Annotated in this window: 86 protein-coding genes and 1 riboswitch (2 of these 87 cut by a window edge); of the genes, 47 read left to right on the top strand and 39 right to left on the bottom strand. The window is 69.8% G+C overall.

Annotated features, from left to right (window positions below; all coding sequences use genetic code 11):
* Positions 1-1,224, bottom strand: the 5' portion of a protein-coding gene (locus ESP57_RS04890) for a glucosidase family protein (protein WP_129230723.1). 273 nt of this gene lie to the left of the window's left edge; 1,224 of the gene's 1,497 nt are visible here — the first part of the coding sequence; its start codon is at positions 1,222-1,224; its stop codon lies beyond the left edge, outside the window.
* Positions 1,221-3,365 carry an alpha-galactosidase gene (locus tag ESP57_RS04885; protein ID WP_129230722.1) on the bottom strand — a complete coding sequence of 715 codons (2,145 nt, stop codon included), beginning with the start codon at positions 3,363-3,365 and terminating at the stop codon, positions 1,221-1,223. The genes ESP57_RS04890 and ESP57_RS04885 overlap by 4 nt, the downstream gene beginning before the upstream one ends.
* Before the next feature lie 139 nt (positions 3,366-3,504).
* Between ESP57_RS04885 and ESP57_RS04880 the strand changes: the two genes are divergently transcribed.
* From ESP57_RS04880 to ESP57_RS04865, 4 genes are all read left to right on the top strand, one after another.
* Entirely contained in the window at positions 3,505-4,818 is a 1,314-nt protein-coding gene (locus ESP57_RS04880) for an ABC transporter substrate-binding protein (RefSeq protein ID WP_165877373.1), read from the top strand.
* A gap of 73 nt (positions 4,819-4,891) precedes the next feature.
* Positions 4,892-5,905 (top strand): carbohydrate ABC transporter permease, encoded by a 1,014-nt coding sequence (locus tag ESP57_RS04875; RefSeq protein WP_129230720.1) that lies wholly within the window; start codon positions 4,892-4,894, stop codon positions 5,903-5,905.
* Complete coding sequence (locus ESP57_RS04870) at positions 5,902-6,747, top strand: carbohydrate ABC transporter permease (protein ID WP_056010155.1); 846 nt, start codon at positions 5,902-5,904, stop codon at positions 6,745-6,747. Before ESP57_RS04875 ends, ESP57_RS04870 begins: the two co-directional genes overlap by 4 nt.
* Before the next feature lie 11 nt (positions 6,748-6,758).
* Positions 6,759-8,504 (top strand): glycoside hydrolase family 36 protein, encoded by a 1,746-nt coding sequence (locus ESP57_RS04865; protein WP_129230719.1) that lies wholly within the window; start codon positions 6,759-6,761, stop codon positions 8,502-8,504.
* Positions 8,505-8,624: 120 nt separating this feature from the next.
* On the opposite strand, the gene hpaD is transcribed toward ESP57_RS04865, so the two are convergent.
* The 6 genes from hpaD to hpaH all read right to left on the bottom strand — a co-directional run bounded on the left by hpaD (position 8,625) and on the right by hpaH (position 15,226).
* Positions 8,625-9,767, bottom strand: a complete 1,143-nt coding sequence (gene hpaD, locus ESP57_RS04860) for a 3,4-dihydroxyphenylacetate 2,3-dioxygenase (RefSeq protein WP_129230718.1) — start codon at positions 9,765-9,767, stop codon at positions 8,625-8,627.
* A 48-nt stretch (positions 9,768-9,815) separates the two neighbouring features.
* Positions 9,816-11,309, bottom strand: a complete 1,494-nt coding sequence (gene hpaE / locus ESP57_RS04855) for a 5-carboxymethyl-2-hydroxymuconate semialdehyde dehydrogenase (protein WP_129230717.1) — start codon at positions 11,307-11,309, stop codon at positions 9,816-9,818.
* Between the two features lie 30 nt (positions 11,310-11,339).
* Complete coding sequence (locus tag ESP57_RS04850; RefSeq protein ID WP_056012942.1) at positions 11,340-12,017, bottom strand: GntR family transcriptional regulator; 678 nt, start codon at positions 12,015-12,017, stop codon at positions 11,340-11,342.
* A gap of 8 nt (positions 12,018-12,025) precedes the next feature.
* Positions 12,026-13,549 carry a fumarylacetoacetate hydrolase family protein gene (locus ESP57_RS04845; RefSeq protein WP_243648396.1) on the bottom strand — a complete coding sequence of 508 codons (1,524 nt, stop codon included), beginning with the start codon at positions 13,547-13,549 and terminating at the stop codon, positions 12,026-12,028.
* A 97-nt stretch (positions 13,550-13,646) separates the two neighbouring features.
* Positions 13,647-14,456, bottom strand: a complete 810-nt coding sequence (locus tag ESP57_RS04840; RefSeq protein WP_056010140.1) for an aldolase/citrate lyase family protein — start codon at positions 14,454-14,456, stop codon at positions 13,647-13,649.
* Positions 14,441-15,226 carry a 2-oxo-hept-4-ene-1,7-dioate hydratase gene (hpaH, locus tag ESP57_RS04835; RefSeq protein ID WP_129230715.1) on the bottom strand — a complete coding sequence of 262 codons (786 nt, stop codon included), beginning with the start codon at positions 15,224-15,226 and terminating at the stop codon, positions 14,441-14,443. The genes ESP57_RS04840 and hpaH overlap by 16 nt, the downstream gene beginning before the upstream one ends.
* 176 nt (positions 15,227-15,402) lie before the next feature.
* Here hpaH and ESP57_RS04830 point away from each other — a divergent pair, with 176 nt between their 5' ends.
* Complete coding sequence (locus ESP57_RS04830; RefSeq protein WP_129230714.1) at positions 15,403-16,797, top strand: MFS transporter; 1,395 nt, start codon at positions 15,403-15,405, stop codon at positions 16,795-16,797.
* 66 nt (positions 16,798-16,863) lie between these two features.
* Here ESP57_RS04830 and ESP57_RS04825 read toward each other — a convergent pair whose 3' ends face one another.
* Positions 16,864-18,519: a thiamine pyrophosphate-binding protein gene (locus ESP57_RS04825; RefSeq protein WP_129230713.1), complete on the bottom strand. Its 1,656-nt coding sequence runs from the start codon at positions 18,517-18,519 to the stop codon at positions 16,864-16,866.
* 208 nt (positions 18,520-18,727) lie between these two features.
* On the opposite strand from ESP57_RS04825, the gene ESP57_RS04820 reads away from it, so the two are divergent.
* From ESP57_RS04820 to ESP57_RS04805, 4 genes are all read left to right on the top strand, one after another.
* Positions 18,728-19,024 (top strand): hypothetical protein, encoded by a 297-nt coding sequence (locus ESP57_RS04820; protein WP_129230712.1) that lies wholly within the window; start codon positions 18,728-18,730, stop codon positions 19,022-19,024.
* Between the two features lie 241 nt (positions 19,025-19,265).
* Complete coding sequence (locus ESP57_RS04815; protein ID WP_424219347.1) at positions 19,266-20,723, top strand: glyceraldehyde-3-phosphate dehydrogenase; 1,458 nt, start codon at positions 19,266-19,268, stop codon at positions 20,721-20,723.
* A 121-nt stretch (positions 20,724-20,844) separates the two neighbouring features.
* Positions 20,845-22,020 carry a thiolase family protein gene (locus ESP57_RS04810; RefSeq protein ID WP_129230710.1) on the top strand — a complete coding sequence of 392 codons (1,176 nt, stop codon included), beginning with the start codon at positions 20,845-20,847 and terminating at the stop codon, positions 22,018-22,020.
* A 92-nt stretch (positions 22,021-22,112) separates the two neighbouring features.
* Entirely contained in the window at positions 22,113-22,904 is a 792-nt protein-coding gene (locus ESP57_RS04805) for an SDR family NAD(P)-dependent oxidoreductase (RefSeq protein WP_056010129.1), read from the top strand.
* A gap of 98 nt (positions 22,905-23,002) precedes the next feature.
* Here ESP57_RS04805 and ESP57_RS04800 read toward each other — a convergent pair whose 3' ends face one another.
* From ESP57_RS04800 to ESP57_RS04790, 3 genes are all read right to left on the bottom strand, one after another.
* Entirely contained in the window at positions 23,003-24,013 is a 1,011-nt protein-coding gene (locus ESP57_RS04800; RefSeq protein WP_129230709.1) for a permease prefix domain 1-containing protein, read from the bottom strand.
* Complete coding sequence (locus ESP57_RS04795) at positions 24,010-24,351, bottom strand: PadR family transcriptional regulator (RefSeq protein WP_115957227.1); 342 nt, start codon at positions 24,349-24,351, stop codon at positions 24,010-24,012. The genes ESP57_RS04800 and ESP57_RS04795 overlap by 4 nt, the downstream gene beginning before the upstream one ends.
* Positions 24,352-24,651: 300 nt before the next feature.
* Positions 24,652-26,094 carry a helix-turn-helix transcriptional regulator gene (locus ESP57_RS04790; RefSeq protein WP_056010120.1) on the bottom strand — a complete coding sequence of 481 codons (1,443 nt, stop codon included), beginning with the start codon at positions 26,092-26,094 and terminating at the stop codon, positions 24,652-24,654.
* Positions 26,095-26,222: 128 nt separating this feature from the next.
* Here ESP57_RS04790 and ESP57_RS04785 point away from each other — a divergent pair, with 128 nt between their 5' ends.
* Together ESP57_RS04785 and ESP57_RS04780 are read left to right on the top strand one after the other, a co-directional pair.
* The gene (locus ESP57_RS04785) at positions 26,223-28,088 is read left to right on the top strand and encodes a phosphoenolpyruvate carboxykinase (GTP) (protein ID WP_129230708.1); all 1,866 of its coding nucleotides are present in this window, start codon (positions 26,223-26,225) and stop codon (positions 28,086-28,088) included.
* 180 nt (positions 28,089-28,268) lie between these two features.
* A complete protein-coding gene (locus tag ESP57_RS04780) occupies positions 28,269-28,649 on the top strand; it encodes a DUF1622 domain-containing protein (RefSeq protein WP_129230707.1) in 381 nt (126 codons plus the stop codon).
* A gap of 29 nt (positions 28,650-28,678) precedes the next feature.
* Here the strand turns inward: ESP57_RS04780 and ESP57_RS18385 are convergent, their stop codons facing one another.
* From ESP57_RS18385 to ESP57_RS04760, 5 genes are all read right to left on the bottom strand, one after another.
* The gene (locus ESP57_RS18385; protein WP_165877372.1) at positions 28,679-29,185 is read right to left on the bottom strand and encodes a 2'-5' RNA ligase family protein; all 507 of its coding nucleotides are present in this window, start codon (positions 29,183-29,185) and stop codon (positions 28,679-28,681) included.
* Between the two features lie 58 nt (positions 29,186-29,243).
* Positions 29,244-30,071: a hypothetical protein gene (locus tag ESP57_RS18380; RefSeq protein WP_165877371.1), complete on the bottom strand. Its 828-nt coding sequence runs from the start codon at positions 30,069-30,071 to the stop codon at positions 29,244-29,246.
* A 179-nt stretch (positions 30,072-30,250) separates the two neighbouring features.
* The gene (locus ESP57_RS04770) at positions 30,251-32,128 is read right to left on the bottom strand and encodes an ABC transporter ATP-binding protein (RefSeq protein ID WP_129230705.1); all 1,878 of its coding nucleotides are present in this window, start codon (positions 32,126-32,128) and stop codon (positions 30,251-30,253) included.
* 79 nt (positions 32,129-32,207) lie between these two features.
* Positions 32,208-32,435, bottom strand: coding sequence for a hypothetical protein (locus tag ESP57_RS04765; protein ID WP_056010100.1), 228 nt, complete (start codon positions 32,433-32,435; stop codon positions 32,208-32,210).
* 141 nt (positions 32,436-32,576) lie between these two features.
* The gene (locus ESP57_RS04760) at positions 32,577-34,154 is read right to left on the bottom strand and encodes a carboxylesterase/lipase family protein (RefSeq protein WP_129230704.1); all 1,578 of its coding nucleotides are present in this window, start codon (positions 34,152-34,154) and stop codon (positions 32,577-32,579) included.
* Positions 34,155-34,261: 107 nt separating this feature from the next.
* Here ESP57_RS04760 and ESP57_RS04755 point away from each other — a divergent pair, with 107 nt between their 5' ends.
* The 11 genes from ESP57_RS04755 (at position 34,262) to fdxA (ending at position 45,374) form a co-directional block, all read left to right on the top strand.
* On the top strand, positions 34,262-35,050 hold the full coding sequence (locus ESP57_RS04755; RefSeq protein WP_129230703.1) for a sirohydrochlorin chelatase: 789 nt from the start codon (positions 34,262-34,264) through the stop codon (positions 35,048-35,050).
* 155 nt (positions 35,051-35,205) lie between these two features.
* Positions 35,206-36,939 carry a nitrite/sulfite reductase gene (locus ESP57_RS04750; RefSeq protein WP_129230702.1) on the top strand — a complete coding sequence of 578 codons (1,734 nt, stop codon included), beginning with the start codon at positions 35,206-35,208 and terminating at the stop codon, positions 36,937-36,939.
* Entirely contained in the window at positions 36,936-37,679 is a 744-nt protein-coding gene (locus ESP57_RS04745) for a phosphoadenylyl-sulfate reductase (RefSeq protein ID WP_129230701.1), read from the top strand. The genes ESP57_RS04750 and ESP57_RS04745 overlap by 4 nt, the downstream gene beginning before the upstream one ends.
* Positions 37,676-38,599 carry a sulfate adenylyltransferase subunit CysD gene (gene cysD / locus ESP57_RS04740; RefSeq protein ID WP_235507709.1) on the top strand — a complete coding sequence of 308 codons (924 nt, stop codon included), beginning with the start codon at positions 37,676-37,678 and terminating at the stop codon, positions 38,597-38,599. The genes ESP57_RS04745 and cysD overlap by 4 nt, the downstream gene beginning before the upstream one ends.
* Complete coding sequence (locus ESP57_RS04735) at positions 38,599-39,963, top strand: sulfate adenylyltransferase subunit 1 (protein ID WP_129230699.1); 1,365 nt, start codon at positions 38,599-38,601, stop codon at positions 39,961-39,963. Before cysD ends, ESP57_RS04735 begins: the two co-directional genes overlap by 1 nt.
* The gene (locus ESP57_RS04730) at positions 39,960-41,072 is read left to right on the top strand and encodes an ABC transporter substrate-binding protein (RefSeq protein WP_115957251.1); all 1,113 of its coding nucleotides are present in this window, start codon (positions 39,960-39,962) and stop codon (positions 41,070-41,072) included. Before ESP57_RS04735 ends, ESP57_RS04730 begins: the two co-directional genes overlap by 4 nt.
* 8 nt (positions 41,073-41,080) lie before the next feature.
* Entirely contained in the window at positions 41,081-41,824 is a 744-nt protein-coding gene (locus ESP57_RS04725; protein WP_056010089.1) for an ABC transporter ATP-binding protein, read from the top strand.
* Between the two features lie 49 nt (positions 41,825-41,873).
* On the top strand, positions 41,874-42,809 hold the full coding sequence (locus ESP57_RS04720; RefSeq protein ID WP_424219257.1) for an ABC transporter permease: 936 nt from the start codon (positions 41,874-41,876) through the stop codon (positions 42,807-42,809).
* Positions 42,806-43,627: a uroporphyrinogen-III C-methyltransferase gene (gene cobA, locus ESP57_RS04715; RefSeq protein WP_129230697.1), complete on the top strand. Its 822-nt coding sequence runs from the start codon at positions 42,806-42,808 to the stop codon at positions 43,625-43,627. The genes ESP57_RS04720 and cobA overlap by 4 nt, the downstream gene beginning before the upstream one ends.
* Positions 43,624-45,051, top strand: coding sequence for an FAD-dependent oxidoreductase (locus ESP57_RS04710; RefSeq protein ID WP_129230696.1), 1,428 nt, complete (start codon positions 43,624-43,626; stop codon positions 45,049-45,051). Before cobA ends, ESP57_RS04710 begins: the two co-directional genes overlap by 4 nt.
* Positions 45,048-45,374, top strand: coding sequence for a ferredoxin (gene fdxA, locus ESP57_RS04705; RefSeq protein WP_056010084.1), 327 nt, complete (start codon positions 45,048-45,050; stop codon positions 45,372-45,374). Before ESP57_RS04710 ends, fdxA begins: the two co-directional genes overlap by 4 nt.
* Positions 45,375-45,425: 51 nt before the next feature.
* On the opposite strand, the gene ESP57_RS04700 is transcribed toward fdxA, so the two are convergent.
* Together ESP57_RS04700 and ESP57_RS04695 are read right to left on the bottom strand one after the other, a co-directional pair.
* Positions 45,426-46,430 carry a helix-turn-helix domain-containing protein gene (locus ESP57_RS04700; RefSeq protein ID WP_129230695.1) on the bottom strand — a complete coding sequence of 335 codons (1,005 nt, stop codon included), beginning with the start codon at positions 46,428-46,430 and terminating at the stop codon, positions 45,426-45,428.
* A 103-nt stretch (positions 46,431-46,533) separates the two neighbouring features.
* A complete protein-coding gene (locus ESP57_RS04695; RefSeq protein WP_129230694.1) occupies positions 46,534-47,499 on the bottom strand; it encodes an alpha/beta hydrolase in 966 nt (321 codons plus the stop codon).
* A gap of 203 nt (positions 47,500-47,702) precedes the next feature.
* Here ESP57_RS04695 and ESP57_RS04690 point away from each other — a divergent pair, with 203 nt between their 5' ends.
* The gene (locus ESP57_RS04690) at positions 47,703-48,056 is read left to right on the top strand and encodes a hypothetical protein (RefSeq protein ID WP_115957261.1); all 354 of its coding nucleotides are present in this window, start codon (positions 47,703-47,705) and stop codon (positions 48,054-48,056) included.
* Between the two features lie 36 nt (positions 48,057-48,092).
* On the opposite strand, the gene ESP57_RS04685 is transcribed toward ESP57_RS04690, so the two are convergent.
* Positions 48,093-48,518, bottom strand: coding sequence for a four-helix bundle copper-binding protein (locus tag ESP57_RS04685; RefSeq protein ID WP_207904475.1), 426 nt, complete (start codon positions 48,516-48,518; stop codon positions 48,093-48,095).
* A gap of 189 nt (positions 48,519-48,707) precedes the next feature.
* Positions 48,708-50,078: an MFS transporter gene (locus ESP57_RS04680; protein ID WP_115957263.1), complete on the bottom strand. Its 1,371-nt coding sequence runs from the start codon at positions 50,076-50,078 to the stop codon at positions 48,708-48,710.
* A 255-nt stretch (positions 50,079-50,333) separates the two neighbouring features.
* Here ESP57_RS04680 and ESP57_RS04675 point away from each other — a divergent pair, with 255 nt between their 5' ends.
* Positions 50,334-50,795: a DUF2269 family protein gene (locus ESP57_RS04675; protein ID WP_115957265.1), complete on the top strand. Its 462-nt coding sequence runs from the start codon at positions 50,334-50,336 to the stop codon at positions 50,793-50,795.
* Here ESP57_RS04675 and ribH read toward each other — a convergent pair whose 3' ends face one another.
* The 5 genes from ribH to ESP57_RS04650 all read right to left on the bottom strand — a co-directional run bounded on the left by ribH (position 50,796) and on the right by ESP57_RS04650 (position 55,627).
* Positions 50,796-51,263 (bottom strand): 6,7-dimethyl-8-ribityllumazine synthase, encoded by a 468-nt coding sequence (gene ribH / locus ESP57_RS04670; RefSeq protein WP_056010070.1) that lies wholly within the window; start codon positions 51,261-51,263, stop codon positions 50,796-50,798.
* Positions 51,260-52,564, bottom strand: a complete 1,305-nt coding sequence (gene ribA, locus ESP57_RS04665) for a GTP cyclohydrolase II (protein ID WP_129230693.1) — start codon at positions 52,562-52,564, stop codon at positions 51,260-51,262. The genes ribH and ribA overlap by 4 nt, the downstream gene beginning before the upstream one ends.
* Positions 52,561-53,304 carry a riboflavin synthase gene (locus ESP57_RS04660; protein WP_082571356.1) on the bottom strand — a complete coding sequence of 248 codons (744 nt, stop codon included), beginning with the start codon at positions 53,302-53,304 and terminating at the stop codon, positions 52,561-52,563. The genes ribA and ESP57_RS04660 overlap by 4 nt, the downstream gene beginning before the upstream one ends.
* Before the next feature lies 1 nt (position 53,305).
* A complete protein-coding gene (gene ribD, locus ESP57_RS04655) occupies positions 53,306-54,340 on the bottom strand; it encodes a bifunctional diaminohydroxyphosphoribosylaminopyrimidine deaminase/5-amino-6-(5-phosphoribosylamino)uracil reductase RibD (protein ID WP_129230692.1) in 1,035 nt (344 codons plus the stop codon).
* A gap of 86 nt (positions 54,341-54,426) precedes the next feature.
* Positions 54,427-54,569: riboswitch (FMN riboswitch) on the bottom strand.
* Positions 54,570-54,607: 38 nt separating this feature from the next.
* The gene (locus tag ESP57_RS04650; RefSeq protein ID WP_199470547.1) at positions 54,608-55,627 is read right to left on the bottom strand and encodes a sugar-binding transcriptional regulator; all 1,020 of its coding nucleotides are present in this window, start codon (positions 55,625-55,627) and stop codon (positions 54,608-54,610) included.
* A gap of 121 nt (positions 55,628-55,748) precedes the next feature.
* Between ESP57_RS04650 and ESP57_RS04645 the strand changes: the two genes are divergently transcribed.
* The 3 genes from ESP57_RS04645 to glpK all read left to right on the top strand — a co-directional run bounded on the left by ESP57_RS04645 (position 55,749) and on the right by glpK (position 60,049).
* Positions 55,749-57,500 carry a glycerol-3-phosphate dehydrogenase/oxidase gene (locus ESP57_RS04645; RefSeq protein WP_129230691.1) on the top strand — a complete coding sequence of 584 codons (1,752 nt, stop codon included), beginning with the start codon at positions 55,749-55,751 and terminating at the stop codon, positions 57,498-57,500.
* Between the two features lie 252 nt (positions 57,501-57,752).
* Positions 57,753-58,481 (top strand): MIP/aquaporin family protein, encoded by a 729-nt coding sequence (locus ESP57_RS04640; protein WP_243648424.1) that lies wholly within the window; start codon positions 57,753-57,755, stop codon positions 58,479-58,481.
* Between the two features lie 53 nt (positions 58,482-58,534).
* Positions 58,535-60,049, top strand: coding sequence for a glycerol kinase GlpK (glpK, locus tag ESP57_RS04635; RefSeq protein ID WP_129230689.1), 1,515 nt, complete (start codon positions 58,535-58,537; stop codon positions 60,047-60,049).
* A 162-nt stretch (positions 60,050-60,211) separates the two neighbouring features.
* On the opposite strand, the gene ESP57_RS04630 is transcribed toward glpK, so the two are convergent.
* The 5 genes from ESP57_RS04630 to ESP57_RS04610 form a co-directional block, all read right to left on the bottom strand.
* A complete protein-coding gene (locus ESP57_RS04630; RefSeq protein ID WP_129230688.1) occupies positions 60,212-60,964 on the bottom strand; it encodes an HAD family hydrolase in 753 nt (250 codons plus the stop codon).
* Positions 60,961-61,524, bottom strand: a complete 564-nt coding sequence (locus ESP57_RS04625) for a GNAT family N-acetyltransferase (RefSeq protein ID WP_165877370.1) — start codon at positions 61,522-61,524, stop codon at positions 60,961-60,963. Before ESP57_RS04625 ends, ESP57_RS04630 begins: the two co-directional genes overlap by 4 nt.
* Before the next feature lie 14 nt (positions 61,525-61,538).
* Positions 61,539-62,552, bottom strand: a complete 1,014-nt coding sequence (gene trpS, locus ESP57_RS04620; protein WP_115957281.1) for a tryptophan--tRNA ligase — start codon at positions 62,550-62,552, stop codon at positions 61,539-61,541.
* A gap of 39 nt (positions 62,553-62,591) precedes the next feature.
* Positions 62,592-63,431: an exodeoxyribonuclease III gene (locus ESP57_RS04615; RefSeq protein ID WP_129230686.1), complete on the bottom strand. Its 840-nt coding sequence runs from the start codon at positions 63,429-63,431 to the stop codon at positions 62,592-62,594.
* An 83-nt stretch (positions 63,432-63,514) separates the two neighbouring features.
* Positions 63,515-64,756, bottom strand: coding sequence for a YihY/virulence factor BrkB family protein (locus ESP57_RS04610; RefSeq protein ID WP_129230685.1), 1,242 nt, complete (start codon positions 64,754-64,756; stop codon positions 63,515-63,517).
* A 250-nt stretch (positions 64,757-65,006) separates the two neighbouring features.
* Here ESP57_RS04610 and ESP57_RS04605 point away from each other — a divergent pair, with 250 nt between their 5' ends.
* The 4 genes from ESP57_RS04605 (at position 65,007) to ESP57_RS04590 (ending at position 88,767) form a co-directional block, all read left to right on the top strand.
* On the top strand, positions 65,007-66,992 hold the full coding sequence (locus tag ESP57_RS04605; protein ID WP_129230684.1) for a DUF7927 domain-containing protein: 1,986 nt from the start codon (positions 65,007-65,009) through the stop codon (positions 66,990-66,992).
* A 327-nt stretch (positions 66,993-67,319) separates the two neighbouring features.
* Complete coding sequence (locus ESP57_RS04600) at positions 67,320-71,609, top strand: DUF7927 domain-containing protein (protein ID WP_129230683.1); 4,290 nt, start codon at positions 67,320-67,322, stop codon at positions 71,607-71,609.
* 402 nt (positions 71,610-72,011) lie between these two features.
* Positions 72,012-79,064 carry a prealbumin-like fold domain-containing protein gene (locus ESP57_RS04595; RefSeq protein WP_165877369.1) on the top strand — a complete coding sequence of 2,351 codons (7,053 nt, stop codon included), beginning with the start codon at positions 72,012-72,014 and terminating at the stop codon, positions 79,062-79,064.
* Positions 79,065-79,344: 280 nt separating this feature from the next.
* Positions 79,345-88,767, top strand: a complete 9,423-nt coding sequence (locus ESP57_RS04590) for a DUF11 domain-containing protein (RefSeq protein WP_129230681.1) — start codon at positions 79,345-79,347, stop codon at positions 88,765-88,767.
* A gap of 176 nt (positions 88,768-88,943) precedes the next feature.
* Here ESP57_RS04590 and ESP57_RS04585 read toward each other — a convergent pair whose 3' ends face one another.
* The 4 genes from ESP57_RS04585 to sdhC are packed head-to-tail and all read right to left on the bottom strand — an operon-like array spanning position 88,944 to position 92,399.
* On the bottom strand, positions 88,944-89,699 hold the full coding sequence (locus ESP57_RS04585; RefSeq protein WP_056010041.1) for a succinate dehydrogenase iron-sulfur subunit: 756 nt from the start codon (positions 89,697-89,699) through the stop codon (positions 88,944-88,946).
* A 1-nt stretch (position 89,700) separates the two neighbouring features.
* The gene (sdhA, locus tag ESP57_RS04580; RefSeq protein WP_056010039.1) at positions 89,701-91,509 is read right to left on the bottom strand and encodes a succinate dehydrogenase flavoprotein subunit; all 1,809 of its coding nucleotides are present in this window, start codon (positions 91,507-91,509) and stop codon (positions 89,701-89,703) included.
* 7 nt (positions 91,510-91,516) lie between these two features.
* On the bottom strand, positions 91,517-91,963 hold the full coding sequence (locus ESP57_RS04575; RefSeq protein WP_056010037.1) for a succinate dehydrogenase hydrophobic membrane anchor subunit: 447 nt from the start codon (positions 91,961-91,963) through the stop codon (positions 91,517-91,519).
* 13 nt (positions 91,964-91,976) lie between these two features.
* Positions 91,977-92,399, bottom strand: a complete 423-nt coding sequence (gene sdhC, locus ESP57_RS04570; protein WP_129230680.1) for a succinate dehydrogenase, cytochrome b556 subunit — start codon at positions 92,397-92,399, stop codon at positions 91,977-91,979.
* Positions 92,400-92,592: 193 nt separating this feature from the next.
* Here sdhC and ESP57_RS04565 point away from each other — a divergent pair, with 193 nt between their 5' ends.
* From ESP57_RS04565 to ESP57_RS04515, 11 genes are all read left to right on the top strand, one after another.
* Complete coding sequence (locus ESP57_RS04565) at positions 92,593-93,711, top strand: mannose-1-phosphate guanylyltransferase (RefSeq protein WP_056010032.1); 1,119 nt, start codon at positions 92,593-92,595, stop codon at positions 93,709-93,711.
* Positions 93,712-93,734: 23 nt separating this feature from the next.
* The gene (locus tag ESP57_RS04560; protein ID WP_115957296.1) at positions 93,735-94,841 is read left to right on the top strand and encodes a BMP family lipoprotein; all 1,107 of its coding nucleotides are present in this window, start codon (positions 93,735-93,737) and stop codon (positions 94,839-94,841) included.
* Positions 94,842-94,996: 155 nt separating this feature from the next.
* The gene (locus tag ESP57_RS04555; protein WP_056010028.1) at positions 94,997-96,088 is read left to right on the top strand and encodes a BMP family lipoprotein; all 1,092 of its coding nucleotides are present in this window, start codon (positions 94,997-94,999) and stop codon (positions 96,086-96,088) included.
* A gap of 164 nt (positions 96,089-96,252) precedes the next feature.
* Positions 96,253-97,770: an ABC transporter ATP-binding protein gene (locus tag ESP57_RS04550; protein ID WP_115957298.1), complete on the top strand. Its 1,518-nt coding sequence runs from the start codon at positions 96,253-96,255 to the stop codon at positions 97,768-97,770.
* Positions 97,767-99,128 carry an ABC transporter permease gene (locus ESP57_RS04545; protein WP_207904474.1) on the top strand — a complete coding sequence of 454 codons (1,362 nt, stop codon included), beginning with the start codon at positions 97,767-97,769 and terminating at the stop codon, positions 99,126-99,128. Before ESP57_RS04550 ends, ESP57_RS04545 begins: the two co-directional genes overlap by 4 nt.
* Complete coding sequence (locus ESP57_RS04540) at positions 99,125-100,414, top strand: ABC transporter permease (RefSeq protein ID WP_115957300.1); 1,290 nt, start codon at positions 99,125-99,127, stop codon at positions 100,412-100,414. The genes ESP57_RS04545 and ESP57_RS04540 overlap by 4 nt, the downstream gene beginning before the upstream one ends.
* Before the next feature lie 50 nt (positions 100,415-100,464).
* On the top strand, positions 100,465-100,884 hold the full coding sequence (locus tag ESP57_RS04535; RefSeq protein ID WP_056010022.1) for a cytidine deaminase: 420 nt from the start codon (positions 100,465-100,467) through the stop codon (positions 100,882-100,884).
* The gene (locus tag ESP57_RS04530) at positions 100,881-102,182 is read left to right on the top strand and encodes a thymidine phosphorylase (RefSeq protein ID WP_129230679.1); all 1,302 of its coding nucleotides are present in this window, start codon (positions 100,881-100,883) and stop codon (positions 102,180-102,182) included. Before ESP57_RS04535 ends, ESP57_RS04530 begins: the two co-directional genes overlap by 4 nt.
* Positions 102,183-102,336: 154 nt before the next feature.
* Positions 102,337-103,449: an adenosine deaminase gene (locus ESP57_RS04525; RefSeq protein WP_129230871.1), complete on the top strand. Its 1,113-nt coding sequence runs from the start codon at positions 102,337-102,339 to the stop codon at positions 103,447-103,449.
* Between the two features lie 56 nt (positions 103,450-103,505).
* Positions 103,506-103,964, top strand: a complete 459-nt coding sequence (locus ESP57_RS04520; RefSeq protein WP_056010015.1) for a PTS sugar transporter subunit IIA — start codon at positions 103,506-103,508, stop codon at positions 103,962-103,964.
* Positions 103,961-104,245, top strand: a complete 285-nt coding sequence (locus tag ESP57_RS04515) for a PTS sugar transporter subunit IIB (protein ID WP_056010013.1) — start codon at positions 103,961-103,963, stop codon at positions 104,243-104,245. The genes ESP57_RS04520 and ESP57_RS04515 overlap by 4 nt, the downstream gene beginning before the upstream one ends.
* A gap of 33 nt (positions 104,246-104,278) precedes the next feature.
* Here the strand turns inward: ESP57_RS04515 and ESP57_RS04510 are convergent, their stop codons facing one another.
* Both ESP57_RS04510 and ESP57_RS04505 read right to left on the bottom strand, forming a co-directional pair.
* Positions 104,279-105,988, bottom strand: coding sequence for a phospho-sugar mutase (locus ESP57_RS04510; RefSeq protein ID WP_129230678.1), 1,710 nt, complete (start codon positions 105,986-105,988; stop codon positions 104,279-104,281).
* Positions 105,989-105,998: 10 nt separating this feature from the next.
* Positions 105,999-106,826, bottom strand: a complete 828-nt coding sequence (locus ESP57_RS04505) for a purine-nucleoside phosphorylase (RefSeq protein ID WP_129230677.1) — start codon at positions 106,824-106,826, stop codon at positions 105,999-106,001.
* An 84-nt stretch (positions 106,827-106,910) separates the two neighbouring features.
* Here ESP57_RS04505 and ESP57_RS04500 point away from each other — a divergent pair, with 84 nt between their 5' ends.
* The 4 genes from ESP57_RS04500 to ESP57_RS04485 all read left to right on the top strand — a co-directional run bounded on the left by ESP57_RS04500 (position 106,911) and on the right by ESP57_RS04485 (position 112,345).
* Complete coding sequence (locus ESP57_RS04500) at positions 106,911-108,341, top strand: NAD(P)H-quinone dehydrogenase (RefSeq protein ID WP_056012911.1); 1,431 nt, start codon at positions 106,911-106,913, stop codon at positions 108,339-108,341.
* Between the two features lie 45 nt (positions 108,342-108,386).
* Positions 108,387-109,910 carry an APC family permease gene (locus ESP57_RS04495; protein WP_115957308.1) on the top strand — a complete coding sequence of 508 codons (1,524 nt, stop codon included), beginning with the start codon at positions 108,387-108,389 and terminating at the stop codon, positions 109,908-109,910.
* 122 nt (positions 109,911-110,032) lie between these two features.
* A complete protein-coding gene (locus ESP57_RS04490) occupies positions 110,033-110,767 on the top strand; it encodes a hypothetical protein (protein WP_129230676.1) in 735 nt (244 codons plus the stop codon).
* A 153-nt stretch (positions 110,768-110,920) separates the two neighbouring features.
* Entirely contained in the window at positions 110,921-112,345 is a 1,425-nt protein-coding gene (locus tag ESP57_RS04485) for a flavin monoamine oxidase family protein (RefSeq protein WP_129230675.1), read from the top strand.
* Positions 112,346-112,423: 78 nt separating this feature from the next.
* Here ESP57_RS04485 and ESP57_RS04480 read toward each other — a convergent pair whose 3' ends face one another.
* Together ESP57_RS04480 and ESP57_RS04475 are read right to left on the bottom strand one after the other, a co-directional pair.
* Positions 112,424-114,196 carry an acetyl/propionyl/methylcrotonyl-CoA carboxylase subunit alpha gene (locus tag ESP57_RS04480; RefSeq protein ID WP_129230674.1) on the bottom strand — a complete coding sequence of 591 codons (1,773 nt, stop codon included), beginning with the start codon at positions 114,194-114,196 and terminating at the stop codon, positions 112,424-112,426.
* A 97-nt stretch (positions 114,197-114,293) separates the two neighbouring features.
* The gene (locus tag ESP57_RS04475; RefSeq protein WP_129230673.1) at positions 114,294-114,944 is read right to left on the bottom strand and encodes a Maf family protein; all 651 of its coding nucleotides are present in this window, start codon (positions 114,942-114,944) and stop codon (positions 114,294-114,296) included.
* A 45-nt stretch (positions 114,945-114,989) separates the two neighbouring features.
* Between ESP57_RS04475 and ESP57_RS04470 the strand changes: the two genes are divergently transcribed.
* Positions 114,990-115,343: the start of a class I SAM-dependent RNA methyltransferase gene (locus ESP57_RS04470; RefSeq protein WP_129230672.1), read on the top strand. 987 nt of this gene lie beyond the right edge of the window; 354 of the gene's 1,341 nt are visible here — the first part of the coding sequence; its start codon is at positions 114,990-114,992; its stop codon lies beyond the right edge, outside the window.

Here is a 115,343-nt window from a genome sequence, read left to right as displayed (position 1 = left end):
GTCGTGCGCGGCGAGCCGGTGGATGCCATGGGGGAGTGCGGGCCGAGTGGTCACCGTGCGAGTGGGCGCGTCGGGCTCGAGACCGAGGAAGCCGGCGACGACCTGTGCGACGAGCGTGAAGGACACCTCGGGGTAGTCGCCGTTCGGGCCCTGCGCGGTGACCTCGTGCGGTGCGTCGCGGGCGTCGTAGACGGTCCGCATCCACTCGAAGGCGGTGTCCGGGCGGCCGTGGCGGAGGAACACGTCCGGCAGGTAGCTGAGCGCCTCGACGTTGCGCGGCCTGGTCTCGAGTGCTCGACTCGCACGATCGATGCGGTCGAGCACGGTGCACCGGTCCGGGTGGTCGGCGTCGACGAGGCCCTTCATCGGTGGGAACCACGTCGCCTCCTTCATCCACTCCCGCAGCGGGAGCCCGTCGGCGTCCCGCGCCGACACGAGTTCGCCCTTGCCCGTCGGCCCGTCGGACGCGCCCCAATCGGAGGCGAACACCGCGGCCAGTCGGTCGGCCGCAGACGCGAACCGAGCGGATGCCTCGTCGTCCCCCAGCGCGGACTCGAGGCGTGCGGCGTGGCGGTTCGCCGCATACTGTGCCGCGAAGGCGTCGCCCGCCTCGAGCAGCGGACCGGCCGGCCGCTCGTTGTAGCTCGCGGCGCCGTCGAAGATGCCCGGTCCTTCCGCCTCGGCGATTCCGTCGGGGAGGATGCGGTCGTGCGCCGCCACGAACTCCGTGAGGATGCCGCGCCAGTACCCGCGATGCTCGAGCAGCGAACGGTCGCCGGTCCATCGGAAGAGCACGTGGATCAGCTCCACGAGCTCGAAGACGGCGGGCAGTTCGCGCACGAAGTCGTCGGGGCCTCGGTAGTCGATGGCGAGCGGGGTCGCCCGGTCGAAGTTCAGCGCCCACACCGGCCACCCGCGATGCTCCGCCGTGGCCGAGCGCACGAAGCTGTGGAGCATGGCCGCATTGTGCGAGGCCAGCCCGAGCAACTGCGCGCCGACCGCCTGGTGCGCGAAGTCCCGGAGGTAGTAGCCGCTCCGGAACAGGTAACCGGCGTGATAGCTCGCGCGGTACTCGGCGGTGCGGTGCGGTGCGGGGTCCGCCTCGGAGACGTCGAGCGGTCCGCGCCGGCCGTCGTCCACCACGAACCGGCGGGCCGCCCGAGCAGCCCAGTCGAACATCTCGGCGAGGGTCGCATCGTCAGTCTCGATGCGGATGCCGGTCATTGCGCGACCAGCTCGATCAGTCCGGCTTCCTGCGGGCGGAGGATCGGCATCGGCAGACCGACCTCAGCGAGCACGATGCCCGGCCAGATGCCCGGTTCCGTCCACCAGTCCGGCTGGCGTCGGGTCGTCGTCGGGTCGACGGATGCCTCGGGTCGAACTCGCGTCACGCGGTAGGCGGCTTCGGGGTCGAGCCCGGTGAGCCGCAGCGCAGCTCCGGGCAGGTGGGCGGGGGAGTCGACCGTCGCGATGGTGGCGATCGCGTGCGCGCGATCGGTCGAGACGACGGTCTGGGCGATGATCGACGGCTCGGTCTCGAGGCGATGGATCCTGCCGCGTTCGATGAGCGGGCGCAACCGCACGAACTCGGCGATCCATCCGGCGAGCGACGCCCGCTCATCAGCGGTCGCCTCCCGGATGTCCCACTCGATGCCGAAGCTGCCGACCATCGACGTGATGGCACGGAAGTCGATCGAACTCGAGCGGCCGGTGACGTGGGCGGTGGCGGCGCCGACGTGCGCGCCGAGCAGCTCGGGGGGCATCAGGAGGCTGGTCCAGCGCTGGATGCGCTGGCGCTCCAGGGGGTCGTTCGAGTCGCTCGTCCAGAACCGATCGGTGCGCTCGACGATGCCGAGGTCGATGCGGCCGCCGCCGGCCGAGCACGACTCGATCTCGAGCCACGGGCACGCCGCGCGGATCTCGTGCATGAGTTCGTAGACGGCCCTCGTCTGACGGTGCACCCCGGCCCGTCCGGAGGCGCGGTCGACGGGCTCGACGAGGTCGCGATTGTGGTCCCACTTGATGTAGTCGATTCGATGGGCGGTGACGACGTCGACGATCCGGTCGCGCAGGTGGGCGCGTGCGTCGGGATCGCCGACGTTCAGCACGAGCTGCTGTCTGGCCAGCGGGGCGTCGCGGTGCAGCGGTGCGAGGACCCAGTCGGGGTGCGCGCGCGCGAGCTCAGAGTCTGGGTTGATCATCTCGGGCTCGAACCAGATGCCGAACTGCATGCCGAGCTCTCGCACGCGTTCGACGAGTGGCGTCAGCCCGTTCGGCCACACCGCGGGGTCGACGGTCCAGTCGCCGAGTCCGGCGCGGTCGTGGCGGCGGCCGAGGAACCAGCCGTCGTCGAGCACGAAGCGCTCGACGCCGACGTCTGCAGCGAGGGCTGCGAGCTCGTGGAGCGGTGCGAGCGTGTGGTCGAAGTAGACCGCCTCCCAGGTGTTCAACGTCACCGGGCGGCCGACGGCGGGATGCACGGGTCGAGCGCGCAGCGCCTCGTGGATGCGGGCGGATGCATCGTCGAGTCCCTCGCCGTGGGCCGCGTACAGCCACGGCGTCTCGTACTCCTCGCCCGGGCCGAGCATGACCTCGCCCGGGAGCAGCAGTTCGCCTCCGCCGAGGGCGGTCCTCCCGCCGTTCGTGCGGTGCGCCCAGAGGCGCGCATTCCCAGACCAGCCGAGGTGCACCGCCCAGACCTCGCCACGGGCGAAGCCGAAGTCGGCGGTGCCGGCGACGAGCAGCGTGGCCGAGTCCGGGCCGGGGCGTCCGCGTCGTTGCTCGCGCAGGTGGGTGCCGTCGACGATCGTCGAGCGCTGCGGGCGGCGTTCGCCGCCGTGTCGTCCCGAGAAGTCGAGCAGCTCGACGGCGCGGCCGGGCACGGGCAGCGCGAGGTCGAGCCCGTCGACCCGATACCGTCCAGCACCGTCGTTGCGGACGACCGCGCGCGTCCGCAACAGGCCGGAGCGGAGGAGCTCGAACTCGAGGCGCAGCGCGAGCCCGTTCGCGGCATCCGTGGCGGTGGCGATGAGGCGCTGCGCGACCGTGGCCGAGTCGACGCGCTCGTACTCGTTGGCGACGGCGTCGAAGTCGGGGAACCCGGCGGCCCCGTCGCGATCCCCGGTGAGACCGGGCGGGCCCATCCAAGCCTGCTTGGGCTCGGGCAGCACTCCGACGGCGAGCGGCCGATCCGGTTCGCTCGTCACACGCGTGCCCGGCGCGTGCTCCGTGACACGGGCGAGTGCGCCGGCATCGAGCGGCCCGAGGTCGCGTCCCCAGTGGCAGATCACCGGCAAGGCGGTGTCGGAGGTCGCGACCACGACGCTCACGCCCCCCGCGCGCAGGTGGAACACCGCTTCAGTCATGTCTCCTCCATTGCAAGTTTGCAGACAGTCGCTGCATATATACACATAATATGTTACTGTCGCCGAGTCGCCGATGACGCGACTCACCGAGAAAGGACTGCGAACAATGAGGTTCACGTTGAACAAGCGAGCACGCGGGATGGCGGTCACAGCAGCCGCCGTCGCGAGCGTCGCCGCACTCGTCGGATGCTCGGCCACGGCCGCCGACGACGGCGCTACCGATGGCGACGTGTCGGGCAAGATCACGATCTGGACGTGGAACGCGCCCGGCGACGGCCTCGAGGCTGCGGTCCCCGCGTTCCAGAAGCTCTACCCCGATGTCGAGGTCGACGTGCAGGACGTCGGCAACCCGGCGATCTGGGAGAAGATCACGACCGGCATGGCCGCCGGCGGGCAGGGCCTGCCCGACGTGCTCAACATCGGCATCGACTACATGGGCAACTACGTCGAGCAGTTCCCGGGCGAGCTCGTCGACCTCCGCGAATTCGGCGCGGATTCGCTCGAGCCCGAGTTCCCCTCCGGCGCGTGGAAGAGCGGTTCGGGCGCCGACGGCGCCGTGTACGGCATTCCCTACGAGGTCAACGCCACCGGGTTCTTCTACCGCAGCGACATCTTCGAGGAGGCCGGCATCGACATCGACTCGATCGAGACCTGGGACCAGCTCATCGATGCCGGCGTGATCATCAAGGAGAAGACGGGCGTTCCGCTCTACAACCAGGACAAGGCGGCGACCGAGGCGGACTCGGCCGGTCTCTGGCAGCTCCAGACGGCGCTGCAGGACTCGTTCTACTTCGACGAGAGCGGCGACATCACGATGAACGGCGATGCCGGCGTGACATCCCTCGAACTCATCAAGAAGGCGAACGACCTCGGCATCGTCGGCGACGTGCAGGGGAGCTGGGACAACCTGCTCGCGCAGCTGCGCGGCGAGAAGCCGACGGCGATCATGCCCGCGGGTGGCTGGATGGCCGGCGTCATGGAGAACGAGGCCCCCGAGATGGCGGGCAATTGGGGCGTGCGGCTGCCCCCGTCGGTCGAGCCGGGCGGTATCACCGCGGCGGTCAACGGCGGAACCTACCTGTCGATCCCGACGGCGAGCAAGAACCAGAAGACCGCGTGGGAGTTCGTGAACTTCGCCCTCGGCACGCTCGAGGGCCAGAAGCTCGTCTACGAGGGCGGCGGCATGTTCCCCGGGTACAAGCCGATGCTCGAGTCCGAGGGCTTCGCCGCGCCGAGCGAGTACTTCGACGGACAGTCGCCGAACGCCATCTTCATCGCGGAGCTCGAGCAGGACACCCCCGTCCTGAACTACACGAGCGACTACGCGCGGGCGCTGAAGGCGTACACCGATGCGCAGACGCGAGTGCTGCTCTCCGGAGCCGACCCCCAGCAGGCGCTCGACGAGGCGGCCGACCAGGTCGTCCAGCAGACCGGCCGCAAGCTGGCCGACTGACGGACCGGATGCGCCGGTCCGCGATGTCCAGCGACATCGCGGGCCGGCGCGCCCTCCCATGGAGCGAACACACATGAATGTCCTGTCCTCGACCGCCCATGCCTCGGCCGGCCCGACCGCGGAGGCAGCACCGTTCGCGGCCCCGCCGAGGCCCCCGCGGCGCCGCCGACGCTCTTCGATCGGCCACCCGCGGATCACGCCCTACCTCTTCCTGCTGCCGACGATCGTGCTGTTCCTCGGCTTCAAGCTCTACCCGTACCTCTCGGCCTTCTGGACGAGCCTCACCTCGAACATCGGCGGGGTCATCACCTTCGTCGGGCTCGACAACTACCTGCGCCTCCTGGAGGACCCGCTCTTCTACAAGGCGCTCGGCAACACCGCACTCATCCTCGTGGTGCAGGTGCCGCTCATGCTCGGCCTGGGCATCGTGCTCTCGGTCGCCTTCAACTCACTGCTCCTGAAGGGCCGCGCGTTCTTCCGCATGGCGTTCTTCGTGCCGATCGTCATGGGTCTCGTCGCCTACGGCATCCTCTTCAGTGCCCTCTTCGACTCCAGCGCCGGCATCGTGAACGAGCTGTTGGGCTACGTCGGCATCGGCCCTATTCCGTGGCTCGTCGATCCGTTCTGGGCGAAGATCTCGATCGTGCTGGCGATGACCTGGCACTACACCGGCCAGAACGCGATCATCTACCTCGCGCAGTTGCAGTCGATCCCCGGCGAACTCTACGAGGCGGCGCAGGTCGACGGCGCGAACGGATGGCAGCGGTTCGTCAACATCACCCTGTCCGGGCTCCGCCCGGCGCTGCTGCTGACCGTGGTCCTCTCGACGATCGGCACCCTCCAGCTCTTCGACGAGCCGTACGTGCTCACGAACGGCGGGCCCGACAACGCCACCCTCACGGTCGGGATGTACCTCTACCAGAACGGCTTCAAGTACTTCGACTTCGGGTACGCCTCGGCCATCGGGTATGCGTTGACCGTCATCATCGCCGTGGTCTCGCTCATCCAGTTCCGCCTCTTCCGCGAGCGAGCGCCGAAGCCGATCTCCCCGAAGAAGTCGATGTCCCCGAAGGAGAAGACCCGATGACCGAGTCGCTCATCGGCGTGCGCGGGCGCCGAACCAAGTCCCTCGTGCTCACGACGGTGATCGCCGCGGGGGCCGTGCTCATGCTGCTGCCCTTCTACTGGCTCATCATCGCCACGACGTACCCGTCACGCGAGATCTTCGCCTCCCCGCCCAACGTGCTGCCGGGTCCGGCATTCTTCGACAACCTCACCGGGCTCCTCAGCGACACGCTCTTCGGCCGCGCGATCGGGAACTCGGTGCTGGTCGCATCCGTCTACACGCTGCTCGGCCTGGTCGTCTGCACGGCAGCCGGCTACGCGTTCGCGAAGTTCGAGTTCCGCGGGCGCGGCCTGCTGTTCGGTGCGGTGCTGATCACGCTCGCGCTGCCCTCGCAGGTGACGCTCGTGCCGCTCTTCCAGATCATGGTGACGCTCGGATGGCTCGACACCTACCAGGCGCTCATCCTGCCGAACCTCGCATTGCCGTTCGGCATCTTCCTCATGCGCCAGACCATGCAGGCGGTGCCCGACGAGCTGTTGCAGGCGGCGCGGGTCGACGGGGCGGGGGAGTTCCGGGTGTTCTCCCGGATCGTGCTGCCGACCGTCCGGCCGGCGCTCGCGGCGCTCGCGATCTTCCTCTTCCTCGCCCAGTGGAACGAGTTCGTCTATCCGCTCGTCGTGCTGCGCACGCCCGAGTCGTTCACCATCCCCGTCTCGCTCGCCTCGTTGCAGGGCATCGGCACCACGGATTACGGGCAGCTGATGATGGGCACGTTCCTGTCGGTCCTGCCGATCCTCGTGCTCTTCCTGTTCCTGCAGCGTCATTTCGTCGCCGGCATCCTCGCCGGCGCAGTCAAGCAATAGGAGTTCCGCACGTGCTACTTGAAGACCACCACCTCTCGCTCATCGAGTGGACCGAGCTCCCCAGGGGTATTCGCCTCGGCACCGGGGGCGCGGTTCGGGTGTCCGAGCACGGCGAGGACGGCGGGCTCCTGCGGATCCGCCTCGCCGTGCAGGGCGAGGGCCAGGTCGTGCTCGAACTGCCGCTCGGCGATGCTGCCGGGTACTGGAACCCCGGGCTCTCGGGAGGCCGCGGACTCCCGGCCGACTGGGCGGGGCGCGACGCGTTCAGTGCGGTGAGGTCCGCCCCGATCGGCGCGCTCTACGACGCCGACGGCAGCAGCCGGCTCGCCTTCGGGCTCGACTGCCTCGTGCACGAGGGCGAGCTGCAGTACGGGGTCTCCGAGGAGGAGAAGACGTTCGTCGTGCGACTGCCGATCGAGGGGCGCCTGGCCGAGCTCGAGGCCGGACTCGACCTCGTGGTCGTGAGCGAGGCGATGCCGTACGCGCGTGCCGTTCGCGCCGTCTCCGAGGCCGTGCGAGCCGACCTTCCGGTGCGTCCGGCGTCGACGGCGTCCCGCGAGCCGGTGTACTCGACCTGGTACGCCCACTCGCAGCGCATCTCGGAGGAGGTCATCGAGGCCGATGCCGCAGTGGCGGCGGAGCTGGGGTGCCGTTCGGTCTTCATCGACGACGGCTGGCAGCGCTTCGGCGATGGCCGGTGGTACGCGGGGTGCGGCGACTGGGTGCCCGACACGGGCAAGTTCCCCGACCTCACCGCCCTCTCGGGCAGGCTCCACGGGCAGGATCTCGATGTCGTGCTGTGGATCGCGCCGCTCCTGCTCGGGGAGCAGAGCGAGGCGTTCGATCGTCTGCACCGCTTCGCTCCGCACCATTCCGAGTCGCTCCGGTGTCGCGTGCTCGACCCGCGCCATCCCGAGGTGCGCGCGCACCTCGTCGAGACCTGCGCCCGACTCGTGCGCGAGTACGACCTCGACGGGCTCAAGATCGACTTCCTGAACTCGGCCATGGTCTACGCGGGCGAACCGTCGACCGGCGACGTGGCCGACGTGGGCGAGGCGATGACGCTCCTGCTCCGCGGCGTCGCCGATGCGGTCGACCTCGAGCGGCCCGGAGCACTGATCGAGTTCCGCCAGCCGTACGTGTCACCGGCCGTCGCGTCGTACGCCGACGTCGTGCGCGCCGACGACTGCCCGGCCGACGCCGTCCAGAACCGCCGGTCGATCCTCGACCTGCGCCTGCTCTCGAACGGGCAGGTCGTGCACGCCGACCCCATCATGTGGGACCCGACCGCGTCGCCCGATGCGGCAGTGCGGCAGTTGTTCGGCGCGTTCTTCGGCGTGCCCCAGATCTCGATGCCGCTCGTCTCGCTGCCGGCCGCCCACCGGGACGCGGTCGCTGCGGTCCTCGGCGTCTGGCGTGAGCTCAGCGGCGTGCTGATCGACGGCGAGATCACGGCGGGCCTGCCCGTCGACGGCTATCCGTCGGCGGCGGCACGACTCGGCGAGACGCTCGTCGTCGTGGCGTACGGCGGCAGCGTCCTCGACCTCGAGCTCGACGGCGTGCGCCGACTCGTCGTGCTGAACGCGTCGGGTTCGGCGCAGCTCGCCTACCGCTCGAGTACTCCCGCGACGTCGATGGCCGGGCTCACGGTCGTCACCGGTACCGCGGCCGGTGCCGCCGCGGGCCGTGCGGAGCTCGGGAGGCAGGGCTTCCTGCCGATCCCGCCGTGGTCGATCGCGGAGCTCGTGCTCGACTGAGTTCCGCGTCGGGATCCTGAGCACCGCAGCGCAGCGCGCTCGGTGTCGAACGCGAACGCCGCCCGTCGCCCCGTGAATCGAGACGGCGGGCGGCGTTCGCCGTTGGAGGACCGAACGGGCCTACAGCGTGTTGCCGAGCTTGAAGCCCTTCTCCTCGTCGCCTTCGCGGGTGTACGAGAAGCCGTCGGCGCCGATCGTGACCTCGAGTTCGGAGTCGTCGGTGCGGGCGACGACCGGCTTGGGGTTGCCGTCGAGGTCGAGCACGAGTGAGGCCTCGGTATACCAGGAGGGCACGACGGGGTTGCCCCACCAGTCGCGGCGCTGGTTGTCGTGCACGTCCCACGTGACGACGGGGTTGTCGGGGTCGCCCGTGTAGTAGTCCTGGGTGTAGATCTCGACCCGGTGGCCGTCGGGGTCGCGCAGGTAGAGGTAGAACGCGTTCGAGACGCCGTGGCGGCCCGGGCCGCGCTCGATGGCGTCGGAACGACGGAGCGCACCGAGCTTGTCGCAGATCGCGAGGATGTTGTGCTTCTCGTGCGTCGCGAAGGCGACGTGGTGCATGCGGGGGCCGTCGCCGCCGGTCATGGCCGTGTCGTGAACGGTGGGCTTGCGGCGCATCCAGGCGGCGTAGACCGTGCCCTCGTCGTCCTGGATGTCTTCGGTCACTCGGAAGCCCAGGTCCTGCATGAACTTCACGGCGCGCGGCACGTCGGGGGTGACCTGGTTGAAGTGGTCGAGGCGAACGAGTTCGCCGGGGGTGTGCAGGTCGTACCGCCACGACAGCCGCTCGACGTGCTCGGTCTGGTAGAAGAACTCATACGGGAATCCGAGCGGGTCCTCGACTCGCACCGAGTCGCCAATGCCCTTCGTGAAGCCCTCCGAGCGACGCTCGACGCGACATCCGAGCTCGCTGTAGAAGGCCACCGCGACGTCGAGCTCTTCGGGCGAGCGGACCCGGTACGAGAACGCGGCGACCGCGGCGATGGGGCCCTGGCGCAGCACCAGGTTGTGGTGGATGAACTCCTCCGTCGACCGGAGGTAGATCGCCGCATCGTCCTCCTCGGTGACGTAGAGTCCGAGCACGTCGACGTAGAACTCTCGCGATGCCGCGAGGTCGGTGACGACGAGCTCCATGTAGGCGCAGCGGAGGATGTCGGGCGCCGGCACCGATGGCGTCGGAATCGCATTGTCGGTCTGGATCGGGGCCTCTTGAGTGACGTAGAAGCCGGAGGAGGTCTTGACTCGGTCGTTGAGCGCAGACATTGGTTCGTCCTTCAGTTGTGGAGCGGTCGGTGGGGAGGGCGTGGCCGGCTACTTGGCGCCGAAGCGCGGCGAGTGCGCCTCGTTGAGCGTGATGTGCACGGCCTGCTGGTCGGTGTAGAAGTCGATCGAACGGTAGCCGCCCTCATGACCGAGGCCCGACGCCTTGACACCGCCGAACGGGGTGCGGAGGTCGCGCACGTTGTTGGAGTTCAGCCACACCATGCCCGCTTCGACCGACTGGGCGAAGTTGTGGGCGCGCTTCAGGTTGTTGGTCCAGATGTAGGCGGCGAGCCCGTAGCGGGTGTTGTTCGCGAGCTCGAGCGCCTCCTCATCGGTGTCGAACGGCGTGATCGCGACGACGGGTCCGAAGATCTCCTCCTGGAAGATGCGGGCGTCGGGCGAGACATCCGCGAACACCGTGGGGGCGACGTAGTTGCCGGTCTCGAGCCCGTCGGGGCGACCGCCGCCGGCGACGAGCCGGCCCTCGGTCTTGCCGATCTCGACGTAGCTCATGACCTTGTCGTAGTGCTCGGGGTGTACGAGGGCGCCGACCTCGGTCTTCGGGTCGTGCGGGTCGCCGACCACGATGTTCTTCGCCCGCTCGGCGTAGCGGGCGACGAAGTCGTCGTAGATCGAGCGCTCGACGAGCACGCGGGACCCTGCCGTGCAGCGCTCGCCGTTCAGCGAGAACACGCCGAAGACGGTCGCGTCGAGCGCCGAGTCGAGGTCGGCGTCGGCGAAGACGACGGCGGGCGACTTGCCGCCGAGCTCCATCGAGAGGCCCTTCAGGAACGGTGCCGCGTTGCCGAAGATGATCTGGCCGGTGCGGCTCTCGCCCGTGAAGGAGATGAGCGGCACGTCGGGGTGCTTGACGAGCGCGTCGCCGGCCTCCTCGCCGAGGCCGTTGACGAGGTTGAAGACGCCGTCGGGCACGCCCGCCTCGCGGAAGATCTCTGCCCAGAGCGACGCCGACAGGGGCGTGAACTCGGCGGGCTTCAGCACGACGGTGTTGCCGGTCGCGAGCGCGGGCGCGAGCTTCCACGACTCGAGCATGAAGGGCGTGTTCCACGGCGTGATGAGGCCAGCGACGCCGATCGGCTTTCGGTTCACGTAGTTCACCTGGCGACCCGGAACCTTGTAGGTGTCGTCGCGCTGGGCGACGATCAGGTCGGCGAAGAAGCGGAAGTTCTCGGCGGCGCGCTGCGCCTGGCCGAGCGCCTGCGTGATCGGCAGGCCGGTGTCGAACGTCTCGAGCTCCGCGAGCCGGGCGTCGCGCGCCTCGACGAGGTCGGCGATCCGGTGCAGCACCCGCGAGCGCTGGCGGGGGAGCATGCGGGGCCAGGGCCCCTCGTCGAACGCGCGCTTCGCCGCGGCGACCGCGAGGTCGATGTCGGCCCGCTGGCCGGCCGCGGCCTGCACGTAGGTCTCGTTCGACACGGGATCGAGCACGTCGAACGTCTCGCCGCCGACGGAGTCGACGAACTCGCCGTCGATGAAGTGGCGGATGCGGTCGGGCAGGCCTTCGGGGATGTAGTGCGTCATGTCATGCGGCTTTCGTGGGGAGGGTGATGGTCAGGGTGACGGCAGCGGATGCCGCGACTGGGCGGCGAGCACGGCGTCGAGCGTCGCGGTACGGTGGCGCCGCGCGGCGAGCTCGACCTGGAGGGCATCGGCGCCCGCCTCGATGAGCTCGAGGATGCGTTCGTGCTCCTCGACGGACTCGTGTGCGCGGCCGGGAACGAAGCTGAACGAGGAGTCGCGCAGCACCTTCATGCGGTTCCAGCCCCGGTGCACGAGATCGAGGATGTGCGGGTTCGGGCACTCCTCGAAGAGCACGGCGTGGAACTCGAGGTTGAGCTCGGTGAACCGGCTCGGCTCGAAGTCGTCGAGGGTGCGTCGCATCCGCTCGTTGATCTCGCGCGCGCGAGCGAGGTGGTCGGGGGAGATGAACGGCGCCGAGAGCGCCGTCGCCGCACCCTCGACGAGCGCGAGCGTCTGCATCGTGTGCAGGTACTCGGTCTCCTTGATGAGGGCGACCTGGGCGCCGACGTTGCGCTCGAAGGTGACGAGGCCCTCGGCCTCGAGCAGGCGGATCGCCTCGCGCACCGGCACGACCGAGACATCGAGCTCACGGGCGATCGCCCCGAGCACGAGCCGGTAGCCGGGGACGTATCGGCCGTCGTCGATGCGCGTGCGGATGAACCGGTAGGCCTGCTGCGACTTGCTCTCGGTCGAGCGTTCGGTCTGCATCTGGGGACTCACGATGCCTCCTGCGCGGCGCGGTAGCGGGTGAGCCATTCGGCGTTCATGGGGAAGAGTCCGTCGACGGATGCCCCGGCCGCGACCTGCTCGGCCACGTACGCCTCCTGCCGCTCCTGTTCGAGCGCCTCGGCGAGCACCTCCTCGACGAGCTGCGGCGGGATCACGATGACGCCGTCGCCGTCGCCCACGATGACGTCGCCGGGCTGCACCGCGGCGCCGCCGCAGGCGATCGTGACGTCGACCTCCCACGGCACGTGGCGCCGACCGAGCACCGAGGGGTGCGGGCCTTGCGAGAACACGGGGATCTCGAAGCCTGCGACCGCGTCGTAGTCGCGGACGCCGCCGTCGGTGACGATGCCGGCGGCGCCGCGCACCTGGGCGCGAAGGGCCAGCACGTCGCCGACCGTGCCGGTGCCGCGCTCGCCGCGGGCCTCGACGACGAGCACCTCGCCGGGAGCGACCGTGTCGAAGGCGAGCTTCTGCGCATTGAACCCGCCGCCGTGGCTCTGGAAGAGGTCGGGCCGGAACGGGATGAACCGGAGCGTCTTCGCGCGGCCGACGATGCGGTCACCGGCGTGGTTCGCGGCGACGCCCTCGATGAAGATGTCGTGGTAGCCGCGCTTTCGGAGCGCGACCGAGAGGGTGGCGACGGCGACGCGGCCGAAGTCCGCGCGCATCTCGTCGGTGAGCTCGAAGGCGGGAACGGTGCCGGCGGCGGGAGCTGCGGCATCCGCTGCACTGGTGGAGACCGGAGCTGAAGCGCGCCCGGCGGCGACGGCCGCGGCGAGCTCCTCGTCACTGCCCCAGGCCTCGACGCGCTGCAGCTCGTCGGTCGCGGGCCGGGTTCCGAAATCGCCGAACTCGGCGACGCCCTGCGTGATGGTCGTGACGAGCCGTCCGGTGCTCGGAGCCCCGGGCGCGTCGGGGGCGTCGACCTCGACCTCGACGACGTCGCCCGGCAGCACCACGGACGACCCCGCTGGCGTGCCGGTGAGGATCACGTCGCCGGTCTCGAGCGTCATGAGCTGCGAGAGGTCGGCGATGAGCCGGCCGAACGGGAAGAGCAGCGTGTCGGAGGTGTCCTCCTGCACGAGCTGCCCGTTGACCCACGTGCGCACGCGCCAGTCGCCTTCGCCGAGACCTGCGACCGGGATCGCGACGGGACCGATCGGCGTGAAGCCGTCGCCGCCCTTCGATCGCACGTTCGAGCCCTTGTCGGCGGCGCGCAGGTCGTAGAGGCCGAAGTCGTTCGCCGCGGTCACGGATGCCACGTGCTGCCAGCCGTCGGCGGGGGAGACCCGGCGTGCCGGCTCGCCGATGACGATCGCGATCTCGCCCTCGAAGGCGAGCAGCTCGGTGCCGGCGGGGCGCTCCAGTGTGGCGCCGGTCGGTGCGAGCGAGGAGGTCGGCTTCAGGAAGTAGCTCGGCTGCGCCGGAGTACGCCCGCGTTGCGCGGCCCGCGACGGGTAGTTGAGGTGCACGGCGATGATCTTGCCGGGGGCGGTGATGCCGAAGTCCACATTGTCCTCGTCTCTCGATATCTCAAATGATATACGATTCGCGAGGGTGTGTCGAGCGGTGATCGCACCGGTTCGCCAGATCGATCGAGCCGGCTCGTCAGTAGCTCGCGCGGGGAGCCGCGGCATCCGCCGGGATGAACCGGTCGGCGAGCGCCTCGGAAGCACGGGCGACGATCGCGACATCCGCCCCGACGGAGACGAACGCCGCGCCGGCGGCGAGGTAGCGATCGGCGTCGGCGGGAGCGAAGGCGTTGACGCCGACGGGCTTGCCCGCGGCGGCTCCCGCGCGGATCGAGCGCAGCACGCCCTCGACGACGTCGGGGTGCGACTGCTGGCCGATCAGGCCCATTGAGGCGGCGAGGTCGGCTGGGCCGACGAACAGCGCGTCGACGCCGTCGACGGCGGCGATGTCCTCGACCGCATCGACCGCGACCGCGGACTCGATCTGCACCGTGAGGCTGATCGTGGTCGCGGCGTCGTGCAGGTACCGGTCCACGCGGTTCCAGCGCGACGAGCGGGCCAGTGCGGCACCCACGCCGCGCACGCCGTCGGCGGGGTACCGCACCGCGCGGGCGAGCTCAGCGGCCTGCGCGGCCGAGTCGACCATGGGCACGAGCAGGTTCTGCACGCCGAGGTCGAGGTACTGCTTGATCAGCACGGTGTCGCCGATCGGGGGTCGTACGACCGGCGCCACCGGGTAGGCCGACACGGCATGGAGTTGCGCGAGGATCGAGTCGAGTCCGTTGGGCGAATGCTCGCCGTCGATCAGCACCCAGTCGAGGCCGCTGCCGGCCGCGATCTCGGCCATGATCGGGCTCGCCGAGCAGACCCACATGCCGACGAGCGGGCGGTCGCTCGCCGCGATGCGCGTGGTGAGCGTCTCGGGAAGGGTCATTCGAATCGGCACGTCACTGCTCCAAGTTGTCCGTAGTCTGCGTGCACGGTGTCGCCGCGCTCGACCCACATGGGTCGCGTGAACGACCCCGCGAGGATGATCTCTCCGGCTTCGAGCGACTGCTCGTGCTGGGCGAGCTTGTTCGCGAGCCAGGCGACGCCCATCGCGGGGTGGCCGAGCACCGCGGCCGCGACACCCGACTCCTCGATCGTCTGGTTCCGGTAGAGCAGCGCCGAGATCCACCGGAGGTCGACATCGTCGACCTTCACGGGGCGGCCGCCGACCACCATGGCACCCATGGCGGCGTTGTCGGAGATCGTGTCGACGATCGTGCGGCCCTGCATCTCGATGTGGGAGTTCAGGATCTCGAGGGCCGGCACGACGTAGGCCGTGGCGTCGAGCACGTCGAAGATCGTGACATCCGGGCCCTGCAGGGGCTTGGCGAGCACGAAGGCGAGCTCGACCTCGATGCGCACGTTCGAGAAGCGGTCGAATTCGACGGATGCGCCGGACTCGACCACCATGTCGTCGAAGATGACGCCGTAGTCGGGCTCCGTGATGCCGGTCGCGACCTGCATGACCTTCGAGGTGAGGCCGATCTTGCGGCCCACGAGGCGCGCGCCGTCGTCCTGGCGCCGCTTCGCCCAGACGCTCTGCACGGCGTAGGCGTCGTCGACCGTCATGCCGGGGTTCCGGGCGGTCAGGAGCGGCACGGTGCCACGCTCGTGATGGGCCGCGACGAGCTCGTCGGCGATCTCCTCGATGCGGGTCTGTTCCAGCAACTTGCGCTCCACTTCGTCTTCGGAGGGGTCCCGAGGTGATCGTATACGACGACGAGTGACGGCCAGCACTCCGGGGTCGGCGTCGTATTTGAAATCGTATATCATGACGAGGACTCGTCTCGGGCTCGACGACGAGTCGTCCATGACCGCGGACCCGACAGAGGAGTCGCCCCCGCATGACCACGACATCCGCCCCCGCACCGGCCCAAGCGCCGACCCAGAGCGACGCGCGACGACGGGAACTCCGCCGTGTCGCATTCGCCACCGTGATCGGCACCACCATCGAGTGGTACGACTTCTTCCTGTATGCGAGCGCCGCCGGCCTCGTGTTCCAGGTGCTCTTCTTCGCGCCCGCCGGGCCCGAGTTCGCCACGATCCTGTCGTTCGCGACGATCGGCGTGAGCTTCCTGTTCCGCCCGCTCGGCGCGTTCCTCGCCGGCCACTTCGGCGACAGGATCGGCCGCAAGGCGATGCTCGTCGTGACGCTCGTGCTCATGGGCGCGGCGACGACCCTCATCGGCGTGCTGCCGACCTACGAGCAGGTCGGCATCCTCGCGCCCGTCCTCCTCGTGCTCCTGCGCATCCTGCAGGGGCTCTCGACCGGCGGCGAGTGGGGCGGCGCCGTGCTCATGGCGGTCGAGCACGCACCCGACGGCAAGCGCGGCCGCTACGGCGCGTTCCCGCAGATCGGCGTTCCCATCGGGCTCCTGCTCGCCTCCGGCGTGCTCGCCCTCATGACGGGCGTCATCTCGCCGGGCGACGCCTTCCTCGAGTGGGGCTGGCGCATCCCGTTCCTCCTCAGCTTCGTGCTGATCATCGTCGGCATGATCGTGCGCCGCTCGGTCGACGAGAGCCCCGTCTTCACCGAGATCGCCGCCCGCAAGGAGCAGACGAAGACGCCCATCAAGCAGCTCTTCAAGCGGCACTGGCTGCTCGTGGTCCTCGCCGCGCTCACCTTCGCCGGCAACAACGCGGCCGGCTACATGACGACCGGCGGCTACATCCAGAACTACGCGACCACGCCGATCGCCGACGGCGGCCACGTCGGCATGGAGCGCACGCCCGTGCTGCTCGCGGTCGCGGCATCCGCCGTCGTCTGGCTCATCGTCACCTGGATCGCCGGCTCGGTCTCCGACCGCATCGGTCGCCGCAACACGTACATCATCGGCTGGATCGCCTTCCTCGCGACCGTGTTCCTGTTGTTCCCGCTCGTGAACACCGGCAACGTCTGGCTGCTCTTCGCCGGCCTCGCGCTCTTCACGATCGGCAACGGCTTCACCTACGGGCAGCAGGCCGCGTACTTCACCGAGCTGTTCCCGGCGTCGATCCGCTACTCGGGCGTCTCGATCACGTACGCGCTCGGTGCGATCCTCGGCGGCGCCTTCGCACCGATGATCTCGGCGGCGCTCGTGCAGGCCACCGGCACGGCGACCTCCGTGGCGTTCTACATCGCGGGCATCATGATCGTCGCGTTCGTCGCGACCCTGCTGCTCAAGGACCGCACCGGCATCCCGCTCGGGCCCGACCACGAGGCCGAGCAGTCGGCGAGCGCCATCTACGGCGTGAAGTAGGCGCAGTCGAGACACGGATGCCCCGGCGGGAACGTTCCCGCCGGGGCATCCGTCGTTCGCGGCGGCTCAGCGCGAGTTCACCCGGTTGATCTCCTCCTGGTACGGCGCGACGACCGCGCCCGAGATGCGGCAGTCGAGCAGCAGGAAGCGGCGATCCGCCGCAGGCGTCGCCGCCCAGTCGGCGAGCCGGTCGAGGTCGGAGAGACTGCGCACGATCACGCCCTCTGCGCCGAACGCCGCGGCCGCGGCCGCGAAGTCGACCTCGGGGATCAGCATCGGCGCCTCGGCGAGGCCCTTGAGGCCGTAGAGGTTCACCTCGGCGCCGTACGCGGCGTCGTTCCAGACGACCGCGATGCCGCGACCGCCGGCGGTGCGCACGGCCGTCTCGAGGTCGGCGATCGCCATGAGCCCGCCGCCGTCCCCGGTGGCGAGCACGACCGTGGCCTCGGGCTTGGCCATCGCGGCACCCGCGACGCTCGGGAACCCCTGCCCGATCGACTGGAACGCGGTGCCGATCATCATCATGCGGTCGGGCGAGGCGACCGGCCAGTACATGTTCGCCCAGCCGATGAAGTGACCGCCGTCGGAGACGACGACCCGGTCCTCGGGCAGGAGCTCGGCGATGCGCCGCGCGGTGCTGCGGGGGTCGAGCCGGCCGTCGGCGGCGAGTTCGTCGCCCGGCGCGTACGCCCGGAGGGCTGCCGCGTCGATCAGGTCGCGCCAGCCCGACGGCTCCGCTCCGGTCGCCTCGAGCTCGTCGACGATCGCGCGGGCCACGAGTGCGGCGTCCCCGCGCACGTAGCCGCCCACGTTCGGGTGGGTCGCGGAAGCCGCGACATCGACCTGGAACACGCGGGTGCCCGGCGCGAAGAGCTCACCGAAGCGCATCGTGAACTGGTTGAGCGACGCGCCGAACACGACGGCCACGTCGGCCTCGCGCACGAGCTCCATCGCGCCGTCGGCGCCGAACCCGCCCGAGACGCCGAGGTCGTAGCCGGCATCGGGGAACACGCCGCGGCCGAGCGCCGTCGAGGCGGTCACGGCGCCCGTGGCGGCGGCGAGCTCGCCGAGGACTCCGCCGGCGCCGGCGAGCCAGGCGCCGCGGCCCGCGAGCAGGAACGGCCGGCTCGCACCCGCGAGCGCGAGCGCGATCTCGGAGATCTGGCGCTGCGCGAACTCCCCAGTCGGCACGAGCGGGGCGGGCAGCCGCGGGCTCGTCGGCTCGTGCAGCGGGCCGGCCTCGACGGAGGCGACGTCGTAGGGGATCGCGAGGACGACCGGCATCCGGTAGACCAGCGCGTGCTCGATCGCGATGACCGTCGTCGCCTGCGCGTCGGTGCGGCCGACCGTGTAGGTGCGGGCGCCGACCGCCGACGCGAGGGCGATCTGGTCGACGTCCCAGGGGCGACGGCCCGAGGTCGGCTCATCGCCGACCACGAGCACCAGGGGCACCCGGGCCTGCGCCGCCTCGGCGAGCGAGGTGAGGGTGTTCGTGAACCCGGCGCCGTACGTCGACGTCGCCGCGGCGATGCGGTTCGACGCGCGATAGTGCGCGTCGGCGGCCACGACACCACCCGCTTCGTGGCGAACCGCGGTGAACGAGGCATCCGTGGCGCGTTCGATCGCGTCGAGGAAGTAGGCGTTGCCGTTGCCCATCACGCCGAAGACGTGGTCGACGTGGGCGGAGAGGGCGTGCGCGACGTGCGCGGAGACCGAAGACATGGCGGTGTCCATTCGAGACGATGACGGATGCGGATTCCGTATGTGTCTCGCGCGGCGGCGGGGAACCCGAGTCGGCTTCGTGCCCATTTTTCGAGCACCGGCGCAGCAGAGCGCCTGGACGAATCGAGTATACGGTTCCGCCGACGAGTGTTGTCGCAGCGATCGTCGCGCGGCGTCACGGTCACGACGCGCACGGCATGATGGTCGCATGAAGACCACCCAGCTGCGCCAGTACGTGATCGTCGACGGACTCTACGAGGAGTTCGTCGCCTGGTGGCAGGAGACCATGCCCGTGCTGCGACCCGCGATGGGCTTCGCCATCGAGTTCGCATACGGCTCGCCCGAGTCGAACGAGTTCACGTGGGCCGTGAGCGTGTCGGGCGACCTCGCCGAATTCGAGCGAGTGGATGCCGCGTACAAGGTCTCGCCCGAGCGCGCGGCGGTCTTCGACGGGCTCCCCGACCGCGTCGCGTCGATGCAGCTCTCCTTCATCGAGACGTACTGAGACACGCGCCGGGCGCGACGAGACGTACCGCGCGTCTCGTCGGCTCGCGCCCACCCGCCACCGTGTACAGCACGCCTGCAGCGGGACATCCGTAGAATCGGTTCATCCCCGGAAGAGAATGCGGCCGATGCTGCCCACCGGCAGGCTCGCCCGCGAGGACCCTGGTCGACGACGCCCCCGGCACGGTCGACCGAGAAGGAAGATCGTGAGCCACGAGTTCGATGCCCGCCGCACGGAATGGATCGCCAAAGAGGAACTCGCCGAGCGGATGATCCCGCTCATCGGCGGCCTCTACCGAGACCACGGGGTGGTGACCTCCATCCACGGCCGTCGGCTCATCAACCGTTCGCCGATCGCCCTCCTGAAGGCGCACCGCTTCGCGCGTCAGGCCGGTGAGGTCGAGCTCGACCTCACCGACACCATGCGCGTGCTCGAGGTGCTGCGCGAGATCGCACCCGGCCCCGCATCGATCGACGTCGCGCGCCTCGTCTCCGGCTACGCCGACGCCGTCGGCGAGGGCGACGCACGCGAGCTCGCCGACTTCGTGCGCGACGAGCTCACGCCGGTCATCGCGGCCGAGGGCGAGCCCGAGGCATCCGGCACCGATGTCGTGCTCTACGGCTTCGGCCGCATCGGGCGCCTGCTCGCGCGCATCCTCATCGCGCACGCCGGCAACGGCAAGGGCCTGCGCCTGCGTGCGATCGTCGTGCGCAAGGGTTCCGACAACGACCTCGTCAAGCGCGCGAGCCTGCTGCGCCGCGACTCGGTGCACGGCCCCTTCGCCGGCACGATCGAGGTCGACGAGGAGGCGAACACGATCCTCGCGAACGGCACGCTGATCCAGGTGATCTACTCGAACGACCCCGCGTCGATCGACTACACGGCCTACGGCATCGCCGACGCGATCGTCGTCGACAACACCGGCCGCTGGCGCGACGAGGCCGGGCTCTCGCAGCACCTGCAGTCGAAGGGCGTCTCCCGGGTGCTGCTGACCGCTCCGGGCAAGGGCGCGATCAAGAACATCGTGCACGGCATCAACCACGACGACATCACCGACGCCGACACGATCCTCTCGGCCGCCTCGTGCACGACGAACGCCATCACGCCCGTGCTGAAGGCGATCGAGGACGCCTACGGCGTCGTGCGCGGCCATGTCGAGACCGTGCACTCGTTCACGAACGACCAGAACCTCATCGACAACTTCCACTCGGGCGACCGGCGCGGACGCTCCGCCGCGCTCAACATGGTCATCACCGAGACCGGCGCCGCGAAGGCCGTCGCCAAGGCGCTGCCATCGTTCGCCGGCAAGCTCACCGGCAGCGCGATCCGCGTGCCGACGCCCGACGTGTCGCTCGCGATCCTGAACCTGCAGCTCGAGCAGCCGGCCGAGAAGGCGTCGCTGAACCGCTACCTCCGCCAGGTGTCGCTCACCTCGCCGCTGCGCCAGCAGATCGACTACATCGAGTCGCCCGAAGTGGTCTCGACCGACTTCGTCGGCTCGAACCGGGCGGGCATCGTCGACGGCCTCGCGACCATCGCCGACGGCACTGACGCGATCGTCTACGTCTGGTACGACAACGAGTACGGCTACTCGTGCCAGGTCGTGCGCGTCATCGAGGCGATGGCCGGCACGCACCCCGTCGTGCTCCCCGAGCGCCGCTCGGTCGAGCTCGAGCGCGAGGTCGTCGCGGCGGTCTGAGCCGCGACCTGCGTCGCGATCCGGCCCGCTCTCCTCCCTCGGCCGGATCGAGCATCCGGATGCCCCGTGCGCGCGTGCGCCCGGGGCATCCGTCGTTCCCCACCCGTCGTAGGCTGTCTGCATGAGCACTGAAGCCGTCATCGTCGACGTCATCCGCACCCCGGTGGGGCGCGGCAAGCCGGGTGGAATCCTCTCGGGCGTCCACCCCGTCGACCTGCTCGCGGGCGTGCTCGACACGCTCGTCAATCGCAACGACCTCGACCCCGGTCTCATCGACGACGTGATCGGCGGCTGCGTCAGCCAGATCGGCGAGCAGAGCTACAACATCACGCGCAACGCCGTGCTCGCTGCGGGCTTCCCCGAGCACGTGCCCGGCACCACGATCGACCGGCAGTGCGGCTCCAGCCAGCAGGCGGCGACCTTCGCGGCGCAGGCGGTCCTCGCCGGCCAGGCCGACATCGTCATCGCGTGCGGCGTCGAGTCGATGAGCCGCGTGCGACTCGGCTCGAGCGCCGCCGGCGCCGACCCCTACGGATCGCTCATCCGCAACCGCTATCCCGACGGGCTCGTGAACCAGGGCGTCTCGGCCGAACTGATCGCCGCGAAGTGGGGCTTCGATCGCGATGAGCTCGACGCCTTCGCCGCGCGATCGCACGCGCTCGCGGCGGCGGCGCAGGAGTCGGGTGCCTTCGCGAGCGAGGTCGTGCCCGTGCCCGGCGTCGACTCGCTGACCGACGAGACCGTGCGGCCCGGCACGTCGGCGGAGTCGCTCGGCGGCCTGAACGCCGTCTTCCGCACCGATGATCTCGCCGAGCGCTTCCCCGAACTCGACTGGCGCATCACGCCCGGCAACTCCTCCCCGCTCACCGACGGCGCCTCCGCCGCGCTCATCATGAGCGCCGAGCGCGCCGAGCAGCTCGGGCTCACGCCGCGGGCGCGGTTCCGCGCCTTCTCGGTCGTCGGCAGCGACCCGCTCTACATGCTGACCGGCGTGATCCCGGCGACCGAGAAGGTGCTGTCGCGCGCCGGGCTCGGCCACGACGACATCGACGCCTACGAGGTCAACGAGGCGTTCGCGTCGGTGCCGCTCGCCTGGCTCGCCGACACCGGGGCGGATGCCGCGAAGCTGAACCCGCGCGGCGGCGCCATCGCGCTCGGGCACGCGCTCGGCTCCTCGGGCACACGGCTGCTCACGACGCTCGTGAACCAGCTCGAGGCCACCGGCGGCCGGTACGGCCTGCAGACGATGTGCGAGGGCGGCGGCATGGCCAACGCCACGATCATCGAACGCATCTGACGACTCGGCCGATTCCGACCGGATCCCGCCGTTTCGATCGGGCATACGACCTCTTTCGACCGGACCCCACCCATTCCGAAGGGACGCACCACATGCAGCTGACCGACGCAGGAGCGATCGTCACCGGAGGCGCCTCGGGGCTCGGGCGCGGCACCGCCGCCGTGCTCGCCGCCGCGGGCGCCGAGGTCGTCATCCTCGATCTCCCGAACTCGCCGGGCGAGCAGACGGCGCACGAACTCGGTGACCGGGTGCGTTTCGCACCGGCCGACGTCACCGACGAGGCATCCGTGCAGGCCGCGATCGACCTTGTGCAGGAGCGTGCGCCGCTCCGCGTGGCCGTCAGCTGCGCGGGCATCGCGACCGCCGGCCGCACGGTCGGCCGCGACGGGCCGCTCGCACTCGACGCGTTCGAGCGCACCATCCGCATCAACCTCATCGGCACCTTCAACGTCGCCCGGCTCGCCGCGGCGGCGATGGCGGCGAACGAGCCGATCGCGACCCAGTCGCTGCCCGGCGTGCCCGAGACCGCCGAGCGCGGCGTCATCGTGAACACCGCCTCGGTGGCGGCGTTCGACGGGCAGATCGGCCAGGCCGCCTACGCGGCGTCGAAGGGCGGCGTCGCGGCGATGACCCTGCCCCTCGCCCGCGACCTCTCGAAGCTGCTCGTGAGGGTCGTGACGATCGCGCCCGGCATCATGCAGACGCCCATGATGGCCGGCATGCCACCCGAGGTGCAGGCCTCGCTCGAGGAGCAGATCCCGCACCCCTCGCGCATGGGCACGCCCGCCGAGTACGCGGCGCTCGTGCGCCACATCGTCGAGAACCCCCTGCTGAACGGCGAGACGATCCGCCTCGACGGCGCGATCCGGATGCAGCCGAAGTAGCCGGTCGGGTCCCGCCCGCCGGGCTGGCGGCGAAGACCACGAGGGGCGGATGTCGCGGCATCCGCCCCTCGTCGTTCGCCGGTGCCGGCGCGCGCCGTTCAGAGTTCGGTGCGGCGCGGGCTTCGGTTGCCCGGGAAGTCGAGCGTGCCCCTACCGCCGCCCCGTGCCGCCTTGACGATGCCGTCGACCGCATCCCAGGCGGAGAATGCGACGACACCGGCGACGAAGAGCACCGAGAGCACCCACTCGGCATCGGAGTCGAGGAGCGGCTCGACCACCGCGAGGAACTCGGGACTGAACAGCCGCCCCTCGACGAAGAGCCAGACGACGGGAATCGCGAACGCGGCGTTCAGTGCGACGTTGACGAGCGCGTTGGCCCAGTTCCAGTCGCTGCGGTAGATCCACACGGCGAAGGCGGCCTCGAGTGCGATGAGCGCGAGCAGGTACGGCAGCCAGAACGACCACAGGTCGGGTGCGAGCAGCGGCACCGAGGTGCGCTCCCCGTCGGCCCACACGATGCCGAACTGCTGCCACACGAGGAAGCCGGCGGCGATCGCGAGCCATACGAGGGTGGCGATGAGGTCCATGCGGCGGTGCGGACGCCGGAGCTCGGGCAGCTGCGGGAGCTGCTCGGGCGTCCAGCCGAGCGTCTCGTCGACGTCGGTACCCGTGCCGTATCGCTCGATCAGGGCGAACACGAGGGTGGTCCAGAACGCCAGGTGCACGGCCACGGTGATCCCGATGCCGATCGACGAGCCGATGACCTCCCACCCGCCGCCGGCGATCACGAGTCCGAGCGCCGTGGCAGCCGCGACGGTCGCCGGCACGAACGACTCGAGGAAGAGCAGGAGCCGCTTCCAGATCAGGAAGTAGCGCGGCCCGATCAGCATGAGCGGGCGATCGCTGTAGGTCGCCGCGAGCGACGCGGGGTGGCCGAGCTCGACGAGGGCGTCGCGCTCGGCGGTCTCGGGCGTCGAGGCGCCCGAGTCGATGCGGGCCTCGATCGTGTCGGCGACGCGCTCGGCGAGGTCGCGCGAGAGGTCGTCGCGTTGCGAGGCGGGGAGGCTGCGCGTGGCTGCGAAGAGGTAGCGGTCGGTCAGCTCGGTCATGATGCGTCTCCTGTGGTCAGTCCGCCGAGGGCGTCGTCGATGCGCCGCCAATCGGTCATGAGTGCGTCGGCGAGCAGCTCGCCGGTCGGGCTCGTGCGGTAGAACTTGCGAGGCCGGGCCTCGTCGGTGTTCCACTCGCTCGTGAGCAGGCCCTGCTTCTCGAGCCGTCGAAGCAGCGGGTACAGCGTGTTCGCATCGACGAGGATGCCGAGGGTGTTCAGCGACTCGAGCAGCGCGTAGCCGTAGTCGGGCGTGCGCAGCCGCACCAGGCAGGCGAGCACGACGGTGCCGCGACGGAGCTCCTGCAGGTGCCCGGCGGTCGTCTCATCGAGGTTCATGCGTCACACGATACTGTGCGTCACACACTAATGCAATAGAGACTTCATAGTGCAGCGGATGCCGCGGCTCGCGTCCGGCCGTCGCGACGGGCCGACTCGGGGTTGGATGCGCCGAGTCGCCGGATGAAACGCGCGACACGCCGAGTCGCCCCGGCGTGTCGCGCGTTTCATCCGCTGACTCGGCGAAATGGCGGGCTCGGTGACGGGGCGGGCTCGGTGAACGGGGCGGGCTCGGTGAGAGAGGCGTCCCGGCGGGCGGGAGGAGGCCCGGGCGAGCAGGGGTGGCGAGGGTGCGGGTGGTTACTGCTCGGCGTGCGCCTCGAGGAACCGGTACACCGCGGAGTCGTCGACGCCCGGGAAGGTGCCCGACGGCAACGGCGAGAGCACGTGCGCGTGCAGTCGGGCGCTCGGCCACGCCCGCCCGGCCCAGCGCTCGGCGAGCTCGGACGGCGCGCGACGGCAGCACGACTCGTCGGGACAGGTCGACACGGCACGCTGCGTCGTCTCGCGCCCGCGGAACCACTTGGCCTGGTTGAACGGCACGCCGACGGAGATCGAGAACTCCGCGGCATCCGTGCGCCCGGTCTGCGTCGCGCACCAGAAGGTGCCGGCGGGGGTGTCGGTGTACTGGTAGTTCTCGGTCGTGCGGTTGGTATGACCGAACGCGGTGCGGGCGCTCCACTTCTTGCACACCCACTGGCCCTCGATCGACCCCGTGACGTCGGTCGGCAGTGGGAGGCCGTCGTTCTCGTAGCCCTTCAGCAGTGCGCCGTCGCCCGCGACGCGGAGGAAGTGCAGCGTCATGTCGAGGTGGCTCGTCGCGAGGTTCGTGAAGCGCAGCGCAGCAGCCTCGTGCGTCACGCCGAACGCGTCGCGGAAGTCCTCGATGGCCAGGCGCTTCTCCTTCTTCGCGGCCTGCAGGAACGAGACGGATGCCTCGCGCGGCATCAGGCACGCCGCGGCGAAGTAGTTGATCTCGAGCCGCTGCCACAGGAACTCGGCGTAGCTCTCGGGCCGCTCGTGCCCGAGCAGCCGGTGCGCCATCGCCTGCAGCGCCATCGACCGCAGGCCGTGCCCGCCGGGGATCGAGGCCGGCGGCAGGTAGATGCGGCCGTTGGCGATGTCGGTGATCGACCGCGTCGAGTCGGGAAGGTCGTCGACGTAGATGAGCTGGAAGCCGAGCTTCTCGGCCATCACGCTCACCTCGCGGTGCGTGAGGGCGCCCGAGCGGTGGCCCGAGGACCGCACCTGGTCTTCGGCGAGCTGCTCGATCTCGGGGAAGTAGTTGTCGCGTTCGCGCATGCGCTCCCGCAGCTCGGTGTTGGCCCGCCGTGCCTCCTCAGGCGTCGCGATGGCCTCGCTCGCCCGGCGCTGCAACTCCTGGTGGAGGCCGACGATCGCCTCGAGCGATTCGTCCGTGATGCCGCGGCCGGGGCGGATCGCAGGCAGTCCGAGGCTCGCGTAGAGCGGGCTCGACTGCGCGCGCCCGAGTTCGAGCTCGAGCGCGGCGCGGCGGCTCGGAGCCTCGCGCGAGAGGAGGTCGGCCAGCTCGACGTCGAGCGACGCGGCGAGCGAGTCGAGCAGTGAGAGCTTCGGCTCGCGTTTGCCGTTCTCGATGAGGGAGAGCTGGCTGCCGGCCATGCCCACCGCCTCGCCGAGCTGGTCGAGCGTGAGACCTCGCTCGCTGCGGAAATGACGGATGCGCTGGCCGAGGGTCGCGAGATCGGGGGAGCCTGCCTTCATGGCTTAAGGATAGCGAAAGATCTCACATTCTTAACGCACGATTTGACCGAACGGATGCCCCAACAGCGCGCATTCTTGAAGTACGAACCAGTTCCGACCCTCGTCGGCACACTTTGGAAGGGACGAAGATGACCATCTCCGAGTTCTCGATCGGCACAGAGGCATCCGACTCGGCCGGGAGCATCCGTCGCGGCACCACCGACGCAGCATTGCGCACGTGGGTCGACGAGATCGCCGGCCTCACCAAGCCCGATGAGATCGTCTGGTGCGACGGTTCGCAGCACGAGGCGGACCTGCTGACGAAGCAGCTCGTCGCCGAGGGCAAGCTCATCAAGCTGAACCCCGAATGGCGCCCCAACAGCTTCCTCGCGCGCACCGACCCGAAGGACGTCGCCCGCGTCGAGGACCGCACGTTCATCTGCTCGACGTACGAAGAGGACGCCGGTCCCACGAACAACTGGCGCGACCCGCGCGAGATGCGCACCGAACTCACCGACGTCTTCGATGGCTCGATGAAGGGCCGCACGATGTACGTCGTGCCGTTCTCGATGGGCCCGCTCGGCGGCCCCATCTCGCAGCTCGGCGTCGAGATCACCGATTCGCCCTACGTCGTGCTCTCGATGGGCATCATGACCCGCATGGGCGACGCCGTCTACCGCCTCATCGAGGCCGGCGAGCCGTGGGTGCGCACCGTGCACTCGGTCGGCTACCCCCTCATCGACGGCGTCGGCCACCGCCGTGCCGAGGCCGACTGGCCCTGCAACGACACCAAGTACATCGTGCAGTTCCCCGACTCCCGCGAGATCTGGTCGTACGGCTCGGGCTACGGCGGCAACGCCCTGCTCGCGAAGAAGTGCTTCGCGCTGCGCATCGCGAGCGTCATGGCCCGCGACGAGGGATGGCTCGCCGAGCACATGCTGCTCATCAAGATCACTTCGCCCGAGGGCAAGTCGTACCACGTCGCCGCGGCGTTCCCGTCGGCGTGCGGCAAGACCAACCTCGCGATGCTGCGTCCGACGATCCCCGGCTGGAAGGTCGAGACGATCGGCGACGACATCGCCTGGATGCGCCCCGGCGACGACGGCCGCCTCTACGCGATCAACCCCGAGGCCGGCTTCTTCGGCGTCGCGCCGGGCACCGGCGAGACCACGAACCCGACGGCCGTGCAGACGCTCTGGGGCAACACGATCTTCACGAACGTGGCGCTTCGCCCCGATGGCGACATCTGGTGGGAGGGCCTGACCGACGAGGCTCCCGACGAGCTCACCGACTGGCAGGGCAAGCCGTGGACCCCGGATTCGGGTCGCCCCGCAGCGCACCCGAACTCGCGCTTCACGGTGGCTGCGGCCCAGTGCCCGCAGATCGCCGACGACTGGGACGCGCACGACGGCGTGCCGATCGACGCGATCCTCTTCGGCGGACGCCGGGCGACGAACGTGCCGCTCGTGGCCGAGGCCCGCAGCTGGAAGCACGGCGTCTTCATGGGTGCGACGATCTCGTCCGAGAAGACGGCCGCCGCTGAGGGCACGGTCGGCGAGCTCCGACGCGACCCGTTCGCGATGCTCCCGTTCTGCGGCTACAACATGGCAGACTACTGGGGCCACTGGGTCAAGATGGGCCGCGTGCTCGGCGAGAACGCGCCGAAGATCTTCCAGGTCAACTGGTTCCGCAAGGGCGCCGACGGCTCGTTCCTCTGGCCCGGGTTCGGCGAGAACTCGCGCGTGCTCGAGTGGATCGTCGGGCGCATCGACGGCACGAGCGACGTCGTCGAGACGCCGATCGGGCTGATCCCGGCATCCGGCTCGCTCGACCTCGACGGCCTCGAGATCGCGGATGACGCGCTCGAGCAGCTCTTCGACGTCGATCGCGACTCGTGGCTCGCCGAGTGCGACCTGACCGAGGAGTACTTCGAGCAGTTCGGCGACCGCGTTCCGGCGGCGCTGCGCGCCGAGCTCGCGAGCCTGCGCTACCACCTGTCGCACCAGGAGGCGTAGCTCCAACGGAGGCGCGGGCACCCGGGTTTCGGGTGCCCGCGCCTCCGTGCCGCCTGCGGATGCCGCGGACGCACACGCGTTCGGGAAGGCGCGCCGCCCGCGGCATCCGTCGACGGCACCACGGCACGTCGCATGCCGAGTCGCCCGCCGCCGCGCTAGCGTGTGCCGCAAGGAGGCGTCATGGAGTTCGGCACGGTCATCGAGACGGTCGGCGAGGTCATCGACTTCATCGGCGTGCTGGCGATCGTGGTCGGCGTCGTGTACGCGAGCCTCGATGCCGGACTCAGGGGCATCCGTGGGAAGTCGCCGATCTACGATCGGTTCCGCCGTGTGCTCGGACGCGCGATCCTGCTCGGCCTCGAGCTGCTCGTCGCCGCCGACATCATCAAGACGGTGGCCGTGACGCCGACGCTCGACTCGGTGCTCGTGCTCGCGATCATCGTGCTGATCCGAACGTTCCTCAGCTGGTCGCTCGAGCTCGAGGTCTCTGGACGTTGGCCGTGGCAGAAGCGCAGCGCTCCCGAGAGCGAATCGTCGCTTGCGCAGACCGAGGCCGGCTGACGGTTCCAGGCGGGGCCGGCACCCTCACGTCAGTTGGCCGCTGACGGTGGTGCCGGGCCGGTGACGGATGCCTCGCCGAGCGGCCAGACGCCGAGCACGCTGCGATGGTGGGCGCCCGACGACGGTCGCATGTCGACGAGTGCGAGCTGTCGCAGCGTCACCCGGTCGCCGGGCTCGACCCCGCCGCGGCGCTTCACCGTGACGTGCGGGCGGAATTCGGTGCGAAGGCGGCCTGCGGCGACACCGGCGCGGTCCAGGGCGGCGATCGTCGTGGCCCGGAGCGCGGAGAGCTCACCGCCGTCGCGGATGAGCGTGACCGGCACGTCGTGCCGTCGCCCGAACAGGGCGGGCTCGCCGGCGGCGCTGTGGATCGGCCGGGAGCCCCTCGCAACCTTGCGGAGCACAGCCGCCACGACCTCAGGGCGATCGGTGCTGAACGGCTCCAGGAGCGTGACGTGCAGCGGCCATTCGGCGACCGTGAACGAATCGCCGGCGGTGAGCGGCGAGAGCGGCAGCACGACGACGAGGTGCATCATCCGCCGATTCTCGTCCACCACGGGCCAGGCGTACAGCGCGGGCCGCGGGCCGATCGGGTCAGGCGACGTGCGGCTCGTCGAGGCGGCCGAGCAGCCGCAGCATCGCGGCCGGCGCGTAGCGGAACTCGATCGTGCCGCTCGCGCCGGGCTCGGTCGGGCCGATCCAGGTGCTGGATCCCTCGTGCATCCGGACCCATCCGTTCTCGAAGAGCAGGTCGGTGCCGATGACGAACGCCATGGCGGGGGTCTCGCCCTGGCGCACGGCGATCGAACCCTCGAAGACCTGCGACGCAGACGCATCCTGATCGGCGCGGCACTGCACCCCCATGAGCGGGCGCGCGATCGGCGTGGCGAACCCGGTGACGTGGAACGGGCTCGCCTTCGCCGCGTCGGCGACGACGCCGAAGTTCACGCTCGTCGAGACGAGGCTGAGCGCGGCTTGGCCGTCGAGCACGAGCCGGCTCGAGACGCGGAAGCGGTAGTACAGGCGACCGGCCTCACGGGCCGGAGGGAGCACCGCCGTGCTCGCCCAGTTGCGCGACCACGCGAGCGGGTCGCCGTCGCGGCCCGGCGGGTCGTAGAGGCTCGCGGTGAGGCGAACCGCACCGTCGGGCTGCGTCGGTGCGGCCCGCAGCGACGAGCGGCCGCGGTCGCCATCGGGCATGACGTCGCGCACGGCGGTGAAGGCCGGCAGCCGCAACGGCTCCCAGTGCCTGAGCCAGCCCTGGATGCCGGCCTGCACGCGATCGAAGGAGTTGCCGAGTCCGCTGCGGGTCGTGGCCGTGTCGGCGTCGTCGGTTCCGATGGGGAGCTCGTCGATGAGAGCGACGGGGAGTTCGTCGAGGTGTGCGAGATCGCGCTCGTTCGAGACGGTTGCGATGGTCATGGGGGTCCTCCGTGGGGCGTGGGCTCTGGGCATCCGGTCGGGAATGCGGGAGTCACGCTACGAAGGTCGCGCCGGGGCGCCATCCGAGCAAGCACTGAGTTTCGCTCGGGTTCGCACTGAGGTGCGGCCCGCTGGCTGCGGCGCAGTTCACTCGGTGACGCGCGAACGCACCGCCGACGTCACACGAGCAACTGGTGCGCCGCCAGATCGCGGTAGAGCGGCACGGCCGCCACGAGCTCGGCGTGCGTGCCCTCGCCGATCACGCGGCCCTCGTCGAGCACGATGATGCGGTCGGAGTCGATGACCGTCGAGAGCCGGTGCGCGATCACGATGAGCGTGCGCCCCTCGGAGACCGCATCGACCGCGTCGCGCATCATGCGCTCGTTGACGCCGTCGAGCGATGAGGTCGACTCGTCGAGCAGCAGGATCGGGGGAGCCGCGAGCAGCGCGCGGGCGATCGCGAGTCGCTGGCGTTCGCCGCCCGAGAGCATGATGCCGTCGTCGCCCACCGCGGCGTCGAGGCCCGCGGGGTCGCGATCGAGCACGCCGCCGAGGTTCACGGCGCGCAGCACCTGCTCGCACGCCGCATCGCTCGCGTCGGGGCTGCCGAGCTTCAGGTTGTCGCGGAGGCTGCCGGCCAGCACCGGGGCATCCTGTTCGACGTAGCCGATCTGGGCGCGGAGCTCCGCCCGGTCGATCGATCGCAGGTCGAGGCCGCCCATGCGCACCGTGCCGACCGAGGGGTCGTAGAAGCGCTCGACGAGCGCGAGGATCGTCGACTTGCCTGCGCCCGACGGGCCGACGAGCGCGATGCGCTGGCCGCGGGGGACCTGGAAGGAGACGCCGCGCAGCACGGGCTGACGATCCGTGACGTCGGGCTCCGGCAGGTGCTCGTCGGCAGTCTCGTTCGCGGGGTCGGCCGGGTCCTGGCGCGTCACCGCATACGCGAAGGAGACGTCGTCGAAGGCGATCGCCGGTGCGTCGGGCAGGACGCCCGCGTTCGCCTCGCCGACCATGAGCGCGAGCGGTGCGAGTTCGCGGTCGTGCGCGTCTTCGTCGGGCAGGTCGAGGATCTCCTGGATACGGCCGAGGGCGCCGAGTGCCTGGTTCACCGAGGTGATCGCGCCGAAGAACAGGCCGAGCGGCATGATCATCATGAACAGGAAGAGGATGAAGGCGACGAGGTCGGCGACCTCGAGAGCGCCGGATGCCACGCGGAAGCCGCCGACGCCGAGCACCACGAGGAACGACACCTGCATCGCGATGCCCGCGACCGGCACGATGAGGGCGGAGATCTTCGCGACCTTCACGCCCATCTGCCAGGCGCCCTCGGCGTGCGCCTCGACGTCGAGGATCTCGCGCTCGGTCGCGCCGGCCGCGCGGATCGTGCGCACGGCGCCGATGGCGCGTTCGACGGATGCCGCGACGTCGCCGACCTTCGCCTGCGCCTGGTGCGACGCCTCGCGCACATGACGCGACAACAGCGTGACGGTCGTGATGGCGACGGCGATGACGAGCACGGTGAGGCCGAGCAGCACGGGGTCGATGACGAGCATCGCGATGAGGGCGCCGATGAAGGTGACGGTGCCGCCGATCGCCTCGACGAGGCCCTGCGTGAGCACGGCGCGCAGCATCGTCGTGTCGCTGCCGACGCGCGAGACGAGGTCGCCGGTGCGGCGGGTGTCGAACTCGGCGATCGGCAGCCGCAGCAGCTTGCCGATGAGGCGCTTGCGGCTCGAGAGCACGACGCCTTCGCCGGTGCGCTGCAGCAGGTAGTGCTGGTAGCCCGTGATCACGCCGCTGACGATGACGAGGGCGACGAGTGCCCAGACGATGCCGCCGAGCGCCTCGCCGGCCTCGACGACCTGGATCACCTGGGCGACGAGCAACGGCTGGGCGAGGCTCGCGAGCGCGCCGACGACCGAGAGGATCGCGACCCAGATGAGCACGGGACGGTGCTCGAAGATGAAGGGCAGCAACTGTCGGAAGGTGGCACGCGGGCCGGTGGTCTCCGTGCGCCGCGAGAAGGGGGATCGTCTGGTGCGGGTGTCGCTCATTTCCTCTTCCTGACGTACGCGACGAGCGGATGCCGCATCCGCTCGGTGTCGCGAAACGCCGTCTTGAAGCTTACGTGGCCTAACTGCGTCCGTACTTCTTGTGCACCGCCTGCTTGGAGACCTCGAGGGCGAGGGCGATGAGCTGCCAGCTCGATCCGGCGGCACGCGCTCGCCGCACGGCGGTCGCCTCGGCGCGGTCGAGTTCGCGGGTGAGTGCGACCCGAGCATGGTGGAGGTCGCGGAGCGCGCGATACGGGTCGTCGCCGTCGGCGGCGGCGATCGCGGTCCTGAGGGTGTGGTCGTCCATGGCGTCAACCGTAGTTGACTCCGGATGCATCGTCAACGCCGGTTGACCTCGAGGTGGCGAGCCCCGGGGCGACGCGCCGCAGACGCGGACGGCGGGGCGGCTGATCCAGCCGCCCCGCCTCCTCGCCGATTCCCTTGGCGGCTAGCCGAGCTCGTTCCAGAAGCCGCAATTGTGCGCGGCCTCGAAGGAGTCGATCATCTCGAGTCCGCCCGCCTCCTCGGTCTTCAGCTCGAGCACTTCGCGTCCGTCGGCGAACTCGCCCCACTCCGGCCCGCCGTCGAGGCTCGGGACTCCGCTCTCGAAGAACGACGTCCACAGTGCGACCATCTGGTCGGCGAGGGCGTCCTGCTCCTCGTTCAGCGAACGCTGCGCCGCCGCGTAGTTGAACAGGTACTGGAGCTCGGTGGTGTGCGTCGCGCCGAGCTCGAGCGTCGAGGGCGGGAACGGGTCGCCCAGCGAGCGCCATCCGGGCGTCGTCTCGTCGGCGAACTCGTAGAAGTACACCGAGCGTCCGGCATCTGCGAAGGCGTCGGACGCGACGATCGAGGGGCAGGCGAACATCGAGTCGCCGCTGAGCCAGCCCGAGGCGAAGGTCGGGTCCTCGCCGGCATCGGCGGGGTAGAGCTCGAGCACGTCGGGGGCCAGCGCGCCGAACTGCGCGGTGACGCCGGCTTCGTACTCTGCGGGGTCGAGGGGGTACTGCGCCGAGGCGAATCCGAGCCACTCGTCGCGCGTGACGCCCATCAGGATCGGCACGTCGGCGAGGGTTCCATCGGCTGCCGCCTCGAGGGGCCCGACGGGCTGATCCGGTCCGCCGCTCGCCGGTGCCGCGAAGCCGAAGCCGGTCGCCGATCCCACGATCGTCGAGGTCGGCACCGCGCGGAGGCACTCGGCATCGTCGGCCGCGCATCCCCACTGCGTCGTGAACTCGGCCGGGTCGGATGCCGGTGCGCCGGCGCCGCACGCCATGGACTGCACCACGGCCTTGTCGAAGAGCCCCTCGGCGGTCGGCGACGCGAGCTGGAAGCAGACCGAGCCGCCGCCGGCGGACTCGCCGACGATCGTGACGTTGTCGGGGTCGCCGCCGAACGACTCGATGTTCTCCTGCACCCAGCGCAGCGCCTGCTGCTGGTCGAGCATGCCCCAGTTGCCCTGGGCGCCGTACTCGCCCTCCTCGGCCGTCGCCGACGTGGCGAAGAAGCCGAACAGGCCGAGGCGGTAGGCGGGGATCACCGTGACGGCATCGCCGGCTGCGGCGAAGTTGCGACCGTCGTAGATGTTCGGCGTACCGGCGGTGTACCCGCCGCCGTGCAGGAAGACGACGACCGGCAGCTTCTCCGCCCCTGGTTCGCCGGGCGCGTAGACGTTCAGGTAGAGGCAGTTCTCGCTCAGCGAGCCGTCGGAGTCGCCGTTCACCTCTTGCGCGCAGTCGGGTCCGGGCTTCGACGCGTCGAGCACGCCCGCCCAGGGCTCGGGTGCCTCGGGCTCGCGCCAGCGGAGGTCTCCGACCGGGGGCTTGGCGAACGGGATGCCGAGGTATTCGACGCCGTCAGCCGTCGCGACGCCCGTCAGCGCACCCTGTGCGATCTCGAGCTGCGGGGCGGCGGCCGGCGTGGCCCCGTCGGCCGTGACGCCGGCGATGCATCCGCTCAGCAGCAGTGCCGTCGCCGTTGCCGCGACCGCGATCGACGCCGCCTTCGCGGGTCTCCAAGACGTCATGTGTCCTCCTCGTGTCCACCCGGAATCTACGAGGTGTCAACACCGTTGTCAATGTCGTGGATTTCTGTCGTTCGCTCGAAGTCCCGCGAGCAGTGCACGATGGGGGGATGGACCACACGACCGCCGCGCTCGTCGGCATCTCGCACGGCACGGCATCGGCAGACGGGCAGGCCGCGGTGCAGCGACTCATCGACGCCGTCCGCGATGCTGCAGCAGGGCGCTCAGCGTCGGTAGCAGCGGACGTCCCAGTGCCATCGCCGGCGATCGTGCGTCTCGGGCACGTCGACGTGCAACAGCCGGATGTCGCGGCCACTCTCGATGCGCTGCCACGCTCGGCGCCGGCCGTCGTCGTGCCGCTCCTGCTCTCGGCTGGGTATCACGTGCACGTCGACCTCCGGCGCGAGATCGACGGTGTCGTGGATCGACCGGTGCGCCTCGCCGGCGCCCTCGGGCCCGACGACCGGCTCGTCGAGGTGCTGCGGCGTCGTCTCGACGAGGCCGGCGCGACGCACGACGATCTCGTGGTGCTCGCGGTGGCTGGCTCGAGCGACGCGCGAGCGGTGGACGACTGCCGCGACATGGGCGAGCGGCTCGCGGTGGCGCTCGGCGCACCGGTGACCGTCGGATTCCTCTCGGCGGCCGAACCCAGGCTCGCGGACGCGATCGCAGCGGTGCGAGATGGGGGAGGGGATCATCGCGTCGTCGTGGCGAGCTATCTGCTGGCGCCTGGGTACTTCCAGGACCTCGCGGCGGCTGCGGGTGCCGATCTCGTCACCGAGCCGCTGCTGACCCCCGGTGATGCCCCGGTCGAGCTCGTCGACGTCGTGCTCGACCGGTTCGCGGCGTCCGTCTCCGAGGCCGTCGCCGAGGCATCCGATGCCGCGCCGGAAGCATAGCGCTGGGCGCCTCGCCTCACCGATTGTGACGCCGCATTGCCGTGATTGACGCCGTGTTTCCTTCCTTGCCGTGATGTGACGGCTCGCGGCCCGGCTCGCCGCCGATCCGCCTAGCCTCGGTCGAAACCCGCATTCAGCGGTGACCGAGGAGAGACATGACGCAGGAGACGATCGAGGCGCCGAACCGCCCCGCGGCCCGCTCCGGCGAGCGTCCGCCCCGACCGGCGAGTCGCCCGCACGGGCAATGGAAGGTCGACGGCACGGCACCGCTCAACGGCAACGAGGAGTGGAAGCAGGTCGACAACGGCCTGAGCGTGCGCGACCGCATCGAGAAGATCTACTCGAAGGGCGGGTTCGCGTCGATCGACCCGACCGACCTGCACGGCCGCTTCCGGGTCTGGGGGCTGTACACCCAGCGCAAGCCCGGCATCGACGGAGGCCGCACCGCGACCCTCGAGCCGCACGAGCTCGAAGACGAGTTCTTCATGCTGCGCGTGCGCATCGACGGCGGGCAGCTCACGACCGAACAGCTTCGCGTGATCGCCGATATCTCGATCGACTTCGGCCGGGGCACCGCCGACCTCACCGACCGGCAGAACATCCAGCTGCACTGGATCCGCGTCGAGGACGTGCCTGAGATCTGGCGCCGTCTCGAGGCCGTCGGCCTCGGCACGACCGAGGCGTGCGGCGACGTGCCACGCGTCGTGCTCGGCTCTCCCGTCGCCGGCATCGCCGCCGACGAGCTCATCGACCCGACCGCGCAGATCGACGAGATCACGAGCCGCTTCATCGGCGACGAGACGCTCGCGAACCTGCCCCGCAAGTTCAAGACCGCGATCACCGGGCACCCGAGCCAGGACGTCGTGCACGAGATCAACGACGTCGCGTTCGTCGCGGTGGAGCACCCCGAGCTCGGCATCGGATACGACCTCTGGGTCGGCGGCGGGCTCTCGACGTCGCCGCGCCTCGCAGAGCGCCTCGGCGTCTTCGTCGCGCCGGAGCTCGTGGCCGACGCCTGGCACGGCGTCGCCCAGATCTTCCGCGACTACGGCTACCGGCGGCTGCGCAACAAGGCACGCCTCAAGTTCCTGCTCGCCGACTGGGGCACCGAGAAGTTCCGCCAAGTGCTCGAGACCGAGTACCTCGAGGCGCCGCTGCCCGACGGGCCGGCGGCCCCCAAGCCGCTCGCGCACGGCGACCACGTCGGCGTCCACCGTCAGAAGGACGGCCGGTTCTACATCGGCGCGACGCCGATCGTCGGCCGCGTCTCGGGACCGACCCTCGCGAAGCTCGCCGAGCTCATCGAGGCGCACGGCTCCTCGCGCCTGCGCACGACGCCGCACCAGAAGCTCGTGATCCTCGACATCCCGGAGGATCGCGTCGAGTCGCTCATCACGGGCCTCGACGAGCTCGGCCTGTCGGCACGCCCGAGCCTCATCCGCCGCGGCACGATCGCGTGCACCGGCATCGAGTTCTGCAAGCTCGCGATCGTCGAGACGAAGGCGTTCGCCACGGCCGCCGTGCTCGACCTCGAGCGCACGCTCGACGGGTTCGACCTGCCGCACCCCATCAGCCTGCACGTGAACGGCTGCCCGAACTCGTGCGCGCGCATCCAGACGGCCGACATCGGGCTCAAGGGCCAGCTCATCATGAACGACGCCGGCGAGCAGGTGCCCGGCTACCAGGTGCACCTCGGCGGCGGGCTCGCGACGGCCGACCGCGAGGACGCCGGCCTCGGCCGCACCGTCCGCGGCCTCAAGGTCGAAGCCGACGGCATCGCCGTCTACGTCGAGCGGGTCGTGAAGCGTTTCCTCGACGAGCGCGACGCCGCGGCCGACGAGACGTTCGCCGAATGGGCGCACCGCGCCGACGAGGAGGTGCTCCGATGAGCGTCTCCCTCGCTCCCCGCGCCGCCGCGCTGCGCACGCACGACGAATTGCGCGCGCTCGCCGAGGCGGGCAACGCCGAACTCCGCAGCCTCGCGGCCGACGAGGCATCCGCCTACGAGGTCATCGCCTGGGTCGCGCGCAACTTCGACGCGGATGCCGCGGCCGTCGCCTGCTCGATGGCCGACGCCGTGCTCCCGCACGTGGTGGCGCAGTCGCTGCCGGGCGTCGACGTGCTGTTCCTCGACACCGGCTACCACTTCGCGAAGACGTACGAGACGCGCGACCGGGTCGCAGCCGCACTCGACGTGCGCGTGGTCGACGTGCTGCCCGAGCTCACGGTCGCCGAGCAGAACGCGAAGTTCGGGCTCGACCTCTTCGCCCGCGACGCGGCCGAGTGCTGCGCCATGCGCAAGGTCGCACCGTTGCACGACGCGCTCACGGGGTACGAGCTGTGGTTCACGGGCGTGCGCCGCGACGAGGCGCCCACGCGCACGAACACCCCGCTCGTGACGTTCGACGAGCGCAACGGGCTGGTCAAGGTCAACCCGCTCGCGGCGTGGAGCTTCGACGAGCTGATCGACTACTCGAACGCCTTCGGCGTGCCCGTGAACGACCTCCTGACCCAGGGCTACCCGTCGATCGGCTGCGAGCCGTGCACACGCAAGGTCGCCGAGGGCGAAGACCCCAGGGCCGGCCGCTGGGCGGGCCTCGACAAGACGGAATGCGGGTTGCACGTATGAGCGCCATCGACACGATCCCCGTCGAGACCGGCATCGACGCGCTCGACGCCCTCGAGTCCGAGGCGATCCACATCATCCGCGAGGTCGTCGCCGAGTTCGAGCGGCCCGTGCTGCTCTTCTCGGGCGGCAAGGACTCCGTGCTCGTGCTGCACCTCGCGGCCAAGGCCTTCTGGCCCGGCCGAGTGCCGTTCCCGGTGCTGCACGTCGACACCGGCCACAACTTCCCCGAGGTCATCGACTTCCGCGACCGCACGGTCGAGCGGCTCGGCCTCCGGCTCGAGGTGGCGTCCGTGCAGGACTACCTCGACGACGGCCGGTTGCAGGAGCGCGCCGACGGCACGCGCAACCCGCTGCAGACGCAGCCGCTGCTCGACGCGATCGCGGCGGGCAGGCACGATGCCGTCTTCGGCGGCGCCCGCCGCGACGAGGACAAGGCCCGAGCCAAGGAGCGCATCCTCAGTCTTCGCGACGAGTTCGGCCAGTGGGACCCGCGCAACCAGCGCCCCGAGCTCTGGGACCTGTACAACGGCCGCCACACCGTCGGCCAGCACGTGCGGGCGTTCCCGATCTCGAACTGGACCGAACTCGACGTGTGGCGCTACATCGAACGCGAGGGGATCGAGCTGCCGCCGCTGTACTACGCGCACGAACGCGAGGTCTACCGCCGCGACGGCATGTGGCGTGCGATCTCCGACGTCTCGCCCGCGCGCCCCGACGAGGTCGTCGAGCGTCGCACGGTTCGCTACCGCACCGTGGGCGACATGAGCTGCACCGGGGCCGTCGAGTCCCACGCGGCATCCGTCGCCGATGTCGTGGCCGAGGTCGCGACCTCCACGCTCACCGAGCGCGGGGCGACCCGGGCCGACGACCGCATCTCGGAGGCCGCCATGGAGGATCGCAAGAAGGACGGGTACTTCTGATGAGCGACGCACTGTTCCGCTTCGCAACGGCCGGCTCCGTCGACGACGGCAAGTCGACCCTGGTCGGCCGCCTGCTGCACGACTCGAAGGCGATCCTCGCCGACCAGCTCGAGTCGGTCGCCCGCACGTCCGCCGAGCGCGGCTTCGGCGGCGAGCCCGGCGCGATCGACTTCGCGCTGCTCACCGACGGACTCCGCGCCGAGCGCGAGCAGGGCATCACGATCGACGTGGCCTACCGCTACTTCTCGACCGGCCGCCGATCGTTCATCCTCGCCGACTGCCCCGGACACGTGCAGTACACGCGCAACATGGTGACCGGCGCCACGACCGCCGATGCCGTCGTCGTGCTCGTCGACGCCCGCAACGGCGTGCTCGAGCAGACGCGGCGACACCTCGCCGTCGTCGCGCTGCTCCGCGTGCCGCACGTGATCATCGCGGTCAACAAGATCGACCTGCTCGGCTATTCGCAGCATGCCTACGACACGGTCGCATCGGATGTCGCCGCGCTCGCGCGCGAACTCGGCCTCGCCGACACGCATGTGATCCCGGTGTCGGCGCTCGAGGGCGACAACATCGTCGACCGATCGGCGAACACCCCGTGGTACGAGGGCCCGAGCCTGCTCGAACTGCTCGAGACGCTGCCGTCGCTCGACGAGCTCGAAACCGAGTTCGAGGCGCTTCGCTTCCCCGTGCAGCTCGTGATCCGCCCGCAGGGCGCGCTCGCGCACGACGTCGACGACACCGAGTCCTTCCGCGACTACCGTGCCTTCGCGGGTCGCATCTCCTCCGGCACGGTACGCGTCGGCGACCGGGTGCAGGTGTTCCCGGGCGGCGCGACGACGACCGTGACGGGCATCGACGCCGGCTCGGCCTCGGTCGACGAGGCGTCAGCGCCGCGCTCGGTCTCACTGCGCCTGGCCGACCAGCTCGATGCCGCACGCGGTGCGGTCATCGTGGCCGAGGGCGCGCTGCCCGAGCCGCGACGCGAGCTCGACGCATCCGTGTTCTGGCTCGGCGCGGCAGCGCTCCGCCCCGGCGCGCGCGTGCTCGTGAAGTCGGGCACGACGACCGTGCAGGCGCTCGTGCCCGAGATCGTCGGACGTCGCGACCTCGATTCGCTCGAACTCGAGCCGGCCGACCTGCTCGAGATCAATGACATCGGCCAGGTGCGCGTGCGCCTCTCGGCCGACCTGCCCGTCGAGGAGTACGCCGCGCACCGCCGCGCCGGCGCGTTCCTCGTCATCGACCCGCAGTCGGGCGCCACGCTCGCCGCCGGGATCGTCACCGCACCGGTGACCCCAGACACCGGCGAAGCCGGGAGCACCACCCGCACGACCACCGACACCGAAGGAGTAGCAGCATGACCGCAACATCACGCGCCCGTTCCCGCCTCGGCCTGGTCGCGGGCATGATGCTCGCGGCGGCGATCGTCACGGCAGCGGTGCTCTCCCTCAGCGGTTGCGCTCCGCAGTCGGCAGCGGGGGAGGCGACGGATGCCTCGGCGACGACCACGCCCGCCGCCGAGCTGCGCCTCGGCTATTTCGCGAACGTCACCCACGCGCCCGCGCTCGTGGGGCTCGAGGAGGGCCTCTTCGCCGACGCCCTCGGCGACACGAAGCTCACGACGCAGGTCTTCAACGCCGGCCCCGCCGCGATCGAGGCACTCTCGGCCGGCGCGATCGACGCGACCTACATCGGGCCGAACCCGTCGATCAACACGTTCATCCAGTCGGGCGGGCAGTCGGCGCACATCGTCGCCGGCGCCGCCACCGGTGGTGCTGCGCTCGTCGTCCGCGACGGCATCGACTCGCCGGCCGACCTCGAGGGCACGACCCTCGCAACGCCGCAGCTCGGCAACACGCAGGACGTGGCGCTGCGCTCATGGCTCGCGAGCGAGGGATACGAGACCGACACCACGGGCGGCGGCGACGTGCACATCACGCCGACCGAGAACGCGCAGACCCTCACGCTCTTCCAGCAGGGCGCGATCGACGGCGCCTGGCTGCCCGAGCCGTGGGTCTCGCGGCTGATCGTCGACGCCGGTGCGCACGTGCTCGTCGACGAGGCCGACCTCTGGGAGGACGGCGCGTTCCCGACGACCGTGCTGCTCGTCCGCGCCGACTTCCTCGAGGAGCACCCCGAGACGGTGGAGGCGCTGCTCGAGGGCCACGTGGCCTCCGTCGCGTGGCTCGAGGACCATGCCGACGAGGCGCCGACCGTCATCAACGCCGCCCTCGAGGCCGAGACAGGCAAGCCGCTGGCCGACGAGGTGCTCACCCGGGCGCTCGAGTACGTCACCTTCTCGGTCGATCCGCACGCAGAGACCTTCGAGACGCTGGTCGCGAACGGCCTCGAAGCCGGCACGCAGAAGGACGGCTCGATCGACGGGCTGTTCGACCTGCGTCTCCTGAACGGGCTCCTCGAGTCCGACGGCGGCGAGCCGGTCTCGGCCGGCGGCCTCGGCGAGGAGTAGGAGCGACCATGAGCGGGCAGACGGCCATCCGCATCGAGCAGCTCGGCAAGCGCTTCGGCGCGGGCCCGCTCGTGCTCGACGACGTGAACCTGTCGGTCGGGGCCGGAGAGTTCGTCTGCCTGCTCGGCGCCTCCGGATGCGGCAAATCGACGCTGCTGAACCTCATCGCCGGCCTCGACCGCCCGACGACGGGCACCATCGACGTGCCCGCCGAGGGCGCCGCCGTGATGTTCCAGGAGTCGGCGCTCATGCCGTGGCTCACCGCCCGCCAGAACGTCGAGCTCGCGCTGCGCCTGCGCGGCGTCGCGCGGTCGGCCCGGCGAGGCGAGGCGCTGGAGCTCCTCGACACGGTCAACCTCGCGGATGCCGCGGAGAAGCGCCCCCATGAACTCTCGGGCGGCATGCGGCAGCGCGTCGCGCTCGCCCGTGCCCTCGCGCAGGACCGGCCGGTGCTCCTCATGGACGAGCCGTTCGCCGCCCTCGACGCGATCACCCGCGACCTCCTGCACGAGGAGCTCGAACGGGTCTGGCGCCGCACCGGTCGCACCATCGTCTTCGTCACACACAATGTCCGCGAAGCTGCTCGGCTCGGGCAACGGGTCGTCCTCCTGTCGTCCCGGCCCGGCCGAGTCGCGGGCGAGTGGCGCATCGCCGAGACATCCGGCCGCCGCATCGAGTCGCCGGAGGTCGCGGCGCTCTCGATCGAGATCACGGAACAGCTCCGGAAGGAGATCCGCCGAAATGCCGCATGACGAGAATTCCACCGCCGGTCGAGTAGCGACGCAGGAGCGTATCGAGACCTTGGAAGCCGACACCGAGATCCCCGCACCGGATCTCGATACGCGTCCTCCTTCGTCGGGCGCTACTCGACAAGCCAATGACGACCTCAGGAGCCTCGAGGCGGGCCTCGACCGGCTGCAGACCGATCCCGAGCACGCACCGCGAGCCTGGCAGCGCTTCACCACGAGCGTCCTGCCGCCCATCCTCTTCGTCCTGGCGCTCATCGCCGCTTGGCAGCTCTACGTCGTGATCGCGCAGCCGCGCCCCGACATCGTTCCCGGCCCGCTCGACGTCCTCGCCGCGATGTCGCAGGCATGGGAGTCGGGACGACTGCAGACCGCCGTGCTCACGAGCCTCGAGCGCGGCGTCGTCGGATTCCTCATCGCGGTCGTCGTCGGAACGCCCCTCGGCCTCCTGCTCGCCGAGGTGAAGCCGCTGCGCCGGGCGGTCGGCCCCATCATCTCGGGCCTGCAGGTGCTGCCGTCGGTGGCGTGGGTGCCCGCCGCGATCCTCTGGTTCGGGCTGACGGACGCCACGGTCTACTTCGTCGTGCTCATGGGCGCCACGCCGTCGATCGTGAACGGCCTCATCGCGGGCGTCGAGCAGGTGCCGCCGCAGTTGCGCCGCGTGGGAACCGTGCTCGGTGCCGGGCGCACCCGGCTCGCCACCCTCGTCGTGCTTCCCGCGGCGCTCCCGGGCTACGTCGCCGGCCTCAAGCAGGGCTGGGCGTTCTCATGGCGCTCGCTCATGGCGGCCGAGATCATCGCCGTCGGCGGAACGATCGGCTTCGGCCTCGGCTCGATGCTGCAGCAGAGCCGAGAACTCGCCGACATCGGCGGCGTGCTCGCGGCCGTGCTCGTGATCCTCTTCATCGGCATCCTCATCGAGCTCGTCTTCTTCGCCCCGCTCGAACGGCGGATGCTGCGTCGCCGCGGACTCCTGGGAGGCACCCGATGACCGCCGCCGGATCTGTCGTGCTCGTCGGCGCCGGACCGGGCGACGCGGGCCTCCTCACGATCCGCGGCCTCCGTGCCCTCGAGGCCGCCGACGTGATCGTCGCCGATCGCCTCGGTGCCCGCGGAGTGCTCGACGGGCTCGCCGCCGAGGGCATCGCGCTCAGCGCCGAGGTCGTCGACGTCGGCAAGCTGCCCGGTCACCACGCGGTGCCGCAGGACGCCATCAATGCGCTGCTCGTGAGCATCGCCCGCGACGGCAAGCGCGTCGTGCGGCTGAAGGGCGGCGACCCCTTCATCTTCGGCCGCGGCGGCGAGGAACTCGCGTTCTGCCGAGACCACGGCATCGACGTCGAGGTCGTGCCCGGCATCACGAGCGCCATCTCGGTGCCCGCGATCGCCGGCATCCCGCTCACGCACCGCGGGCTCGCGACGACCTTCACCGTCGTCACGGGGCACGAGCAGATCCAGTCGCTCGGCGGCGGCCGCGACCACACGGTCGTGCTGCTCATGGGCATCGGGACCCTCGCGAACTCCGCCATCACCCTCGCCCGCGGCGAACGCGGCGTCGACTGCCCCGTCGCGATCATCGAAGACGGCTACGGCCCCGCCCAGCGCGTGACCGTCGGCACGCTCGACACGATCGCGCTGCAGGCGGCGCGCCGCGGCGTCCGCTCGCCCGCGGTCGTCGTCGTCGGCGACGTCGTGGCCTTGAGCCCGTACGCCCCCGAAGCCATCACCACCTCGGCGGTCGCACCCGCCGTGACCCCCGCCACCGAGGCGCCGCCCGCCTCAGCAGACCGAAAGACCACGCAGCCATGACCCTCTCCCTCCGCGTCGCGATCATCGGCGCCGGCCCGGCCGGCATCTACGCCGGCAACATCCTGAACCGCCAGGTCGGCGAGGCCGGCGGCGAGGTCGCGATCGACCTGTACGAGTCGCTTCCGGCGCCCTACGGCCTGATCCGCTACGGCGTGGCGCCCGACCACCCGCGCATCAAGGGCATCGTGAATTCGCTGCACGAGATGCTCGACGCCGGCACGATCCGCCTCATCGGCAACGTCGAGGTGGGCCGCGACATCACGGTCGCCGAGCTGCAGGAGCGCTACGACGCGGTCATCTTCGCCACCGGCGCCCTGAAGGACGCCCCACTCGACATCCCCGGCATCGACCTGCCCGGCTCGTACGGTGCGGCCGACTTCGTCGCCTGGTACGACGGCCACCCCGACGTACCCCGCACCTGGCCGCTCGAGGCGCAGTCGATCGCCGTCATCGGCAACGGCAACGTCGCGCTCGACGTCGCCCGCGTGCTCGCGAAGCACCCGAAGGACCTGCTGTCGACGGATGTCCCGGCCAACGTCGTCGAGGGGCTCGAGGCCTCGCCCGTCACCGACGTGCACGTCTTCGGCCGCCGCGGTCCCGGTCACGTGAAGTTCACCCCGATCGAGCTCCGCGAGCTCGGCGAGGTGCCCGACGTCGACGTCATCGTCTACGACGACGACTTCGAGCGCGCGGCGAACGACCCGCACGCCGAGGCGCTGTTCGCCTCGAACAACCAGGTCAAGGTCATGACCCGCACGCTCAACGGATGGCGGAAGCCCTCCGAGCACGAGTACACGGCGTCCCGTCGTCTGCACCTGCACTTCCTGCACGCCCCGGTCGAGGTGCTCGGCGCTGACGCCGTCGAGGCCGTGCGCTTCGAACTGACCCGCCCCGTCGGCGACGGCTCGGTCGAGGGCACCGGCGAGTTCGTCGACGTGCCCGTCCAGGCCGTGTACCGCGCCGTCGGCTACGCCAGCTCGCCGGTCGCCGGCGTGCCGTTCGACGAGCGGCGCGCGGTCATCCCGAACGCCGGCGGACGCGTGACGGATGCCTCAGGCGAGCACCTGCCCGGCGTCTACGCGACCGGCTGGATCAAGCGCGGCCCGGTCGGCCTCATCGGCCACACGAAGGGCGACGCGCTCGAGACCATCACGAACCTCGTCGAGGATGCCGCGTCGGGCTCGCTGCCCGCCCTGCTCGTCGACCCCGCCGACGGCGAAGAGGTCTTCGAGCTGCTCGAGGCCCGTGGCGTGCACTACACGACGTGGAGCGGATGGCTCGCGCTCGACGCGCACGAGCGCTCGCTCGGCGAGGCGTTCGAGCCGCACGAGGTGTACGGCGAGATCGTGCGCGAGCGCGTCAAGGTCGTGCCCCGCGACGAGCAGGTCGGCATCTCGCGCGACGGGGCACTGGTCGTCTCGTGACGTACGTCATCGCGCTGCCCTGCGTCGACGTCAAGGACCGGGCCTGCATCGACGAGTGCCCGGTCGACTGCATCTACGAGGGTGAGCGCTCGCTCTACATCCACCCCGACGAGTGCGTCGACTGCGGTGCCTGCGAACCGGTGTGCCCGGTCGAGGCGATCTACTACGAGGACGACCTGCCCGACGTCTGGGCCGACTACTACAAGGCCAACGTCGAGTTCTTCGACGAGATCGGCTCGCCCGGCGGTGCCGCGAAGACGGGCGTGCTCGACTTCGACCACCCGGTCATCGCCGCGCTGCCGCCGCAGGCGGCGCACGCCTGACGCACGCGCCTGATGCGCGCCCGACGCAGGGCGGTGTTGGGAGAGTCGGGCTCAGCCGAGCCCGGGCCGGGCGAGCGCCGCGAGCGCCCGGGCGAGGAAGTACCGGGTGCGGCCCGTCGGCGTTCGCGGGTCGTACCCGAGCTGCACGGTGATCGCGTCGGCCCGTGCCTGCACGCTCGAGTGGTGCATGCCGAGCACGGATGCCGCGGCCCGCATGCTGCCCGCATCGGCGACGGCGTCGAGTACCTCGCGAGTGCGCGGGTCGAGCGCGGCGAGCGCCGTGGCGTCGGGATGCGGCTCGCCCCGCCGGTCGGCAGCCTCCGCGACGAGGAGCACGGCGCCGAGTTCGGCGGCATCGACGACGGGTTGGTGCACGGTGCTCAGCCGGAGCGCCACGAGCGCCGACGCCCACGACTCGGGGAGCCGATCGGCCGGGCCGTCGATGCCGATGCCGGCGAGGATGCCGCTCGGCACGTCGACCGTACGGCCGACGAGCACGACCCTCGCGAGGCCTCGCGATGTCGCGACGACGGCGTTCGGGCCGGGCACGAGCGCCGCGGCATCCGGATGGAAGGCGACCGCGCGCACGTGATCGCGCGTGTCGAGGCGCAGCCTCGCGGCCGCCACCGCGCGTTCCGCGGGCGCGGCACTCGAGGAGACCACCACCTCGACGGCGGCATCCGCCGTGTTCGCGCGCCGGGCCGAGGTGATCGCGACCGCGAGGGCGAGACGTTCGAGCACCATCGCGTCGTTCGCGTGCGCCTGGCCCTCGCGCTCGATCCAGACGCGCGAGCCGTCGCTCGTCCGACGCGACGGCCAGACGGATGCCTCGGCGTCGGTGCCTGACTCCGCCCGCTCGCCGTCGGGGGCGATGCGAGTCGGGGCCCGCCCCTCGATCGCGCGGCCGGCGGTCGTGCCGGTGAGCACGGCGGCACCGCGGAGCAGGGTCTCGACGCCGACGCCGCCGGCGACGAGCGTGTCGAAGTACGAGACGACCTTCAGGGTGTCGCTCGCCTCGGGGTCCAATGCGGTCAGTCGACCGACGAGTTCCTGCATATGCCTGGCTCCATCGCGGGGTTCTGCCAACCCTAGGTCACGCCGGTGGTTCCCGCGGCCGCGGGCGGGGGCAGGCACGCTCGCCGCCCGCGACCGCGGAAGATCAGGCCCCGAGGACGCGGCCGACCCAGTTGGTGCGGGTCTCCGTCATCGAACGGGAGAGTGCCGCGTGCGGGGCCATCATGTCGAATCCGTGGAAGCCGCCGGGCCAGACGTGCAGCTCGGCCTGGCCGCCGTCGGCCCAGATCTGCGAGGCGTAGGCCACGTCCTCGTCGCGGAACACCTCGGCGCTGCCGCAGTCGATGAACGCGGGCGGCAGGCCGGAGAGATCGGTCGCGCGCGCCGGGGCGGCGTAGATCGAGACGTCGCCCGTTGCGCGCCGGTCGCCGAGCAGCGCACCCCAGCCGGTGACGTTGCTCGTGCGGTCCCACACGCCGACGCCGTCGATCTGTCGCGTCGACACGGAGGCATCGCGGTCGTCGAGCATCGGGTAGATCAGCACCTGGCCGGCCAGTGCGGGGCCGCCGCGGTCGCGCGCGAGCAGTGAGACACCGGCTGCCAGCCCGCCGCCGGCACTCGCGCCGGCGATGATGAGCCGGGTCGGATCGATCCCGAGCTCGTCGGCGTGCTCGGCGGTCCAGAGGAGTCCCGCGTAGCAGTCCTCGACCGGGTACGGGTCGGGGAACTCGGGCGCGAGGCGGTACTCGACCGTGACGCACACGGCGTCGAAGCGTTCGATCCAGTCGACGATCGCGGCGATGCCCACGAAGCGATCGCCGATGATCATGCCGCCGCCGTGGGTGTGGAAGATCCCGGGACCGGTGCCGGTACGGCCCTCGCGAGCCAGGACCGTGACGATGATGTCGGCACCCTCGTGCCCCGGGATCGTCACGTCGCGCCGCGTGATGCCCCGTGCGACGAGCAGGTCGTCGACCGAAGCGACGATCGGGGCCTGGCGCATGAGCGTGATCATCTCGGGCGTGATCGATGGCGGCAGCGATTCGGCGAGCAGGCCGAGGACGGCCTCCAGCTCGGGATCGAAGGGGGGACGGGCCAGGGTGTCGGTCATGTGGAGCTCCTCCGTCGTGCGCCACCTCGTCGTGACGACTCCTTCGATCCTCCGGCGCATCCCGGTGCCACGAAACCGCCGTCCGCGGCGGGATGCGAGCCATTCTCCCGCCGTTCGGCGGATCATTTCCGCGTATGACGGGCGGCCGGGACATCCGCTCGCCCCCGGCGTATCGTGGCCGCAACGAATCCCGAGGAGCCATCATGTCGCACCGCGAACCGCAGACCAGCACCGAGCCGCACGCCGGCACGGTCATGGGCATGCGCGGTTGCGAGGCGGCTGCGACGTGCGGCAGCGACCGGCCGGGTCACCGGCTGCACGCGATGCAGGAGCGGCTCGCCGGAGCGACGGCGAGCAAATGGGTCGACGCGATCGTCGTCGAGATCGACGGCGACGGATTCGCCACCGTCGCCGAGTTCGCGGGGGAGCGACTGCGCCGCGTGTGGCATCACGACGCCTTCGGCGGCGTGCTGGTCGTGGGTGCACCCGTCGCGGTGCACGACGTGTACGGAGTGCTCGCGCACGGCGGTCGCCGCTTCAGCGTCGCGGCGGCCTGATCGGGCGGAGCTGAGCGGGCCGGGCTGGCCCGGGCCTCACGCCATCGGCATCGCCTCGCTCATCGAGCCCATCATCTTCTCCATCGCCATGACGGCCTGATCGCACGCCATCGCGCACATGCGGCAGTGCTCGCTCATCTCGGCGTGCTTCATGCACTCGGCGGAGCAGGCGCGCGCCATCGTGACCGTCGACTGCATCATCGACATCATCACTTGCGTGTCCCAGCCGTGCATGCGCAGCATCATGCGCATCATCGTGTCGCACATGTCGGCGCAGTTCGCGCAGAGGCTGGCGCAGCGACCCATGCCCTCGCCCGCATCGGCGTCGGCGCACATCACGCACGCCTGCATGCAGGCGGACAGGGCCTCCATACACTCCTGCAGCATCGCCGGATCCATGCCCTGCATGGGCATCTCCGACGACGACATGGCCCCCTTCATCATGTCCATCGTCATGTTCATCGGCTCGACCCGCCATCCTGGGCGGCCGAGCGTCGACGATGCCGGCGGATGACTCGGCTGCCCTGTTCGCAGCCATGCTACGCCGGCCCATCATGCGCGAGAAGGGGTGCATGTGACGATCGCGTGAATGATCGACGGGGACGACGAAGGGCGGATGCCACGCGGCATCCGCCCTTCGCATCGCAGTGCTCAGGCGTCGATGTCGACGTCCTTCGTCTCCTTCGAGACGAGCAGTGCGATGAAGGTGAGCACGGCCATGGCCGACAGGTAGATGCCGACCCAGAACGGGCTGCCACCGCCGGCCTGCCAGAGCGCCACCGCGATGAACGGGGCGACGGCGGCGCCGAGGATCGACGACACGTTGTACGAGATGCCGGAGCCCGTGTACCGCACGTTCGTCGGGAAGAGCTCGGGCAGCAGTGCGCCCATCGGGCCGAACGTCATGCCCATGAGCGAGAAGCCCACGACGAGCCAGAGCATCACGCCCCAGAACCCGGCACCGAGCAGAGGCACCCAGAGGAGCCCGAACACGATGATGCCGAGCGTCACCCAGAGGAGCGTCTTGCGGCGACCCCAGCGGTCGGCCCACGGACCCGACAGCAGGGTGAAGACGCCGAAGAACACCACGCCGCCGATGAGCATCAGCACGAAGGTGTTGTACGAGTACCCGAGGCCGGGCAGTGCGCCGTCGACGGCTTCGACCGGAGCGCGGCCGTAGCTCAGCGAGAACGTCGTCATCAGGTAGAAGAGCACGTACGTGGCCAGCATGAAGAACGTGCCGAGGATGAGCTGCTTCCAGTGGTGCTTGAAGACCTCGCCGAGTGGGAGCTTCTTCAGCTTGCCCTCCTTCGACGCCTTCGAGAACGCGGTGGACTCGACGAGGCGCAGGCGTACCCACAGGCCGACGATCACCATGACGACCGAGAAGAGGAACGGGATGCGCCAGCCCCAGTCGAGGAACGCCTGCGACGGCATCGTCGGGTCGTCCGACGGCAGCGCCGCCGCGATGATGAGGAAGAGGCCGTTCGCGATGATGAAGCCGATGGGCGCACCGAGCTGCGGGAACGTGCCGTACCAGGCGCGCTTGCCCTTCGGCGCGTTCTCGGTCGCCACGAGCGCGGCGCCAGACCACTCGCCGCCGAGCGCGAAGCCCTGCGCGATGCGGAGGATCACGAGGAGCAGCGGTGCCAGCCAGCCGACCATCGCGTAGGTCGGCAGGAGGCCGATGAGGAACGTCGCGATGCCCATCGTGAGCAGCGCGCCGACGAGGGTGGCCTTGCGGCCGTGCTTGTCGCCGAGGTGACCGAAGATGACCGCGCCGAGCGGACGAGCCACCATCGCCGCGCCGAAGACGGCGAACGAGGCGAGGAGCGCCGTCGTCGGGTCGCCGGTCGGGAAGAAGAGGTGGGGGAAGACGAGGACCGCTGCGGTCGCGTAGACGTAGAAGTCGTAGAACTCGATCGTCGTGCCGATGAGGCTGGCGAGGACGACGCGGCTGCGGGGATTCGCGGGTGCTGCGGGGGTTGCTGGGGCGGCCGAGGCCGCGGTCGATGTGGACATCGTCGCGAGGACTCCAAGGGGTTTCGATGCGCCCGCCTCCGGGCACGTCGGTCTGGCGTCGAGCGGAGTCGGTGGGGTGGAATCGTCGCTTGTGGCAACCGAACTACCCTACGCCGGGATCGTTGTCGGTCCTCTGAGAAGGCGGGTCACGTGCGACGAACGGTGGCATCGGCGCGGTGAACGGCGCGCCGGGCACGTGCGGGATGGATCGAACGACGGATGCTGCGGCATCCGCTCGTCGTTAGGCTGAGCCCCATGGATACCCTGATCAGCATTCTGCACGTCGCCGGCGCCGTCTTCATCGTCGGCCCGATGGCGATCCTCCCCATGACGGCGATGCGGGCGGTGCGCGCCGGAAACGGGGCGCAGGTCGCGGTCCTCGCGAAGTCCACCACGATCTTCGCGTGGCTCTCGCTCCTCGTCTTCGTGTTCGGCTTCGGCGCCATGAGCATGGCGCCCGACGAGTACGAACTCTCGATCACGACGCCGTGGATCCTCTGGTCGATCATCCTCTACGTCATCGCCTTCGCACTGACGCTCTTCGTCGTCGTGCCGTCGATGAAGAAGGCCGCCGAGGCGCTCACCGCCGGTGCAGGCACCGGCGCCGGCGACGGCGGCGAGGCGCCGAAGGCGAGCTACCCCGCGATCGCGGCGGGCAGCGGCATCTCGTCGCTCCTGCTCCTCGCCGTCGTCGTGCTGATGGTCTGGAAGCCGTAGCTACGAGAGTTCGCGCAGGGCGCGAACCGTCGCGATGGCGGCCTCGGCCGCCTCGCGGCCCTTGTCCTCCTTCGAGCCCGGCAGGCCCGCGCGGTCGAGCCCCTGCTGCTCGTCGTCGAGGGTGAGCAGGCCGAACCCGACGGGCTTGCCGGTGTCGAGCGCGACCCGCGTGAGCCCGTCGGTCGCGGCCGCCGAAACGTACTCGAAGTGCGGCGTGCCGCCGCGGATGATCACGCCGAGCGCGACGACCGCGTCGGCCCCGGCATCGAGCGCAGCCTTCGCGACCACCGGCAGCTCGAAGCTGCCGGGAACGCGAACGAGCGAGAAGTCGGCACCGGATGCCTCGAGCGTGCGCGTCGCCCCGGCGATCAGGCCGTTCGTGATCTCGTCGTGCCAGCTGCCGGCGACGATCGTGACCGTCAGGCCGCGGCCGTCGACGTCGAGTGCGGGGGATCCTGCTCCGCTCATGATGGGTGTCCTTCCAGGAGGGTTTCGGCTGCGCCGTCGGTGAGTTGCCGGTCGTCGATCGCGTGCCCCATGCGGTGCCGCTTGGTGTCGAGGTATCCCGTGTTGCCGGTGCCGACACCCACGACGAGCGGGAGCCGCTCGCTCACCGTGATGCCGTGCGCCTCGAGCTGGCGCACCTTCTCGGGGTTGTTCGTGAGCAGTCGCACCCGGTCGATGCCGAGGTCGGTGAGGATCGCGGTCGCCGCGCTGTAGTCGCGCGCGTCGATCGGCAGCCCGAGCGCGAGGTTCGCGTCGAGGGTGTCGAGTCCGTCCTCCTGCAGGCGGTACGCCCGGAGCTTGTTGATGAGGCCGATGCCGCGCCCCTCGTGGCCGCGCAGGTAGATGACGACACCGCCGTCCTGCTGGATGGTCTCGAGCGCGGCGTCGAGCTGCGGCCCGCATTCGCACTTGAGCGAGCCGAAGGCCTCGCCCGTGAGGCACTCGGAGTGCACGCGGACGACCGCTCCGTCGGTCGCCGAAGCCGGGTCGCCCGCGATGATCGCGACGTGGTCGGCGCCGGTCGCGCGGTCGCGGTAGGCGCGCACGCGGAACTCGCCGTGCTCGGTCGGCAGGGCCGTCTCGACCTCGAAGTCGACGGAGGACGTCTCGGGCACTGCTGCGGCTGGCGACGTCGCCGCGAGGTCGTGGCCCGAGTGGTGCTGCTCGAGCCAGTCGATGAGCGCCGCGACGGTCGTGACCGGCAGGCCCTCGCGCTCGCCGAGTTCGATGAGCCCGGGCAGGCGCATCATCTCGCCGTCGTCGGCGACGATCTCGCCGATGACGCCGACGGGCGAGAGGCCCGCGAGCCGCATGAGGTCGACTGCGGCCTCGGTGTGCCCGGCGCGCTCCCGCACGCCGCCGTCGACCGCGCGCAGCGGGATGACGTGGCCCGGGCGGATGAGTCGGTCGGGGGTCGACGCGGGATCGGCGAGCACGCGGAGGGTGTGGGCGCGGTCGGAGGCCGAGATGCCGGTCGACGTGCGGTCCGCGGCGTCGACCGAGATCGTGTACGCCGTGCCGCGCACGTCTTCGCTGCGCTCGGTCATGAGCGGCAGCGCGAGACGGTCGGCGAGCTCGTTGGGCATGGGCGCGCAGAGGTAGCCGCTCGTGTGGCGCACCATCCAGGCGATCCACTCCTGCGTCGCGAACTCGGCGGCCATGATGGCGTCGCCCTCGTTCTCGCGGGCCTCGTCGTCGGCGACGATGACGGGCTTGCCGGCGCGGAGCGCCTCGAGTACCTCGGGCATCGTGGCGAGACTCATGCGGCACCTCCGGCCGTCGACCGCGGTTCGCCGAATTGGGGCGCCGACGGCTGCGGCGCGGTCGGCTGCTGCGAGGGCGGCGCCGCCTGGAATCCGATGACCGAGTTCGGGCGCGCTTCGGGCGTGGCTTCCCAGCCCGGGGCGAAGCGGAGCATCCGCGCGACCTGACGCGCGACGATGTCGGTCTCGATGTTCACCCGGTCGCCGACGGTGCGCTCGCCGAGCGTCGTCGCGGTGAGCGTCTCGGGGATGAGGGAGACCTCGAACCACGAGCCGCCGGGCTCGTCGCCCACAGCGCTGACCGTGAGGGAGACGCCGTCGACGGCGATCGAGCCCTTGTCGACCACGAGCGGTGCGTGCGCGGGGTCGAGCGAGAACCGCACGACCCGCCAGGCCTCGCCCGGGCGGATCTCGAGCACCTCGGCGGTGCCGTCGATGTGTCCCTGCACGATGTGCCCGCCGAGGCGGTCGCCCACCCGTGCCGCGCGTTCGAGGTTCACGGCGAGCCCTTCGCGCACGGTGTCGAGCGTCGACATCGCGAGGGTCTGGGCCATGACGTCGGCCGTGAAGCGCTCAGCGTCGAACTCGACGACGGTCAGGCACACGCCCGACACGGCGATCGAATCGCCGTGTGCGACGCCCTCCACGGCGAGCGGGCCGCGCACCGTGAGTCGTGCGGCGTCGGCGGTGCGCTCGACGCGCTCGACCGTGCCGAGTTCCTCGATGATTCCGGTGAACATGTCAGTTCCCTTCCGTGGGTCTGGCGACGAGCAGCACGTCGTCGCCGAGCCGTTCGATGACGGCGAAGTCGAGGCGGATCGCCGCGTCGATCGTCGGGACGCCGAGCTCGCCGAGGGCGAGGCGCGGGCCGCCGAGGAGCGCGGGCGCGAGGTAGACGAGCAGCTCGTCGACGAGGCCGTCGGCGATGAAGGCGCTCGCGAGCGTCGGCCCGCCCTCGATGAACAGCGAGCGGATGCCGCGGCGCGCGAGTTCGGCGAGATCGGCTCGCAGGTCGGCGCCCTCGAAGAACAGCGGCGCGTGCGGGTGCCGGGTGATCGCGGCATCCGACGGCACGGCGCGACGACCGAAGACGACGGGCACGGGCTGGGCGTCGAAGAACTCGCCGCCCGGCGCACGAGCGGTGAGCGACGGGTCGTCGGCGAAGACGGTGCCGGTGCCGACGGCGATCGCGTCGGCGGCCGAGCGGCGGCGGTGCACGTCGGCGCGGGCCTCGGGGCCGGTGATCCACTGGCTCGTGCCGTCGGCTGCCGCGGCCCGGCCGTCGAGGCTCGACGCCCACTTCACGGTGACGTGGGGGCGATGGTTTCGTGCGGCGAAGAGCCAGTCGTCGAGCATCGCCTCGACCTCGTCGACGAGCACGCCCGCGGTGACCTCGACGCCGGCGGCGCGAAGCCGCTCGGCACCGCCCGAGGAGTGCTCACCGGGATCGGCGACGGCGTAGACGACGCGTCCGATGCCGGCCTCGATGAGCGCGACGGCGCACGGTCCGGTGTGCCCGGTGTGGTTGCAGGGTTCGAGCGTCACGACCGCGGTCGCCCCGCGGGCGGCGCCGGGTTCGAGCTTCGCGAGCGCGTCGACCTCGGCGTGCGCGGTGCCGACGCCGCGATGCCAGCCCTCGGCGAGGCGCTCGCCGGCGGGGGAGAGGATCACGCAGCCGACGCGCGGGTTCACGCCTCGCGCGGGGCCGAGAACGGCGAGGTCGAGCGCGCGGCGCATCGCCGCGGCATCCGCTGCCTGCTGTTCGCTCGCACTCATCCGTGATCCTGTCTCAGGGCTCCGGGGTGCTGGGCGGCGCCGACGCTCGTCGACGACCTTCGCCGGCGGCGCCACAGCGCTGCCGACACGTGCCCCTCCCATCCGGACTTTCACCGTCGGTACCGGAGTTCCACCGGTTCGACCACGGGTGCGGGGCCTTTCGACCTCGCGCTCGCAGTTCGCGGACTGTCACCGCCGGTTCGGACTTACACCGACCCCGGAGCACGTTTCTGTGTTCGATTCTAGGTCAACGCCTGCGACGCGCAGCTATTCCCGGTCTCGGGGCGACTCGTGCGGCGACTCGACGAGCGCCCGCGCGGTGCCCTCGTCGACGATGAGGTCGGTGATCAGGCCTGCGGCGAGGGCGCCGCGGAGGCTCGCGAGCTTGGCCCGGCCGGAGACGACGCAGATGCGTCGGGGTGCGCGTCGCAGCACCGAGAAGTCGGGACCGGTGGCGCGCTCGTTCAGCGTGATGCCGTCGGTCGAGCCGTCGGCACGATAGAAGACGGTCGCGACGTCGCCGACGGCACCCTCGCGCGAGAGGCCCTCGTAGTCGGCCCGCTCGAGGTAGCCGCCCTGGTAGACGTGGCTCGGCACCTCGGCGAAGGGGGAGCCGACGCCGAAGAGTGCGACGTCCATGCGCTCCTGCAGGTCGAGGAGACGCCGGGTGCTGCGCTCCCGCCAGAAGGCGCGGCGCGTCTCGGGGTCGTCGAAGAAGGCGGGCACCGGGAACTGCTGCACGCGGGCGCCGAACGCGTCGCCGAAGCGGCGCAGCAGCTCGCTCGCGTAGACGATGCCGGTGGTGCGGCCGTTGCCGGCGCCGTTCAACTGCACGATCTCGGAGTTGTGCGTCGCCTTCGGCACGAGATGCCGGCTCATCGCGCTCATCGTCGAACCCCACGCGATGCCGATCGTCTGGTTCGAGTCGACGAAGCGCCCGAGAATTCGTGCAGCCGAGAGCGCCACGCGGTCGAGTCGGTCGACGTCGCTCGCGTGATCGGGCACCGGGATCACGTGCGCGCCGACCGCGAATCGCTCGAGGATCTCCTGCTCGATCCGGCTCGGCAGGTCGAGCGGCGAGTGCAGGGAGATCTCGACGAGTCCGCTGGCCCTGGCGTGGCTCAGCAGCCGCGAGACCGAGGATCGCGAGGTGTGCAGCTCGTGCGCGATGGCATCCATCGTGAGGTCCTGCATGTAGTAGAGGTGAGCGGCGCGGAGCGCGTCACGCGTCTTCCCGGGCACCGACTCGGTGCCGTCCTCGATGGGAATCACTGCCTGTTCGTTCATCCCGGCCATCCTTGCACGTTTGTTCACTCGGCTTGCAAGTTCGTTCCGCCGTGTTCACGATGTATTCATCCACATCAGGCATGCTCATGCAAGCCGCCGTTCCACACCCGAGAGGACAGCGATGTCTCCGCAGCAGACGATCCCCACCACGCCCCGCCCCGGCTCCGGCGGCGAGCGAGCGGATGTCGCGGCCATCCGAACCCGGCCGCAGGCCTCCGTGCTCGTCATCGGCGCCGGCATCAACGGCATCGCGACGTTCCGCGACCTCGCCCTGCAGGGCGTCGACGTCGTGCTCGTCGAGCGAGGCGACTTCGTCTCCGGGGCATCCGCCGCCTCGTCGCACATGATCCACGGCGGCATCCGCTACCTCGAGAACGGCGAGTTCCGGCTCGTCAAGGAATCGGTCACCGAGCGCAACGCGCTCATCCGCATCGCGCCCCACTACGTGAAGCCGCTCGAGACGACCGTGCCGATCTTCTCGACCTTCTCCGGCATCCTGTCGGCGCCGATGCGCTTCCTCACCCACAAGTCGGGCAAGCCCACCGAACGCGGCGCCGCCCTCATCAAGGCCGGGCTCGTGCTCTACGACTCCTTCTCGCGTGACGGCGGTTCGGTGCCGCGCCACCGCTTCCACGGCCGCAAGCGCTCGCTCGCCGAGCTGCCCGCCCTGAACGACGGCATCAAGTACACCGCGACCTACTACGACGCGAGCATGCACGACCCCGAGCGGCTCGCGCTCGACGTGCTCTTCGACGGCCTCGCGGCCGGCGACCACGCCCGCGCCGCGAACTACCTCGAGGCGGTCGGCACGGGTGCCGAAGGAGTGCGCCTGCGCGACACCGTCACCGGCGCGGAGTTCGACGTCGCCGCCGACGTCGTCGTGAACACGTCTGGGCCGTGGACCGACCTCACGAACGAGGGGCTCGGCCGGCCGACCGCCTTCATGGGCGGCACCAAGGGCTCGCACATCGTGCTCGACAACGACGAGCTCCTCGCCGCCACCGGCGGCCGCGAGATCTTCTTCGAGCACGAAGACGGTCGCATCGTGCTGATCTACCCGCTGAAGGGCAGGGTCATGGTCGGCACGACCGACCTCGAGCACGACATGCGCGAGCCCGCCGTGTGCACCGAGGCCGAGGTCGACTACTTCTTCGAACTCATCGCGCACGTTTTCCCAGCGGTGCCCGTCGACCGCTCGCAGATCGTCTACCGCTTCTCGGGCGTGCGCCCGCTGCCCCGGCACGACGACGAAGCGCCGGGCTTCGTCTCCCGCGACTACCGCATCGAACGAGCGGATGTCCTTGAGCGCCCTGGCACCACGCTCCTGAGTCTCGTCGGCGGCAAGTGGACCACGTTCCGCGCCCTCGCCGAGCACCTCTCCGACGAGGTGCTGGCGCTCCTCGGCCGCGACCGCACCCACTCCACGGCGGGCCTCGCGATCGGCGGCGGCGCCGGCTACCCGACCACCGAGGACGCGCGACGCGTCTGGACGGTCGCGCACGGCGACGAGGTCGGCCGCCTCCGCGCCGAGGAACTGCTCGAGCGCTACGGCACCCGTGCCGAGGCGTTCATCGCCTCGACCGAGGGCGAACGCGACGAGCCGCTCGCCCACCACACGGGCTACAGCCGGCGCGAGATCGCGTGGCTCGCCCGCAACGAACGGGTCGTGCACCTCTCCGACATCGTGCTGCGTCGCACCAGCATCGCGTTCACCGGGGCCCTCACCGCGCCGCTCCTCGACGAGCTCGCCGAGGTCGTCGGCGCTGAGCTCGGATGGGACTTCGAACGCCGCGCCGTCGAGATGGCCACCACGAGGGAACTGCTGGCCGAGCGCCACGGCGTCGAGCTCGAGGCATCCGCCACCCTCGTCTGACGATCTGCAGGTCGAGCCGGTCGGGACACGGTTCGTCGCGGTCTGCGCGGAGGTCTCGACCGGCTCGACCCGCAGGGCGCAATCTGCACGGATGTGCACCGGAATCCGTGTCGTCCGGGCTGCAACGCCCGGTAGCTTCGACGGAGCCTCCCGGTCGACGGTCGTCCAGGCGGCCGGCACCACACCTCAAGAAAGAAGGTCAACGTGGACAATCTCGGAACCGTGTTCCTGTCCGAACTCGTCGGCACGGCGATGCTCGTGCTCCTCGGCTGCGGCGTCGTCGCGAACGTCATCCTCGCCAAGACGAAGGGCTTCGGCGGCGGCACGCTCATGATCAACTTCGGCTGGGGCCTCGCGGTCTTCGCCGGCGTCATCGTCTCCTACGCCTCGGGCGCGCACCTGAACCCCGCGGTCACCGTGGGCCTCGTGGCCAACGGCGCGACCGAGTTCGGCAACGCCGCAGCGGGCATCGAAGTGCCCGTCGACGTCGTGTCGGTGCTCACCTACATCGGTGCCCAGATGATCGGCGCCTTCCTCGGTGCGGTCGCGTGCTGGCTCGCCTACAAGCAGCACTTCGACGCCGAGCCCGACGCCGGCGCCAAGCTCGGCGTCTTCTCGACGGGCCCCGCGATCCGCTCCTACGGCTGGAACCTCGTGACCGAGTTCATCGCCACGTTCGTGCTCGTCTTCGTCGTGATCGGCTTCGGCGGCGGACGCCAGGGCGACGGCGGCCTCGCAGCCCTCGGCGCACTGCCCGTGGCGCTGCTCGTGATCGGCATCGGCGCTTCGCTCGGTGGCCCGACGGGCTACGCGATCAACCCGGCACGTGACCTCGGTCCGCGCATCGCGCACGCCATCCTGCCCATCGCGGGCAAGGGCGGCAGCGACTGGGCGTACTCGTGGGTGCCCGTCGTCGGCCCGCTCCTCGGCGGTCTCGCGGCAGGCTGGGCGGCGATCCCGCTGCTGCCGCTGCTCACCTGATCTTCCCCTTCCGATTCATCCATTCGTTTCACTGACAGCAACGGAGTTCTCAGATGGCCGACTACATCCTCGCGATCGACCAGGGCACGACCTCGTCGCGCGCGATCATCTTCGACAAGGCCGGATCGATCGTCTCGACCGGACAACTCGAACACGAGCAGATCTTCCCCAAGGCGGGCTGGGTCGAGCACGACCCGGCCGAGATCTGGCGCAACACGGGCGAGGTGATCGGCCAGGCCCTCGGCAAGGTCAACCTGACCCGGCACGACATCGCCGCGGTGGGCATCACGAACCAGCGCGAGACCGCCGTCGTCTGGGACAAGAACACCGGCGAGCCGGTGTACAACGCGATCGTGTGGCAGGACACCCGCACGCAGTCGATCGTCGACCGGCTCGCGGCGGACGGCGGCGTCGAGCGGTTCAAGCAGCAGGTGGGGCTGCCGCTCGCGACCTACTTCTCGGGCACGAAGATCGTGTGGATCCTCGAGAACGTCGAGGGTGCGCGTGAGAAGGCCGAGGCCGGCGACCTGCTCTTCGGCACGACCGACACCTGGGTGCTGTGGAACCTTACCGGCGGCGTCGACGGCGGCGTGCACGCGACGGATGTCACGAACGCGAGCCGCACGATGTTCATGGACCTCGAGACGCTCGCGTGGGACGACGACATCCTCGCCGCGTTCGGCGTGCCCAAGTCGATGCTCCCCGAGATCAAGTCGTCCTCAGAGGTCTACGGCATGGCGAACGAGCACTCGCTGCTCCGCGAGACGCCCATCTCGGGCATCCTCGGCGACCAGCAGGCCGCGACGTTCGGCCAGGCAGCGTTCGAGACCGGCGAGGCGAAGAACACCTACGGCACGGGCAACTTCCTGATCTTCAACACGGGCGAGGAGATCGTCCACTCGAAGAACGGCCTGCTCACGACCGTCGGCTTCAAGCTCGGCGACCAGCCGGTGCACTACGCGCTCGAGGGCTCGATCGCCGTCACCGGGTCGCTCATCCAGTGGCTCCGCGACAACCTCGGCCTCATCTCCTCGGCCGCCGAGGTCGAAGAGCTCGCGAAGTCGGTGGAGGACAACGGCGGTGCCTACTTCGTGCCCGCGTTCTCTGGCCTGTTCGCGCCGTATTGGCGCCCTGACGCCCGCGGCGCGCTCGTCGGCCTCACCCGGTACGTGAACAAGGGCCACATCGCCCGCGCAGCCCTCGAAGCCATCGCGTTCCAGACTCGCGATGTCATCGAGGCCGTGAACGCCGACGCCGGAGTGGACCTGACGGAGCTCCGCGTCGACGGTGGAGCCACCGCGAACGACACGCTGCTGCAGTTCCAGGCCGACATCCTCGGCGTGCCGGTCGTGCGACCGGTCGTCGCAGAGACCACGGCACTCGGTGCCGCGTATGCGGCGGGGCTCGCGGTCGGCTTCTGGTCGAGCCTCGACGAACTGCGGGCCAACTGGCAGGAGGACAAGCGCTGGACCCCGTCGATGGACGACGCCGAGCGTGCGCGCCTCGACCGCAACTGGAAGAAGGCGGTCTCGAAGACCCTCGATTGGGTCGACGACGACGTCGTCTGACGGTCGGCCGGTCGGCTGCGAGCTGGGGAGCGCGCAGACACACGGCGACCTGATGACGGCTCGATCGACCGTGCCGAAGTACGGTTGAAGAGCGGGGCCGGGCGCATGGGGGTGCGCCCGGCCCTTTCACGTCTCGGAGGCCGCGCGCAGCCCGTGAATCGGTCAGCCGGCGAGGAGCGGTGCCAGCAGGCCCGGCAGTTCGGCCAGCGAGCTGATCTCGAGCACCGCGCTCGTCTTCGGATCGGGGGCCGAGTCATCGCCGGTGCGATTCAGCCACACGCCGATGAGGCCGGCCTCCGCAGCGCCGACCGCGTCGGTCGCGAATCGGTCGCCGATGTACGCCGCTCGCCCGATCGCTGTGCCGAGGCCGAAGCGCTCGAGCGCGATGCGGAAGATCTCGGGATCGGGCTTCGTCACCCCGACGTCGCCCGAGGCGATGACGTGCTCGAAGCGATCGCGGATGCCGAGCCGCTCGAGCTTGGCGAGCTGGAAGTCGAGCTCGCCGTTCGTGATGATGCCGAAGCGCGCATCGGGCAGCGACCGGACGAGTGCGTCGAGCGCGGGCACTGCATCGTCATGCAGCGACCACGATGCGCGGTACCGCTCGAAATACCGGTCGAACCAGGCGCCGGCCGCGAGGTCGTCGAGCTCTTCGCCATGCGCGATGGCGAAGTCGCGCGCGCGAGCCCTGCGTTGGCCCTCGAAGGTCAGCCGACCCGCGAGGTAGGAGTGGTAGTGCTCCCCTTCGAGATCGTGCCAGTGATCGGATGCCGCCGCCGAGTCGCCCCCGTATGCCAGATCTCGCATGTGCAGGGCGAGGCCGGCGGTCACCGCCGCGCGATGCGCCATGAGGGTGTCGTCGAGGTCGAACAGGATGACGGGAGCGGCCGGGCCCGGGGGAGCGGTCGCGGTCATGCCACGATCCCGAGGATCGGCTCCCAGCTCGCGTACGCGTCGGGTTCGACCTCGGCTCGGCGCTCGGCGTGCCACGCCGCCAGGGTGCGCCCGTCGCGACCGGGCACCGTGGCGATCCGCGGCGTGATGCGCCGGAATCCCGCGGCGCGGGCGACATGCGCCGACGCGAGGTTGCCCTCGTTCGCACGCCAGAGCAGCGTCTCGGCACCGGCGACGGCACCGCCGAGCGCCCATTCGCTCACCGCCGTCGCCGCCTCGGCCATCAGCGCCTCGCCGCGGTGCTCGGCGCCGAGCCAGAACCCGATCTCGTGGTCGCGACGGAGGCCGATGACGCCGAGCAGCGGAGCGCCGTCGGCACGGCGGATCGCCCACGTCAGCTCGTCGCCGGAGTCCCACGCAACGGGAATATACTCCGTGAGGAATGCTCGCGCATGCTCGGTGGTGTACGGCCACGGGGTCGTGAGGTACTTGAGGAAGAGCGGGTCGGCGCAATAGTGCGCCACGAGCTCGGTGTCGGTCTCGACGGGAAGGTCGAGCACGAGCCGTTCGGTGCGGAGCACGACGGGCAGCATGGTCAGCGCGCGCGCCGGAGGAAGCCGATGCGGTCGTAGACCGTGGCGAGGGTGGCCTCGGCGACCTCGCTCGCCCGATCGGCATTGACGGCCAGCAGGCGGTCGAGTTCGGCCGTGTCGTCGAGCAGCTCCAGCACCCGCGCGCGGATCGGCTCGAACTCGCTCACGACGACCTCGGCGAGCGCCTTCTTGAAGTCGCCGTACCCGCGCCCGGCGAACTCCTGCTCGATGTCGGTGATGGTGCGGCCCGAGAGCACGGAGAAGATCGTCAGCAGGTTCGACACCCCGGGCTTGTGCTCGCGGTCGAAGCGCACCTCGCCGTCGGTGTCGGTCACGGCGCGCATGATCTTCTTCGCGGTGACCGAGGGCTCGTCGAGCAGCCACAGGATGCCGGCGGGAGTCTCGCCCGACTTCGACATCTTCGACGTGGGGTTCTGGAGGTCGTAGATGCGGGCGGTCTCGCGCTGGATGGCGGGTTCGGGCAGCACGAAGGTGTCGGCGCCGAACCGTGCGTTGAACCGGGTCGCGAGGTCGCGCGTGAGCTCGACGTGCTGCTTCTGGTCGTCGCCGACGGGCACGATCTCGGTCTGGTAGAGCAGGATGTCGGCGGCCATCAGCACGGGATACGCGAAGAGGCCGACGCTCGTGGCATCGGCGCCCTGCTTCTGCGACTTGTCCTTGAACTGCGTCATGCGGCCGGCCTCGCCGAAGCCGGTGATGGTGTTGAGCACCCACGCGAGCTCGGCGTGGGCGGGCACGTGCGACTGCACGTAGAGCGTCGAACTCGAAGGGTCGATGCCGGCGGCGATGTACTGCGCAGCCGTGCGGCGGGTCTTCTCGCGGAGCTCGGCTGGGTCCTGCGCCACGGTGATGGCGTGCATGTCGACGACTGAGAAGAAGGCGTCGTGCGTCGACTGCAGCTCCTTCCACTGCAGGAGGGCGCCGATGTAGTTGCCGGCGTGGAGCGAATCGGCGGAGGGCTGCATGCCCGAATAGAGGCGGGGCTTCTGCGTCATGGGAGTTCCTTCGGTGGGTGCGGCCGCGTTGCCCGCAGGTCAGATGGCGTAGTCGACGACCACGGGAGCGTGGTCGGACCATCGCGTGTCCCACGAGTCGGCGCGATCGATCACGTAGGCGACTGCGGCGTCGGCCAGGGAGGCCGTCGCGAGCTGGTAGTCGATGCGCCAGCCCGTGTCGGTGTCGAACGCCTTGCCGCGCTGCGACCACCACGTGTAGGGGCCCTCGACCTCGCCGGAGAAGCGGCGGCCGACGTCGATCCAGCCGAGCCCGCCGCCAGCGTTGTAGTCGTCGTCGCCCTCCGCGCCGACGAAGCGATCGAAGTACGCGCGCTCCTCGGGCAGGAAGCCGGCGCGCTTCACGTTGCCCTTCCAGTTCTTGATGTCGAGGGTGCGGTGGCCGACGTTCAGGTCGCCCACGATCACGGCGAGCTCGGAGTGCTCCGCGAGCCGCGGCATCCGCTCGACCATCGCGTCGAGGAACTTGTACTTCTCGACCTGCTTCGGAGTGTCGACCACGCCGGAGTGCACGTACGCCGAGACGACCGTGACGATGCGATCGCCGACCTCGTAGTCGGCCTCGAGCCAGCGGCCCGCGCTGTCGAAGTCGGCGGCGCCGAGTTCGACGCGGTGGATGCTCGCACGATTGCGGCTCGCGATCGCGACGCCCGCGCGACCCTTGGCCGTGGCGGGGTCGTGCAGGATGTCCCATTCGTCGCCGAGGAGGCCCTGCAGGTCTTCGGTGGAGGCGCGAACCTCCTGCATGGCGAGGATGTCGACGTCACGCGCCGCGAGCCACTCGCCCATGCCCTTGCGGAATGCGGCACGCACTCCGTTGACGTTGACGCTGGCCAGACGGAGGGGCTTCGCTGAGGGCATGGATCGATCCTACGGGAGGCCTCAGACGTCGCTTGGCCGTCGGGATCGATCGGTGACATCGAGCCCCCGACGTCGCTTGGCCGTCAGTCGGAGCCCGTGGTCGCCTCGAGATCGGCGAGCTGCAGCTCCGCCTTCGCGAGTCGGCGCCGGGCGGGGATCCGCTCGAACCAGTTGGCCGCCTCGAGCTCCTTGCGCGCCTCGCGCACCCGCACCTGCGCCGCCGTCACGAGCGCCCGCCGCTCCCGGTCGCGCTCTTCGGCTGCGAGCTGCTCGGGCGTCACCATGCGCAGCGATTCATGGGCGTCGGATGCCTCGACGGCGATCCAGCTCGCCGCGACGAGGATCACGATGCTCGTGAGCCGGAACCACAGCAACAGGCCGATGAACACCGTGAAGGTCGCGAGGAGCGGGTTCGTGCTCGATCGCGAGAGCAGGGCGCCGCCGATCACCTGCAGCACCGAGATCGCGGCGGATCCGAGCAGGGAGCCGACCCACATGCGGTGCCAGGGCATCGCGGCCCCCGACAGGAATCGGAACATCACGGCGAGGGCGAGGGTGTCGATCACGAAGACGACGAGGAGCGAGCCGCCCTGCACGAGGAAGCCGTACCAGCCGGATTCGTTCGAGAGTCCGAGCAGCTGCACCAGCCAGCCGAGGAAGGAGGTCGTCGCGACCGAGAGCACGGTGGCGAGGAGCAGGATCGCACCGAAGCCGAACCCGGCGAGGAAGTCGCGCGCTTTGAGGATGACGTAGGCGCGACGGTCCTTGGGGAGGCCGAAGATGCTGCGCACCGCCATGCGGGAGTACGTGATCCACCCGATCGCCGTCCAGATGAAGCCCGCGAGGGCCACGGCGCCGGTCCAGCCGAAGAGGCTCGTGCTGGAGGCGGCGATCTGCTCGAGCTCGTCGGTGGGGATGACGCCCTCGTCGCCGATCAGGCCGGGGGCGTAGGTGTTGAGCAGGGCGACGAAGGCGTTCAGGGTCTGGTCGTTGCTCGTGAGCCAGATGCCGAAGACGGCGAAGGCGACGTAGACCGCCGCGAAGATCGCGAAGAGCGCCTGGTAGCTCATGCCCGACGAGAGGATGAAACCGTTGCGGTCGAGGAAGTGCCGCCAGACGCGCACCGGGAAGAGGGCGAGGGTCTTCTGGGTGAGCGTGCTGACGGTGCTGATCGGCTGCTCGAACCGATCGCGGATGGGCTGGCTCACCGCGTCGAAGCGCTCCCTCGCAGTGGGGGAGTGCTCGTCGAGCCCCAGTGGATCGCGGCCGGCGCGTTCGTCGAACGTCTCCCCATGTTGTGGGGCTCCCGACCCGCGCTCGCTCACGCTCCAACCCTAGCGACGGCGGGCGATCCTGGACGTCGCTTCCGCCTGCGATCGCCGTCGGAGCGCGGGTTCGCCCGTTCCCCGCGTTCGGGGGACATTTCTGAGGAATCCTTGAATTGATGGGGTGGTGCGCGGAAACTGGAGCCGCTGACCCATACCCGAGACAGCGCTTCATCAGTGAAGTCTGGAGTCCGCCATGTACCCGACACGAGCCCGCGCGCGCGAGGATTCTCGCGCCACCCGTCGATCGATGCGTGCCACCGAGCCGCCGCCAGGATGGTCCGGGGGTGCGCGGCTCATTCTCTCGTCGATCGTCATCGGCGGACTGGTGCTGCTCGGCGTTCCCTCGATGGCAGTGGCCGACGACGCGGTCCCACCCGCGGATGCGGTCGTCGCCGAGGCATCCGCCCCCGAAGCCGAGCCGGCCCCTGTGGCCGAGCCGGTCGAGGTTCCCGTCGCCGAACCCGAACCCGTGGCGGAGCCCGCGCCGGAGCCTGCCGCCGAGCCCGAACCCGAGCCGGCAGCCGAACCCCCCGTGCCCGAGAGTGCGGCCGTGCCGGAGGCATCGAGCGAGACCGTGGTCGAGGTTCCGGTCGAGGCGCCGGCTCAGGCCCGCGTCATGGCGGCCGGCGAGGGCGGTCCTCCGGTGACGATCCCCGAGTGGAAGGATCACGTCGACATCTGTCACTCGACGCGCAGCGAGTCGAACCCGTTCGTGTTCATCTCGCCGAGCGTCCGGTCGATCATCGACGGTGATGACACGACGGACGACAAGAAGGCGCACTCGGTGCACCACGACTTCGCCGATATCATCCCGGCGTTCTGGTACTTCGACGCGGAGCACGTCGAGCAGTTCTTCCCGGGTCTGAACACCACGAAGACCGAGATCACCGAGGCGGACTGCAACCCGGCCCCGCCGTCGATCGAGGTCTTCGCAGCGATCTGCACGGAGCCCGGCGGCACGCCGCCGCTCGTCCTGGTCACGCTCGCGAAGCTGCTCGTGGGCTTCGAATACACCCTCACCGTGGTGGACACCGAGACCCATGACGAGGTCGCGTTCAAGGACTTCACCGTGTCCAGCATGGAGATGGAGTTCCCGTTCTCCTTGGTGCCAGGCAGCTTCACCGTGACCTTGCATCGCGTCGGCGACGACGTGACGAAGGACCTCGTCAAGAACGTCACGGTCGTACCCTGCCCGCCGCCGCCCGTTCCAGGATGGGAGCTCATGAAGAGCTCCGACCCGGCTGACGGCGAGACCGTCGAGGCCGGCGACATGATCACGTACTACCTCGACGCGGAGAACACCTCGGAGGCGACGGTCGACGACGCGCAGGCGTTCGACGACATCACCGACGTGCTCGACAACGCCACCCTTCTCGAGCTCGGCCCCGGCCTCGTCCAGGACGGGAATCAGCTGACCTGGACGGTGCCCTCGCTCGAACCGGGCGAGTCCGCCCAGACCTGGTACACGGTGCAGGTCGGTGAGGACGTCGTCGGCGAACTGCTCCACAACGTGGTCGCACCGGGCCCGGGTGGCGAGTGCCCCGACGTCGATGGTGAAGAGGTCGCGCGGGACGGCAACGGCTCGTGCGTGGTCGACCACCCCGTGAAGTCGATCGGCCTGGATGGCATGGCGCAGTGCGTGAACGACACCCCGTGGTTCATGTACGCGATCACGCCGTACGGCATCGAGGACACCGCGGCCAACCCGATCTCGCTGATCTGGTGGACCCCGGCGGCATTCGCCGGTCGTGACCCGTCGATCCCGGCTGACGACGTCGCCGCCCTCCTGGCCGACGGCGCCTCCCAGGTCGACGCGATCCCGTACCCGTCAGGGTGGATGAGCGGTGACACGATCTCCGGTCAGCAGCTCTGGCCCGGCGCCGAGGTCGACGCCGAGGGAAACCCGACCGACTGGCCCGGGTGGACGCTGCAGGCGGACGGCACGTGGGTGCTCGACCCGAGTGCGCCGTTCTACGACCTCCGCAGCGAGGCCGTGGTCGAGATCCGCATCAACCCGTCGAACGACGCGATCGCGGTCTACCCGCCGCCGACGCCGAACTGCAACGCGGCACCGCCGCAGAACCCGCCGAGCAGCACGCCGGCAGGCGGCTCGCCGACCGCGCTCGCCGAGTCGGGCAGTGACGCGCTCGCCATGTTGCCCGCGGGCGCGCTGCTCCTGCTGGCCGGCAGCGCAGCACTCGGATTCGGCGCCCGGCGTCGCGTCCGGGCCTGAGGTGGCCCCCGACCTCGGCTGAGGTCGAACAGACGGATGCCGCGACTCGCGAGAGTCGCGGCATCCGTCTGTTCGGGGTACAGGGGCCTCGGGGCCGAGCGGCGGAGCGAGCGCTCAGATGCCGCCGGGAAGGGCCGCTCGGCCAGTGATCATGCGGGATCGACGGTGCAATCGGAGCCTGTGGGATCCATCTTCGTACCCCGCGAATTGGGGGACACCAAGAGGTGAGAATTCCTTGAGTTCTGCGGAAACGTGCGAGCAGACTGGTGCCGCTGACCCGAGAAACGCCCGAGCCGGCCTACCAGCACCCGAACGTGGAGTTCGAACATGCATCGCAAACTGCGCACCCGATCCGCCATCCGCCCCGACGACTCGGCGTCGCCTCCGACCTCGCCGGTCCGAGCACTGCTCGCCGCGATCACGGTCGGCGCGCTGATCCTGTTCGGTGGCCCGACGCTCGCGGCCGCCGATGAGCTGGCGACGCCGCCTGCGGCCGCTGACGAGGCCGCCACGACGGCGGAAGACCAGCCCGCCGCGACGGAGGCGGATGCCCCCCCTGTCGACGAGACACCATCGGCGGAAGCGGTCGAGCCGCCTGCCGAGGAGGCGCCGCCTGCCGAGGAGGCACCCTCGGCTGAGGAGGAGGCGCCGCCCGCCGCGGTCGTGGAACCTCCGGCCGAGGAGGCGGCCGCCCAGCAGCAGGCCGCGGCTCCCGCGCCCGTCGACTGCATGGCGATCCCGATCGGCAACGACGACCGCAGTGCGCGCGACGCGTGCCTCGCGGAGCAGCAGGCCGGTCTTCGCAGCTTCGCTGCCGCCGCCGACCCGGCGCCGGCGCCGAACCCCGACCTCCCGAACAGCTGCGGGCTCGACTTCGCGCTCGTGCTCGACAAGTCGGGATCGATCGGTGACGAGGGCATGGGGGACCTCAAGGCCGCCGCCGACGCGTTCACCGACGCGCTGAAGGACACGGGCTCCGAAGTCTCCGTCACCTCCTTCGACCAGGATGCGGCACTGCTGCAACCGGCGATCGCACTCACGAGCGCGAACCTCGCCGACATCCAGGACTCCTACGGCAGCCTGGTCTCCGACGGATGGACGAACTGGAAGCGCGGACTCGAGGTCGGCGCCGGCTCGTTCGGGGGCTTCAGCGAACAGCCCGTGGAACTCACGATCGTGATCACCGACGGCAACCCGAACACGGTCGACCCCGGCAACGGCGGTGAATTCCCCGACGGCTCGCCCGAAGCGGTGAACCCGGCGATCCTCGAGGCCAACTCGATCAAGGCGGATCCGTCGCACGTCTTCGTGGTGGCGGTCGGTCCGAACGTCTCCCTCGGCCCGATCCAGTCGATCTCCGGCCCTGACGCGTTCAACGGCTCGAACATCTCGACCGCCGACTACATGAACACCGACGACTACGCGAGCCTCGCCGAAGACCTGCAGCTCGTCGCGAAGGCGCTGTGCGCCGGCAACGTGATCGTCCACAAGCAGGTCGGCGTCGCCTTCCCGGGCACGCCCGGCGGTGTGGGCTGGGAGTTCTCGACGGCGACCTCGGACGTCGCCCCGACGAGCGACATCACCGACGCGTCCAGCCAGACAGACCCGTATGCGGTGACGGGCTTCGCCGTGGTGCCCGACCCGCCCGCCCGCCAGGTCGTCTTCTCGGAGACTCCGAACAACGGCAGCCTCCTGACCGGGGCCAAGTGCGGTACGACCTCCGAGATGGCCGACGCCGTCGCCGTGCCGTTCGACGCGGCCGCTCGGACCTTCACCGCCAGCGTGGCGAAAGAGGTGACGACCCACTGCTGGGTGCTGAACACCTTCGCACCGCGGTGGCTCGGCTGGAAGACGGTCGATCCGACCGACGGCAGCACGGTGCTGCCCGGCCAGGACGTCACCTACACCCTGCATGCCGAGAACGACGGATTCGTGCCGGTGACCGGCGCCACGCTCGTCGACGACCTCGGCGACGTGCTCGACGACTCCGAGATGGTCACGCCGATCGCGCCGCCGCTCAGCATCGCCGGCGACGTCCTGACGTGGTCGATCCCGACCCTGGCGCCGGGGGAGGAGGCGAGCATCTCCTTCACCGTGCGCGTCGACGACGATGCGTTCGACCGAGTACTGGCGAACCTCGTCACCCCGAGTGACAACGGGAGATGCCCCGACACCGTCACCCTCGCGGCCTCGCAGGCGGTGCCCGTCGACGATTGCGTCACCGAGAACCCGACGCCCGACGTGACGATCGAGAAGACCGTCGTGGAGACCGACCTCGATGTCGTGAGCGGCGCGTGGACGCTCGGGTACACGCTCGACGTCGAGAACACGGGTGACGTCGACACCGAGTACTCGCTGTCGGACGCCACGGACTTCGGCCCTGGCATGACGATCTCGGCCATCGAGTACTGGGAGCCGGGTGAGGACACCAATGCCCCGGGACATCCGCTGGCAGGGCCGTTCACTCCGAACGGCGAGCACCTCATCGCCACCGACGTTCCGATCGCCGTCGGCGTCACCGACAGCTGGTACGTGCGGATCACCGCGACGATCGACGACGAGGGCATGCCCGAATACGGCTGCGACGGCGAAGAGGGCGGCGGGTTCTCGAACACCGGCATCGTCAGGATCGGCACCGGCGTCCGCGAGGACGAGGACTGCGACGCTCCCGCACGCCTGACGCTCATCAAGGAGGTCGACAACCAGGCGATCGAGGACATCAACGAGGTCATCGATCCCGACCTTCCGCTCGCCGTGCCGAGCGACTGGCTGCTGAAGGCCGAGGGGCCGGTCACGGTCGAGGATCCCGGCATGTCCGACCCGGGCAGGAGCTACCTCGTTCCCGAGGGTTGGTACGACCTGAGCGAGCGTCCGAACCCCGACTCCGACAACCCCTATGTCGTCGACGGCACCTACGTGCCCGGCGAGTGGGTGTGCGACGGGGGCCCGGAGCTCGAGAGGCTGCAGCCCGAAGCGGAGGTCTACGTGACGGCAGGAGGCGATGTCACCTGCAGCATCGAGAACACCGCCGACCCGGCCGACCTCGGCATCGTGAAGGACTACGAGCTGAGCGAGGGCGTCGAGGCCATCGACGACTTCGATCCCGACGGCGACCCGGCGGACTCGGACTTCTGGTTCACCCTCACGGTGACGAACCACGGCCCCGACGTTCCCGGCGCCATGGTGACCGACACGCTGCCGGACACGCTCGAGGTGCTCAGCGCGATCGAGATCACCCCGGCCGATCCCAACTGGGATGCGTCGTTCACGGGCAACGAGTTCACTGCGGTCTACGACGGCACCTACGCCGCCGGGTCCGAGACGGTGTTCCGGTTCCAGGTGCGCTTCCTCGGCGAGCCGGTCGTACCGCTGCCCGAGAACCCCGAGGTTCCGCCCGAGCCGATTCCGGCCGAGCCCGTGATGAACGAGGCGTGCGTCGAGATCGTCGTGCCCGAGCCTCCGATCGACGACGTCAGCGCCGCGCTCGCCGCGGTCGAGGTCCCGTCGCTGCCCACCAGCGACCTGAACCCCGACAACGACTGCGACGACACCACGGTGCCGACGAAGGCCATGCAGGCGAACGCCTACGTGCAGTGCATCAACGACGTGCCGTGGCTGTACCACAACGTCATGACCGCCGGACCGGTGACCCCGTCCGACATCACGGTCACGTGGACCCCCGACCCGGTGTTCTACCCCGATGCGGTGCCGGTCGTGACGGTCATCCCCTGGGAGGAGCGCAACGGCCGCGTGCTGTGGCCGTACGGCGAGGTGAACGACGAGGGGATCTCGATCGCCTGGCCCGGATGGCGCCTCGCAGAGCCCGGCGACGTCGTCGGCGAGGGCACGATCGTGGACTCGTGGGAGAACATGGTGAAGGACTCGTCGCTGCCGAGCTACGCGTTCGCCGACCAGCTGCACCCGATGACGATCACCTTCGAGATCAACCCGAGCCAGTCGGTGCTCGCGGTCTACCCGCAGGCGACACCCGCCTGCGCGGTGACCCGTGAGGCAGGGCCGCTGATCGAGAAGACCTCGAGCGTCACCTCGGCGATGCCCGGCGCGACGTTCGACTACACCCTGTCGATCACGAACCCGGGCCTCGGCGCCACGAAGGCGATGGAGCTCTTCGACGAGATCCCGGCCGACCTCAAGGTGAACTCGATCACCACGCCGCCCGCTCCGGCGTTCCCGCGCTGGGACGACTGCGAGGTGACGGGCAAGGATTCCGCCGGCTACGGCGGCACCCTGCACTGCATCCTGAACGGCCAGATCGGCGGCACGCGACCGGATGCACCCGACGTGGTGCTCTCGGTCACGCTGAATCCGAAGTCGACCTCGTCGAGCATCGTCAACACCGGTGAGATCTGCTGGAACGACCTCCCCGACGACCAGACCGCGCCATCGGCCGAGGGAGCGATCCCGCTCGATCCCGCCGAGCAGATCCTGTGCGACGACGCATCCGTCACCGTGCACGTTCCGCAGCCCGGCGCAGCCATCGCGAGTACCGGGTTCGCCGGCGGGCCGTTCATCTGGATCGCCGCGGGCATGCTCCTGGTCGGCGGCATCGCGGTCGCCTACGTCGTGATCCGGAGGCGCCGCACCGGGGGAGTGTAGGCGCACGAGATCAGGCGCGCGGATGTCGCGGCTCGCGTGAGCCGCGGCATCCGCGTGCCGTCTCGCCGCAGTGCGCGGCGCGGCGTGTCCCCCGATTTCCTGTTTCACCCCCTGTTTTGGTGTCAGCCCGAGGGTTCCTCGCGAACGCCCCCGGTGCGAGACTGACGAACGAGTCCTCTTACCCGTGGATTCTGGAGTTCGTACCCGCGTTCTCCGTGGCCCGGTCGCCCGGGTCGGAACACAGCCGGATGCGGTGGTGACATCGCGTCCGAAACCCGAAGGCTGATGATGAGCGCCCAGCGACGTCTGCGTACCCGTTCAACGACCCCGGCGACCGAGCCCCTCGGCGCCCGGTCTCTCCGACTGCAGGCGAGTCGGGCCAGGCGGAGGCTCCTGTCCTTCGTGGTGGCCACCGCGCTCGTGGCATCGGGCGGCGCCGTCGTGATGGCGGTCGCGCCGGCCGAGTCGGCGCAGGCCGCGACGCTCGGGCCGATCACGACCTCGTTCGAGATCGACGGGAACACCGCACCGAACGGTGGTCTCGACTGGAACAACGTCGTCGGCAGCACGCCGAAGGCGCCGTACGCGGCCGGCGGCGGGCCGTCCTCGGGCATCCTCGACGCGCAGCGAACTGCTGACAGCGGCGCGACGCTCGGCTCGCCGGGCACCTGCGGGGCCAGTGAGACCTTGAGCGTGTTCCCGGGCGGTGCGAAGGTCAATGACAACCCGTGGGCAGCACTCATCACGAACTCGGCGAACGCCAAGGGCGACGCCTGCACCGGCGGCTCGGCCTACGAGGTCGTCACGGTCGGCGGCGTGCCGCACACCATCTTCTACGCCTACTGGACGCGCCTGTCGGGCAACGGCGACATGACCTCGTACGAGGTGTTCGAGGGGCCCGCGGCCGGTCGTGCCGACGATTACCTCATCGAGTTCAACTACGACCCCTCCGGCAACCCGAACACCTCGGTTCGCATCCTGGGCTGGGACGGCAACAGCTGGGAGCCGACCGGTGCGCCGATCGTCTACCAGGCCGCGGTCGGCGGCAACACCGACACCAACACCTCCGGCACCGACGCGACGTTCGGTGAGATGGCCGTCGACCTCACGGCTTCGGGCCTGCTCCCGGCCGACGGCGCCTGCCGCAGCTTCCTCGACTCCGGCTTCATCACACGAACCGGCAACAGCGACACCGCGACGCTGCAGGACCGCCTCGTCTCCTCCGACCCGATCACCCTCTCGAACTGCGGCGGACTCGTCGTGAAGAAGGTCGGCACGGCCGGCGCACCGAACGCCTCGTTCAACTACTCCGTGACCCGCGCCGGCGGTGCCGCCGTGCACGACGGCACCCTCACCGGTCCCGGCGTCGGCCAGACGCCGGCCGGTGACGCGGTCGCCGGCAACGCCGGGCTCGGCGCGCCGATCGGCGTCGGCGACACCCACACCTGGGGCAACGTCTTCGCCGGAACCAACTACTCGCTCACCGAGGCGACGCCGCCGGCGCCCTGGGCGTTCCAGTCGACCGTCTGCACGGTGACGAACCCCTCGACGAACCAGCTCGAGACGTACACGAACCCGGCCGCGTTCGCGATCTACATCGGCGCGACGACCACGTGCACGATCACCAACGTCACGTCGGGCGTCAAGATCACCAAGGTCGCACAGGGAGACGCCGCGACCTTCGACTACACCGTGACCGGCCAGCAGGGCAACGTGCAGGTCGCCGGCAACGCGAGTTCGCAGGTCTTCTACTACGTGCCGGGCACGCCCGTGACGATCACCGAGCTCCCCGAGATCTCGACGCCCGCGTGGAACCTCACGGCACTCGCCTGCGATGGCGGCGCAGCGGTGGTCAACCTGCCCCTCGGACAGGCGAGCGTCACCACCGTCGCCGGCCAGGTCGTGAACTGCACCTACACGAACGTGCAGGACGGCCAGATCAAGATCATCAAGAACGTCGCGGGAGCGAACGACACGTTCGACTTCTCGACGACCGGTGCCGACCTCTCCGACTTCGAACTCACGACGGTCGGCGGCACCGCGACGAAGCTCTTCGAGAGCGTGGCACCCGGTGCCTACTCGGTCACCGAGACGTCGCCGGCCCCGAAGTACGACCTCACGAGCCTGTCGTGCGTCGACGACGTCATCGGCGACTCGATCCCGACGCTCGCCACCGGCACCGCGGCCATCAACGTGCAGCCGGGCGAACTCGTGACCTGCACCTACACGAACACGCAACGCGGCAACATCATCGTCACGAAGCAGACGAACCCCGACAAGTCGAGCGCCGTGTTCGACTTCACGCTGACCGGCCAGGCGGGCTTCACGCTCGTCGACGGCGCCTCGAAGTCGTTCATGAACATCGTTCCCGGCTCGTACACGCTGGCCGAGCTGGCCGAGGCGGGCTGGGATGTCACGAGCATGACCTGCTCGGGTGAGAACCCGACCACCGACTCGCCCATCGGCATCACGCTCTCGCCGGGTGAGACCGTCGAGTGCACCGTGCTCAACACGGCGACGAAGGGCGACGTGACCGTCGAGAAGAAGGTCACCGGCGTACCCGCCGACTACGCGTGGTCGTTCCCGATCTCGATCAGCCCCGAGGTCCCGGGCCAGCCCGGCACGCGCAACGCCACGAACCTCGTCCCGACGGTCGCATGGACCGACCTCGACGTCGGCGTCCAGTACACGCTGACTGAAGGCGACCTCACGGGCTGGGATGAAGGCGACATCACCTGCACCGGCATCACCGACGAGAAGGCGGATGTCGCCGGCTTCCAGTTCACCGTCACTCCCGGTCTCTCCCTCGACTGCGAGGTGACCAACGACGCCGAACCCGGCGAGGTGACCGTCGAGAAGACCGTCACGGGCGTCGCGGCCGGCCAGGCCTGGTCGTTCGACCTGACCATCTCGCCCGCGGCCGGCGTCCTGCCCGCGGCGAAGCAGGTCGTCAGCGGCTCGGGCAACTCCTCCGACTCGGTGACCTGGACGAACCTCGTGATCGGCACGGAGTACACGATCACCGAGACGCTCCCGGCCGGCTGGACCGGCGGAGTCGTCGAGTGCGGCCCCGACTCGAACCCGGGTCTTCCGGGCGACCAGTTCGTCGCGGCTCCGGGCTCGTCGCTCGAGTGCTCCGTCGAGAACGCGGCGTCACCGGGCTCAGCGAAGGTCACCAAGACCTCGGTGGGCGCCTCGGGCTCCTTCACCTTCGTGCTCACTCCGATCGACCCTGCAGGAGATCCCGTCGAGCAGGTCATCCAGACGCCGGCAGGTGGCGGGGCCGGCGAGACCACCTTCGCGAACCTCGTGCCGGGTACGAAGTACTCGATCGCCGAGCAGGACCCCGGCTCGGGATGGGTCGCGGGCGAACTCGTCTGCACGGTCACGCACGCCGGAGGCGGCGGCGCAGTCGCCGTCACCGAGTCCGGCTTCACCGTGGTGGCGGGTGACGTGTTCGACTGCACGATCACCAACACGGCCAAGGGCACGATCATCATCGTCAAGAACATCAACGGCGCCGACGACACGTTCGACTTCACGGGCACGTGGCCCGGAACCACGAACTTCGGGGTGACGACCGAGAACGGAACCGGCCAGGAGGTGTTCTCGAACATCGTCGCCGGCAGCTACACCGTGACGGAGCTGCTCACGAACACCCATGTCGGTGAACTCCAAGGCTGTGTCGAGAGTCGCTCAGGCGGCGCCGCCGACAACGGATCGAGTGTTCAGGGACTCGTCGGCTCGATCGACCTCGACCCGGGCGAGACGATCACCTGCACCTACTCGAACACGCAGCTCGGCAAGATCATCGTCGACAAGAACGTGACGTTCGACAGCGATCAGTCGTTCGACTTCGAGTACACGGAGAAGGCCGGCACCACGAGCTTCGCGCTCACCGGCTCCGCCGACCCGTGGGAATCCGACCTGCTCGAGCCGGGAACGTACACGATCGAAGAACTCGGCGAGACGAACTGGACCCTGCAGAGCCTGCAGTGCGTCGGTTCGAACGGCGTCGTGTACGACGACGGCCTCGCGACGATCACCCTCCTCGCCGGGGAAGTGGTCACCTGCACCTACGTCAACGCCCCCGACACCGGTGACGTCACGGTGCGCAAGATCGTCGAGGGTGTCCCGGCAGGGTACGACTTCGACTTCATCATCGCGATCTCACCGCAGGTCGGGGTCCAGGCCGTGCAGCAGCACGTCACCGACGAGGACTCGAGCGTCGAGTGGACCGACCTGGTCGTCGGGGAGACCTACACCCTCACCGAGATCGGCCAGGACGGATGGACCGAGAGCGACTTCACCTGCAACGGCGGCGCCCTCGAGGACGCCGACGGTACGCTCGATGGATTCCAGTTCGTCGTGACGCCGGGGCTCTCGCTGAGCTGCGAGATCACGAACACGGCCGAGCCGGCCGACGTCACTGTGACCAAGCACGTCACCGGAGTTCCCGACGGGTTCCAGTGGTCCTTCCCGCTCACGATCGCTCCGACCGATGATGTCGTGGGCGCGAACCCGCAGTCGGTGAGCGGCACCGGCAACACGACCGACACGGCGACGTGGACCAACCTCGCGATCGGCACGATCTACACCGTCACCGAGGGCGCGCTGCCGCCCGGTTGGTCGGGTGGCGCCGTCGTCTGCGAGGACGGCGACCCGCAGACCGTCGGGAACACGTTCGTGGCGACGCCGGGAGCATCGCTCACCTGCGAGGTCACGAACGACGTGGTGCCGCCGACCGGCATCATCACGAAGGACCTCGTCTCGATCGAGCAGCTCACCGACGGCACCTGGGACCTCGTGTACGAGGTGAAGGTGGCGAACCAGAGCCCCGTGGCCCCCCTCGTCTACGACCTCGACGACCAGCCGTACTTCGGAGTCGGGATCATCATCAACGACGCGTCGGCCGAGGGCCCGAGCGGCGAAGCGGCGAGCTGGGACCCGAAGGCCTCGAACTACGTGCTCGCCGATGACGAGTCGGTGCCGGCCTCGGCGACCGACACCTACACGATCACGATCAATGCGACCGCCGGCGAAGAGGTGTTCAACACCTCTCAGGACCAGTGCCAGGAGGGACAGACCACCGAGGGCGGGTTCCGCAATACCGCGTTCCTCACGGTCGGGGAGGGCGACCCCCAGCCCGCAACCGACTGCGGGGAGCCGGGTCGCACGACCGTCACGAAGGACCTCGTCGGCTCGCCGGTGCGGATCGACGACATCGCCGACCCGAACTTCGGCGACTGGATCGTGAACTACGAGATCGTGGTCACGAGCGAGTCCGACCTGCCGCTCTACTACGATCTCGACGACGACCTCGGGTTCCCCGACGGCGTCGACATCGAATCGGCGACGGCGACGAACGACGCCGGGATCAACACGACCGCCTGGAACGGCGACACCGTGACGGTCCTCGCCGACGACGAGCTGATCACCGCCGGTGACGTGCACACGTTCTCCATCGTGGTGCGCGCCGACGTCGATGCGATCACCGTCATCGACGACGTCACGTGCGTCGCGACGACGAGCGGGCATGGCTTCTTCAACGAGGCGACGATGCTCAACGGCACGATCACCGAGGTGGTCTCCGACTGCGAGACCATCCCGGTCGGGCGCCTCACGTTGCTGAAGACGGTCGACGTCTCGGCCTTCGAGGGCATCGACATCGATGATCTCGGCTTCGGCGACATCACGATGCTGACGCCGAACGACTGGAACCTCAGCGGCATCGGTACGACGCGAACGGTCGGGTCGCTCGGCGGCGCCGGTGTCGTGTTCACGGTGCCCACGGGCGACTACCTCCTCAACGAGGCGGCCACCACCGAGGCATCCACGCACCCCCTGCTCTCGTACTTCTTCGCGCAGGGTTGGCGATGCGGCGATGAGCCGGCCACCTCGGCGACGGTGAACCTGGGCGAGCTCACCTCGTGCTCGCTCGTGAACAAGGCCGAACTGGTCGATGTCGGCATCGAGAAGAACTACGACCTCAGTGGCCTTCCCGACGACGCGATCGAAGGCGGCGACGAGTTCGACTTCGTGCTGACGGTGACGAACCACTCGAGCATCCCCGTGGCGGAACTCGACGTGACCGACCTCGTCGACCCCGAACTCGAGGTCACGGGTCCTGCGGCCTTCGAGGGCGCGGGCACCTGGACCGAGCAGCCGACCGTCGGTGACAACGCGTTCACCGCTCACGGCGTCGGACCCTTCGCGCCGGGCGCCGTGACGACCATCACCATCCCGGTGCGTCTGCCGATGCCCGACCCGGTCGAGGCCGAGATCGTCGACCCCGACGACCCGGTGCCGCCGCTGCCCGAGATCGAGTTGGGAGACGTGCCGAACGAGGCGTGCGTCGCGATCACCTCCGATGAAGGCGTGCTCGGCGACCTGATCGAGGCCAACAACTGCGACGAGGTCGAGGTGCCTCGCAAGGCGATCGACCCGGCCGCCTACGTGCGCTGCATCGCGGATGTCCCGTGGCTGTACTTCAACGTCGCGGCCAGCGAGCACGTGGAGACCGGTGACATCACCGTCACCTGGACCTCGGCGGATCCCGATGGCGACGGCCCGCTCGAGCCGCTCACGAAGGTCGAGACGGTGCCGTGGGAGGACCACGACAGCCGACTGCTCTGGCCGGGTGCCGCAGTGGACGAGAACGGCGTGCCGTACGAGTTCCCGGGCTGGCGCCCGATCACCGAGGAGGACCTGACGAACCCGCCGGTGCCCGGCACCAGGTTCGGCGACCTCATCCTCGATGAGAACGTGCCCACCTACCCGTGGCGCGACATGGTGAACCCCGCGACGATCACGTTCTCGGTGAACCCCTCGCAGTCGGTGCTCGCGGTGTACCCGCAAGCGCTGCCCGCCTGCGCGATCGAGCGTGAACCTGCGGTCGACATCGTGAAGACGGCGAGCGTCCAGGAGGCGAAGCCCGGCACGAACTTCGACTACACGCTCGCCGTCTCGACCACCGGCACCGGTTCGGCCGACCCCGTGGAGGTGTTCGACGAGATCCCGTCGAACCTGCGGGTCGACGAGATCACGACGGCGCCGTCGCCTGCGTTCCCCCGCTGGGAGAACTGCGACGTCACCGGCACGGACTCGGCGGGCTACGGCGGCACGTTGCACTGCGACCTGCTCGGAGTCCTCGGGCCGAACTACCCGACGGCGCCGCCGATCGTGCTCGACGTGCACGTCAACCCGAACACCAAGGCGACGAGCATCGTCAACACGGGCGAGGTGTGCTGGCAGAACGCCGACGATGCGTCATCGGATCCCGTGGTGCTCTGCGACGACTCGACCGTCACGGTTCGAGTGCCGCAGCCGATGGCGGTGACCGGGTTCGCCGGTGAGGCGTACATCTGGGTCGGTGCGCTGCTGCTCCTCCTCGGCGGCGTGTTCGTCGGCGGAGCGTACGTGGTCCGGCGACGTCGGGCAGGCGGAACGGTGTAGCACCGCTCAAAGCACGACGACGAGCGAAGCGGACCGGGTCATCGACCCGGTCCGCTTCGCTGCGTGTCCCCCATTCGAGGCGCATGAGCAAATCTCGCGTACCCCGCTTTCGGGTGACATTGAGGACGAAGATCCTGATGATTACGGGATTCCGGGCGAATCGTGTCCCCCGGATTGGTGCCATGCGCGCCCTATCGTGTCCCCCATTTCCTCTGCTTGACTCGCCCCGACTGCGCAACAGTCTCGTTCCGCTTTCTCACCCGAGCACAAGAAGGCCACCATGAACAGCTGGTTCGGAAACACGCCCAACGACGATGCACGACCCCGTCGGTCGCGTCGACAGCGAGTGGAGACCAGGAAGCGCAGGGCGACCGCGCTCGTGGCATCGCTCTCGGTCGGAGCGCTGCTCGCGATCGGGCTGCCGATGACGGCGTTCGCCGAGCAGGCGGCCGAGCCGGCACCGGATGCCGCGACGACGAGTGAGACTCAGGAAGCGACGTCGGGCGACGAGTCGACGAGCGAGGCGCCTTCGAACGAGACGCCCGCGAGCGAGACGCCGGCGAGCGAGACCCCGGCGAGTGGGGAGCCCGCGAGCGAGGAGCCCTCCGAGGCTCCGACCGAGGCTCCCGCCAAGGAGGCGCCGGCCGACCCGCCGGCACAGGCCCCGCCGGCCCAGCTCAAGGCACCGATCGACGTCACGCCGATGGCGATCTTCCCGGCGGACACCGCCGACTGTACGACGAACTGCGGGAACCTCTCCATCACGAACGTCGTCTCCGGGGGAGCAGCGACACCGGGCCAGTGGACCCTGCACGCCGTTCGCTCGAGCAACAGCGACAACTACAACTTCACCTCGGGCCAGACCCGCCCCGTGCCCCGCAACAACACCTACACGCTCTTCGCCGACAGCGGGCCGGCGAACTACACCCTCACCGACTTCACGTGCACGACCGGCGGCTCGGGCAACCAGGACCCCTCGTGGGACGAGGACGACCGGACCGTGACGTTCAGCAACACGAACGGCTCTCCGACCCAGAAGTTCGCGAACTGCACGTTCACCCACACCTACAGCGGCCCGGCCACCGTCAACGTCCAGGTCGGCGGCACCCGCACCGGCATCTCCAGCGTCGGAGGTCTCGGGGGAGTGACCCTCCAGCTCTACACCGACAACGGCGGCTCCTTCGGCTCCGTCATCAACCAGCCGTGGGCCACGTGCGTGTCGACCGCCGCAGGCGTCTGCACCTTCACCGTTCCGAATGCCAACAACTCGAACTTCTGGGTCGCGCAGGCCGTGCCCGGCGTCCCGGCCGGCTGGTCCGCCAATGACACCCTCGCCGTCGGCGAGACGCCCGCGTCCGCCGCCTACCGATTCCGCATCGCGGACGTCGACGCCGGTGAGACCCTCAGCTCGCTGGCCGACTTCATGATCGCCACGGGCAACACGGCGAACAACGCCTCGGGCGGCATCTGGCAGAACTCGCTCGCGAACCCGACCCGTGCACAGCAGTGCGGTGTGCGCATCGCCCTCGTGATCGACCTCTCGGGCTCCGTGGCGCCGAACTTCACCGACCTGAAGAACGCGGCGAAGGGCTTCGTCACCGCCCTGCAGGGCACTCCCTCGCAGGTGGGCATCTTCACGTTCAACAACGTCGCCCCCGCGACCGCCGGAGCGAACCTCGGCATCACGCCGGTCTCCACCGTCGCCGGTGCCAACATCGTGCGCAACCACATCGACTCGTTCAGCACCCCGACCGAGGCCACGAACTGGGATCGCGGCATCTACCAGGTCGCGACGAGCGGCACGCAGTACGACATCGCGCTCGTGCTCACCGACGGCAACCCGACGGTCTACGCGAACGACGAGGGCCCCGGTAGCCGCACCCGCTTCCGCGAGGTCGAGAACGGCGTGTTCTCGGCGAACGCGGTCAAGGCGCTCGGCACCCGCGTCATCGCCTTCGGCGTCGGCAGCGGTGTCGGGGGCTCGCCCGACAACCTCATCGCGATCTCGGGCGACCAGCTGAACTCCGACTACTTCCAGTCCTCGAGCTACGACCAGGCCGGAACGATCCTCCGAGACCTCGCGCTCGGCGCCTGCCAGGGCTCGGTCTCGGTCGTCAAGCAGGTCGTCTCGAGCTCGAGCACCGGTGAGCAGAAGACCGGTCAGACGCCCGCGGGCGGGTGGAAGTTCACCGCCCAGCCCACGACCGCCGGCATCACCCCGCCCACGCAGGAGGGGACGACCGCCGCCGGTACCGGCGCGGTCAACCTCCCGCTCACCTTCGCGGGCGGCACCACGAACGGCACGGTGAAGGTCACCGAGGATCCGCAGGGCCACAGCATCGTGCAGACGGGCGGCAAGAACGCGGTCTGCACCGATCAGGCCACGGGCAACGCCATCACCGTGTCCAACGAGGCGAACGGCTTCTCGATCCCGGTGAGTTCGACGCAGGCGGTCACATGCAACGTCTGGAACCGACCGCCACTGCCGCAGTCGAACTTCAGCGTCAACAAGGTCTGGGTGGTCAACGGCACCACGTACCAGCACGGCAACCAGCCGCCCGGGCTCACCGCGCAGTTGACGGTCGGCGGAGTCAATGCGCCCTGGGTGACCACGCAGGGCCCGCTGCCGGCCAACACGGTCGTCTCCCTCAACGAGACGACGGGCGTGGGATCGCGCGACCTGTGCACGATCACAGATCGGAAGGTCACGCTCGCGAACGGCCAGGTGCCGGCCAACGGCGCCCTGCCGTTCAGCCCCACCCTCCAACCCGGTGACAACAGCTACACGATCACCAACACGGTCACCTGCGACTCCCAGCTCACGCTGAAGAAGACGGTGGCGAACGGCGGCGTGGCCGCGAACACCTGGAACCTCGACGCCGTGGCGCCCGGAGGCGCGCTCGCCGGCCCGAACGGAGCGACCGGCACCGCCGGCGCGACGGCACTCGTGACGCCGAACGTGACCTACCCGCTCACCGAGAGCGGCGACCCGCGCTACGTGCAGACGCTCGGCTTGAACGCCGTCCCCATTCCGGGTTCGTCCGGCAGCTGGGACTGCGTGCAGGTGAACGCTCAGGGAGTCGTCGTGCCCGGGTTCGCCGACGGCCTGAACGGCGGCGTCACGGTGCCCCTCGGATTCCGCGTGCAGTGCACCGCGGTCAACCAGACCGCGCAGCTCACCCTCGTCAAGAGCGTCGAGCAGCTCGACGGCGCCGACGCCGAACCGGGCGACTGGAACCTCGTCGCCACGCCGAGCGGCTCGATCCCGGGCCTCGGTCCGGTGCAGACCACGAGCGGCAACACCGTGCTCGTCCGACCGGGCACGAGCTACACGATCTCCGAGACCGGCGGCCCCGCCGGCTACGAGCAGCTGAGCATCCAGTGCAAGACGAGCCCGAACGGTCAGTACGTCACGACGACGACGATCACCCTCACGGCTCTCGCACAGGGCACCTGCGTCATCACGAACAAGCCGATCCCGCCGCAGCTGAAGCTGACGAAGGTCGTCACCGGAAACGTGGCACTCCCGACGTCGTGGAACCTCGCCGCGAAGGTCGGCGCCACGATCGTCGCCCAGGGCGACGGCGGCACGGCCGGATTCGTCGATGTGCCCGCCGGTGAGACGATCGCGCTCTCCGAGTCGACGGCACTGCCGAACGCCGACCAGTTCCAGGCCGGAACGTGGCTCTGCTCGACGAACGGGGGAGCAGCAGTTCCCGGCCCCTCGGTGTCTCCGCTCGCTCCGGGCGACAAGGTCGACTGCACCGTGACGAACACGCTGAAGGCGATCACCCCGACGATCGTGAAGAACGCAGCCGTTCCCACGCCCAACGCCGACGGCGTCAGCTGGGACATCGGCTACGACATCGTCGTGACGAACCCGAGTGCGTTCCAGGATCTGACGTACAGCCTCACCGACACGCTCGACTTCGGGGCGAACGTCACGGTGAACAGCGCGAACTACCAGCGCACGCTGCCGGCACCGCCGGGCTCGCTGACGCCATGGAACGTCGCGTTCGGCAGCGAGCAGGCCTTCGCCGGCGAGCCGAGCCTCGTCAAGGGCACCTCGCACACCTGGCACGTGACCGTCAACGCGACGGTCGCCCCGGGCGCCGACTTCGGCGGCACGAGCCCGACCGCCTGCGACGCCGGCACCCCCGGCACCGTCGGCTTCCTGAACACCGCGGTCATGACCGTCGGCGGCGTCGACTACCCCGCTCAGGACTGCTCGATCCCGGTCAAGCCGACGATCACGAAGGTCGGCGGCACCGCCGTCGACAACGGTGACGGCACCTGGACCCTGCCCTACACGATCACGGTGACGAACCCCTCGGCCACCACGAGCGTGCAGTACGACCTCGACGACACACTGGGCTACCCGGCATCCGTCGACGTGCTCGACCGCACGGTCACCCCGCCGGCCGGCGTGACCGTCGTGCCCGGGTGGACCGGCGTCGCGGGGCACACCCTGCTCGCCGACAACGTGACGCTCGCCGGCACCGCCGGCGTCGACACGCACGTCTACACCGTCGCGGTGAAGGTCGCGATCGGGGCGGATGCTCCGGCACTCCTCTGCCCGAACCTCGACAACACCGCGAAGGTCACGGCCGGAAACCAGTCCGGCTCCGCGACCGGCTGCGTCTCCATCGACAAGCCGACCATCGTGCACGACAAGACCGTCGTGGCGGGATCGGTGAGCCAGGCCGCCGACGGCACTTGGTCGATCGCGTACGACATCACCGTCACGAACACCGGTGCCATCGGCGGCGTCTACGATCTCGTCGATGCGACGAAGTTCGGCGCCGGCGTCGACGTCTCGGGCGCGAGCTACACGCTCGCGAAGAACGGCGGCGCCCCTGCACCGTGGACGGATGGCGCGGCGCTCGCGACCGGCGCCTACCTCGCAGCCGGCGATCCCGACCCGAGCGACGTGTATCGCATCACGGTGACCGGCATCGTGCTGACCGGCCCCACCCCACTGCCGTCCCAGACGGCGTGCCCGGGCCCCAACGCGAACGCCGCGGCATTCAACAACGCTGCCACGCTGACCGTCGCCGGAGTCCCGACCGTCGACACCGCGTGCGATGCGCCGAGCGTTCCGACGATCGTGAAGTCGGGGGCGACCGCAGCCCAGCAGCCCGACAGCAGCTGGAACGTGACCTACACCTTGACGGTCTCGAACACGGCCCCCGGCGCCAAGCCCTCGTACTACTCGCTCGATGACGAACCCGGCTTCCCCGCAGGCGTCGAGTTCCACTCGTACCAGGTCGACGGCGGCCCGGTGGAGTCGTACGCCGGCGGCTCGATCGAGGTCGTCGGGTCCACCGCGATCGCGGCAGGCGCCACGCACGTCTACACGATCGTGCTGAACGTCGATGTCCCGTCCGGCTCCGTGCCCGGCGCCGATCTCAAGTGCGTTCCGACTGCTCCGACCGCGGGCAAGGGCTTCTTCAACACGGCAGTGCTCACAAGCGGCCAGTTCGAGCTCGAAGACAGCGACTGCATCGACATCACCGACGGCGGCGTGCCGACGGTCGTGAAGGGCGACCCGACGGTCGTGCAGGGTGCTGACGGCGTGTGGACCATCACCTACCCGATCACGGTCACCGGCAACGCGGACTTCATCACGAAGTACACGCTGGCCGACACCCTGAAGTTCGGACCCGAGATCGATGTGCTGACCGCAGCATGGTCGGGAACGACGTCGGGCAGCTGGGCCGACCCCGAGGCCGACCCGACGGCGACGCTCGTGAGCTCGCCGCGGACCATCGGCGTCGACGTCGTCGAGGAGTTCACGGTCACGGTGACCGCGAATGTCGACAAGGCGGCCTTCGCCGACCCGGCGACCGACACGTGCACGCCGAGCCAGGAAGCTCCGAACGTCGGGTTCCTGAACGAGGCCGAGCTCACCTCAGGCACGAGCACGCAGACCGACACCGGCTGTGGCGTGCCTGCCGAGCCCGAGGTGACGAAGAGCACCACGGGATCCGTGACCAAGGTCGGGGACCACTGGGAGGCGAGCTACACCATCACGGTGAAGAACACCTCGCCGAGCCAGGGGCTCGTCTACGACCTCGATGACGTGCCCGACTTCGCCGATGCCGCCACCATCACGGCGCGCACGGTGACGAGCTCCGACGCGACGGTCGACCCCGACTGGAACACCATTCCGGTGGAGACCGACTCGATCGTCGCGAACCAGGCGCTTCCGGGCGGTGCGAGCGACGTGTTCACGGTGCTCGTGAAGTTCACGGTCGAATCCACGCCGAGCGACCCCTCGCTGAGCTGCGAGGAGCAAGGACTGCTGAACACCGCCACGGTCACCTCGGGTGACACGTACACGGATGACGCCTGCTTCGACGTTCCGGTCGTCGTGGTGCTCGAGAAGATGTGGACGATCAACGGCGGCTCGCCGATCGAGTGGGACAGCCCGTCCCTCCCGGCAGGCTTCACCGCTCAGGCCACACTCGACGGACAGAACGTGCCGTGGAGCATCGAGCAGGGTCCGTACGTCGATGGCGCCGAGGTGACCGTCGACGAGGGCGAAGTACTCGTGCCGAACGGCTGCGTCGCCGACGACCCGATCGGCGTGGGCGACAAGACCCTCGCGGGCACGGTCAGCACCTACACGGTGACGAACCCCGTCACCTGCACGCAGACGGTCAGCCTCGAGAAGCACGTCGACAACCTGCACGGGGGCGCAGCAGTGCCCGTGGACTGGAGCGTCAGCGGCACGAACGTCGGCGACGACTCCGACACCTTCACGGGTGCCGGGACGTCGAGCGGCCCCGTGAAGCTCGGCGTCGGCTACACCCTCAACGAGGTCAGCACGAGCTACGAGAACGGCATCGAGTACACCGTCTCGGCGACGTGGAGCTGCATCTCTCCGCAGGGGGAGGACGCCTTCACCCTCGTGCAGGTGCCCGGTTCGACGAGTGCGACCCTGACGGTCACCGAGCTCGGCGCATCCGTCGACTGCGATATCACGAACACGGATGTCGCGCCGAAGCTGACGCTCGAGAAGAAGGTGATGCCGCCCGAGATCGCGCCGGACTTCCCGGCGACGCTCTGGACGCTCGCTGCTGCCGACGGCGCCAACCCGCCGGTCGTCACGGGCGATGGAACGGCGACCGGAACCGTCGACTCCAACCTGGCCTACACGCTCTCGGAAGCGGCTGACTTCGCCGGTGACGACGAGTTCACGCCCTCGCTCTGGAGCTGCGTCTCCACGAACGGCGTCGAGCCGCTCGTGCTCGACGCGGCCGACGGCGACGTCGCGCTGCAGCCCGGGCAGGAGGTGACGTGCGAGATCACGAACACCGCGGCCCCGGCGACCTACCGGCTCGACAAGGAGGTCGTCTCGACCGTTCAGAACGCCGATGGCACCTGGACGATCGACTACAAGATCACGGTCACCGACGAGAGCGTCGTCTCGGCCGTCACCTACGACCTGAGTGACACGCTCGCCGACTTCGGCGAGGGCATCACGGTCTCCGAGGCGACATGGACGGGTCCCGGCGGTTCGAGCGGCAGCTGGCTGGATCCGGCCATCGAGCCCACCGAGGAGCTCGCGAACAACGTGATCCTCACGGCGGGCGAGGTGACGCACGAGTACTTCGTGACCGTCGAGGCGACGGTGACCGAAGACGCATGGGACGACGAGACCGTCGAGTGCACCGAGGGCGAGGGCGGCTTCCGCAACACGGCCATCCTCACCGTCGGCGACCTGCCGACGGAGGACAGCGCGTGCGATGAGCCCGGACGGGCCAGCGCCGAGAAGACGGTCGTCGGCTCGCCGACGGACAACCTCGACGGCACGTTCACCGTGGCGTACGAGATCGTCGTGACCGCCGACCCCGACAAGGACCTCTCCTACGACCTGAGCGACGAGCCGGCCTTCCCGGCGGGCACGACGTTCACGGCCACGGCCGAGGATCCGAACGGCGACCCGGTCGCCGGCTGGACCGGCACCGGTGACGACACCGTCCTCGCCGAGGCGCGACAGATCCTGGCGGGCGTCGACCAGACCTGGTCGATCACGGCGGTCGTCGACATCACGGGCATCACCGACATCGATCTCGCGACGTGCGTCGAGACGCAGAGCGGCCACGGCTTCTTCAACGGGGCGCTCTTCACGAGCGGCACGATCGAGACGCCGATCAGTGGCTGCGTCGACATCCCGATCGTCGAGGTCGGCATCGTGAAGACCGCGGTGCTGCCCGACGGCGTCGACGCGGTCGAGGCCGGCACCGACGACAACACCTTCAACTGGGTGCTGACGGTGACGAACAACGGGCCCACGCCGGTGGACGGCGTCGTCGTCACCGACACGCTCGCCGACTCGCTCGAGTTCAACCCGGCCGACATCACGCTCGACCCGATCGGATCGTGGACGTTCCTCCAGAACGGCAATGAGCTGACCTGGACGACCGATGCGACCTTCGCCCCCGGACCGATCGTGACGATCACGATCCCCGTGACGCTGAAGGACCCCGCGGTCGGGCCGGAACTGCCGGAGAACCCGGGTGAGGTCCCGCCGCTCGTACCGGCGGAGAACATCGAGAACACGGCCTGCGTCGAGGTCTCGGAGTTCGACATCGATCCCACGAACGACTGCGACACCGCAGACGTGCCGACCAAGGCGATGCAGGCGAACGCCTACGTGCAGTGCGTGAACGACGTGCCGTACCTCTACCACAACGTGCAGACGACCGGCTCGGTCGCTCCGGGACCGATCACGGTCACGTGGACGCCCGACGCCAGCGTCTACCCCGACGCGACTCCGATCGTCATGGAGATCCCGTGGGAGGAGCGCAACGGTCGCACGCTGTGGCCGTACGGCGTGGTGAACGATGAGGGCATCTCGATCGGATGGCCCGGCTGGCGCCTGATCCAGGAGGGCGACGTCGTCGGCGAGAACGGCATCGTCGACATCTGGGAGAACATGGTGAAGGACTCGAAGCTCGAGAGCTACGCGTTCGCCGACCAGTTCAACCCGATGACGATCACGTTCCAGGTCAACCCGAGCCAGTCCGTGCTCGCGGTCTACCCCCAGGCCACGCCGGCCTGCGAGGTGCAGCGCGATCCGACGGTCGAGATCCTGAAGACGTCGAGCGTGACCGAGGCGAAGCCGGGCAGTTCCTTCGACTACACGTTGTCGGTCACCAACTCGGGGCTCGGCGCGGTCGAGGCCGTGGAGCTGTTCGACGAGATCCCCGGCGACCTCAAGGTCACCGCGATCACGACCGATCCCGCTCCCGCCTTCCCGCGCTGGGACGACTGCGAGGTCACCGGCAAGGACTCGGCCGGCTACGGCGGCACGCTCCACTGCGTGCTGAACGGCATGATCGGCGGCACCGAGCCCGATGCTCCGGACGTGGTGCTGGCCGTGACGCTGAACCCCGCCTCGAAGAAGTCGAGCATCGACAACACGGGCGAGGTCTGCTGGAACGATCTGCCGGAACCGCCCGAGGTGCAGCCCGAAGGGGAGCTCTCGGTGCTCTCGGCCATCGATCCCGAGCTGCCGGTGCTCTGCGACGACTCGACGGTCACCGTCAAGATCCCGCAGGCGGGCGCAATCGCCTCGACCGGGTTCGCGGGAGCGCCACTCCTGTGGGGTGCGGGCGGCCTGCTCGTCGCCGGTGCGCTCCTGATCGCCGCGATGATGATCCGTCGTCGCCGAGCGGGGGAGTCCGCCGAGTAACGGCTCCGCCACCGCGAACGGGAAGGGCCGGGTCGAGTGACCCGGCCCTCTCTCGTGCCCTGAGCGATGCCGGGGGTCCCCAGGCTGCGGTGGCATCGTCGCCCGCAAACGGAAGAGCCTGTCGGATGCCCCGCCTCAGCGGGATCCGACAGGCTCGACCTGCAGTGGTGGTGCGACTACGGCTTGCCGCGCATGACGGCCTGCTTGACCTCGGCGATCGCCTTGGTCACCTCGATGCCTCGGGGGCACGCCTCGGTGCAGTTGAAGGTCGTGCGGCACCGCCACACTCCCTCTTTGTCGTTGAGGATGTCGAGACGCGTCTGCGCGTTGTCGTCACGCGAGTCGAAGATGAAGCGGTGGGCGTTCACGATCGCCGCGGGGCCGAAGTACTGGCCGTCGGTCCAGAAGACGGGGCACGAGGAGGTGCACGCCGCGCAGAGGATGCACTTGGTGGTGTCGTCGAAGATGGCACGCTCGGCGACCGACTGCACGCGCTCCTTGCCGGGTTCGGGCTTCGAGTTCGCGACGAGGAAGGGCTGCACGTCGCGGAAGCTCGCGAAGAACGGCTCCATGTCGACGATGAGGTCCTTCTCGAGCGGTAGGCCCTTGATGGCCTCCACGTAGATGGGCTTCGAGATGTCGAGGTCCTTGATGAGCGTCTTGCAGGCCAGGCGGTTGCGGCCGTTGATGCGCATCGCGTCGGATCCGCAGATACCGTGCGCGCACGAGCGACGGAACGTGAGCGAGCCGTCCTGCTCCCACTTGATCTTGTGCAGGGCGTCGAGCACGCGGTCGGTCGCGTACATCTCGACGTCGAAGTCCTGCCAGCGCGGCTCGGTGTCGACGTCGGGGTCGAAGCGGCGGATCAGGAACGTGACGGTGAACGACTGGATCGCGTCCGTCGGCGGGGTCTCGAGCGTTGCGGTGCTCACGTCAGTACTTCCTCTCCATGGGCTGGTAGCGGGTGATCGTCACCGGTTTCCAGTCGAGTCGGATGTGGTCGGCGGCATCCGACGAGTGCGCGTCGCCCGACAGGTACGCCATCGTGTGCTGCATGTAGTTGGCGTCGTCGCGGTTCGGGTAGTCGTCGCGCATGTGGCCGCCGCGGCTCTCTTTCCGGTTGCGGGCCGAGTACACGACGACCTCGGCGAGGTCGAGGAGGAACCCGAGCTCGACGGCCTCGAGCAGGTCGGTGTTGAAGCGCTTGCCCTTGTCGTGCACGGCGACGTTCCGGTACCGGTCGCGGAGGCCCGCGATGACCGTGGTGACGTGCTCGAGCGACTCGTCGGTGCGGAACACCTGGGCGTTCTTGTCCATCTCGTCCTGCAGTTCCTTGCGGATCGCAGCGATGCGCTCGGTGCCGTCGGAGTCGCGGAGTTGCTCCAGCATGCCGCGCACGGCCGCGGCCGGGTCGTCGGGGAGGGGAGTGAACTCGGCCGTCTTCACGTACTCGACCGCGTTGCGGCCGGCGCGCTTGCCGAAGACGTTGATGTCGAGCAGGGAGTTCGTGCCGAGACGGTTCGAGCCGTGCACCGAGACGCAGGCGCACTCGCCCGCGGCGTACAGGCCGGGCACGACGGTGTCGTTGTCGGAGAGCACCTCTGCGGCGACGTTGGTCGGGATGCCGCCCATGGCGTAGTGCGCGGTCGGCATGACGGGCACGGGCTCGAACACGGGGTCGACGCCGAGGTAGGTGCGTGCGAACTCGGTGATGTCGGGCAGCTTCGTCTCGAGCACCTCTGCGCCGAGGTGGGTGCAGTCGAGGAGCACGTAGTCCTTGTGCGGCCCGGCGCCGCGGCCCTCGGCGACCTCCTGCACCATGCAGCGCGCGACGATGTCGCGCGGCGCCAGGTCTTTGATGGTCGGCGCGTAGCGCTCCATGAAGCGCTCGCCCGAGGCGTTGCGGAGGATCGCGCCCTCGCCGCGGGCGCCCTCGGTGAGGAGGATGCCGAGGCCGGCGAGACCGGTCGGGTGGAACTGGAAGAACTCCATGTCCTCGAGCGGCAGCCCCTTGCGCCAGATGATGCCGACGCCGTCGCCCGTGAGGGTGTGCGCGTTCGACGTCGTCTTGTAGATCTTGCCGAAACCGCCCGTCGCGAAGATCACGGCCTTGGCCTGGAAGACGTGCAGCTCACCCGAGGCGAGGTCGTAGGCCACGACGCCCGACGGCTTCTGGACGCCGTCGACCTCGGTCATGACGAGGTCGAGCACGTAGTACTCGTTGAAGAAGTTGATGCCGAGGCGCACGCAGTTCTGGAACAGCGTCTGCAGGATCATGTGACCCGTGCGGTCGGCGGCGTAACAGGCACGGCGAACCGGAGCCTTGCCGTGGTCGCGGGTGTGGCCGCCGAAGCGTCGCTGGTCGATCTTGCCCTCGGGCGTGCGGTTGAACGGCAGGCCCATGTTCTCGAGGTCGATGACCGCGTCGATCGCCTCCTTCGCGAGGATCTCCGCAGCATCCTGGTCGACGAGGTAGTCGCCGCCCTTGACGGTGTCGAAGGTGTGCCACTCCCAGCTGTCCTCCTCGACGTTCGCGAGCGCCGCGGCCATGCCGCCCTGCGCCGCACCCGTGTGCGAGCGAGTGGGGTAGAGCTTCGAGATGACCGCGGTCTTCGCACCGGGGCCGGCCTCGATCGCCGCGCGCATGCCGGCGCCGCCGGCGCCCACGATGACGATGTCGAACTGGTGGTAGTGGACGCCGTCGATGACCGTGGTCTCGGCGTCGGCGCTCTGGGTGTTCACGGATCTCCTAAGCGGCGCAGAACGAGGGAAGCAGATCGGCGGGTGCGCCGACGGGGCAGGGCTCGAAGGTGAAGACGACGAGCGTGCCGAGGATGATGAGCACGGCGGCGGCGGCGAAGAGGGCGCCCTTCAGCACCTTCTGCACGACGCCCGGGCTCGTGTAGTCGTTGACGATCGTGCGCATGCCGTTGGCGCCGTGGATGAGGGCGAGCCAGAGCATCAGCACGTCCCACCACTGCCAGAACGGGTCGGCCCACTTGCCGCCGACGAAGCCGAAGTCGATGGCCTTGACGCCGTCGCCGACCATGAGGTTCATGAAGAGGTGTCCGAAGATGAGCACGATCAGCACGACGCCCGAGGCGCGCATGTAGATCCAGCCCCATTTCTCCAGATTGACGCCGCGGCGGCGGGGGCGGTCGGCTGGCTTCAGCGCCGACGTTTCGATGGCAGTCATGTCCCGCGGCTCCCTAGTGGCTGAAGACGTTGATGAGGTGGCGCGGCGTGAACGCGAGCATGGTCACGACCCAGAGGGCGATCACGATCCAGAAGAGGAGCTTCTGGTGGCGCGTGGCCCAGGCCCAGAAGTCCACGAGGATGATGCGCAGTCCGTTGAACGCGTGGAACACGATCGCACCGACCAGGGCGACCTCGCCGAGGCCCATGATGGGCGTCTGGTAGGTGCCGATGACCGCGTTGTACGCCTCGGGGCTGACCCGCACGAGCGCCGTGTCGAGGATGTGCACCAGAAGGAAGAAGAAGATCGCGACACCCGTGATGCGGTGCAGCACCCATGACCACATTCCCTCACGGCCGCGGTACAGCGTGCCACCAGGCTTCTGTTTCGCAGGCGTCGCGGGTGCGGTCAGGGTTCCTGCCGAAGTCTCTGGCATGAACAACCCTCCCTGGCTGTGTGAAGCGCCCCGAAGATGCCGGGGCATGACGGGCACACGGCCCGATTCGAGTGTAGACCCGGGCTGCTTCGCCCGCCGCTTAGGGCGGCCTAACTCTCTCGACGTCGAGATATCGGATGCCGCGGCATCCGTGGCCCGTGTCGTCGCCGGTCGCTCCCGTTAAGCTGTGCGGATGGACGAATCCCCGATCGACGGCTTCTACAGCGTCATCCCCGCCGGCGGCGTGGGCTCGCGGCTGTGGCCGCTCTCCCGCGCCGACGCGCCCAAGTTCCTGCACGACCTCACGGGATCGGGTCAGACCCTCCTGAAGGACACCTGGGACCGGCTCGCGCCGCTCTCGGGCGACGACCGCATCATGGTCGTCACCGGTCGCGCACACCGCGCCGCCGTCGAGGCGCAGTTGCCCGGCCTCGCCGACCACAACGTCGTGCTCGAGAGCGAGCCGCGCGACTCGACGGCCGCCATCGGCCTCGCCGCGGCGATCCTCGAGCGTCGTGAGCCGGGCGTGATCATCGGATCGTTCGCGGCCGACCACGTCATCTCGGGGGCAGCGCTCTTCCGCGCCGCGGTCGCCGACGCCGTCGCGGCGGCCCGGGCCGGCTACATCGCGACGATCGGCATCACGCCGACCGAGCCCGCCGTGGGATTCGGGTACATCGAGTGCGGTGCGCCGCTCGCCATCGAGGGGGCCGAGCGCGTCGAAGCGGTCGCGAGCTTCGTCGAGAAGCCCGACCTCGACACCGCCAAGCGCTACCTGGCCGGGCACGACCACCTGTGGAACGCCGGCATGTTCATCGCCCGCGCCGACACCCTGCTCGAGGAGATCGCGCGGAACAAGCCCGAACTGCATGCGGGCCTCCTCGAACTGGCCGAGGCCTGGGACGACCCGTCGACGCGGGGCCCGGCGGTCGACCGCATCTGGCCGCGCCTCGAGAAGATCGCGATCGACTACTCGGTCGCCGAGCCGGCCGCCGCGGCCGGTCGGCTCGCCGTCATCCGCGGGCACTTCGCGTGGGACGACGTGGGCGACTTCGCCTCGCTCGCCAAGCTCAACACCGCGGGGCGCTCCGGCGAACTCGCGATCCTCGGCGAGAACGCGCGCGTGCTGTCGGACGCCTCGAGCGGCATCGTCGTGAGCCGGTCCAAGCGGGTCATCAGCCTGATCGGCGTGCACGACATCGTCGTGGTCGACACGCCCGACGCGCTGCTCGTCACGACGAGCGAGCACGCCCAACGCGTCAAGGCGGTCGTCGACGCCCTCCGCCTCGGCGGATCCAACGACGTGCTGTAGGGCACAAGAGAAAGAGGTATCGGATGTCTCAGGGTCGAGGGTCTCACCGGCGAGCCGCCGCTCGTCGGACTGCGCTGCGCCGAAGCATCTCCGTCGGGGTCGCGATCGCCGCGGCATCCGTCGCGCTCGCGGCCTGCGCTCCCGCACCGGAACCCGGAGACGGCGGGTCGGCGAGCGAATCGTGCGTGCGCATGGTGACGAACTCGGGCGGCCTCGAGGACCGTTCGTTCAACCAGTCGAGCTGGGAAGGACTGCAGCAGGCCGAGGACGAGTACGGCATCGAAGCCGAGGCCATCGTCTCGACCGGCGAGACCGATCTCGCGCCCAACGTGTCGCAGGCCGTCGAGTCGGGGTGCGAGCTCATCGTCACCGTCGGCTGGGAGCTCGCGGAACCCACGCTCGACCAGGCGGGCGAGAACCCCGAGCTCGCCTTCGCCATCGTCGACGAGACCGTCGAGGCCGACAACGTGAAGCCCGTCGTCTTCGACACGGCCCAGGCCTCCTACCTGGCGGGCTACCTCGCGGCCGGCGTCTCGAAGACCGGGGTCGTCGCGACCTTCGGCGGCGGCAACCAGCCGCCCGTCACCTTGTTCATGGACGGCTTCGTCGACGGGGTCGCGAAGTACAACGAGGTGCACGGCACGCAGGTGCGCGTGCTCGGCTGGGACAAGGCGGCCCAGGACGGCGCGTTCACGGGCGACTTCGAAGACGTCAACAAGGGCAAGACGCTGACCGAGAGTTTCATCGACCAGGGTGCCGACGTCGTCCTGCCGGTGGCGGGCCAGGTCGGCGAGGGTGCCGCCTCGGCTGCGCTCGAACGCGGCGGGGTGTCGATCATCTGGGTCGACAGCGACGGCTACGAGTCGCTCGCGGCGAAGTACCGCCCCGTGCTCCTCACGAGCGTGCTGAAGAACACCCAGGATGCGATGGTCGAGATCGTCGGCGCGGTGCTCGACGGCTCGTTCACGAACGAGCCGTTCGTCGGCACGCTCGAGAACGGCGGGGTCGAGATCGCCGAGTACCACGATCTGGCGCCGCTCGTGACACCGGCGCTCGACGGCGAGATCGAAGGGCTGCGCCAGGCGATCATCGCCGGCGACATCGTGGTGGAGTCGCCGAGCGCGCCATGACGCCCCCGTACGCGGGGCAGGGACTGTGCTCATATGAGCACAACATCGCGTCTTGATAACCATTGGACGTCGCGCACCGCTTGCGCGGTGCAACATTCGGTAACGTGACTGCACGAGCCTCGGAACGGTCGGGGCGACAGTCTTTGGAGGACACAGTGAAGGTCACGACCAAGAGGGCCGCGTTCAGCGGTCTCGCGCTGCTCGGCGCAACCGTGCTGCTCGCCGGCTGCGCATCCGCACCCGAAGAGTCGGGCGACGACGGTGGCGAGGCCATCGACTTCATGCCCTGCATGGTGTCCGATGCCGGCGGCTTCGACGACAAGTCCTTCAACCAGCTCGGCTTCGAGGGTGCCTCGAAGGCGGCTGACGAGCTGGGCGTCGAACTGACCAAGGTGCAGTCCGACTCCGAGACCGACTACGCGCCGAACATCACGAACCTCGTCGACCAGGGCTGCGACCTCATCGTCACGGTCGGCTTCGCGCTCTCGGCCGCCACGGTCGAGTCCGCGCTCGAGAACCCCGATGTCGAGTACGTCATCATCGACGACGCGGCCGACAACGACTTCGACGGCGAGGTCGACGCGCCGAACATCAAGCCGATCCTCTTCGACACGGCCCAGGCTGCATTCCTCGGCGGCTACGCAGCTGCCGACTACACGAAGACCAACACGGTCGGCACCTTCGGCGGCATGAACTTCCCGACCGTCTCGATCTTCATGGACGGCTTCAAGCAGGGCGTCGACTACTACAACGAGCAGAAGAGCAAGGGCGTCACGGTCCTCGGCTGGGACGGCACCGACGGCCTCTTCACCGGTGGCTTCGAAGCCAACGACACCGCGCGCAACACCGCGCAGGGCCTGCTCGACCAGAACGTCGACGTGCTGCTGCCCGTCGGCGGTCCGATCTACCAGTCGGCCGCAGCGGCCATCCGCGACTCCGGCCGTGACGTCGCACTCATGGGCGTCGACGCCGACTTCACCGAGACCGACCCGTCGGTCGCCGACCTCGTGCTGACCTCGATCCTCAAGGGCATCGACGTCGGTACCTACGAGGCCGTCCTGGCCGCCGGCAACGGCGAGTTCGACCCGGCTCCGTTCCTCGGCACGCTCGAGAACGAGGGCGTCGGCCTGGCGCCGTTCCACGACTTCGAGTCGAAGGTCTCGCCGACGCTCCAGGCGGAGCTCGACGACCTGAAGGCCGCGATCATCGCGGGCGACGTCACCGTCAACTCCTACCTCGCCGGCTGAGTCGAGGCACCACGTATCGGGGAGGTCGGCTTGCCGGCCTCCCCGATCTGCGTGCGGGTGCGCATTCGCGTAGCCCGGACAACATCTGAGCAGGACCCCATTCGGTCCCACAACATCCGCGCAGCATCTCCAACGGATGCGGCACCCTCACTAGGATCGGGAGCATGAAGCTCGAACTTCGCGGCATCACGAAGCGATTCGGCAGCTTGGTCGCCAACGACCACATCGACCTCACCGTGGAGGCTGGAGAGATCCATTGCCTGCTCGGCGAGAACGGTGCAGGCAAGTCGACGCTCATGAACGTGCTCTACGGTCTCTACCAGGCAGACGACGGCGAGGTGCTCCTCGACGACGAGGTCATGCACTTCGCGGGCCCCGGCGATGCGATGGCCGCGGGCATCGGCATGGTGCACCAGCACTTCATGCTCATCCCCGTCTTCACGGTCGCCGAGAACGTCATGCTCGGCCACGAGGCGACGAAGGCCGGCGGCATCCTCGATCTCGCCACGGCTCGCGCACGGGTGCGCGAGATCTCCGATCGCTTCGGCTTCGACGTCGACCCCGACGCCCTCGTCGACGACCTCCCGGTCGGCGTGCAGCAGCGCGTCGAGATCATCAAGGCGCTCTCGCACGATGCACGGGTGCTCGTCTTCGACGAGCCGACCGCAGTGCTGACGCCGCAGGAGACCGACGAGTTGATGCAGATCATGCGTCAGCTGAAGGAGTCGGGCACCTCCATCGTCTTCATCACGCACAAGCTGCGCGAGGTGCGCGAGGTCGCCGACCGCATCACCGTGATCCGCCTCGGCAAGGTCGTCGGCGAGGCGTCGCCGACCGCGTCGAACGTCGAGCTCGCCGCGCTCATGGTCGGCCGTGCCGTCGAACTCACCGTGCACAAGGAGGAGCCGAAGATCGGCGAGGCCGCGCTCGTCGTCGAGGGGCTCAGCGTCATCGATCACATCGGCCAGCTCGTCGTCAACGACGTGAGCTTCACCGTTCGCAAGGGCGAGATCCTCGCGGTCGCCGGCGTGCAGGGCAACGGGCAGACCGAGCTCACCGAGGCACTCGTCGGGCTCCAGCCCCGGGTGCAGGGCTCCATCAAGCTCGACGGCGTCGAGCTCACGACCTCGAACGTGCGCAAGATCCTCGACGCCGGCGTCGGCTTCATCCCCGAAGACCGCAACGAAGACGGCCTCGTCGGCGAGTTCTCCATCGCCGAGAACCTCATGCTCGACCGCTCGAACGGTGCCCCCTTCGTCAAGGCGGGCAACGTCCAGCGCGGGTTCCTCGCCGAGTTCGCACGCGATCGCGTGAAGGAGTTCGACGTCCGCACCCAGGGCATCGACGAGAAGGTCGGCCGTCTCTCCGGCGGCAACCAGCAGAAGGTCGTGCTCGCTCGTGAGCTGAGCCGCGACCTGAGCCTGTTCGTCGCGGCGCAGCCCACGCGCGGCGTCGACGTCGGCTCGATCGAGTTCATCCACAAGCGCATCGTCGCCACGCGCGACGCCGGCGTCCCCGTCGTCGTCGTGTCGACCGAGCTCGACGAGGTGGCCGCCCTCGCCGACCGCATCATGGTCATGTACCGCGGCCGCATCGTCGGCATCGTGCCGGGCGACACCCCCAGAGACGTGCTCGGCCTGATGATGGCCGGCGAAGCCCCCGCAGAAGGAGCCGCCGCATGAGCGACCCCCAGCCGCCGCGGGGCGACGCCCCCGGCACCGACCACGACGCCGACGTCGCGATCGAGGAGCCGGGCGCGCTCGCTCCCGGCGCCGCGCCATCGCCCGTCACGACGGCGACGCCCGCGCCGACCGCAGGGGAGGTCGAACCACCCTCGCGCTGGCACACGATGCTGCGCCAGATCTCCACGGGCAACGCGATCATCTCGGTGCTGTCGGTCGTGCTCGCCCTCCTCGTGGGCGCGATCATGATCGCGTTCACCGACGAGCGGGTGCAGGCCGCGAGCGGGTACTTCTTCGCGCGACCCGGCGACACCTTCATCGCCATCTGGGAGTCGGTCTCCGGCGCGTACTCCGCCCTCTTCCAGGGCTCGGTCTACAACTTCCGGCGTGACACCTTCGCGGCCGGCATCCGGCCGTTGACGGAGACGCTCACCTTCGCCACGCCGCTCATCGCCGGTGGCCTCGGCGTCGGCCTCGCGTTCCGCGTCGGCATGTTCAACATCGGTGGTCGCGGCCAGATGCTCATCGCGGCATCCGTCGCCGGGTGGATCGGCTTCGCCGTCGACCTGCCGATGGGGCTCCACATGCTCGTCGCCCTCGTCGGCGGACTGCTCGGCGGCGCGCTCTGGGCCGGCATCGCCGGTCTCCTCAAGGCGCGCACCGGCGCGCACGAGGTGATCGTCACCATCATGCTGAACTACGTGGCCTTCTACCTGGTCTCCTGGATGCTGCGCACCCCCGGCCTCCTGCAGGCGCCCGGATCCTCGAACCCGAAGACGCCGGCCATGAAAGAGACGGCGATCTTCCCGCTGCTGCTCGGCCAGCAGTACAACCTGCACTTCGGCTTCATCCTCGTGATCGCGGCGACGATCCTCGTGTGGTGGATCCTCTCCCGTTCGAGCCTCGGCTTCAAGTTCCGGGCGGTCGGCGAGAACCCGAACGCGGCGCGCGTCGCGGGCATCAACGTCTCGTCGATGTACGTCTACGCCATGCTCATCGCGGGTGCGCTGCTCGGCCTCGCCGGGGTCAGCCAGGTGCTCGGCACCGTGACGACCGGTTTCACCGCCGGCATCGACGCGGGTATCGGGTTCGACGCCATCACGGTGGCGCTGCTCGGCCGGTCGACCCCGTGGGGCATCTTCATCGCCGGCATCCTGTTCGGTGCGTTCAAGGCGGGCGGCTTCTCGATGCAGGCCGCCGAGGGCGTGCCCGTCGAGATCGTGCTCGTCGTGCAGTCGCTCATCGTGCTCTTCATCGCGGCGCCGCCGCTCGTGCGCACGATCTTCCGCCTGCCCGACCCGAAGGCCGGTCCGAAACGACCGCGACCCATCGTCACGAAGGAGGTCGACGCGAAATGAGCACGACCGCAGAGCATCACCGCACGGCGCCCCAGCCCGACGCGCTCGACACCACCGTCGTGACGAGCTGGAAGGCCCCGATCGCGTTCGCCGTCTTCACGCTCCTGGCGCTCGCCCTCGCGGTGTTCGCCCCGCGCGAGGGCGTCACGAAGTTCCGGCTCTCCTCGCCCACCGATGCGGTGCAGCTGCCCGAGATCACGGTGCCGACCATGCCGGCGCTCTGGACCGTCGTGGTGCTCCTCGCCCTGGTGACGGCGTACTCCGCCTGGCTCGTCGCCTCGAAGAAGCGCGTGCCCCTCTGGACGATCGTCGTCTTCGCGATCCTCTTCATGTTCGGCTTCCTCACGTGGGCGGCCGCGGGAGCCTCGCTGCCGATGATCGGCCTGCTGTTCGGCTCGTTGAGCCTCGCCGTGCCGCTCATCTTCGGTTCGCTCGCGGGCGTGCTCGGCGAGCGCGTCGGCGTGATCAACATCGCGATCGAGGGCCAGCTGCTCGCCGGTGCGTTCACGGCCGCCGTCGTGGCCTCCATCACCGGGCAGCCCTGGTTCGGGCTCCTCGCGGCCATGGTCGCCGGCATGCTCGTCGCGTTCGTGCTCGCGGCCTTCGCGATCAAGTACTTCGTCGACCAGGTCATCGTCGGTGTCGTGCTCAACGTGCTCGTCACGGGCCTCACGAGCTTCTTCTTCTCGCAGGTGCTCGCACCGAACGCGGCACTGCTCAACACCCCGCCGCGGTTCGATCGCTGGCCGATCCCGGTGCTCGGCGACATCCCCATCATCGGGCCGGTCTTCTTCCGGCAGACGGTCGTCGTGTACCTCATGTACATCGCCGTCGCGGCGGTCTACATCGGGCTGTTCCACACGAAGTGGGGCCTCCGGCTCCGTGCCGTCGGCGAGCACCCGCAGGCCGCCGACACCGTCGGCATCAACGTCAACCGCACCCGCTTCTGGAACGTCGCCCTCGCCGGCGCGATCGCCGGCCTCGGCGGCACGTTCTTCACGATCGGCTCGGGCATCGCCTTCAACAAGGAGATGACCGCCGGCGCGGGCTTCATCGCCCTGGCGGCCGTGATCTTCGGCCAATGGGACCCGATCAAGGCGACGCTCGCCGCGCTGCTGTTCGGCTTCGCGTCGAACCTGCAGAACACCCTCTCGGTCATCGGCTCGCCGGTGCCCAGCGAGTTCATGCTCATGCTGCCCTACGTCGTCACGATCTTCGCGGTGGCCGGTCTCGTGGGCAAGGTGCGCGGCCCGGCCGCGGCGGGCAAACCGTACATCAAATCCTGATCGGGCGCGCGAAGCGCCCGGACACCGACATCCTGGAACGGGGGAGCACCATGACCGCAACGGATGCGATCGACTGGAACGAGCTCCGCGGGCGTGCCCGCGAGGCGATGGCGAAGGCGTACGTGCCGTACTCGGAGTTCCCGGTGGGGGCCGCGGCGATCGTCGACGACGGCCGCATCGTGAGCGGCTGCAACGTGGAGAACGCGTCGTACGGCGTGACGCTCTGCGCCGAGTGCTCGCTCGTCTCCGCGCTCGTCATGTCGGGCGGCGGCAAGCTCGTCGCCTTCGCCTGCGTCGACGGCCACGGCGCGGCGCTCATGCCCTGCGGACGCTGCCGGCAGCTGCTCTACGAGCACTCGGCCGACGGGATGCTGCTCGACACCGTGTCGGGAATCAAGACCATCGACGAGGTGCTGCCCGACGCGTTCGGTCCCCGGCAGCTCGCCGAATTCAGAGGAGTGAAGCCATGAGCACCGTCGAACCGTTCGACGCCGTCGACCTCATCCGCGCGAAGCGAGACAGTCGCGAACTCGAGACGCCCGAGATCGACTGGCTCGTCGACGCCTACACGCGCGGCTACGTCGCCGACGAGCAGATGTCGGCCATGACGATGGCGATCTTCCTCAACGGCATGACCCGCCGCGAGATCCGCGACCTCACGATGGCGATGATCGCCAGTGGCGAGCGCATGGACTTCTCGGGGCTCGGCAAGCCCACGAGCGACAAGCACTCGACCGGCGGCGTCGGCGACAAGATCACGCTTCCCCTGATGCCGCTCGTCGCCACCTTCGGCGTGGCGGTGCCACAGCTGTCGGGTCGTGGGCTCGGGCACACGGGCGGCACGCTCGACAAGCTCGAGTCGATCCCCGGATGGCGCGCCGACCTCACGAACGACGAGATGTTCGCCCAGCTCCGCGACGTGGGGGGCGTGATCTGCGCTGCCGGCGCTGGACTCGCGCCGGCCGACAAGAAGCTCTACGCGCTCCGCGACATCACGGGCACGGTCGAGGCCATCCCGCTCATCGCCTCCTCGATCATGTCGAAGAAGATCGCCGAGGGCACCGGTGCCCTCGTGCTCGACGTGAAGTTCGGTTCCGGTGCGTTCCTCACCGACATCGAACGCTCGCGCGAACTCGCGCGCACCATGGTCGAACTCGGCGAAGACGCGGGGGTCGCGACCTCGGCGCTCATCACGAACATGAACGTGCCGCTCGGCCTCACGATCGGCAACGCCAACGAGGTGCGGGAGTCGGTCGAGGTGCTCGCCGGCGGCGGCCCCTCCGATGTCCGCGCGCTCACGGTCGCCCTCGCCCGCGAGATGCTCGCGCTCGCGGGGCAGCCCGACGCCGATGTCGAGGGCGCCCTCGACGACGGGCGCGCCATGGACACGTGGCGGCGAGCCATCCGCGCCCAGGGCGGCGACCCCGACGCCGCCCTGCCGGTGGCGCGGGAACAGCATGTCGTCACGGCAGAGCGCGACGGCGTGCTCGTGGAGCAGCAGGCACTGCCGTTCGGCATCGCGGCCTGGCGCCTCGGTGCCGGACGCGCACGCAAGCAGGACCCCGTGCAGCACGCCGCCGGCATCGAGCTGCACGCCAAGCCGGGCGACACCGTGCGAGCGGGCGAGCCGCTCTTCACCCTGCACGCCGACGAGCCCGCCCGGTTCTCGCGGGCGCTCGAGGCTGTCGAGGGGGCCTGGCGCATCGGCGATGCCGGTGATCCGATCAATGACGGCGGCCCGCTGATCGCCGACCGCATCGGGCGCTGAGCGGCTTCTTCCGATCGCGGAGCGAGCGCGGGGGAGCGATCGAGATCCGAGTGACGGGTCTCGACATGCTCCTTCGGCGCTCCTCCGCCGGCCTTGCTTCGAGATTGCCGAGACTTCCCGGGCACCCTGTCGCTATCGTTGACTCGTGAACACGATTCCGACGGAGTACCGCCTCGAAGGCGACGGCACGAACATCCAGGCCCTGCCGAAGATCTCGCTGCATGACCACCTCGACGGCGGCCTTCGTCCGCAGACGCTCCTCGAGCTCGCCGACGAGATCGGTCACGAGGTTCCCGCGAGCGATGCCGAGGGCCTCGACCGGTGGTTCGCCGAGCAGTCGAACTCCGGCTCGCTCGTCGAGTACCTGAAGACCTTCGATCTCACGACCGCCGTCATGCAGACCCGCGAGGGGCTCACTCGCGTCGCCCGCGAGTTCGTGCAGGACCTCGCGGCCGACGGCGTCATCTACGGCGAGATCCGCTGGGCCCCTGAGCAGCACCTCACGCGCGGCCTCAGTCTCGACGAGACCGTCGAGGCGGTCCAGTCCGGTCTCGAGCAGGGCGTCGACGACGTACGCGCTCAGGGCCGCGGCATCCGGGTCGGCCAGCTCGTCACGGCCATGCGCCACGCCGACCGCGGTCTCGAGATCGCGGAGCTCGCCGTCCGGCACCGCGACCGCGGCGTCGTCGGATTCGACATCGCCGGTGCTGAAGCCGGCTTCCTGCCGAGCCGTCACCGCACCGCGTTCGACTATCTCGCGAGCCAGTACCTGCCGGTCACCGTCCACGCCGGCGAGGCCGACGGCCTCGAGTCCATTCGCAGCGCCCTCTTCGACGGTCGCGCCCTGCGGCTCGGTCACGGCGTGCGCATCGCCGAAGACCTCATCATCGATCGCCAAGACGACGAGAACACCTACGTGTCGCTGGGTCCGGTCGCGCAGTGGGTGCGCGACCGCGAGATCGCGCTCGAGACCAGCCCGTCGTCGAACCTGCAGACCGGCGCGATCGCGGCGTGGGGCGATGAGCTCATCGACCACCCGTTCGACCTGCTCTACCAGCTCGGTTTCCGCGTGACCGTGAACACCGACAACCGCCTGCAGTCGGGCACGACGCTCACCCGCGAACTCGCGCTGCTGAGCGACGCGTTCGGCTACGACCTCGAGGACTTCGAGACGTTCCAGCTGAACGCGGCGGCGGCGGCGTTCCTGCCGCTCGACGACCGCGAAGAGCTCGCCGAGCAGATCCAGAACGGCTTCGACGACGCCTGACGCACGGATGCCCCCGCGCACCGAGCACCCGCCTGCACCATCCTGAACGGACCCCGATGACCCTCCCGCCGCTCCCCGACGACGCGATCGTGCTCAGGGCGCACGTCGACGACTGGCGTGCCGCCGTGCGCGAGGCGGGCCGCGCCCTCACGCGCTCGGGCTCCACTCGTTCGGAGTACGCCGACCGGATGATCGCGGTCATCGAGGAGTTCGGCGCCTACGTGGTGATCGCGCCGGGCCTCGCACTCGCGCATGCCCGGCCGGGACCCGACGTGCGTCGCGAGGGGCTCGCCGTGGTGACGCTCGCGGAACCCGTGCCGTTCGGCCATCCGCACAACGACCCCGTGCGGGTCGTGGTCGGCCTCGCCGTGTCGAACGCCGAGGAGCACGTCGCCTCGGTGGCGCAGCTCGCCAATGCGTTCAACGACAGCGGCATCGTCGGTCGCATGGCGCGGGCGGAGTCGGCCGACGAGATGCGGACCCTGCTCGGCTTCGACGCGGAGGCCGGGGCGTGAAGATCATCGCCGTCTGCGGACTCGGCATCGGCACGTCTGCGATCCTGAAGGTCAATGCCGAGCGCGCGCTCGACCGGCTGGGGCTCACGGCCGACGTCGATGCCAGCGATCTCGCCGGCGTCGCCGTGGCGGCCGCCGACGCGCAGGTCATCCTGACGTCGACCGAGCTCGCGGGCGCTGTGCGCGCCGCGATCGGTCGCAGCTTCGCCGAGATCGTCGAGGTGTCGAACTACTTCGATGTCGAGGAGATCGGCGCGAAGCTCGAGACGTCGCTCGGCTGATCCCCTCGAGCCCGGCACCACGACGGCTGGCAGCTACGCGACGAGCTCCCGCATTCCCGCGTCGAGCGCCGAGATGGCAGCGGATGCCGCGGCGCGACGCTCAGCGACGGTGCCCGTCTCGGACACCGCATCGAGGTAGACCTTGAGCTTCGGCTCGGTGCCGCTCGGTCGCACCATGACGCGGCCGCCGCCCTCGAGGACGATGCGGAGCACGTCGGACGGCGGCAGGTCGCCGTATCCCTCGGCGAGGTCTTCGATGCGCTCGACCCGGATGCCGCCGACCGAGGCGGGCGGCTCGGCGCGCAGGCGCTCCATGATCTCGCCGATGCGGGAGAGCTCGGTGACCCGGATCGAGATCTGGCCCGAGTCGTGGCAGCCGAACCGTTCGACGAGGTCGTCGAGGTGATCGGCGACGGTGCGCCCCTCGGACTTGAGCTGGGCCGCGAGGGAGAGGAAGGCGAGACCGGCGGAGATGCCGTCTTTATCGCGCACGGTGCCGGGGTTCACGAGGTAGCCGAGGGCCTCTTCGAACCCGAAGACGAGTCCGGGCGCACGGGAGATCCACTTGAATCCGGTGAGCGTGGCTTCGAAGTCGAGGTCGTAGGCCCTGGCGATGGCCTCGAGGCCGGGGGAGGAGACGATCGAGCACGCGAGCGCGCCGTTCGGGCCCGAGTCGCCGGTGACGGCGGCGGCCCGCTCCGCGGCCTGCCAGCCGAGCACGAGACCCACCTCGTTGCCGGAGAGGCGTCGGTAGCCGGAGTCCGCAGCGGCGTCGGGGATCGCGATCGCGAGCCGGTCGGCGTCTGGGTCGTTCGCGACGATGAGCTCGGCGTCGACCTCTCGGGCCCGTGCGAATGAGAGGTCCATCGCGCCGGGCTCTTCGGGGTTCGGGAAGGACACCGTCGGGAACGCCGGGTCGGGCTCGATCTGCGCCTCGACGAGTCGCGGCGCCTCGAAGCCGGCCGCGGCGAGCACGCTCGCCATCGTCTGCCATCCGACACCGTGCATCGCGGTGTAGACCACGCGCGGCTGTGCTGCCGGGGGAGCGGCGACCGCGGCGGTCTGGCGGACGTACTCGTCGACGACCGCCTCGGAGGCCGTCTCGAAGACGCCGCGAGGCAGTTCGGTGACGAGCCGGGTGTCGGCGACGCGCTGGATCTGCGCGGCGATCTCGGCGTCGGCCGGCGCCACGATCTGCGAACCGTGGTCGTCGCCGCCGAGGTAGACCTTGTAGCCGTTGTCGTTCGGCGGGTTGTGCGACGCGGTCACCATGACGCCCGCCGACACGTCGAAGTACCGCACGGCGAACGCGAGCACGGGCGTCGGCAGCAGCCGGGGCAGCAGGATCGCGCGAACCCCGGCACCGGCCATGATCTCGGCGGTATCACGCGCGAAGACGGCGGAGTTCTTGCGGCCGTCGAAGCCGATCACGATCGAGGGCGTCTGCCCGAGCGCGGCGTGCTCGACGAGGTGGGCGGCGAGGCCCGCTGCCGCCTGGGAGACGAGCACCCGGTTCATCCGGTTCGGTCCGGCGGCGATCTCGCCGCGGAGGCCGGCCGTGCCGAACGCGAGTCGCTGGTCGAAGCGGTCGGCGAGGTCGGCGGATGCCGCGGTGTCGCCGCCGCGCACCGCGTCGACGATCGACGTGAGTTCGGCGATCGTCTCGGGGTCGGGGTCCTGCGCCAGCCATGCCTCGGCGAGGGCGATGCGTTCCGCGTCGCGGGAATCGTCGGTCTGCGACATCCGCTGCCCCTTAGAGTTCTGCGACGATCTTGGCGAGCAGGCTCGAGATCACCGGTTCGGCCATGCGCCCGGCTTCGATGACCTCTTCATGGCTCAGCGGCGTCGTCTGGATGCCGGCTGCGAGGTTCGTGATGAGCGACATGCCGAGCACCTCCATGCCGGCCTGGCGGGCGGCGATGGCCTCGAGGGCGGTCGACATGCCCACGATGTGGCCGCCGATGATCTTCGCCATCTGCACCTCGGCGGGCGTCTCGTAGTGGGGCCCGCGGAACTGGCAGTAGACGCCCTCGTCGAGCGCCGGGTCGATCGAGTGCGCGAGGTCGCGGAGCCGCTTCGAGTAGAGGTCGGTGAGATCGATGAAGGTCGCGCCCTCGAGCGGCGAATCGGCCGTGAGGTTGATGTGGTCGCTGATGAGCACGGGGGTACCGGGGGTCCAGTGCTCCTTGATGCCGCCCGCGCCGTTCGTGAGGATCATCGTCTTCGCGCCCGTCGCGGCCGCGGTCCGCACGGAGTGAACGACGCGGCGCACGCCGTGGTCTTCGTAGTAGTGGGTGCGGGCGCCGATGATGAGGGCGCGCTTGCCGCTCGGCAGCAGCACCGAGCGCAGCGTGCCGACGTGGCCCTCGAGGGCGGGCTTGGAGAACCCGGGCACCTCGGTCGCGGCGATCGTGTGCGTCGTCTCGCCGATGAGCTCGGCGGCGCGGCCCCAGCCGCTGCCGAGCGTCAGTGCGACGTCGTGCCGCTCGATTCCGGTGAGCTCCGCGATGCGCTCGGCCGCGAGGGCGGCGATCGCGAAGGGGTCGGCAGTGGGATCGTCGAGCGGGTTCGCAGCGTGCATCATCCCACTCTAATGAGCAGCGGATGCCGCGGCGAGGTCGTGCTCGTTTGCTGGCCCGAGGGCGTGAACTGGCAGAATGTGAGCATGGCCTATGAGTTCGAGCGCACCCAACGTATTGCCGTACTCGGAGGAGGGCCTGGAGGGTATGAGGCCGCGCTCGCCGGCGCACAACTCGGGGCGGAGGTCACGCTCATCGAGCGTGCCGGTGTCGGCGGTGCCGCAGTGCTCACCGATGTGGTCCCATCGAAGTCCCTCATCGCGACCGCCGAGGCCTCCAACGCCGTGAAGGAGGCCGCCGATCTCGGCGTGCAGTTCTTCGCGAAGGGCGACTCCGAGAAGGCCGTGAAGCCGAACGTCGCGATCAACCTGGCCGCCGTGAACAAGCGGCTGCTCGGCCTCGCCGCCCAGCAGTCCGAGGACATGCGGTCGAATCTCATCGAGGCCGGCGTGCACCTCGTGCAGGGCGAGGGTCGCCTCGACGGACCGAACGCCGTCATCGTCTCGACCGCCAAGGGCGGCACCGACTTCGACCGCATCGAGGCCGACACGCTCGTGATCTCGGTCGGCGCCTCGCCGCGGGTGCTTCCGACCGCCGTCCCCGACGGCGAGCGAATCCTCACGTGGACCCAGCTCTACCACCTGCAGGTCGTGCCCGAGCACCTCATCGTGGTCGGCTCCGGTGTCACCGGTGCGGAGTTCGCCTCGGCGTACCGGGCCCTCGGCGCCAAGGTCACGCTCATCTCGAGCCGCGACCAGGTCCTTCCGGGAGAGGATGCCGACGCGGCATCCGTCATCGAGAAGGTCTTCAAGCGCAACGGCATGAAGGTCATGAACAAGTCCCGCGCCGAGTCCGTCGTGCGCGACGGCGACAGCGTCGTGGCGACCCTGACCGACGGGCGCGAGGTGCGCGGCAGCCACTGCCTCATGGCGGTCGGCTCGGTGCCGAACACGCTCGACCTCGGCCTCGAGGACGCCGGCGTGCAGCTCGCCGAGAGCGGCCACATCCGCGTGAACCGCGTCGCTCGCACGTCGATGCCGAACATCTACGCGGCCGGCGACTGCACCACCTTCCTGCCGCTCGCCTCCGTCGCCTCGATGCAGGGCCGCACCGCGGTGTTCCACGCGATGGGCGACGTCGTGAACCCGCCAGAGCTGCGCAACATCACCTCGAACATCTTCACGCAGCCCGAGATCGCCACGGTCGGCTGGACCGAGAAGGAGATCGACGAGGGAGTGGTGCCCGGCGTCGTGTACAAGCTGCCGCTCTCGTCGAACCCGCGCGCCAAGATGATGGGCATCCGCGACGGCTTCGTGAAGCTCTTCGCGTCGAGCGGGTCGGGCGCGATCATCGGCGGCGTGATCGTGGCGCCGAAGGCCTCCGAGCTCATCTTCCCGCTCGCGCTCGCCGTCGAGCACCGCCTCACGGTGGACCAGTTCGCCGAGGCGTTCCCGGTGTATCCGTCGCTCAGCGGTTCTTTGACGGATGCCGCGCGGGCCATGCACGTCGTACGCTGAGGTTGCAGCGCCGCGGGGGCGGTGCGCCGTCCTCAGGGGGTAGTCATGAACCTGCGAGTGAAATCGGTCGAGTCGTCGATCGCCGACTCCCATGACGAGGAGCGGAGCCTGAAACGCTCCCTCGGCACGTGGGACCTCGCCCTGATGGGCATCGCGGTCGCGGTCGGGGCCGGCATCTTCTCGGTCGGGGCGCAGGCCGCGGCGAACTTCGCCGGGCCGAGCGTCATCGTCTCCTTCGTGCTCGCCGCCGTCACGTGCGGGCTCGCGATCATGTGCTACGCGGAGTTCGCCTCGACCGTGCCCGTCGCGGGCAGCGCCTACACGTTCACCTACGCGACGATGGGGGAGCTGCTCGCCTGGATCATCGGCTGGGACCTCATCCTCGAGCTCTTCACCGCGGCGGCGGTGCTCGCCAAGTACTGGGGGGTCTACCTCGGCGAGGCGCTGCTCGCGTTCGGGTTGCCGTTCCCGTCGACATTCCAGCTCGGCGGCATCGAGGTGAGCTGGCCGGCATTCCTCATCGTGGCCGTGTTCACGGTCCTCCTCGTCGCCGGCACGAAGCTCACGGCGCGCGTCGGCGCGGTGTTCACGATCATCAAGGTCGCGATCGTGCTCTTCGTGATCGTCGTCGGCTTCTTCTTCGTCAAGGCGGCGAACTTCACTCCGTTCATCCCCGAGGCGGTGCCCACCGAGGGCGGTGCCACGGACGTCTGGACGCAGTCGCTCCTCTCCTGGATGACCGGCGCCGCGCCCGCGCAGTACGGCGTCTTCGGCATGCTCTCGGCGGCGGCGCTCGTGTTCTTCGCGTTCATCGGCTTCGACGTCGTCGCCACGAGCGCCGAGGAGGTGCGCGACCCGCAGAAGCGGCTGCCGCGCGGCATCTTCATCGGGCTCGGCATCGTGACGCTGCTGTACGTGCTCGTGTCGATCGTCATGACGGGCATGGTCTCGTACACGGAGCTCGCGGCGGAGGAGACGCCGTCGCTCGCGACCGCCTTCCGGCTCGTCGGGCAGGACTGGGCGTCGGCCGTGATCTCGCTCGGCGCGCTCGCGGGCCTCACGACCGTGATCATGATCATCCTGCTCGGCCTCTCGCGCATCGTCTTCGCGCTCAGCCGTGACGGCCTGCTGCCGCGCTGGCTGTCGAAGACCACCCAGCACACGAAGACGCCCGCGCGCATCCAGATCATCGCGGGCACGGTCGTGGCGTTCGTCGCCGCCTTCACCGACGTCGGCCTCCTCGAGGAGATGATCAACATCGGCACGCTCTCGGCCTTCGTGCTCGTGAGCATCGGTGTCGTGGTGCTGCGCCGCACGCGCCCCGACCTGCAGCGCGGCTTCCGCGTGCCGTGGTCGCCCGTGCTGCCGATCCTCTCGGCGGCGCTCTGCGTCTGGCTCATGTTCAACCTGACGACGCTCACGTGGGTGCGGTTCCTGGTCTGGCTCGCGATCGGGCTCGTCATCTACCTGCTGTACGGGCGTCGTCGCTCGCGGCTCGGCCTCGAGCTTCGCGTGAGCGAGGTCGAGCTGCCCACGGTGCAGGGCGCGGAGCCACCGACCGGCCGCTGAGTAGAGGGGGACGGGTCCGCTTGCGGGCGTTGCCGAAACGTGATCCGGAGGGTCGGGTCCGGACTTCGGCGTGCCAGTAGATTCGACTCGCCGGGCAGCCCGGCGAGACGGAGGCGACTCACATGGAACAGCGCTCGATCGGCCTCATGACGATGCTCCTCGCGGCAGCGCTGGCGCTGACTGCCTGCGTCCCGTCGCCGGAGCCTCCGCCCACGGCGAGCCCGACACCGCACGCCACCACGGCGCCGATCGAGTCGGTGGCGCCGACCTCCACCGCGGACGGGGCGGATCCGGTCGTCGCGCGCATCGTCGTTCGACCCGAACAACTCGAACTCGTGAACGCCGCTGGCGTCGTCGTCGGCGAGTTGTCGTACGACGCGGAGGCGGTGGCATTCGTGGACACGATCTCGAACGTGCTCGGCGGCCCACCCGATGTCGAGGAGCGGCCCGGCGGCCACGAGTGGTTCCCGTGGACGAAGTACACCTGGCCGGGCGTGGTCGTCATCGACGACCACGAGCCCGACGGCATCTCCTCCGACATGAATGTGGCGATCGAGTTCACGCATCCGATCGTCGGCGACGGGATCCCGGTCGCCACGGTGCAGGGTTTCCGCCCCGGAGACGACGCACAGGCGCTGGCTGCCGAGCTGGGAGAGACCTGGCATGGAAGCGGCTACGACGAGTTCCCTGCGGAGACGGGTCCGGATGTCGGAGAACGCTGGTACTCCGAGTGGGACGGTACCTACGGGCCGGCGAACGCCAACGCGGTCGCCGTGAGCCATTGGAACCGGGAGAACGATCCCACCGTGACGAGCGTGGTCCGTGCTCCCTGGAATTTCGGCATCGGGCACGTCTGAGCGAACGCGCCCCATCGCAACAATGTTGTCAACAGCGTTGCGCAGACGTCGCCGGTCGCGATACGGTCCGAATGCAGCATCCGTTCGCCGACCGGTTCCGCGTTTCGAGGGACCGTCGGCGGCCCCTTCGACAGCGACGTTCCAGGAGGCACGATGTACGACGAAGACCCGACCCAGGCAGCCGACGCCCGAGGGCTCACGCGACGAACCATGCTCGGCGTCGGCGCGGCCGGCACCGCGGGCCTGCTCCTCACCGCTGGTGCGCACCCGCGGCGCGGCATCCCCGGTTCCTACAACCGCATGTGGGACGCGATCGTCATCGGAGCCGGCGCGTCCGGTCTCGGCGCCGCGCGAGTGCTCGCCGATGCCGGCAAGCGCGTGCTCGTGCTCGAGGCCCGTGATCGCATCGGCGGCCGCATGTGGACCGACCGAACCTCGATGGGCATCCCGATCGAACGCGGCGCCGAACTCGTGCACGGCACGACGGTGTCGACCTGGGGGCTCATCAACGAACTCGGCCTCGCGACACACCGGCAGACGACCATCTTCTCCCGGCTTCGGCCAGACTCCCCGTGGACCGATGCATTCGACTTCGAGGGCCTCCACTTCCCCCTCGGGGCCCCCTCGTACCCGAACGGACTGCCCGACCCGAGCGACGGCGAGACCGCCCTTGCCTGGCTCGGGCGTGTCGGCATCCCGCCCGAGAACTATCCGACGGCGCTGGCGGCGATCGAGGTCGACTCGGAGCAGTTCGACGTGCTGCCGGCGTGGTTCGTCGTCGACACCGTGGTCGCCTGCCTCGAGACGCAGGACCTGTCCGGGCCGCTCCCGCCCGAGGAATACGGCGACTACCGGGTCATCGGCGGGTACAACCAGGTGTTGCAGCCCCTCGTGGCAGGACTCCCGCTGCTGCACGGCGCTCGGGTGCACACGGTGGAGCACCGGCCGGGCAGGGTCGACGTGCACTCGAGCATCGGCTCGTTCAAGGCCAAGACGCTCGTGGTCGCCCTGCCGGGTGGCGTGCTGAAGCACGGCGACGTCGTCTTCGACCCGCCGCTGCCCGCCGACAAGCGCGACGGATTCCAGGAGATCGAGTACCTGCCGGTCTTCAAGGGGATCCTCGAGTTCGCGCAGCCGGTGCTGCCGCCCGACCACCCGGTGCCGCACGCCTGGGACATCATGACGACGTTCTCGAAGAACCCGCCGAGCCTCTGGAACGGTTCGGTCGGAACGCCGGGCTACGGGGGCGAGATCGTCGTCGCCTGGATGACGGGCGGCAAGGCGCAGGAACTCCTCGACCTGCCCGAGACCGAACGGTTCGAGGCGGCGCTCGACAACGTGCGCACCGCCGTCGGCGACCAGGGACTCCAGTACGTCAACGCCTCGACCTACGACTGGTCGAAGGACGAGTTCGCGAGGGGCGCGTACCCCGGGCCGTTCTCACGGCGCAGCGGCCTGAACGCGCCGATCGCGGACACGGTCTTCTGGGCGGGCATGGTGACGAGCACGATCCACTCCTCGCGGAACTCCGGCGTGTCCGCGGCGAACGCCGCGCTCGCCGCACTGGCGCTGCGCTGAGTCTTCTGCATACCGAACCGCCGTGCAGTGCCGACCGGCACCGCACGGCGGTTCTGTTCGTTCGAGGGGTCGTCGCGACTACGCGTCGACGATGGCGAGCAGCAGGTGCCCGCTCGAGACGGTCGCGCCGGCCTCGGCGTTGACCGTGCCGATGACGCCGTCCTTGTGGGCGAGGATCGGCTGCTCCATCTTCATGGCCTCGAGCACGAGCACGAGGTCGCCCTTGACGACCTTGTCGCCCTCGGCGACGGCCACCTTCACGATGGTCGCCTGCATCGGCGCCTTCACGGCGTCGCCCGTGCCCGTGTCGACGGCGTGCGACGCGGCACGGCGGCGCGGAGCAGCACCGGCGGTGCGCGAAGCGGGTGACCCGCCGCCCACGATGCGCTTCGGCAGGGTGACCTCGACCCGGCGACCGGCCACCTCGACGACGACGCTCGTGCGTTCGGCGGGACCGGCGTTGTCGGCGAGTTCGCCCGACCACGGCTCGAGCTGGTTGTCGTACTCGGTCTCGATCCAGCGCGTGTAGATCGAGAACGGCTCGTCGCCGTCGGGGGCGAAGGCCGGATTGCGCACGATGTCGCGGTGGAACGGCAGCACGGTGGGCAGGCCCGCGACCTCGAACTCGTCGAGTGCGCGGCGCGCGCGCTCGAGCGCGTCCTTGCGGTCGCGACCGGTGACGATGAGCTTGGCGAGGAGGGAGTCGAACGCGCCGGAGATCTCGTCGCCGGAGGTGACGCCCGAGTCGATGCGGATGCCGGGGCCGCCCGGGAAGCGCAACTGGTGCACGGGGCCGGGCGCAGGCAGGAAGCCGCGGCCGGGGTCCTCGCCGTTGATGCGGAACTCGATCGAGTGCCCGGTCGTCACGGGGTCGGCGTAGTCGAGCACGCCGCCCTCGGCGAGGCGGAACTGCTCGCGCACGAGGTCGATGCCGGTGACCTCTTCGGAGACCGGGTGCTCGACCTGGAGCCGCGTGTTGACCTCGAGGAACGAGACCGTGCCGTCTTGGCCGATCAGGAACTCGCACGTGCCGGCGCCGACGTAGCCCACCTCGCGGAGGATGGCCTTCGACGATTCGTAGAGCAGCGTGGTCTGGGCGTCGGTGAGGAACGGCGCGGGCGCCTCCTCGACGAGCTTCTGGTGGCGGCGCTGGAGCGAGCAGTCGCGGGTCGAGACCACGACGACATTGCCGTGCTCGTCGGCGAGGCACTGCGTCTCGACGTGACGAGGCTTGTCGAGGTACTTCTCGACGAAGCACTCGCCGCGGCCGAACGCAGCGACCGCCTCGCGGGTGGCCGAATCGAAGAGCTCGGGCACCTCTTCGCGAGTGCGGGCGACCTTCAGGCCGCGGCCGCCGCCGCCGAAGGCGGCCTTGATCGCCACGGGCAGGCCGTGCACGTCGACGAAATCGAGCACCTCCGCGGCATCCGCGACGGGGTTGAGGGTGCCGGGCGCGAGCGGGGCGCCGACCTTCTCGGCGACGTGGCGTGCGGAGACCTTGTCGCCGAGTCGCTCGATCGCCTCGGGCGAGGGGCCGATCCAGATGAGGCCCGCGCCGATCACGGCACGGGCGAAGTCGGGGTTCTCGGCGAGGAATCCGTAGCCGGGGTGCACGGCGTCGGCCCCCGAGCGGCGGGCGATCGAGAGGATCTTGTCGATCACGAGATACGTGTCGGCGCTCGTCGTGCCGTCGAGGGCGTACGCCTCGTCGGCGAGCTTCACATGCCGCGCGTCGCGGTCTTGGTCGGCGTAGACGGCGACGGAGCCGAGGCCGGCGTCACGGGCGGCCCGGATGACGCGGACGGCGATCTCGCCACGGTTGGCGATGAGGACCTTGGAGATGCGCGGCATAATGCTCAAGCCTATTGCGCGCGCGGGTCGGCTCTTTGGGTGCCTTCCACAAAAAGAGCGGATGTCTCTTGCGGGCATCGACAATCGACGCGAGCGGTCACTCGGCAGCGGGCCGGCGGTTCCAGAGCGACGGCCACGCCACGCCGAGCTCGCGAACAAGGTCCCGAAGCGTCGAGAGCGAGAGGCCGACGACCGTCGACGGGTCTCCCTCGACCCGCCGGATGAAGGGACCGCCGAGGCTGTCGATCGTGAACGCGCCTGCAACGAGCAGTGGTTCGCCGGTCGCGATGTACGCGTCGATCTCGGCGTCGTCGAGCGCCGCGAAGCGCACGGTCGCGACATCCGCTCGACCGACCGCGCCGTTCACCCGGCCGCCGCGGTGGTCGATGAGCCAGTGACCCGACCAGAGCTCGCCGTGACCGCCGTTCTGGGCGAGCCAGCGCTGCCGGGCCACGTCGGGCAGGTGCGGCTTTCCGTGGATCGAGCCGCCGGTCAGGAACGCCGAGTCGCCGCCGAGGATGAGCCCGTCGACCGGCTCTCCGCCCGGCTCGGCGCCGACGAGCGCCTCGGCCTTCGCCTGTGCGAGCAGTTGCACCATCTCGCGAGCGTCGAGCGGGCCGGAGAGCGCCTCGTGCGCGGCGACGACGGCTTCCTCGTCGACACCGGGGGGAAGCGCTGTCGGCTCGATCCCGGCCGCGCGAAGGGTCTGCAGTCGGGCCGGCGAAGTCGAGGCGAGGTAGAGGCGCATGCCTCCATCCTGCCCGCAGGCCCGCCGCTGTGGAATGCTCGTTGCATGCCAGAGAACCGACGCCCGCGTCGAACCGGTGGGCGCAAGCCCTCGCGCTCGCCCCGCCCCACCCCGAAGCCGCCCGCCACCGACGGGCCGGTGATCGAGCTCGAGGTCGAGCGGGTCGCCCACGGCGGTGTCTTCGTCGCCCGGCACGAGGGCCGAGTCGTCTTCGTCGCCGACGCCATCCCGGGGGAGCGCGTGGCCGCTCGCGTCAGCGACCAGGCCAAGGAGAAGTTCTGGCGCGCGGAGACCGTGGAAGTGCTCGAGGCTTCGCCCGACCGCCGCGAGCACGTGTGGGCCGAGGCATCCGTCGATCGCGCGCCCGAGCTTCGACCCGGCGGCGCGGAGTTCGGCCAC

Source organism: Agromyces fucosus, from assembly GCF_004134865.1.
Taxonomy (GTDB): Bacteria; Actinomycetota; Actinomycetes; order Actinomycetales; family Microbacteriaceae; genus Agromyces; species Agromyces fucosus.
The sequence above is the reverse complement of the archived record's forward strand: the minus strand, read 5'-3'. Positions and strand labels throughout refer to the sequence as shown.

Excerpts from the sequence above, each read along its gene's own strand:
- ESP57_RS04885 (WP_129230722.1), bottom strand. The coding sequence starts at position 3,365 with ATGACTGAAGCGGTGTTCCACCTGCGCGCGGGGGGCGTGAGCGTCGTG.
- ESP57_RS04880 (WP_165877373.1), top strand. The coding sequence starts at position 3,505 with ATGGCGGTCACAGCAGCCGCCGTCGCGAGCGTCGCCGCACTCGTCGGA.
- ESP57_RS04875 (WP_129230720.1), top strand. The coding sequence starts at position 4,892 with ATGAATGTCCTGTCCTCGACCGCCCATGCCTCGGCCGGCCCGACCGCG.
- ESP57_RS04870 (WP_056010155.1), top strand. The coding sequence starts at position 5,902 with ATGACCGAGTCGCTCATCGGCGTGCGCGGGCGCCGAACCAAGTCCCTC.
- hpaD (WP_129230718.1), bottom strand. The coding sequence starts at position 9,767 with ATGTCTGCGCTCAACGACCGAGTCAAGACCTCCTCCGGCTTCTACGTC.
- hpaE (WP_129230717.1), bottom strand. The coding sequence starts at position 11,309 with ATGACGCACTACATCCCCGAAGGCCTGCCCGACCGCATCCGCCACTTC.
- ESP57_RS04850 (WP_056012942.1), bottom strand. The coding sequence starts at position 12,017 with ATGCAGACCGAACGCTCGACCGAGAGCAAGTCGCAGCAGGCCTACCGG.
- ESP57_RS04830 (WP_129230714.1), top strand. The coding sequence starts at position 15,403 with ATGACCACGACATCCGCCCCCGCACCGGCCCAAGCGCCGACCCAGAGC.
- ESP57_RS04825 (WP_129230713.1), bottom strand. The coding sequence starts at position 18,519 with ATGTCTTCGGTCTCCGCGCACGTCGCGCACGCCCTCTCCGCCCACGTC.
- ESP57_RS04820 (WP_129230712.1), top strand. The coding sequence starts at position 18,728 with ATGAAGACCACCCAGCTGCGCCAGTACGTGATCGTCGACGGACTCTAC.
- ESP57_RS04810 (WP_129230710.1), top strand. The coding sequence starts at position 20,845 with ATGAGCACTGAAGCCGTCATCGTCGACGTCATCCGCACCCCGGTGGGG.
- ESP57_RS04805 (WP_056010129.1), top strand. The coding sequence starts at position 22,113 with ATGCAGCTGACCGACGCAGGAGCGATCGTCACCGGAGGCGCCTCGGGG.
- ESP57_RS04800 (WP_129230709.1), bottom strand. The coding sequence starts at position 24,013 with ATGACCGAGCTGACCGACCGCTACCTCTTCGCAGCCACGCGCAGCCTC.
- ESP57_RS04795 (WP_115957227.1), bottom strand. The coding sequence starts at position 24,351 with ATGAACCTCGATGAGACGACCGCCGGGCACCTGCAGGAGCTCCGTCGC.
- ESP57_RS04790 (WP_056010120.1), bottom strand. The coding sequence starts at position 26,094 with ATGAAGGCAGGCTCCCCCGATCTCGCGACCCTCGGCCAGCGCATCCGT.
- ESP57_RS04785 (WP_129230708.1), top strand. The coding sequence starts at position 26,223 with ATGACCATCTCCGAGTTCTCGATCGGCACAGAGGCATCCGACTCGGCC.
- ESP57_RS04780 (WP_129230707.1), top strand. The coding sequence starts at position 28,269 with ATGGAGTTCGGCACGGTCATCGAGACGGTCGGCGAGGTCATCGACTTC.
- ESP57_RS18385 (WP_165877372.1), bottom strand. The coding sequence starts at position 29,185 with ATGATGCACCTCGTCGTCGTGCTGCCGCTCTCGCCGCTCACCGCCGGC.
- ESP57_RS18380 (WP_165877371.1), bottom strand. The coding sequence starts at position 30,071 with ATGACCATCGCAACCGTCTCGAACGAGCGCGATCTCGCACACCTCGAC.
- ESP57_RS04770 (WP_129230705.1), bottom strand. The coding sequence starts at position 32,128 with ATGAGCGACACCCGCACCAGACGATCCCCCTTCTCGCGGCGCACGGAG.
- ESP57_RS04765 (WP_056010100.1), bottom strand. The coding sequence starts at position 32,435 with ATGGACGACCACACCCTCAGGACCGCGATCGCCGCCGCCGACGGCGAC.
- ESP57_RS04760 (WP_129230704.1), bottom strand. The coding sequence starts at position 34,154 with ATGACGTCTTGGAGACCCGCGAAGGCGGCGTCGATCGCGGTCGCGGCA.
- ESP57_RS04755 (WP_129230703.1), top strand. The coding sequence starts at position 34,262 with ATGGACCACACGACCGCCGCGCTCGTCGGCATCTCGCACGGCACGGCA.
- ESP57_RS04750 (WP_129230702.1), top strand. The coding sequence starts at position 35,206 with ATGACGCAGGAGACGATCGAGGCGCCGAACCGCCCCGCGGCCCGCTCC.
- ESP57_RS04745 (WP_129230701.1), top strand. The coding sequence starts at position 36,936 with ATGAGCGTCTCCCTCGCTCCCCGCGCCGCCGCGCTGCGCACGCACGAC.
- cysD (WP_235507709.1), top strand. The coding sequence starts at position 37,676 with ATGAGCGCCATCGACACGATCCCCGTCGAGACCGGCATCGACGCGCTC.
- ESP57_RS04735 (WP_129230699.1), top strand. The coding sequence starts at position 38,599 with ATGAGCGACGCACTGTTCCGCTTCGCAACGGCCGGCTCCGTCGACGAC.
- ESP57_RS04730 (WP_115957251.1), top strand. The coding sequence starts at position 39,960 with ATGACCGCAACATCACGCGCCCGTTCCCGCCTCGGCCTGGTCGCGGGC.
- ESP57_RS04725 (WP_056010089.1), top strand. The coding sequence starts at position 41,081 with ATGAGCGGGCAGACGGCCATCCGCATCGAGCAGCTCGGCAAGCGCTTC.
- cobA (WP_129230697.1), top strand. The coding sequence starts at position 42,806 with ATGACCGCCGCCGGATCTGTCGTGCTCGTCGGCGCCGGACCGGGCGAC.
- ESP57_RS04710 (WP_129230696.1), top strand. The coding sequence starts at position 43,624 with ATGACCCTCTCCCTCCGCGTCGCGATCATCGGCGCCGGCCCGGCCGGC.
- ESP57_RS04700 (WP_129230695.1), bottom strand. The coding sequence starts at position 46,430 with ATGCAGGAACTCGTCGGTCGACTGACCGCATTGGACCCCGAGGCGAGC.
- ESP57_RS04695 (WP_129230694.1), bottom strand. The coding sequence starts at position 47,499 with ATGACCGACACCCTGGCCCGTCCCCCCTTCGATCCCGAGCTGGAGGCC.
- ESP57_RS04690 (WP_115957261.1), top strand. The coding sequence starts at position 47,703 with ATGTCGCACCGCGAACCGCAGACCAGCACCGAGCCGCACGCCGGCACG.
- ESP57_RS04685 (WP_207904475.1), bottom strand. The coding sequence starts at position 48,518 with ATGAACATGACGATGGACATGATGAAGGGGGCCATGTCGTCGTCGGAG.
- ESP57_RS04680 (WP_115957263.1), bottom strand. The coding sequence starts at position 50,078 with ATGTCCACATCGACCGCGGCCTCGGCCGCCCCAGCAACCCCCGCAGCA.
- ESP57_RS04675 (WP_115957265.1), top strand. The coding sequence starts at position 50,334 with ATGGATACCCTGATCAGCATTCTGCACGTCGCCGGCGCCGTCTTCATC.
- ribH (WP_056010070.1), bottom strand. The coding sequence starts at position 51,263 with ATGAGCGGAGCAGGATCCCCCGCACTCGACGTCGACGGCCGCGGCCTG.
- ribA (WP_129230693.1), bottom strand. The coding sequence starts at position 52,564 with ATGAGTCTCGCCACGATGCCCGAGGTACTCGAGGCGCTCCGCGCCGGC.
- ESP57_RS04660 (WP_082571356.1), bottom strand. The coding sequence starts at position 53,304 with ATGTTCACCGGAATCATCGAGGAACTCGGCACGGTCGAGCGCGTCGAG.
- ribD (WP_129230692.1), bottom strand. The coding sequence starts at position 54,340 with ATGAGTGCGAGCGAACAGCAGGCAGCGGATGCCGCGGCGATGCGCCGC.
- ESP57_RS04650 (WP_199470547.1), bottom strand. The coding sequence starts at position 55,627 with ATGAACGAACAGGCAGTGATTCCCATCGAGGACGGCACCGAGTCGGTG.
- ESP57_RS04645 (WP_129230691.1), top strand. The coding sequence starts at position 55,749 with ATGTCTCCGCAGCAGACGATCCCCACCACGCCCCGCCCCGGCTCCGGC.
- ESP57_RS04640 (WP_243648424.1), top strand. The coding sequence starts at position 57,753 with ATGCTCGTGCTCCTCGGCTGCGGCGTCGTCGCGAACGTCATCCTCGCC.
- glpK (WP_129230689.1), top strand. The coding sequence starts at position 58,535 with ATGGCCGACTACATCCTCGCGATCGACCAGGGCACGACCTCGTCGCGC.
- ESP57_RS04630 (WP_129230688.1), bottom strand. The coding sequence starts at position 60,964 with ATGACCGCGACCGCTCCCCCGGGCCCGGCCGCTCCCGTCATCCTGTTC.
- trpS (WP_115957281.1), bottom strand. The coding sequence starts at position 62,552 with ATGACGCAGAAGCCCCGCCTCTATTCGGGCATGCAGCCCTCCGCCGAT.
- ESP57_RS04615 (WP_129230686.1), bottom strand. The coding sequence starts at position 63,431 with ATGCCCTCAGCGAAGCCCCTCCGTCTGGCCAGCGTCAACGTCAACGGA.
- ESP57_RS04605 (WP_129230684.1), top strand. The coding sequence starts at position 65,007 with ATGCGTGCCACCGAGCCGCCGCCAGGATGGTCCGGGGGTGCGCGGCTC.
- ESP57_RS04600 (WP_129230683.1), top strand. The coding sequence starts at position 67,320 with ATGCATCGCAAACTGCGCACCCGATCCGCCATCCGCCCCGACGACTCG.
- ESP57_RS04590 (WP_129230681.1), top strand. The coding sequence starts at position 79,345 with ATGAACAGCTGGTTCGGAAACACGCCCAACGACGATGCACGACCCCGT.
- ESP57_RS04575 (WP_056010037.1), bottom strand. The coding sequence starts at position 91,963 with ATGACTGCCATCGAAACGTCGGCGCTGAAGCCAGCCGACCGCCCCCGC.
- sdhC (WP_129230680.1), bottom strand. The coding sequence starts at position 92,399 with ATGCCAGAGACTTCGGCAGGAACCCTGACCGCACCCGCGACGCCTGCG.
- ESP57_RS04565 (WP_056010032.1), top strand. The coding sequence starts at position 92,593 with ATGGACGAATCCCCGATCGACGGCTTCTACAGCGTCATCCCCGCCGGC.
- ESP57_RS04560 (WP_115957296.1), top strand. The coding sequence starts at position 93,735 with ATGTCTCAGGGTCGAGGGTCTCACCGGCGAGCCGCCGCTCGTCGGACT.
- ESP57_RS04550 (WP_115957298.1), top strand. The coding sequence starts at position 96,253 with ATGAAGCTCGAACTTCGCGGCATCACGAAGCGATTCGGCAGCTTGGTC.
- ESP57_RS04545 (WP_207904474.1), top strand. The coding sequence starts at position 97,767 with ATGAGCGACCCCCAGCCGCCGCGGGGCGACGCCCCCGGCACCGACCAC.
- ESP57_RS04540 (WP_115957300.1), top strand. The coding sequence starts at position 99,125 with ATGAGCACGACCGCAGAGCATCACCGCACGGCGCCCCAGCCCGACGCG.
- ESP57_RS04535 (WP_056010022.1), top strand. The coding sequence starts at position 100,465 with ATGACCGCAACGGATGCGATCGACTGGAACGAGCTCCGCGGGCGTGCC.
- ESP57_RS04530 (WP_129230679.1), top strand. The coding sequence starts at position 100,881 with ATGAGCACCGTCGAACCGTTCGACGCCGTCGACCTCATCCGCGCGAAG.
- ESP57_RS04520 (WP_056010015.1), top strand. The coding sequence starts at position 103,506 with ATGACCCTCCCGCCGCTCCCCGACGACGCGATCGTGCTCAGGGCGCAC.
- ESP57_RS04510 (WP_129230678.1), bottom strand. The coding sequence starts at position 105,988 with ATGTCGCAGACCGACGATTCCCGCGACGCGGAACGCATCGCCCTCGCC.
- ESP57_RS04505 (WP_129230677.1), bottom strand. The coding sequence starts at position 106,826 with ATGCACGCTGCGAACCCGCTCGACGATCCCACTGCCGACCCCTTCGCG.
- ESP57_RS04500 (WP_056012911.1), top strand. The coding sequence starts at position 106,911 with ATGGCCTATGAGTTCGAGCGCACCCAACGTATTGCCGTACTCGGAGGA.
- ESP57_RS04495 (WP_115957308.1), top strand. The coding sequence starts at position 108,387 with ATGAACCTGCGAGTGAAATCGGTCGAGTCGTCGATCGCCGACTCCCAT.
- ESP57_RS04490 (WP_129230676.1), top strand. The coding sequence starts at position 110,033 with ATGGAACAGCGCTCGATCGGCCTCATGACGATGCTCCTCGCGGCAGCG.
- ESP57_RS04485 (WP_129230675.1), top strand. The coding sequence starts at position 110,921 with ATGTACGACGAAGACCCGACCCAGGCAGCCGACGCCCGAGGGCTCACG.
- ESP57_RS04480 (WP_129230674.1), bottom strand. The coding sequence starts at position 114,196 with ATGCCGCGCATCTCCAAGGTCCTCATCGCCAACCGTGGCGAGATCGCC.
- ESP57_RS04475 (WP_129230673.1), bottom strand. The coding sequence starts at position 114,944 with ATGCGCCTCTACCTCGCCTCGACTTCGCCGGCCCGACTGCAGACCCTT.